The sequence below is a fragment of the Ralstonia sp. AU12-08 genome, from assembly GCF_000442475.1.
GTDB lineage: Bacteria > Pseudomonadota > Gammaproteobacteria > Burkholderiales > Burkholderiaceae > Ralstonia > Ralstonia insidiosa.
Genome location: NZ_ASZV01000005.1, coordinates 169,789 through 277,555, shown reverse-complemented (window position 1 = coordinate 277,555; position 107,767 = coordinate 169,789). Strand labels below are relative to the sequence as shown.

The following is a 107,767-nucleotide window of genomic DNA, read 5'->3' as shown; positions in this document are numbered from 1 at the left end:
TGTCGAGGCGTTTTTCTTTGGTGGTTCGGCGTCTACGTCGACTCAGTGCCCCGAATCTCGCTCACCGCCTCGGCCTCGACTTCCGGATTGGGTTCACCATCCCTGGTGGCAATCAACCCCTTCGGCGTCAGTGCAATGAGGGGCAGGATCAGCGCATACACCACAGTTGTGGCAATCACGCAGTACATGAATCCGTACGTTGGACTGCTGCTGTAGATGCGTGAGCCAAGCAAATCACCTGCACGTGCAGAGAGTGCGAGCACACCATCCACCAGCATCATCAGCGTGCCTTGCAGTCCTGGCGGACAGGACCGCATGGCGAGATCAAAGTACGCTGCCGTGGCGACACCGCCCATCAGACCGATCGGTGCCGCCAGCATCAATGCGAGATCGGCCGAGTGAATGAAGGCCAGCGGAACCATCTGCGGCACGGCGATGATCGTTCCCCACCACAGCAGCTTGTTCAGCGCCACACGCTTGCACAGCACGCCATACAGCAAGAAGGTCGGGATGAACGCAGCGGCGAAGATGCCGTTGTAGTACGAGTACACGGAATCCGATGCATGCAGCGCGTTGGTCAGATAGAACTGCAGCGGTGTGGCCGCGCCCGGTGCGAAATTCCACAGGAAGCAGATCAGCACCGCTGGATAGACAGCCCGATGCCTCACCAGCCGCCTGACGTTCCCAACGAAATCCGCCGCCTTGGCCTGCGGCCTTGCATAGGTGTGGCCGAAAACGGAAGCGGGCTTCCATCGCCCCAGCATGGCCACCACCAACATGAGCGCCGCCGCCAGGAAGAAGGCCTGCTTCGGCGCAAGATGATCGGAGATGTACCCGGAGGCGAACGCGCTCGCAACAACCGGTAGCGTGCCAACGCAATTCAACAGCACGCTCAGGCGCCCAGACATGCGTTGCTCCTGGCCCACCAGCGCGATCAACCCTTGGTAGGCCGCCGCGACAAACCGGGATGACAACATCGCCAGCAACATCCCGACAAGCAGTGCCGGGTAGGAGAGACCCGACAACGCCATCCCGACGAGTGCCAGCGCGGTGACTGGCGCGAACATCAGGAAGAAACCGCGATCCCGCAATCCCAGCGGGTTCCATTGGTCGCGCACAAGACCGAACGCGAACGCCAGGTACACCGGGATGCCCGTCACCAGCCGGAACATCGAGATCTGCGTCGCCGTGGCATGCAACTGGTTCTTGAGCAGATACGACGTCTGGATGTCCACCAGATAGCCGGCCGGTGAAGCCAGCGCGATGAACAGCGTCAGGCAGCCGAAGTACAGCAGCGTCTGGTCACCGCCCTTGGCACTTTGGCGACCCCACCCCGTGGGCAAGCGCGCAAGTCGTAGAGCGTGCCGGCAATGGGCGACCGCTTTTAACAGGCCAGATGATTTCGTTGCCACGGCACGCACCCTGTGGGTGACGACTTGATAGCAGCATGCGCCGTGCAAGCGCCGAGGGTCAACGCCACTCGTTCGAAGAGACGAGGCCACCCGACCGGGAATCGGCCATAAGAGGTCAACAACCGCATGCTACGATCACCTTACCCCTGGCAGCCGCCCCCTTCCGCCATGACGACCATCTACGCGACCCTCGGCGTGCAGCCGGACGCGACCCTGGACGAAATCAAGCGCGCCTATCGCCGTGCCACGATGAAGTGGCACCCCGATCGCAACCCTGGCCGCGAGGCCGAGGCCTATACAGCATTCCAGGAAATCCGCGAGGCCTACGCCATCCTCTCCGATGCCGAGCAGCGCCGGGTCTACGACGAAGTCTTCGCGCAAGAGATGCAGCGCTGGCAGGCCGAACGCGAGGCGCAGGAAGCCGAGGAGCGCGCCGCGCAACGCGAGCGTGAACGCATTGCGCAGGAGCACTACGAAAAGATGGTCGCCATTGCGATGCGCTTTGCTGACGATGGTCACAACCGGGACGTGCTCTTCGGTGTGCTGCTCGGCCGGGACTGCGAGGCAGAACTGGCGGCGCGCATTGCGGATAGCGTGTGGGCGATGCAGGAAGCGCGGCGGGCGAGTGTGGCTGCGGCTGCGGCGCCGGACAGCGAGGCAGCCCCGACGCCTGACGAAGCACTGGGGTCAAAGGCTGATGCGCCGACGACGCACTCGCGGCACCCTAGCACTTTTGAATCGTTCTGGCAGGGGTTGTTTGGCTTGCGCCCGTAGGTGCCGATTGGCCTGCCCGCTAACTGCGGAGGATTGGACGCAAGGCCGTCTCGCCCCGCAAGCAAGATCACCAAGGCCGTGCTGATTGTGCCCGGCAACGCAGTCGTCATGGGCCAAACGTTTGCCGATTGCCATATGTCGAGGTGCCCGGTTCATTGCGGCGCTGGGCCACATGGGTAACAAACGCCCGCGCCTGGCGACCATTAAAGGATTCATATGGGCTGCCGATGAACAGATTGCCTCTGTTGCGGTTAATCAGCTTATTCGTCGTCATGCCCAACTATCCGCATTCTGGCTGTCGCATGGGCTTCCCGATCTGCCCGGCGTGGCGGGCGCTGCTGGCGCACGCCATCATCTGCAGGTAATCCATGCTCGGCAATATCGAGCACCCCAATCGACGGGCCGCCGCGAGAAGTCTCCCCTGCCTCGCGAGCCCAACCGGCGCATACCAAACCCGAAAGCGAGCGTGATGTGCGACAAAGTCACTTTGCCCGGCTGCTATCCGGTCTGATCGGTTTGCTGGTTCTGTGCGGTTGCCACCAGCAAGATGCCCCCATTACCAGTTCGCCCCCGCCGCACCGAACCAGCATTACGGCATTGATCTGGGCACCGGACTGGCCCGAGCAGATGCTTCAGATTGCTGCCGAGTTCAGCAAGCTCAATCCCGATGTGCAGGTGGACGTTCAGTTCATGATCGGCAATTCGGTCGAAGAGAACATCAAACCCCGCATCGCTGCCGGCACGCTGCCCGATCTGTTGAGCGTCAATCCCAATGCCTATTCGGCCGAACTGGCCGATCAGCGTGTCCTTGCCGATGTCAGCCAGACATCGGCCTGGGCGAACATGCTCGCCCCGCTCAAGCGGGACTGGACCAGCCGCGACGGCAAAGGGTTCGGCATCTCGGGCGGTGTCGCAACGACGATGATCTACTACAACCGCGAGATGTTCGAAAAAGCGGGTGTCGACAAGCTGCCAACGAATTTCGACGAGTTCCTGCGCGTGTGCGCGCAGCTCAAACGCGCAGGATTCACGCCCATGATGTTGAATGGCGCATTCCCGAACATGCTCGGAAACGGACCGTTTGCCTCGGGCTTCGCCAACAACGTGGTCGCGCACGAGCCGAACTGGAAAAGCAAGATGGCCGAGGGCACGCTGGATCTCGGCACCCCCGAGGTCGCCGATATCTTCGCCAGGATGGCGCTGTTGCCGGAACGCGGCTACGTGCAGGCGTCGTTCATGGCAACCGGCTACGACGACGGCATGCGTCTTTTCAAGGAAGGCAAGGTGGCGATGGCTTTCCAGGGCAGTTGGGCGGCGGGCCTGCTGCTGCATGGCAATCGCTTTGCGGTCGGCGTGTTCATCCCGCCATGGAACAAGCGCGGCGAACAGGTGGTGCCCGTGCTCGGCAGCGAGACAGGCTTTGCCGTATGCGAGACGCCCAACAAGGCGGCTGCAATGCGCTTTCTGGAATTCATCGCCGGCAAAGGCTTCCCGATTCTGCAGAGAAAGCGCCACAACATCTCTCCATTCCAGCAAGACGCGGAAACGACCGTCAGTGACCCGGAAATCGTCGACTATACGAACACCGTCAGCCGCTATCTGGTCACTGCCAGCCCGTACTATTCGACGCTGCCGTCAAACACACTCGAGTCACTGCACGGGTTGATGCAGGACGTGTTGCTCAAGAAGATGTCGCCCAGGCAAGCGGCGAAGCGCCTCGACGAATCGGTCAAGAATGAAGCGAAGATGCACTACAAATGAACTCGATCCCACGGTTGCTGCAGCGCGCTTTCGACTACCTCTCACAGGACCTGCTTCGCCGCGTTGAGATTCGCCACCGGTTGGTTGCCGCGTTCATCCTGCTGTCTCTGCTGCCGATCTTCATTTCGGCCAGCATTTCGTACGTGAACTCGATCGCGGCGATCAAGGAGAACGCGGAGATATTCTCGAAGGAGGTGGTCAAGCAAGTCTCGAGAAACATCGAGTTGCGCATGCGGCAGATCGAGACAGAAAGCAACTTGCTGGTGCTCTCCAATCGGGTTCAAGGCGCGCTTGCCAGGGCTGCGAGCGGCCACGGCAAGGAACAAAGCGAAGCACGCCAGGACATGGCGCGGCTGCTCCTTGAGCATTACGGATCGGTGGATTTCATCAACCAGAAGTATCTGCTCGACAAGAACAACCGGATTCTGGACACACAGGCAGCCACGCAATTGACCCAGGGTGTGACACGCCTCGTCTCGCGCGCTCAGGACGCGCATGGGCACACGTACTGGGGCAGCTACGACAACGGTGTCGGACAGCAAAACCTCGGGGTGGTGCGCGCCATCATCGACAAGAACAGCAACCAGCAGCTCGGCAATCTGGTGCTGATCGTCCGCCCGGCATACTTCTCGACCATCTTCAACGACGTCGCCACAGGCAGCGGTACGCAAATCTACATTCTCGATGCGAGTAACGAGGTCATCATCCGGCCTGCCGACGCATCGAATGACACCGGCGCCCTACCCGAACCCGGCTTGCTCGAAAACATCGCGCGCAACGCGACATCGGGCGAGGCGCAAAGCTTCGTTGCGGTCGAGGGAAAGCGCGGAGGACGTTATTTGGCTGCGTACGCCAAAATCCCCGGCACGACCTGGTTCGTGGTGAGCACCATTGCCGAGAAAAAACTGACGGCCGAGGCACAAGCGGTGCGAAACCAGATCGCGCTGGTTGGCATCTCGGGGGTTCTGCTGTCGATCTTCCTTGCTTACTTCATCTCGCACAGCATTTCTGCACCGCTCAGGGAGCTGGTGCGCAAGGTGCACGATACCGGCGACGATGCCGGCGCCGAGGTAGACGAAGAAAAGCACGTGGAAACCGGGGCCCGCGCCAAGGACGAACTGAGCAGGCTCGCGCAGCGCTTCGAGAGAATGCGCGAAGCGATCAAGCAGAAGATCCAGAAGATCAACGAGATCAATGCCTCGCTCGAGCAAACCGTTGTCGAACGCACGGCAGAGCTCGTCACGCGGGAGCGGGAGTCGCGCACGCTGATCGAGAACTCGCCCGATACCATTGCCCGCTATGACCGCGAGTCGCGCCGCATTTACGCCAATCCTGCGTTCTGTGCCGCGGCGGGCTGCAGCCTCACAGAAGCGCTTTGCAAGCGGCCCTCGGAACTCCCCGGCGGCGACAACGCGCGCGTCTACGAAAAAATCATCAGCGATGTCATTGCAAGCGGAACCAGCGCGCAATTCGAACTGAGATGGGCCGGCAAGGATGGGCGCGAACAATGCTCGCACGTCCGCCTCACGCCCGAGACCGACCACACCGGCCATGTGCATTCCGTGTTGGCGATCGGTCGTGATCTCTCCGACCGGATGGCGTTTGAGGCAACCATCTGGAAACAGGCCAACTTCGATGCACTGACGGGCCTGCCGAATCGCCAGATGTTCCATGAGCGCCTTGCTCAGGAAGCCAGTCAGCCAGGCCGCTTCGGGCGGCGCATGGCGTTGATGCTGATCGATCTCGACCGCTTCAAGGAGGTCAACGACTCGCTCGGCCACGACCGGGGAGATACGTTGCTGATCGAGGCCGGCAAGCGCATCGGTTCGTGCGTGCGCCAATCGGATACGGTCGCACGTCTAGGCGGCGATGAGTTCACCGTCATCCTGCCCAATCTGGACGACACGGAGAGCGTTGAACGGATCGCCAGGACCATCATCGGCAAGTTGGCCGAGCCATTCACGCTGGGCACGGAAGAAGCCTTCATTTCTGCCAGCGTTGGCGTGACGTTTTACCCCGACGACGCCCACGATCTTGATGTGCTGTTCAAGAACGCCGATCAAGCCATGTATGCGGCCAAGAACGCCGGGCGCAATCGCTTCAGTTACTTCAAGCCCGATATGCAGGTGGAGGCCGAAAGGCGCCTGCGGCTTACCAGCGATTTGCGCGCCGCGCTGCCCAGTGACCAGTTTCAGGTCTACTACCAGCCCATCGTCGACCTCGCCACCGGCGAGGTTTGCAAAGCCGAGGCGCTGATCCGCTGGCTGCACCCAGAGCGCGGCACGATCAGCCCCCATGATTTCATTTCCGTGGCGGAAGACACGAGCCTCATCGTTCCCATCGGCGATTGGGTGTTCAAGCAGGCGGTGCAACAGGCGCGGCAATGGCGCGATCAATTCCATCCGTCGTTCCAGATCAGCGTCAACATGTCTCCGGTCCAGATGCGCCAGGATGCCCAACTGTGCGCGCGATGGTCTGACTTCCTCGCACGCGAAGGCTTGCCGGTACAGAGCGTGATGGTGGAAATCACGGAAGGGCTGCTATTGCAGGCCGAATCGCGGACGGACGAGGCGCTGCGGACCTTGCGCAGCGCGGGCATCGGGATCTCGATCGACGACTTCGGGACCGGTTACTCGTCGCTCGCTTATCTCAAGCGCTTCGACATCGACTACCTGAAGATCGATCGTTCATTCGTCCACAACCTGAGCTTTGACGAAGACAACCAGGCGCTGTGCGAGGCCATGGTCGTCCTCGCGCATAAACTGGGGCTCAAAGTCATTGCTGAGGGTGTGGAGACCGCCGAGCAACGGGATTTTCTCAAGGCAGTCGATTGCGATTTTGCGCAGGGCTTTTTTTATTCGACGCCGGTTCTGCCGCATGAATTCGAACGACGGGTATGGCCCATGAGCGAACAACGCGCCGCTGATGCTCCAGCATGAAGGCGCATGAATGACCAAGACGCCCTGACCCGCTCAGGGCGTTTTCATTTGCGGTTGTGCCTATTGGCGTTCAACTGCAGCCAGCGCATCCCATGTGTCTGGGTTCAACTGGCACCCTTCCAGCGCAAGCAGCACATACGCGCCAATAGCATCGAGAAACCCCGCGCGATATTCCAATGGGCGAGCGCCCAGCACATAGTCCAGCGTTTCACGCAACAACGCCGGCTGGAACTTGCGATGCCGATGCAACGAGCGCTGCGTGATCCGCAGAAACCGTTGCGCGCGCAGCGCGCCGGATTGGTACAGCGTGGGGACTGATGGGGGCGGAGAAGGGAACGACGCGGGGCGAAGCCCGCTTTGAGGAACGGCCATGACGTCTCCTGACGACACATCGATCATGGACACGCCGCCCTCGTCGCTAAACGAGGGTGGCGGGCCTGCGGCGAGGTTAGCGACTGGTGTCAGGACCCAGTAGACCTTGCGGTCTCACTCACCCGGCCCGCCATTGAAAACGGACGAGAGTGTACACAATGAACGGAAGTTCACTGTCCCGACTAGGTCGCTAAACCCAGGCCTTCGTTAGTGCAAAGGCAGGTGGATTCTATTGGGCGTCTTGGGGCGTGAACATCGCCGGATTCTTAAAGTGCGATGCGCGTACTGCAGGCTCTATGTATGCCTTGTTGCGAATGCCTTGATGTAATCGTCGACGGTGGCAAGGGAAGCGATATCGATCTTCACACCACGCTGCGTTGCGTGTCTGGCTGCCAGATCGCCGAGAGCATCCAGTTCTTCGCTCGTAATGAACCAGACGCCGATATCGGTCCCGAATCGATCGCTTGGCCGCAGTTTGTCTGCGGGCACTTGCAACGTGCCGGCGATCTCATTCCAGAGCGTGCAGACCTCCGCTTCTTCAAGATCGTTTGTGGCGTAGAACTGCCTATAGATCTGGACATCGCTGAGCGGTTCGCGATCGGCAAGGGCAGCAAGACTCCCATTGCGACGACTCCGATTGAGCAATGCCAACGCTCCACTGAGTGCAATTGCGAGTGCCGCTAGGGGAAGAAAATTCATGGCGTAGCGACAATGCACGAAGTCATGAGGGCAACCCCGCACGCCCGAGCCAGTAGTTGGCCAGCGCCTGCTGAATTGAGGGCGTATCGAAGCCGTCCGGCCCCTCAGCTTCGAGCTTGAACTTCAGGTACTCAACAATTGCACCTGCTTGCGCTTTCGAGAATACGGAATGCCGATAGACAGCACCATCCCAAGCTGTCCGATCCCCGTACCTACGAGGATTGATCTTTTCCGCTGCACCCTGATCCGCAAGGCCGTGGACCAAGTGGAACACAACATCGTTGTAGTGAATCTCCCCTCTGATGTCGTACAGCATGAAAGCCTGTAGGTAGTACCTGAAAGCCTCGTCAGAAAGAAAGGACAAGACTGCGTCCTGATCCATTTTGAATACGTGCAGGTCTCTCCAATTTTTTACCCCACGAAATATTGCTTCGATATCAGCGGGCTCGGAACCTTCATGACTGCGGACCAGCGCCCAGTCCGGAGGCACCTCGACGTCAGAGAATGCGTTGAGGATTGCGTCTTCTAGTTTAGGTTCTTCCATGTTTCTGCGCCTACGGTGATAGGCAGCGGCTCCGAAACCTAACCCCACAGGCCACTCAGGGCAGCGTCCGCGCCATGCCAGTCCGACGATGTCGGATCAGTTGCTTCCTTGACCCACTCAAGGAACGCGATGATGGCCTCCACTTGGACAGGCGAGAAGCTGTTTCTGAACATCCGCCACTCGTCGCGAGGTTCACGCTTCGGGTTGTTAGGCAGCAGTGCGGACAGCGCTAACTGATCCACTCGCTCCACAGCCGACAGAACACAAGTGAGGATCGAAGGTACGTAGTACTTGAAAAACTGTGTGCTCGTCCCACCGCGAATGAATGCCGGGTTGACCATATGCGTCCAGTCTTCAAGCGTCACTTCCGGCCAAGCCTTTCCGAGAATTCGTTGTAGATCCTCTTCCACCTCCCAATCCACGACCCCATCTTCACGTCGATGCTCAGTCGGCACAGGATTGGATGGAAATGCAAGACGTAGCTGTTTCTCGATTTGAACCGCACGACCGGCAAAAATCTTGGAGTCCATTGTTGAATCAACTCCCTACTGTTTCTTGAGTGGCGTCTGTCCGTCGTCAGACCACAGATAGTCCTTGAACACCTCATGGTAAGTAGGAATCAAGAGCAGGAGCCGTTCGCCGACAAACTTAGCGGCATCGTCGAACGACATCGCAGATAGTGTTTCCATCCGCAACTGCACCGACGGCCACTCCAAGCGCTCCGGGTGCCAAAACTCTAGGCACTTGGTCTCTTCGTTGAAGACGATCTTCCACGTATTGGCAAGTACGTTCATAGCCTACTCACTATCCGATCACCTCTTCCAGCACAACTTCTGACGACTCGCCGCGCAGCATGGATTTCATGTCCTCGACGAATTGAGTCATAGCCGCGTAGGTTGTCGAAATGTCCACGCCGGCATGATATTGAAACCTTCCAGCGATATTGATGTAAGGGACCGCTACTCGAATTGAAGCCACCAAATGCCCCTTTTTATCCAGAGGCCATACCGAGAAGTGAAGATGCTCTTCCTTCAAGCCGGCCTTAGGATTACTGAGATCTATAGTTCCCCACTCAATTTTTGGCGGTTTCTCTGAAAGTATTGGATACACAGAGAAGGCATCCAGCATCAGAGATATATTATCCGCATCAAAGTAAAAGATTCCTCTCCCAGAGAAATATTTTGCATGGAAGCTCACAATAAGCGCGCTGTCACCTTCACCATCATCATGAAAAACAAAAGCAATATGATTTTTCATATGCCTCCAGGAAGCAACAAAACACAGCTCCGCCTTCGTTACAAACCAGAGTCAGGCGACATCAAGTCGCCACCAAAATAGCTGTCAAATATAGCCCCCTTCAAGAGAAAATTTACCATCCAGGAATACTCTCCATTCCTCTTCGGGACGATACCGTCCACCAGAGCTGCAATTCTCTTTCTGTCCAGAGGCGACACATCACTCACCCCATCTGTCACTACAGAAAGAAGAACAAATTGGAAGTCATCCTGTATTTCATAGGAGATGACCTCTTTTTTGAATGGTGAGTTCTCTGTTATTTTTCCGATGCAAATCTCTGCAATTTCATCGTCTATCAATTTATTACTCTCCATGAATTTCACCTAGCTGGTCTCTGTGGATTTAGCGTGGCAATCTGCCTCAACACTTCTGGTGGCACTTGACATCCCAAAACCTTCGCCTCCATTACTTTTCTCGCAAGGCCAGTTTTCAACCCCGTAATTTGGTCATCGTGCCCAAGCCAGGTCCCCTTTCCTGCAATCGCGCCGCCTGGATTTACGGAGTAGGCATTCTCGTAGAGATTCCATTTGTCAGCCAGTTGTTGCCTAACCTTTGTTTCAAGCTTCCCCGCAATGTCTCTGATTTGTCGCTGAATCTCTTCACATGGATCACCTGTCTTACAAGCATCTACATTCCTAGCTACAGCAGAGTTAGCAGTCCTCCTCGCGCTACTGGCGCTAGGATCAATCTCATCCTCCGGGTAAGGTGACGATTTGATTGGTTTTTGCCCCATGGGTATCGGGAGCGGTGGTCGATAACTCGTCATCCCGCCAACCACAACTTGCGCATGGGCTGAAGCCACAATGCCGCTGAGCCATTGCTTGAGCCCTTCGACGGCCCGATTCCAAGAATGCACCACCATATCCCGCAGAGCTTGAAAAGGCGTGGTCTGCGGTATTGCTCGCTCGCTCTGCGCGACACCGAATGGGCTAACCGCGCTACTTTGTGCATCCCTGGCAGGCAGAGTGATGTTGTCTAGAACCTCAATCAATCGGTGCGCAGCATCGTAGACGTATCGCGTCACGAAATTCTGTGGGCCAAGCACGGCAGTGGGCTGTCCGAAGACGTCATATTCATACTGAATGTGTTGGTCATCGAACTCATAATCAGTCAGCCAGCCACGTGCGTTGTACCGAAACTTGAGGCGGACTCCGTGAACGTCCATGGCCTCAAGTACGCGGCCTGCCGCGTCATATTGGACAACACGCCCGGCCTTCCCTTCCGGATTGGTCAGTGATTGCAGGTCGCCTTGCGCGTTATAGACAAATGTCCACGTACCAGTGATCTCATTGTCGGTGCGCTCGGTTGTTGTCAAGACGTGGCCACTACCGTCGTAGGTCCAGTCAGTGCGTTGTATGGGGCCAGACGCCGCAGCAGCAAACCCCTGACTACCGTTCACATCGCTAGTCGGCGTCACAGTATGCGAAAGCAGATTCCCATTCGCATCGTATGAGAACGCTTCAATCTGATTCGGCGCAGCAACACGCGTGACCAACCATTGCTGCGGGTCCCATTCCGTTGTGGTGGTCTTCGCATCCGCCGTCCCGGCCCCGACTAGGCGTTGAGTCTCGCGGCCGAGGGCATCGTAGACATACGTCGTCGTGGAGCCGTCGTAGCCCGTCTTGCTTGTCGGGTTGTTGTTGGCGTCGTAGCTGGTGCTTTGCGCTGTGTTGCCACAAGTCGGACAAGGCACCGACACTCCCGTAGGCAACAACACACCGTTCTGCTTGAGGAAGGTGTACGTGCTGGTCGTGCCTGACGGCTGGGTGACGATCGTCTGGCCATTGGCTTGGTATTGGAACTGATAGCGATTCGAAATCGGCGTCAGTTCGCTGCTGATGGCACGCCCTTCGTCGTCATAGGCGTAAGTGGTGTAACGAACTCCGGCCTCGTCAATCACCCCGGTCAACGCCGTTGGGAAGCGCGTGTTTTCGTAGACGTACTGACGAGTCTTGTTGTCAGGCCAAGTCACGGTCGTCAACGATCCGTTCGCGTCGTACGCATATTGGGTGACGGCGCCGTCGGGTGCCGTCACGCTTGCAACGCGACCTTTGGCGTCGTATGCGAACGTCAACTTGCGACCGCTAGGGGCCGTGACAGACACAAGGTGCTTTTCGGCGTCATAAGCCAATTGCGTGGTACGGCCGTTGCGCTCGCGTACAGATTGCAGGCGTCCATCCGCGTCGTATGTTTCCACGGTTCCGTTTTGGGCCACGGTGTAGAGCCACGTCGTTGTGGTGCCATTGGCATCCGCCACTGACTGCAGCGAATCCCTTGTACTTGGGGTCGTCCAAGTCGCACCGTTCTTCTGGAAATAGACGATTGCCCCGTCGTCGCGCCAAGCCGAAACCTGAGGCGTCGGAAACCGGGCGATATTGGTGTCCAGCGTGCGCTGCCAATTGAAAAGCCACTTCCCTGTGCCGGCATTTGTTCCAAACGTCACGAATGAGCGATAGGCCCGAGCCAAAGGAAGCTCTGCGCTGCCGCTGTCATTTTCAACAAGAATCTTTGTGCCCGTACCGGGAATAACCGGATACGCAACGGTGCAAGCGTGCACGGGTGGGCGAGGTGTGCATGTGTAACCCGACGGAATTGAGCCGTCGGGGCAGGCTGCCTGTGTATATACGTACCAATAGCCGGTCATCGTGCGTGGAGATGACCATTCATAGCCCCTCTTCAGCACAAGACCTAATTCACACGTGTTGAAGTAGCCAACCGCAACCTTGCTACTGATGACGTCATAGTCACCCCACCCATTCGTCCAAGTCTTTGGCGAATGGGCCGGTACACATATGCCCTCCAGTGTCTGGGACAGGTACTCATCTGCCCCGACAAGCATTGTGATGCGCTCATCCCCTCTTGCAGCGAGCGACACAGCACCGATCACAGCGGCCATCGTCAGTTGAAATGCACGCCTGATCCAGCGCAATGAACGCGACTCGCCCCTCTGATTTGTTGTCATCCCGACCCCTTCCTACTTTGCATTGGAGGGCCGACTCTATGTCACGCTTCTCAACAGTTGCCTTCGAAAAACTGGAATCTGATCTAAACGAGGTCGAATACGAGCGCACTATCGAACCCTACTCGATGGCTTGTCCGCGTCAACACAGCAACGGCGGCCAATTGCTGTACGTTGAGAAGGCACAAGTGATGTCTTGCGGTTTGCTTAAAGCACGAGGCGCGCGTGTCGAACGTCGCACCATCGCGACACCGCTGGGCCGGGGGCGACCAATTTTCTTGCGATGAGATCGATAGTTCTTCACGCGCCACAACAGCATCGACGCGTTCGACTTTCTGTGCGATCTGTTTTGCGGCACGAGGCATGAATCGACGGATGATGCTTTACCCCTACCCAGCGTTGACAACACCAACCCAATCCCCCAAGCTTGCTGCATGCCTCACCACACCACCCGCCTCGCGTCGATTATTCGCACCATTCCAAGAATGGTGGGTTAGCGCGCGTCAGCCGGTAGCAAACGAACCCGCCCCCGAGGCGGGTTTTTTGTGCCCGCCTCCTGAACCCTCGCCTCTCAGGAGCTTGTCATGACGCTGCAATCGCAAACACCCGCCGCCGCATCCACCCAGGTCACGCTGCATCTGGTGTGCGGCAAGATCGGCGCCGGAAAATCAACGTTGACGCAACGGCTGGCCAGCGCGCCGGCAACCGTGCTACTGAGTGAAGACACCTGGCTCGCACATCTGTACCCGGGCGAGATCACAAGCGTGGCCGACTACGCCCGCAGCGCACGCCGCTTGCGTGGCGCATTGACTGAGCACCTTTGCGCACTGCTTGGCGCGGGGCTCTCTGTTGTGCTGGATTTCCCTGCCAATACACTGACTAGCCGCGCGTGGATGCGCGAAGTCTTCGAGCGCGCCGGTGTCGCGCACCAACTGCATTACCTGGACGTGTCCGATGCGGTCTGCAAGCAGCGCCTGCACGATCGCAATGCCGCAGGTGCCCACCCGTTCGCGCCGACCGATGTGGAGTTCGAAGAGATCACGCGCTACTTCGTTGCGCCCACAGCGGAAGAAGGCTTCCACGTGGTGCGGCACACGTGATCATCGTTATCGCGTGCCCAACAACCGACACTCCGCCGACAACGCCAACAAGTTCGGATCCCGCTCCCGATTCCGCTGCATCACCAGCACGATGTGTTGACTGATCGCATACCGCGCCGCCAGCGGAATCAGTTGCACCTTGGGGCTGAAATCCGCCACGCGGCGCGGCAGCAGCGCATAGCCGATGCCGCCGCTCACCAGGTTCATGAGCGAGAAGATGTCGCCCACGCGCAGCGCAATCTGCGGTGCAAAACCGGCCTTGTCGAAGGCGGCCATGAAGTCGTGGTACGTGGCGAAATCGTCGCCGAGTGCGACGAACTTCTCGCTGCGTACCGCCTGCAGATCGATCTCTGCCGATGACGCGTACGGCGAGCCGAGCGGCGCGGCAAAAAGAATCTCGTCATCGAACATCGGCACCGTCAGCAGATCGGGGTTGCGCAGCGGCTCGCCCAGCGCGATGACGATGGCGTCGAGCTGGCCGTCTTCCAGCTTGGCCAGCAGGCTGCGGTTCGAGCCCAGCGTGAGTTCGATGTCAAGCGCCGAGCGGCGTGTCTTCAGGCCGGCAAAGATGCGCGGCAACGTGCCCACTGTCATCGAATACAGGCCGCCAATCTTCAGCGTCGTCGACGAGAACCCCGCCGCCTCGCGTGTGCGGCGCACCCCCGCTTCGCACTCGGCCAGGATGCGCTCCACATGCTCGGCAAACACGTAGGCGGTGGACAGCGGAATCAGCTTGCGCCCGTCGCGCTTGAACAGCGGGCAACGCAATCCCTCTTCCAAGGAGTGCAGCGCGCGGTGCACGCTCACCGTGCTCTGGCCGAGCGCCTCTGACACGCGCGCCATGTTGCCCAGCGTCATGAAGGACTGGAACACCTCCAGCTTCTTCAATGTGATGTCTTCATCAATTGCCATGATCCTGTCTCCGCCGGGCGTGGGCTTGCTGCGCCGCACTTTGCCGTGATTTGCCCATTGTTTCATTAACTTCAGGTTAATGAAACCGCGCCTAGGTTGATTGAAGTGTGCCTTTTTCCGGCATACGGTACAGGTCACCAAAATCAATCAAGGCTGGAGACGCCACCCATGCAACCGATGTCATCCCAATCGGCCAACGGAGCCCATGCGGCCATCCCGCCCCAGTGGCGCAAGCGGCGCGACGAGAAGGAACGCCGCCTGGCTGCGACCCGCCGCATCGCCAACGGCAAGGTCATCCCCACCGGCGATATCGTCGCTGCGCTCGAAGCGCTGCTCGCCCCCGGTGACCGCGTCGTGCTGGAGGGCAATAACCAGAAGCAGGCGGACTTCCTGTCGCGCTCGCTGGCCAAGGTGAACCCCGAGCGCCTGCACGATCTGCACATGATCATGCCGAGCGTGAGCCGTGCAGAACACCTGGATATTTTCGAAGCCGGCATCGCCCACAAGCTCGACTTCTCGTTTGCGGGGCCGCAGAGCCTGCGCATCAGCCAACTGCTTGCTGACGGCCTGCTGGAAGTCGGCGCCATCCACACCTATATCGAGCTGTATGCGCGGCTGGTGGTGGACCTGATCCCCAACGTGTCGCTAGTGGCCGGCTTCAAGGCCGACCGCCAGGGCAACATCTACACCGGCCCCAGCACCGAAGACACCCCCGCACTGGTCGAGCCCGCCGCGTTCTCGGATGGCATCGTCATCGTGCAAGTCAACGAGATCGTCGATGACCCGGCGGATTTGCCGCGCGTCGACATTCCCGGCTCGTGGGTCGACTTCATCGTGCAGGCCGACAAGCCGTTCTACATCGAACCGCTGTTCACGCGCGACCCGCGCCTCATCAAGCCCGTGCACGTGCTGATGGCGATGATGGCCATTCGCGGCATCTACCAGCGGCACAACGTGCAGTCGCTCAACCACGGCATCGGCTTCAACACAGCCGCCATTGAGCTGATCCTGCCAACGTACGGTGAACGCCTGGGCCTCAAGGGCAAGATCTGCCGCAACTGGACGCTCAACCCGCACCCGACGCTGATCCCCGCCATCGAATCGGGCTGGGTGGAAAGCGTGCATTGCTTCGGTACGGAACTCGGCATGGAACGCTACGTGGCCGCGCGTCCCGACGTGTTCTTCACCGGCCGTGATGGCTCGCTGCGCTCGAATCGCATGCTGTGCCAACTGGCCGGGCAATACGCGGTGGACCTCTTCATCGGCGCAACGCTGCAGGTGGACGGCGATGGCCATTCGTCCACCGTCACGCGCGGCCGCTTGGCCGGCTTTGGCGGCGCGCCGAACATGGGCCACGACCCGCGCGGCCGCCGTCATGCCACGCCCGCGTGGCTCGACATGACCGAGCCCGTGACGATGCTGGAGCGCGGCAAGAAGCTCGTCGTGCAGATGGTCGAAACCTTCCAGGAAGGCGGCAAGCCGACCTTTGTCGACACGTTGGATGCGGTGTCGGTCGCCAAGCAAAGCGGCATGCCGCTCGCGCCGATCATGATCTACGGCGACGACGTCACCCACCTCCTGACCGAAGACGGCATCGCGTACCTCTACAAGGCACGTTCGCTGGAAGAGCGCCGCGCGATGATCGCGGCGGTGGCGGGTGTCACGTCCATTGGCCTGCGGCACGATCCGTCCAAGACCGAGCAGATGCGCCGCGACGGCCTGATCGCGTTGCCCGAAGACCTCGACGTGCGCCGCAGCGATGCCAGCCGCGAATTGCTCGCTGCCAAGAGCATCGCCGACCTCGTTGAGTGGTCCGGCGGTCTGTACGACCCGCCTGCACGCTTCCGGAGCTGGTAATGGAGAAGACCCTGAACCGGCCCCTGCCGGCCAGCCCGAAAGCGCGTGCGAAGCGATTGGCCGCGCTGGTGGAATCCGCGCTCATCGACGAGGTGACGCTCTCCCCCAAACCCGGTCTCGTGGATGTGCGTGGCAATGGCGCGCATCACGATCTCGACTGGACGCTGATGGTGCATTCGGCCCAAACCCTGCGCCCTGCGTTTGAAGCCATGGCGTTGGCTGGCGCGCAAATTGACTCGCCGCTGGCGCTGCGCGAGCGCATCGGCCGCCTGGGCCGCGAAGGCGAAACGGCCATGCTCGATGCCACCGGTGGCATCAACACGCACCGTGGCGCCATCTGGGCGCTCGGTCTGTTGGTAACAGCCTCCGCGCAAGCGCCGCATGCGTTGAATGCAACCGCAGTTGCGAATCGCGCGGCACGCCTCGCCAACATCCCCGATCGCTTTGCGCCCGTCTCGACCGGCCACAAGGGCGAGCGTGCTTGCAACGACTACGGCGTCGGTGGCGCCAAGGGACAGGCCTGCGCCGGCTTCCCCCATGTGATCAAGATTGCGCTGCCCGCGTTGCATCGGGCTCGCGCAGCGGGCATCCGCGAAGACCATGCACGCGTCGACGCATTGCTCGCCGTCATGGTCACGCTGGACGACACCTGCGTGCTCGCACGCGGTGGCGCTGACGCATTGCGTGTCGTGCAAACCGGAGCGGCAACGGTACGCGCCGAAGGCGGCCTCGCAACCCCGCAAGGCCGGCGCGCCTTCCGCCTGCTCGAACAAGACATGCTGGCACTGCACGTGTCACCTGGTGGCGCAGCCGACCTGCTGGCCGCCACCCTGTTCCTCGACCGTCTGCCCGCCAGCGCGCACGCAGTGTCCGATCTCGAATCCGCTCATCAGGAAACCGAACATGGAGCATCTTGATTTCCAATTCACCGGCGGCGCACCCGCTGCCCGGCGCGCGTATGCCGGCGTGGTCGGCTCGGGCGACCTGGAGGTGCTGTTGACCCCCGGCAACGCTGGCCAGATCGACGTGGCCATCACCACCTCCGTCAACGGCATGAGCTCGACCTGGCAAGCCCAACTTGCGCGCGTGTTCGGCTCGCATCCATGGCCTGCTGCCAAGATCACCATCAACGACTTCGGCGCGACACCGGCCGTGGTGCGGTTGCGGCTCGAGCAGGCGCTCGAAGCGCTTGCTCAAGCGTAAGGAGAGGACATGTCACGCAACCCGATTGAACGCGACAGCTTTATCGAACGCGATGCGCGCCGACGCGCCATCGCCCTGCTCGATCCCGGCACCTTCCGCGAGTTGCTCGACCCGTTCGAGCAATTGACATCTCCGTGGCTGCCGCGCCAGGGCATCGTCACGCAGGCCGATGATGGCGTGGTGGTGGCGCGCGGAACGCTGGGCGGCCAACCCGCCGTGGTGCTCGCCATTGAAGGCGCCTTCCAGGGCGGCAGCATGGGCGAGGTGTCCGGCGCCAAGATTGCCGGCGCACTGGAGTTGGCAGCGGAAGACAACCGCAACGGCATCCCGACCCGCGCTGTCATCGTCTTCGAGACGGGCGGCGTGCGACTGCAAGAAGCCAACCTTGGCCTCGCGGCCATCGCTGAAATCCATGCAGGCATCCGCGCGCTGCGTGAGTACGGCCCGGTGATCGGCATCACCGCAGGTGTCGTCGGCTGCTTTGGCGGCATGAGCATCGCAGCGGGCCTGTGCAGCTACCTGCTGATGACGCGCGAAGCACGCCTGGGCCTCAACGGTCCGCAGGTGATCGAACAGGAAGCCGGCATTGAGGAATACGACTCGCGCGACCGGCCCTTCATCTGGAGCCTGACCGGGGGCGAACAGCGCGCCGCCACGGGCTTGGCCGATGTGTGTATCGAAGACGATTCCGTCGCCATCCGAGCTCAAGTCATCGAATGGCTGCGTGCCGGCGCACCCAAGCACCAGCGCAGCGAACAGATTGACCTGCACCTCGACCGCCTCGCCGCCGTCGACACCACGCGCCAAGTCACCGCCGAAGATGTGCGCACGCTCTACGGAACGCACGCAGCAAAGGATCCAGCATGAGCCAGACCCCACTTTCCACGCGCGGCACCACCTGGATGCGCGCGCTCGCCAGCGGCACGCCCGTCGCCGGTTACGGCAGCACCCTGCAAGTCGTCGATGGCACCCTCGCCGACCAACCCGCGCGCTACATCGCCGTCGTGCCCGATGCAGAAAACCGCTTCCCCCGCGCACGCAATGGTGAAGTCGGCCTCATGGAAGGCTGGCAACTCGCCCGCGCCGTACGTGATGTCATGGCCGAAGACGCCGGACAAGAGAAGAAACGCGCCATCGTTGCGGTCATTGATGTCGCCAGCCAAGCCTATGGGCGCCGAGAGGAAGCCTACGGCATCCACCTCGCACTGGCCGCCGCCGCTGATGCCTACGCCGCCGCACGACTCGCCGGTCACCCGGTGATCGGCCTGATCGTCGGGCGTGCCATGTCTGGCGCACTGCTAGCACACGGCTATCAGGCCAACCGCCTGCTCGCCCTCGACGATGCCGAGGTGATGGTGCACGCGATGGGTAAAGCTGCTGCTGCACGCGTGACGCTGCGCTCCGTGGCCGACCTAGAACGCCTCGCGCAGGAAATTCCGCCCATGGCCTACGACATCGCCAGCTTCGCGTCGCTCGGGTTGCTGTGGAAATTGCTGAAGGTCAAATCGGCCAACGCGCCCGATGCAGGCGACGTCGACACGGTGCAAACCGCACTCGCCGCAGCGTTAGCCGACATTGCCGCAGACCCATCGCGCGGTCTGGAGAGCCGACTCGGCGCGCCGCTGCGCCAAGCCTCATCACAAGTGCGCGAACGCCTGCGCGCGCAATGGAACGCGCAAGCGGAGAACACATAGCCCAACGAGAAATGACCTGGGCGCCAACGCAAGCGCCCAGACGGTGTGGCCGTACCCTGCCCTAGATGGCGCCTTGAATTTCTGTAAGCGGGCGGAAAAAAGATGGGGAACTGTTTGAGCGAAGCGAGTTTTCCCCATCTCCGCCCGGTTACAGAAATTCAAGGAGGAGGTCGCCATCTCGGGCGCGCCTTTCTTTGCTTACTTTCTTTGGCAAGACAAAGAAAGTAAGTCAGCCCCGGCAGGGGATGAAACAAAGGATGCACCACCAGCAAAAAGAAAACAGTTTCTAACCCTCGATCACCACAACACCCATAACAGGCGATAAATCGCCGTTCCTTCAGGAGACAAAGACGTGATCATCTACGGTACGACCCTGCTGGCGCTATGTCATCTCGCCGGCCTCTTCCTGGGCGACTTGCTCGGCCAGGCCATCGGCGTGAAAGCCAATGTAGGCGGCGTGGGCATCGCCATGCTGCTGCTGATCTTCGCGCGCCTCTACTTGCATAAGCGTGGCCTCATGCCGGCCGCAACAGAGGCAGGCGTCTCGTTCTGGGGCGCGATGTACATCCCCGTGGTGGTGGCAATGGCCGCCACGCAAAACGTGGTGACGGCACTGCGCGGCGGCCCCGTCGCACTGCTCGGCGCGATCGGCGCGGTGGTGGTGTGCGGTGTGTGCATCGCACTCATCAACCGCACAGGCAAGGCAGAAGACCGGCAACCGCTGCCACCGCTGTCTGAATCCGAACAAGTCCGCGCCTAAGGAGCCCCACCATGCTGTCAATGCTAGAGAAAGTTCTGCAGCACAACGGGCTGGTCGCCGCCTTTGCGCTGGTCGGCATCGTCATGGGCCTGTCGATGTGGTTGTCGAAAAAGCTGACGTTTGGGCGTGTGCACGGCTCCGCCATCGCCATCATGATCGGGCTGGTGCTGGCCTACTGGGGTGGCGTGCAGACGGGCGGCGAGCGAGGTCTGGCTGACCTGAAGCTGTTCGGCGGCATCGGCCTGATGGGCGGTGCCATGCTGCGCGATTTCGCCATCGTCGCTACGGCCTTTGAGGTGCAGGTAACCGAAGCACGCAAGGCCGGCCTGATCGGCGCCGTCTCGCTGCTGCTGGGGACGGTGCTGCCATTCATCGTCGGGGCGTGCGTTGCCTACGCCTTTGGCTATACCGACGCGGTGAGCGTCACCACCATCGGCGCGGGTGCCGTCACGTACATTGTCGGGCCGGTAACGGGCGCGGCGCTGGGTGCCAGCTCCGATGTGATGGCGTTGTCGATTGCCACGGGCCTCGTCAAGGCGATCCTGGTGATGGTCGGCACGCCATTCGCGGCCAAGGCATTGGGCCTGAACAACCCGCGTGCGGCCATGGTGTTCGGCGGGTTGGCGGGTACGGTCAGCGGCGTGTCGGCTGGGCTGGCTGCTACCGACCGGCGCCTGGTGCCCTACGGCTCGCTGGTGGCGACGTTCCATACGGGCATCGGTTGCTTGCTCGGGCCATCGGTCCTGTTCCTCGCCACGAAGGCGCTGATCGCATGACGCAAACGCCACAGCAGGCATACGGCGCGCACGACCTGCTGTGGGTATCCACGATGCCCACAACAGCAGACGGCGCACCCTTGCCGGACTGGGCCATCGCGGCATGTCGGCAAGGTGCGCCCGTCGTCGTGCGTCGTGCGCCGCGCGGCGCGGATGGGTCGATCCCGGTAGGGCTGCGCGGCAGCGTACGAAGCGAGCGCTGCGCAGGCACCATCGCGGCCAGTGCCATCGCGCGTGTGGTCACGCCGGAAACGCTGGCGACCACCGCCCCAGCGATCGCACACGACGCTCCGTTTGCAGCACTGCGCACCTTGCGCGCGTTGGCCCCCCCACTCGATGCCCTCGGCTGGGCATGGGGGCCGACCGGCGGTGCGGGCTTTGCGCTCGCCACCGGTTTGCCGGTTTTGCACGCGGACAGCGATCTCGACCTCGTCGTGCGCATGCCGACTGCACCGTCGGCCACGCAGCGTGACCACCTCGTGCATCTGCTGGACGACACCGAATGCCGCGTTGACCTGCAGATCGACACCGGCCACGGCGGCTTCGCCTTCCGCGACTGGCTGGCCTCGCCACACAAGACGTTGCTCAAGACCGACAACGGCCCACGCCTCGTCGCAGACCCATGGGACGATGGCGCATGAGCATCCTCTTCATGTTCCCCGGCCAGGGCAGCCAGCGCGTGGGCATGCTGCACACGCTGCCCGCAGATCGGGCTGTCGCGCAAGCCCTGGCCGAAGCGGGTGACGTGCTGGGCGTCGATCCGCTCACGCTCGATACCGCAGAGGCATTGCGGTCGACCGTGGCGGTTCAACTCTGTCTACTGATCGCCAGTGTCGCTGTAGCGCGCACGCTTGTTCGGCAGGATGCGGCGCCGGATATGGTGGCTGGCCTGTCGATCGGTGCGTGGCCTGCAGCCGTCGTGGCAGGGGTACTAGATTTCAGTGATGCACTGCGCCTCGTCCGCCTGCGTGGGCAGCTCATGGAAGACGCCTATCCGAGTGGCTACGGCATGGCCGTCACCGCCGGCCTGACCGAACCGGAGGTCGCCGCCATCGTCGCGCAGGTCAACTCGGCGGCAACGCCCGCTTATGTTGCCAACCTGAACGCGGAACGGCAGATTGTGGTGGCGGGCAGCGATGCTGCACTCGCGCAGGTCATCGCGCTCGCGCAAGCGGCAGGCGCATCAACGGCAACGCGGTTGTGCATGGCAGTGCCGTCGCACTGTCCGTTGCTTGATGTGCAGGCCGCCAAACTGGCTACAGCCACCATAAAGGTCGCCGCCCACGCACCGCACATCACCTATGTGAGCAGCAGCCGTGCACGCGCGCTCTTCCGCGCGCCCCTCATCGTTGAAGACCTTGCGTGGAACATGGCACGGCCCGTGCTCTGGCACGACACGCTGCGGCATGCGCTTGAACGCGGTGCGCGCATGGCGGTGGAGGTGCCAGGCGGCGGCACGCTCGCGCGTCTGGCACTAGGTGTGTTTGCGGATGATGCGGTGTTGGATGCGGGCGGTGGGCTGGATGCGATACGGGTGCGGATACAGCGCCAGCGGCGGTTGGACGGCCGATAGCGCACAAAGAAAAACGCGGCACTCGGCCCCGTTTCGTCTTGCGCATCGTCTTAAACGATTTCCCGCGTCTCCAGGAACTGGATATCCGGAAACCGCTCCTGCGTCAGCCGCAGGTTCACGTTGCTCGGCGCCAGGTAGACGTAGTCACCGGCACCATCCAGCGCCACGTTGTGGCCGGCCTTGTCGATCAGCTTGTCGATGTCTTCCGGCTTGCCCTTGAGCCAGCGGGCAGTCGCGCATTCGTGCGGCTCGAAAATGGCATCGACGCCGTATTCGTGCTCCAGGCGGTGCGCCACCACGTCAAACTGCAGGATACCGACGGCACCCAGCACGAGATCGTTCGACGCAATCGGACGGAACATCTGCGTAGCGCCTTCTTCGGCCAATTGCTGCAACCCCTTCTGCAGTTGCTTGAGCCGCAGCGGGTTGTTCAGACGCGCGCGGCGGAAGAATTCCGGCGCAAACGACGGGATGCCCGTGAACTTCAGCGTCTCGCCTTCGGTAAACGCATCACCCAGTCGGATCGTGCCGTGGTTGGGCACACCGATGATGTCGCCGGCAAACGCCTCTTCGGTGGTGTTGCGATCCTGCGCCATAAAGGTGATGGCGTTGTTGATGGACACCGTCTTGCCGGTCGACACCTGCAGCAGCTTCATGCCGCGCTCGAAGCGGCCCGAGCACACGCGCACGAAGGCGATGCGGTCGCGGTGCTTCGGGTCCATGTTGGCCTGGATCTTGAAGACGAAGCCGGTGAACTTCTCTTCCAGCGGCTTGACTTCGCGCGTCTCGGTGGGGCGCGCCAGCGGCTCCGGCGACTGGCCCACCAGCGCGTCGAGCAGCGACTGCACACCAAAGTTGTTCACCGCCGAGCCGAAGTACACCGGGCACTGCTTGCCGGCCAGGAACGCCTCTTTGTCGAACGTGTGCGACGCACCGCGCACCAGTTCGATGTCGATGCGCAACTCTTCGGCCTGCGAACCGAGCACGCGGTCCAGCTCGGGATTATCGAGACCCTGGATCAGGCCGGCGGTTGCACCCTTCTCGCTGTCGGCGTTCGGGTCGAACAGCTGCACCGTGTCGTTCACGAGGTGATACACACCCTTGAACGACTTGCCCATGCCGATCGGCCACGTCATCGGCGCGCACTGGATCTGCAGCACGCTTTCGATTTCGTCGAGCAGTTCGATGGGCGCGCGGCCTTCGCGGTCGAGCTTGTTGATGAACGTGAGGATAGGCGTGCTGCGCAGGCGGCAGACGTTGAGCAGCTTGATGGTCTGCGCTTCCACACCGTTGACGGAGTCGATCACCATCACGGCGGAGTCGACGGCCGTAAGCGTGCGGTACGTGTCTTCCGAGAAGTCTTCGTGGCCCGGGGTGTCGAGCAGGTTGACGATGTAGTCGCCGCCCTCGTTCTGATACGGAAACTGCATCACCGAGGACGTCACCGAGATGCCGCGCTGCTTTTCCATCTCCATCCAGTCGGAGGTGGCATGGCGATTGGCCTTGCGCGCGCGCACGGCGCCGGCCATCTGGATAGCGCCGCCAAACCAGAGCAGCTTTTCGGTCAGCGTGGTTTTACCCGCATCCGGGTGGGCAATGATGGCGAACGTCCGGCGGCGCCGGATCTCCTGCTGCAGCGTACTCACGGGCAAAAACCGAAAGGGAGGGGTGAAAAATGCGGATGAATGCGCACGTGGCGTGTGCGCTGGCCGGCGGGGGTCATCCTGACGGCCGATGAACTGCCCGATCGGGGTTGTCGGGGTTGCCAACCCAGGGGGCAGCCGAGATTGTACGCGATCGGCGACCTTGCTTAGGATCAACTGACCCGGCGCCCAAGCAAGGGAAACTCCGTAGGAACCGTCCGCCGGATGGCGGAGACCAATAGGGTGTCGGAATGCTCCGACAACCCTTTCGGAGACGGTGTTATCGAAGTTGTCATGAAGCTCCCGTATTGTGGAGTCCGCCGCGAAACCCACACGGTGTGGTGCTTTGCGACATTGAAAGCAAGCAAGAAGTTAAGAAGTAAGGAGTCCAATCGTGCGTAGTCGAACCCCTGTTGATCCCGCAGTGCAGCGCATTCTCGAGACCACCCGTAAGGCATGGCAACTCGACGCGGAAAGCCTGCGTGCGGCGCGTCAGCAGCGTGCCGCCAATCGCCGCAAGCGGATCAAGGCGTTGCCGCAGGACAGCCTGCGGGCACTCGCAGCACTCGCTCTGCAAGCGGAAATCTTGGTCGTGCGCAAGACCGTGGTGACGGTCGGCTAGTCGCGTCGTTTTTTTTCACCTGTATCCAGGGCCACAGTCGTGGCCCTTTTGTTTTGGGGCGCGGCGTATCGGGGCATGGCGGTTGCTGGGCTATGTTTGCCATCGCACAGCAGGAGCCCGTCATGACAGAGCGGAACCCCAGACCGCCGTCCGACGGCGCCACCGCCATGCCCTTGCACCCGCAGATTGATCACACCGCGCAGCGCGTGAACACACCACGACCGAGGCCATTGACCGGCTGGCAGGCGAGGGCTCCCGCGCGCTCACGCAATTTGACCGGCGTACCGAACAATTGAAGACGCTGTGCGCGAATGTGTCGGAGTAGGCCAGCCGTTCCATGCGTCAGCATCCGGCGCTGGCGATCTGCTTGGCCGGTGTGACAGAGGTGCTGCTGGAGCCGTCGCGCGGGACTAGCGTCCGCTGTCGCGCGTGCCGTTGGCGGAACCCGCCGCCAGCGTTGGGTTGAGCAGCGCGGCTTGCGTGGTAGCGCCGGTCGCTCCCGTTACCCCCATCGCCTCTTCCTTGCGGCTGCCGAACAGCAACGCGTACTGGCGCGTGACCAGCGCGCCGAAAAAGAAAATCTGCGCGGAATAGTAGATCCACAACATCAGCGCCACCACGGACCCGGCTGCGCCATAGGAAGACGCCACCGCACTGCTGCCGAGATACAACCCGATGAAGCGCTTGCCGAGCGAGAACAACAGCGCCGTCACCACCGCGCCCAGGGCCACGTCACGCCAGGCCACGCGCGTCTCGGGCAGCATCTTGAAAATGGTGCCGAACAACAGCGACACCACCGCAAACGCAAAGGCGGAAGACATGACCTCTGCCACCGGTGCGAAGAAGCCCGCACCCGCCCAGATCTCGCCCCAGAAGCGCTGAACCACCGCCAATGCCGCATTGACGATGAGCGAGACCAGCAGCAGAAAGGCCAGCACCAGTATCAGGCTGAACGACAGCAGCCGCGCGCGCAGCAACCCCCATAGCCCCGCCTGCTGGCGCGGCGGCACTTCCCACAGTTCATCGAGGCTGCTCTTGAGTTCGGAGAAGGCGCTGGTGGCGCCAATCACCAGCAGCACAACGGCCATCACAGCGGCAAACAGGCCGTGGCCGGAGCGCTTGGTGGCGGCCAGCACCGTCTCCACCGCCGCAGCGCCTTGGTCGCCCACGAGGCCTCTGATTTGCCCGAAGATCTCGCCGCGCGCAGCCTGTTCACCAAAGAACAGCCCGGCAATCGAGATCACCAGCACCAGCACCGGCGCCATCGAGAACAGCGTGTAGAACGACAGCGCCGCACCCTTGCTGGCCGCGCGGTGCACAGACCACTGCCGTGCCGCCCCGATCAGCACCTGGGCGGAACGCTTGAGCACATCGCGGTCGATGAAAAAGGCAGCCAGGCGCATGAATGGTCCTTGAGGAGAGGGGCGCGGGCAAGCCCGCGCCGCCTTCGAGCGTAGTCAGCCCGCAGCATACGCGCAAGCAGGGGCAGGGGCTCAGTCGTCGTCGCTGCCCAGCAGCCGGCTGATGAGAAAGCCTGCGCCAAAGGCCAGCGCGATGGTCGCCAGCGGATGCGTGCGCATGCAGTCCGCCGCATCGTTGGCAAAGCGCTGCCGTGATGCGCGCCACTGCGCGCGCCGGGCGGCGACCTCATCGAGTGCATCGGCGGCCGCGCCGGCAGTGCGGTCGATGGCCTCCGCGGTCGTCGCCTTGACGCGCTCGGCCGCCTGCGCCACATCTTCGCGGATCAGGTTGCCGTTGCCATCGGATTTGGGAAACGGGTTGGTCTGGGACGGTTCCATGGGTCTGCGCTCCTGAGAGGTGGCATTGCGTGTCGATAGGCACGCGCACGAGGTTGGCTGCGCCCTTATCGGCGCCCGGCCACCAGGCCCCAAAGCAGACTCACCACAAACAGCACCACGAAGATCATGAACAGAATCTTGGCAATGCCGGCGGCGCTGGCGGCAATGCCGCCAAACCCGAGCACGGCCGCGATCAGCGCGATGATGAAAAAGATGACGGCCAGGCACAGCACTGTCACTGCGGCAGCATGGCAACCTCCTGTGGGGTATGGATACCCACCGTCAGCAAGCTGCGTACCGCGCCCGAAACATCACCGATGTGCGCGGCCTACGCCTCGGTGGCGTGCGGTCGGCCCGACCCTGAATGGGTGCCGTCGTCACCGTCTTCGCTGTTGCTGTTGCCGTATTCCTCCAGGCGGTTGTAGAGCGTCTTCAGGCTGATGCCGAGCAGCTCGGCCGCACGCTTCTTCACGCCGCCGCATTGCTCCAGCGTAGCCAGGATGATCTTCTTGTCGGCACTGGCCAGTGACGTGCCCACCGGAATCGTCAGCGTAGAGCTGGACGTGGTTTGCGTGCTCGACACCTGCAGCGGCACGTTGGCTATGTCGATGCCCGCGTCGTCCGACAGGATGAACGCGCGCTGCACATAGTTGCGCAGCTCGCGCACGTTGCCGGGCCAGTTGTAGGCACGCAGCGTGTCCATGGCCGATGGTACGGACGGCAGGAATGCCTTCTTGGTGTTGTTCTGCGCGTTGAGCTGGTCCAGGAAATGCTGCGCCAGCAGGTCGACGTCCTTGCCGCGCTCGCGCAGCGGCGGCAGTTGCAGCGGGAACACGTTCAGGCGGTGGTACAGATCAGCACGCAGCTTGCCGTCGGCCACGGCTTCTTCCGGGTCGCGGTTGGTGGCGGCAATCACGCGCACGTCGGAGTCGATCTCGCGGTTGGTGCCCACGCGCATGAACACGCCGGTTTCCAGCACGCGTAGCAGTTTCACCTGCAGCTCGATCGGCATTTCGGTAATTTCATCAAGGAACAGCGTGCCGCCGTTGGCGCGCTCGAAGTAGCCCTTGTGCTGGCGGTCGGCGCCGGTAAAGCTGCCGCGCTCGTGGCCGAACATTTCCGACTCGATCAGGTTGGGCGAAATGGCGCCGCAGTTGACCGGCAGGAAGGGCTGCTTGCGACGCAGGCTCAAGTCGTGGATGGTCTGTGCGGCCAGCTCCTTACCGGTGCCGGATTCGCCGATGAGCAGCACGGTCGCCTCGGTGGGCGCCACGCGGCTGACTTGGTCGTACAGCGTCTGCATGGCCGGCGAGTTGCCGAGCATCTGGCCGAACAGGCCGAGCCGGCGCAGCTCGCCGCGCAGATTGCCGATCTCGGCCTTTAGATCACCCGGGCGCGGGATGCGCGCAAGCACGGATTTCAAGCGCTGGAAATTGACCGGCTTCACGAGGTAGTCGGCCGCGCCCATGCGCAGCGCCTCGACAGCAGTCTCCACACTGGCATGGCCGGTCATGACGATGATCTCGGTACCGGAGTGCGGCGCGATGTCTTCCATCAAGTCCATGCCGTTGCCGTCGGGCAGCAGCAGGTCGATCAGGATGGCGTCGGGGCTGTGACGCGTCATCTGAATACGCGCATCGCGCAGCGAGCCGGCTTGCGCAGTGGTGAACCCTTCCGCACTCACCAGCTCACCCAGGGCGGCGCGAGCGTTGGCATCGTCTTCGACAATCAGAATATGTGGCATCTCGATTCGATTGGGTGGCCAGCGGTTCGATTGGACCGTCGGCGGTCAATGCGCGGGGCAACTGCGGGCCTTCCATGCGCGGGCAAGCGGCAGGTGCAAAAAGTATTCCATCGCCGACACGCTTGGCGAGGGGCGCAGCGATTGCGCAGCCAAGTCCTGGTTGCCAGTGCGCAAACCGGTAACTTTTACACGCTCGCGTGCAAGAAAAGACGCGGCGGCATCACGCCGAGTGGTCAGCCCGACCAGGCAGGCGCGATCCCAGCATAGATGAGAAGGTCACGGCTTCGCCACCCATCGGCCCGAATGGACAACCGATGGACACGATAGGCCGCCTAAAAAGCAGAAGCGGGCGTAAAACCTGCGCCCCGCCAGCGTCTCGGGCCCGTTTCTTGTCAGCGTTTGGCCGACAGGATGGCCGAAACGTCAGCGCATGCCTGACATACAACGCGCTAAAGCGGCCCCGATAATGGCTCAACTTTCCACACAATGTGACGGGATGACGACGCGCCAAGCCATCGAGAGCCAGCATCGCTGAACAGGCGGCTCCGTGCCGGAACGTCCCCGTCGTGACCGACCACGAGGGAGCCATGTCCTTGAGCGAAGCCAACGCCTTCGATCGTGCAGTCACTGCCGGGCGCCTACGCTGCCCCCCGGGCCTGACCGACATTGCCGAAATTGACGATGCCGATCACGTGCCGGCTGAAACCGGCACCCCGACCATCGCGGAACCCGATTTCGGCCACCTCTACGGCCGCTCGCCGGTGATGCGCGCGCTGTACAGCCAGATCGGCAAGGTGTCGAACACGCTGGCCACCGTGCTCATCATGGGCGAGTCGGGCACCGGCAAAGAGCTGATTGCGAACACCGTGCATGACATGAGTGCACGTGCCGACCAAGCCTTCATTGCCGTCAACTGCGGCGCCATTTCGCCCAACCTGATCGAGTCCGAGTTGTTCGGCCACGAGAAGGGCAGCTTTACCGGCGCGGCGCAGCGCCATATCGGCTACTTCGAGCACGCCAGCGGCGGCACCATCTTCCTGGACGAGATCACCGAGATGCCGGTGGAGATGCAGGTCAAGCTGCTGCGCGTGCTGGAGACCGGCGTCTTCATGCGCGTGGGCGGCACCGAGCCGATCCAGACGCGCGCGCGCATCATTGCGGCCACCAACCGCAACTTGATGGAAGCCGTGGCCGACGGCGCCTTTCGTGAAGACCTGATGTACCGCCTGGCCGTGGTGCCACTGCACGTGCCGCCGCTGCGCGAGCGCGACGACGACATCGAAGAGCTGGCCCTGCATTTCCTGGCGCAGTTCAATGCTGCGCATCAGACCGACAAGGTGTTCTCGCGCGCGGCACTGGGCGCGTTGCGCAACCATGCATGGCCGGGCAACGTGCGCGAGCTGCGCAATGCGGTGCACCGCGGCTACATCCTCGGCGAGAAGACCATCGAACTGACCGCCCCGCTGGCATCGCCGCGCGGCCCTGCACAGCCCAGCGTCAAGGAAGGTGTGCTGAGCCTGTCGGTGGGCGTGACGCTGGCCGATGCGCAACGCACGCTGATCCTGGCCACGCTGGAGCACTTTCATGGTGACAAGCGCCAGGCGGCCAAGACGCTGGGCGTGAGCCTGAAGACGCTCTACAACCGGCTCGACCTCTACCAGACCACGGCCACCGCCGGCATGGCGGCCTGATCCGGCGCTTCCTCGACGTCGCAAACCGTACACCGTACGCATCCGCGCTGAACGCATCAGCGCGGATGCGTGCGCGTGCGCTCGCCCGGGTGCTCATGCGGCGCACGGCGTGGCACGGGTTCCGCTGTTTTCTGCGCTGCGGATCCCGTTCGGTCCGCCTGCGGTAGCGTCAAAGATTGGACTCGCATGGCGGGTCTCCTCATGTGTGGTTCGTTGGACGGATCGGCTACTGGCTTTGCTTGGCCGCGCCCGACGTATCACCCGCACTGGCGCTGCCCGATCCGCCTGACTTACTCGAAGACTTCGCGTGGTGCGACTTCTTCTGCCTGGCCTTTGGCTTGGCGCCTTCGGCATTGCCGTCAGCAGGCATGGCATCCGTGGCCGCCTTGGGCGCATTGGTGGGCGCATCTGCCTGAGCGGGGTTGGTCTGGGCCTGGGCTGTTGTCATCCCGAGGGCCAGGATGGTGCCCGCGAGGGCGGCAGTCAGCGTGCGTGATTGCATCGGTTTCTCCTTACGTGTGACGGTGGTGGAACGCGAAGGCGGCGTGCAGCCGGTTTCCCCGGTCACCGCAGCAACGCATGTACCTGCCGTGCCACCCATTGCCATTGCGCGATGCGGCCTGCGTGCACGCACAACACTGTCATGCGCCGGCAACACTGCGCATATAAAAACGACATGACCATGTAGAAACGGCGTGCCTGCCGCCTGCAAAGCCTTGTCGCAACTGCGTTTTCTGACATGGCACACGCTTTGCATCGATGGAGAGTCATGTCGGTCGCAAGACCGGCGCCCACTCACCCGAAGGAGGCAAGGCGAATGATCAAGGCCGCTCTCGAAATGCGTGCGAAGCAGCATCTCGCGCTGACGCCGCGACTGCAGCAGTCCGTGAAGCTGTTGCAGTTGTCCGCCAACGAATTTGCGCAGGAAATGCAAGAAGCGCTCGCCAGCAACCCGTTCCTGGAAGAGGTCGAACACGAGGCGGGCGCGCAGGCCCAGGCCGGTGGCATTGCTCGCACGGTTGAAGTGCCGGCATCCATCGAGTCGGACGGTGCGATCGCTGACACCTCGCACGCCGATGCAATGCCGCTGGAGACCACCACCAGCGCCATCGAAACCGATCCAGCCATCGCCGCATCGGAAGAATTTCCTGCAGACTTCAGCACCTATTACAGCCACAACGGCAGCCACCATGGCGATGGTGAAGACAGCGACATCGGCGAATGGGTGCACGCCACGCCGAGCCTGCGCGAACACCTGCACGAAGAGTTGCTGAGCTACCGCCTGTCGGACCGCGACCGTGTACTGGCGCAGACCGTGGTTGAAGCGCTGGACGACGATGGCTACCTGCGCCAGTTGCTCTCTGAGTTGATCCCACTGGCACCCGTGGAGCCCGTGCCCACCGAGAAGGAAATGCAGATCGCGCTGGCGCTGGTGCAGAGCCTGGACCCGCCGGGCGTGGCGGCGCGCGATCTGTCCGAATGCCTGCGCTTGCAGATCGAGGCGCGCCCGGCAGATACCGATGCCGAAGAACGCATTCAGGAGATCGCACAAGACATCGTGCACAGCCATCTTCCGCGCCTGGCCAAGCGCGAGTTCGCGCAGATGCGCCGCGCACTCAGCTGCACCGAGGAGGAACTGCGCGACGCCTGTGCACTGATCCGCGCGCTGGACCCGCGCCCGGGGCAGCGCTTCTCTCAGACGCATGCGGGCTACATCGTGCCGGATGTGTTTGTCACCAAGATCAAGGGCAAATGGGTGGCTGTCACCAATCCGGCGGTGGCGCCGTGCGCGCGCATCAACAAGGTCTATGCCGAACTCTTTGCGCAGACGCGCGGCCACAGTCGCACGCCGCTGGCGCACCAGTTGCAGGAAGCACGCTGGCTGATCCGCAACGCGCAGCAGCGCTTTGCCACCATTCAGCGCGTGGCCGAGGCCATCGTCGCGCACCAGAAGCACTTTCTGGAATACGGCGAGGTGGCGATGAAACCGCTGGTACTGCGCGATGTGGCCGAAGAGCTTGGCCTGCATGAGTCGACCATCTCGCGCGCCACCGGCAACAAGTACATGGCCACGCCGCGCGGCATCTTCGAGTTCAAGCATTTCTTCTCACGCCAGCTCGCCACCGACACAGGCGGTGCATGTTCAGCGGCAGCGGTGCGGGCGCTGCTCAAGGAAATGATCGAAGCCGAAGATGCCGATGCGCCGCTCTCCGATGTGTCGCTCGCCAAGATGCTGGCCGAGCAAGGTGTGATCGTTGCGCGCCGCACGGTGTCGAAGTATCGCGGGCTGATGCGCATTGCACCGGCCGAGTTGCGCCGCCAGGCCTGACCACGCACCCCACCAACAGGACGCCCGTGCGCAAGCAGCCAAACCATCACGCTCACCACGACCACGCGGACGACGCGGTAACCTCGTCGTCGCACCTGGTCGATGTGACGATGTTCTGGGCGGCGGAATGCGACGGCGTCAAAAACAACCTGCGCGCCCATCGCACGCGATAGCCCCAAAACAGACGAGCCCATCCACCATGTCGCGCTATCTGGTCATTGCCATGCACGATGTCACGCCAGCTACCTGGCCGGCGTGCATGGCCTTGCTTTCTGCGTTGGATGAAGTCTGCCCAGTGCCGAAATCGCTACTGGTGATTCCCAACTACCATCAGGCACCCACCGCACGCAACAGCGAGCGTTTCTGCCGCCTGATGACCGAGCGCCTGGCCCTTGGCGATGAACTCGTCCTGCACGGCTACGCACACCTGGACGACCAGCCCCCCGGCGGATTCGTAGACCAGTTGATTCGCACCCGCTATACGGCGGGTGAAGGTGAGTTTTCGGCGATTCCGCTGGCAACTGCGCGTGCACGCATGCAAGCCGGTGCCGCCTGGTTTGCTGCCAACGGCTGGCCGCTGCATGGCTTTGTCGCGCCGGCATGGCTGATGAATGCAGCCACGTGGCAAGCACTTGATGCGCTACCGCTGCGCTATACGACGACACTGCAGCGCTTCTACTTGTTGCACCCGACGCGCGCGCTGAAAGCGCCCTGCCTGACCTACAGCGTGCAGACCAACGCGCGTCGGCTGGTGTCGCGCTACTACCTGCGTTGGCTGACGCGGCAGCATGCCAACACGCCGCTGCTGCGCCTGGGCCTGCATCCGGCGGATGCCGCCTACCCGGACGTCATCCGCCATTGGCAAGACCTGCTGGCCACTTGCCTGGAAACACGCACACCGGTCACCAAGAACGGCTTTGCGCAGGTATTTGCGCAGGCGTTGATGGGCGGACCAGAAACCGGCGTCGCCGGTCGCCCGCTGACGTCGTATTAGAACAACCAAGCCGCCCGGGGCTTACAGCCGCGCCAGCACGCGCAACGTGCGCACCAGATCGTGCGGCGATACCGGCTTGACCAGGTGCTCGTGAAAGCCGCTCGCCAGCGCGCGCACGCGGTCATCCGGCTGCGCAAAAGCCGTCAAGGCGATGGCCTCGATCGGTGCTGCGCCGGCGGGCAAGCGCTGGCGCTCCCACCAACGGACCTTCTGCAGGATCACGTAGCCGTCTTCATCGGGCAGCGCGATGTCGCACACCATCACCTGCGGGCGCGCCGATGGCCCCCACGCCTCAAGCTGCAGGATGGCTTCCTGGCCGGAGCCGACGCTGCCTACATCCGCTCCAACCTGCGTCAGCAACGTTGCCAGCGCATCGCGTGCGTCCTGTTGGTCATCAATGAGCAACACACGCAAACCGGCCAGTGAGGGCAGCGGCCCGTCGCGCACCGGGTCTTCAGCCAGCGGCGCGGTCAACTCGGCGCCGGCATGCAGCGGCAGGTAGACGGTGAAGGTCGCACCGCGGTGCTCGCCGTCACTGTGCGCATGCAGGCGGCCACCATGCAGCTCAGTCAACCGCTTGACCAGCGCAAGCCCGAGGCCCAGTCCGCCGGCACGCCGCGTGTGCGAGTCATCCGCCTGGCGAAACGGGTCGAACAGGTACGGCACGAACGCCGGCGCAATGCCCCGGCCGTTGTCGCGCACCACGATGCGGGCCACCTCGCCCACCAGCTGGGTCGACAACCAAACGTCGCCACCTTCCGGTGTGAACTTGATGGCGTTGGTCAGCAGGTTCCAGACGATCTGCTGGATGCGGTCGGCATCGCCGTCGATCTCGTGCGCCTCCAGCGCGGAGGAGGTGTGTAAGGTGATATGGCGATCGGCGGCCAATGCGCGCACGCTGTTGAGCGCGCTCTCCAGCGCGGTACGCAGCGTAAAGGGCTCACGCGTCAGGCGCAGCTTGCCGCTCATCACCCGCGTGGCATCGAGCAGATCTTCAATCAACCGTACTTGTTGCTCCACACCGGCCTTGATGCCAGCCAGCGCGCGCTGCATCAACGGCGCCCCCTCGGCAATCTGGTTCTCAAGCACGTAGGCCCAGTTCTGAATGCCATTGAGCGGCGAGCGCAACTCGTGCGACACCACCGCCAGAAATTGATCGCGCGCCAGCGCGGCAGCTTCAGCCTGCGCACGGGCGGCCTGCTCGCGCAGCAGCAGCGCGTTGCGCTCACGCTCGGCCTCGGTGCGTTCGGTCACGTCGTAGATGATCAGCAGCGCTGCCTCCGTGTCGCCAAAACGATCCGCTTCAGGGATCACACGGGCGTTGTAGTGCGTGATGCGCGTGCGCTCCGCATTGGCTTCCAGATGCAGCGTCAAGGTCTGCTCGGTGCCCGTCTCGAATGCCTGGCGTGTTGCCTCATCCAGCGGCCCCGCCACACTGGCCGGCAACGGTGACGCGGTCAACGTCTGGCCGGTCATGTCCGCCGGTGTCACGCCAAAGGCTTCGGTCACGGCGCGGTTCACATAAACGCAGCGCAGCTCGCGATCAAGCCGCGCGATCACGTCCGGCGAATTCTCGACCAGCGTGACGAACTCTCGCTCATGGCGAAAGCGCTCACGCTCGACCTCCTTGCGCTCGGTAATGTCCTCCACCACGCAAACAAGCGCATGCACACTGCCGTCTAGGCCGCGCTGCGGCGTGTAAGCGGCATGCACGAAGCGGCGACCGATATCGCGCGGGTACTCCAGCTCCATCTCGAAATCGACACGGCGGCCGGCAAAGCCCTCAGCCAGCTGGGCCAGCACGCGCGTGTAGGCCGCGTCCCCCATCAGTTCACGCAGATGGCGCCCCAGCACGTCGTCCACCCGCAACCCGAAGCGTTGCGCATACGCGTGGTTGGCAAAGCGCACGCAGTGCCCGATGTCGATCTGCGCCAGCGGAAGCGGCACGCTCTCGGTCAGCCATTGCAACTGGAATGTGGACTCGGCGAGCGCAGCCAGCGCCTGTTGATGCTGCGTCACGTCTTCGAGCAGGCCCACAGCGTGGGACGGTACGCCTTGGGTGGGCGGCATCAGGTCGCCACGCTCACGCACACGGCGCTCAAGTTGATCCGCACCGATCCAGCGATACTCAAGCGCGAAACCCTGCCCATGTGCCAAGCCCATCCAGGCAGTGCGCAGCGCAGCGTGATCATCCGGATGGACGTACACCAGCCAGTGCTCGCGGGCACCGCACAGGGTGTCGGGCTGCACACCCCAACTCTGGGCGGTGGCACTCACGTGCAGTCGTGTTCCCCTCAGTGGATCGTCAACCCAGAACACGTCGAGATGCCGGCTACCACCGGGCACGGGTGCAGCGGGCTGCGTGCCGTGCAGTGTTGCCGACAGGTTGACTGCGGATTCGCTCATCCCCACCCCCTTGGGCAGCCGGACGTGTGCCGGCACGTGAACATCCTTCCCCTGGGCAGCAGGTTTCGTTCCCGAGCCAGCACGAGCGAGGCGTGCCCGTTGTTGGCGAGTACCCGCGCATGCGAATGCGCTTACTTTGACGGCAGTTCGGAGGCCGTCTGCGAAGCGCCGTTGGCCTGTGCCACCAGCACCCGAATGGCGTTCGGCGTGACCGCCCCCACACCGCCGGCAGGCAGTGTGGTGATCAGCCAGTCTGCGTTGTTGGCCAGGCTGAATGGTTGCGAAGCGAAGATGACGTTCTTCGTGCCCGCCGTCGTCACGCTCACCTGGTACGTACCGCCATCCAGATAGATCGAGTCCTGCGTGCTGACCGGCGATGCGGCCCCATATGCCGCACCGCCCATGGTTGGTGAAAGGGCGGTGATATCAGCATTTGGCGCGGTCACGTACACGTCAACGTTGTTCGCGTTGTACGACGCGTTGAAGGTACGCACGCGCGCCTTGTTCGAGAGAATCGACTTGTTGTATGGGTCATCGATGATCGACAGGCTGGTGGCGGTGCCAGTGGCCGCGACGATTGCCAGTGCGGTATAGCGATGTCCGTTGGCCGGGGAGAAACTCGCTGTAGCGAGCGGCGCCGAGGTACCGGCGCTCGCCACGGTCGCAACGGTCGATACCGAATCGATCCCGAAGTAGCTGCTGACGCTCTTGAAGCCAATGTTGGCAATCTTGACGGTGCCGTTCACGCCAAAGTCGACGTTCTGGATGAACGGGTTGGCATGCACCGTGCGGTACTGCGGCGCGCTGGTGCCGATGATCTGGCCGATATCCTCATCGCCACCACCGCACGCCGTCAGCACGCCCAATGAGCCCAATGCGAGCACGGCGGCAATCTTCCTGATCTGATTCTTCATGGTCTTCAACCTCGGAGGAGAATGGTTCTGAGCGGGTGATCACCTTGCCGCGCACCCGCGTGTGTCGTTGTCCAATGCGACGCTTCCATACCGAGCACGGCGCGTGCCCGCGGCGGTTGAATCCGCCCTCCAATGACACGCTTGCCGCTGTGTCCCTACGCGCCTCGCTATACTTGCGCGGTCCACTCCACCCTCGTGCACGACGCGTTCCAGCATGTCCGAATCGCGCCCGGCAGACGCCGCGCCTCCTCCCGAGAAAGCCGCCTCCCAGGCGGATCTGCAAGCATTCGCGCAAGATCGCGAACGTGTGCAGGCGTGGCTCGACGCACGGGCAACGGGTGCGCGCGCGGTGGGGGCGTCAACGCTGTCGCAGTACCGTGTGGAAGCGGAGCGCGTGTGCTGGTATGCGCGCACGTTCGGCAAGCCAATCGCCCGTTGGCTGCGCGACGACGCCGTCGCCTATCTGCGCTTTTTGCAAGAACCACCTGCCTGGGCGATCAGTGCGCGTGGTATCGAACGTGACGACGCCAACTGGACACCGCTGCGTGGCGCGCTCTCAGTGCGCTCCACACGCCAGAGCAGCGTGATCGCAGCCAACCTGTGCGGCTGGCTGCAACGCACCGGCTATCTGCGCACGAACCCGTTTCTCGACGACGACGCGATCGTCATCACCGTGCCGGAACCGAGCACCACTTCCGCCGCACCATCGGTACCGGAGGCGGCCACCGAAACCGAAGCCTCGCTGAGCGCCTCCGACATGACACTGCTGGTGGATGCGGTGCGCGCACGCGTGGCGTTGGGCCGTGAAGCCCGCCTGCGCCAGGCACGCGATCGCTTCCTCGCCGAGTTGCTTGCACATGCGGGGCTGCGCGTGTCGGAACTCGTGAGCGCACGGATGGGCGATATCGCGCTGCATGCCGTACCCACGGCGCAAGCGCCATCCGATGACGCGCTGCCAGCATCCGTCTGGTTGCTGGCGGTCGGCAGCGGGCGTACACAGCGGTGGCTACCGTGCGATGCATTGATGGTCACGCTGCGCGAGTACCGCACCGCGTTCGGTCTATCGCCGCTGCCGTTGCCCGACGAAGCCACGCCGCTGCTGCTGTCGACCCGCAAACGCTCACCGCGCCGCGCCGACGGCAGCATCATCGATTCCCCCGCGCTGCGCCGCGATTTTGGTGAGCGCAAGGGCATTGCCTCACGCTCACAACTGCTGCAGATCGTGAAAGGCATGCTGGTCGAAGCTGCGGACTACGCACGCGCCCTCGGCCAGACCGAAGCCGCGACGCGTCTGGCGAATGCCTCGCTGCGCGGTGTTCGCGGCGCGCACCTACGCGAGCGGCTTGCCGCTGGTGAGGCCGTAGCCGACGTGGCCCATGCACTTGGCCTAGCGGCGTTGCCGACTGCCGCTGCACGAGCACGTGAAGCCGATCTGACCACCAGCATCGCCAAAGCGGCACGCAAACTGGCCACACCGTCGGCCTGACATTCCTCCACATATCACGCAGAAACGGGTACGAATTGCGTGCGTTTGGCGTGTCTGATCAGATCGTTGAGACCGATTGTCGGCGCGATTTTCGCAACAGTTGTCGCTCACATCGTCCGCAGAATTGGGTACGCTCTGCTGCGTCATCGCCAACATCATTACGCAGAAACGGGTACGCCAGCGCTCAAAGTTGCACGCAGAAACGGGTACGCTTTTGGCTCACGGGCATAAAAAACGCGGACCCGAAGGTCCGCGTTGTCTGATTACCGGTCGCCAGCACAGCGTGCTCAGTGCCCGCCCGAGAGGTAGAAGAAACGGAACAGGAACACCGCCGAGATGATCCACACGATGATCGGCACTTCGCGCATGCGGCCCGTGAACAACTTCAGGCCCGAGTACGTGATAAAGCCGAACGCGACGCCGTTGGCGATCGAGTAGGTGAACGGCATCATCAGTGCGGTCAGCACGGCCGGCACCGCCTCGGTCGTGTCTTCCCAGTTCAGGTCGACCAGCTCGCGCAACATCAGGCACGACACGTACAGCAACGCGGGCGCCGTCGCATAGGCAGGCACCACACCGGCCAGCGGCGAGAAGAACAGGCACAGCAGGAACAGCACGGCCACCGTCAGCGCGGTCAGTCCCGTGCGGCCACCGGCCTGCACACCCGAGGCGCTTTCGATATACGCGGTGGTGGACGACGTGCCCAAGAGCGAGCCGGCCATGATGGCCGTGCTATCCGCGAGCAGCGCCTTGTTCAGGCGGTCCATCTTGCCCTGCTTGAGCAAGCCTGCGCGGTTGGCCACCCCCATCAGCGTGCCCGTGGCATCAAACAGCTCCACCAGGAAGAACACCAGCACCACATTCAGGATGCCCACCGACAGCGCGCCCATGATGTCGAGCTGCAGCAGCGTGGGCGCCAGCGACGGCGGCATCGACACCACGCCATGGAACGTGTTGCCGGCAAAGAAGAAGCTCGCCACCGTCACGGCCAGGATGCCGATCAGGATGGCGCCTTTCACGCGCAGGTGGTCCAGCGTCACGATCACGAAGAAGCCGATCACCGCCAGGATGACCGAAGGCTGATGCACATCGCCCAGCGTCACCAGCGTCGCCGGATTGCCGACGATCAGCCCCGCGCCGCGCAGCGACACGATGCCCAGGAACAGCCCGATGCCCGCCGTGATCGCCACCCGGATCGAATGCGGAATCCCGTTGACGATCATCTCGCGGATGCGGAACACGCTCACCAACAGGAACAGGCAGCCCGAGATGAACACCGCGCCCAGCGCCGCCTGCCACGTAAAGCCCATGCCCTTGACCACGGCGTAGGCAAAGTAGGCGTTCAGGCCCATGCCCGGCGCCATGGCGATCGGGTAGTTGGCGTACATCCCCATGATCATCGTGCCGATCGCCGCCGCGATACAGGTGGCAACGAATACGGCATCGTGCGGCATGCCCGCATCGGCCAGGATGTTTGGGTTGACGAAGATGATGTACGCCATCGTGAGGAACGTCGTCAGCCCGGCAAGCACTTCCGTGCGGACGTCGGTCTGGTGTTCCTCGAGCTTGAAAGTGCGCGCGAGCCAATTCATGCAGGTTGTCTCCTCTTGTTGTGAAGGGTCATCGCTGGCCAGCCCAAGGAAGAGCAGGGGCCCCCGATAAGAGCAGGGGCCCCCGATGCACGCCCACCATGGGGCGAGGCCACTCTGAACAAGATTCCGGCACACCAAAGCGTGCCGGTCAGAATGCGGTGCATTCGGATGGAATGATGGAAAACGCGCCAGAGCAGTACTTACCGCCTGGCGCGCGGGGTGCGCATCATGCCCGAAACGTGGACGGTCTGCACGCGCCTGTCCATCAACCCGAATGCGGTTCGCCGCGCCGCACAAACCGTACCCATTTCTGCGAGACCGCGATGCCCTGCGATCCGGCTGGCAATTGGCGTACCCGTTTCTGCGCACACCTTCGCAGAAACGGGTACGTGCCACACAATTCAGGGCACCTTATCTCCTCAAAACCCAGGCAATGACTCGGCGTACCTGTTTCTGCGGGGATCCGCAAAGTAAGCCGTACCCGTTTCTGCGGCGCAACGCGAGCTCTCGTGCGAACGAAGCGAACTCATTTCTGCGAGAACGTGTCGGGCAGGGCGTACCAATTTCTGCGGGGAAAGGTGACCTTCCACCCAGGGAAGCGCGAACCTGTTTCTGCGTCTCCTCCCGCAGAAACAGGTTCGCTCGTCGTGCAGACACGCGAGGCAAGCCATTGGCTAATAAGGCTTTTTACCCGCAGAAACAGGTACGGCCGCGCGAAGTGGTGCTCACCCGACGGGCCCACCTCCAAGCGGTGTACCCCAAGTTTCAGCGATGAAAGTTGTGCCTCCCGATACCGACGACCGCTTCCGAGGCCTCGGCATGCCTACCACCGCTGATCCGCACTTCGCAGAAACAGGTACGCACAAGTTGGAGGGGGGGCGCCCCGAAGCGGGCACTCGCTTCTTCATAGGCCTAAGTAGAACAGGGCTGCCTGCAAGCGTATAGCTTGGCATTACGCAGAATTGGGTACGCCCCAATGCGAATGACACACCGATCGGGTCGCAGAAACAGGTACGCTTTGGGCCAACGCAAGCCGTTCTGGCCGCAAGCACGGTCTTTTCACCCGCAGAAACGGGTACGCTTCGCCCAAAACGCGCAGGAGTTCTGCCATTCACCGGCGTTTTCTGTGGATAACACTGTGGACAACTTCATGTTGTCCCCGCAGAAATGGGAACGGGCTTTGCGCAGAAGCGGGTACGGTTTCGCGCAGAAGCGGGTACGCAACCACGCAGAATCAGGTTCGCACCTTCGCAGAATCGGGTACAAAACACCCCCCTCAACCCAATGCTGACAAGGCTTTGGGGGGCGCGTATACGGTTTACCTGTAGTAAACGTAGAAGGTATAGATAACTTGTAGTGAGGAAAGGTCTTCCGTGGACAACCCTTCAGGTTGCCCACCGATGCCCTTCCCGCGACAACGAGTGAAAGTCAGAGAACGTACCCAATTCTGCGTGACAAGCCGAAGGCGTTTTAGTACAAAGGCTCTGAACAAATCCTGCTCACCATGGTCACCAAACGCCTTACACCCAACGGGAAGTCGGACGACAATTCGCCCGGCCGCATCATCGTCCCCTCGGGAGGGCAAGTCATTGCCGCACCGGAGAAATTTCAGCGCCTGTTCGATGAGGCACAGGCAATGGAACGTGAAGACGCGTGGCAGAGCGGCGAAGTCGGCTTCCTCAGCCGTGCCAGCGTGCAAGTCACCCTCCCCTACCGGGCGCCCAAGGGCTCGCCGCCCGTCTGGACGCGCTCGAGCGGCAATATCTCGCTGATGATTCAGCCTGGGTACTTCACCCAGCAGCGCTCTGAAAGGGCCACCAACGGGCGGCAGCGCATCGTCTCGGAGACGGTCTCCTTTGGCTATCCCTACGGCTCGTATCCACGGCTGATGCTCGCCTGGATCGGCAAAGAGATCATGGCCAAGAAAAAGCGGGGGGAATTCCAGGGAACGGTGGAAGACCGGCGCATCTCGCTTGGTAACTCGCTGTCGGAGTTCATGTACAACCTGGGCATTCCGATGGCCACAGGTGGCAAGCGGGGCACCATGACCTTGGTGCGCCAGCAAATGATCCGCCTGTTCTCGGCGACGATTGCGATCGTGCAGAACAAGTCGGCGCCGAGCCAAAACCAGAACCAGAATCAGGAACCACTATCGATCGACCGTATCGGCTACCTGCTGGCAGATCAACTGTCGACCTGGTGGGACCCAATGCAGCCGGGCCAGGGCTCGATGTTCGAGAGCTTCGTGGTGTTGTCCGAACCGTTCTTCAACGAGCTCGTGAATCGCCCAGTGCCGGTAGACATGCGCGCGTTGAAAGCGCTCAAACAATCGCCGTTTGCGCTCGATGTGTATTCGTGGCTCACCTACCGCTTTTTCACGATCCAGAAGCGTACAGAGATCCCGTGGGAAGCGCTGCAGATGCAGTTTGGTACTGAGACCGAGAGCGAGCGGAAATTCCGTGCACTGTTCCGCAAGGCCTTGAAGGATGTGCTGGTGGTGTACCCGGATGCCAAGGTGGATGCGGATTCTTCGAAGGCGCTGATCCTGCAACCATCGCGCACCAGTGTGCGAAAGCTAGCCTGAAGCAGGACGAACTGTTTGCTGCGAGCAAAAAGAAAGGGGAGCCGAGGCTCCCCTTTTTCATTTCAGGCCGTCAGCCTGAAATGCTTATTCCGGCTTGATCGCCGAGGCTTGCAGACCCTTCGGGCCTTGCTTCACCTCAAACGAGACCTTCTGGCCGTCCTTCAAGGTCTTGAAGCCCGAACCTTGAATTTCGGAGAAGTGCGCGAACAGATCTGCGCCGCCGCCGTCCGGAGTGATGAAGCCGAAGCCTTTGGTTTCGTTAAACCATTTGACAGTACCCGAGGCCATGCAAAAATTCCTTTAAAAAAACAAAAAATACAAGTCATCCAGCCGATCCGGACATCGCACGAAGAGTCCGGCTGATTCCGAATCCTGCGTAGACAAAGTCTTCAGACGACTGTCTAAGCATCATAACCAGTTTGGGGCACAGTGTCGATGGCCGGCATTTCTGCGCAATGTCGCTTTTCCGCACGCACTGGTAAACACCTAGAAAGTGCGCAAGTACCGGGGCAAACGCAGAACGTTATGCGCTGAAGACGGCATTTACATCTCAATTTAAGTGGATTGAACTCCGCTTGCGTCTAGCGGCGCGCGTTTCTCTATTTATATAAATTAAATTTTATTGATCTTGTGTTTTCGCAATCTCTTCCCTAAGATGGGCGCTACTGACTTTCAGCGCTGAAAGTGGAGGACCAGTGAGCGCCAAGATCGTAACGGTATTTAATCAGAAGGGCGGGTGCGGCAAGACGACGGTCAGCATGCACATCGCTGGAACCCTTGGCCTGCGCGGCAGTAAGACGCTGCTGGTCGACATGGATGAACAGGGTACGGCTACCCGGTGGGCTGCACAGGCGTCAGATGAAAAGCCGTTCCCCGCTTCGGTGATCGGCCTTGCCCCGTCGGGCGGTGCGATGCATCGGGAAGTTCGCAAGTTTGTCGGTGACTACGACTACATCGTGGTCGATTGTCCGCCAGCAGTCCATTCTCCTTCCTCGTCTAGTGCGTTGTTGATTTCCGACATCGCCTTGATTCCAGTCGTACCCTCACCGCCAGATCTCTGGGCTGCAGTTGCTGCCAAGGCGCTCGCGCAGCAGGCGCAGGTGACTAACGAAACACTGCGGATTCGCGTGTTGGCCAACATGGTTCAGCGACGGGTATCGCTCGCCAAGCAAGCAATTGAAATTCTTGGTGATGATGGCGATATCCCATTAATGAATTCCATGATTGGCTCTCGCTCGGCATTCCGGGAGTGCCAGGCAATCGGTGCGACGGTGCACGGCGTGCAAGGTGCGAGAGACGCAGTCAATGAGATCGACATCTTGGTCGACGAGGTGTTGCAGTTGTTGCAGGAGGAACGCGTATGAGCGCGAAGTTGAAATCGCTCAAAGATGGGATGCTGGCAGGTATCGCGGCAGAGAAAACCAAAGCGACTCCGGTTGATCGGTTTGCGTTGGCTGAGCAGGCCATCACCTCGCATCCGCGCGGCCTGCTTGGACAGCCTGCGGCCCCCGCTTTCAGCGCTGAAAGTCCGACGCCCGCGAATACTTCTGAGCGCCGCGTCATCAAGGTCCCGCTGGAGCGTCTGCAGGAGAACCCGCTCAACGCCCGGCGTATCTACGATCCGCAGATCGTGCAGGAACGGGCGGCTTCGATTGCCACGCACGGCCAACAGACGCCTGGCTTGGCGGCTCCCGATCCTGCTAGGCCTGGCTGGTATGTCCTGATCGATGGCCACTATCGCAAGCGGGCACTGGCCGCCGCGGGCAAGGCCGAGATGGACTGCTTCATTGAGGACGGCCTGTCGGATATCGACTTTTACCGATTGTCGTTTGTGCTGAACGAGCAGCGTTCAGGGCAGTCGGTCCTCGACAATGCCATCGCCTGGCGGCAGTTGCTGGATGAAGGAAAAGTTAAAAAAGAAGAAGATATTTGTGAGATTACTGGTGTGTCAGCCGGTACGGTCAACAAGACCCTGGCTCTGCTGAAGCTGCCGGAAACCGTGCTCGACGTCATGAAAGAGCGCCCTGCGGGGATCGGGATTGCGACCGGCTACGAGTTGACGTTGTACTTCAAGAGCGCTGGAGAGGAGCGCACGCGCGAGCTGGTGCATCGGGTACTGGAAGAAGGTCTGTCCAGCCGCGATGTTGAACAGATCCGAAAAGTGGCCCAGGAAGGGCGTACCCGGAAGGTCAAGGAAGTCAGCCGCCAGTACAAGATTCGCAGCAGCGAAGGTGATCTTCTCGGCACAATCAAGGAATGGGATTCCGGCCGCGTCATGTTGGATGTGAAGCTGGAAGATCGGGCTTCTCGCGAGTCCCTGGTGGAAGCGCTGAAAAGTCGCTTCGGCTTGGATATCGCACTGCTGTAACCACCCGCCGCAGATCATCAGAAGCGCCCTTTGGGGCGCTTTTTTTTTGCCCATTCGCCGGCACGCCGATCCCCAAGAGGGGAGGGCGTACCCATTTCTGCGCACCCGAAGCCCGCATGCGCAATGGTTCAGCAAGGCGCACTGCACCGCTGAAAGCGCTTCCGCAAACGCATTCCGGAGGCTCTTTCGACTGTTCTTGGCATGATAACGCCGCTACAACTATAAAAATTAGTTATATAAATAATGACTTGTTAAGTGCCGATATTGATGTTTTTAACACTTGATGTACACTGTATGAACATCAGAACCATCAATTATGGCCAGACCCGGTCTCCATTTCTCGCCCGAACAGCAATCGCGGATCGTTGATGCGATCCAGCGTCTGGATGTCGCCTTCCCGCACGACAACGCGGTATTCCTCGATGAGGTGATTGATGCGATCCACGTTGTGACACGCCGCGTATATGGCGCACGCCGATATGCTCAGTGGTTAGCTGAAGCTGGCATACAACGCCGGCCAAGCAATACAACGCTGCAGAAGGCGGTGGATCGTGCGCGAGGCCGCGGTGACACGTCTGCAGGCCCTGCTGCTGACGCCGTATCGCCGTGGCCGATCCCGTGGACGCACGCAGAAACGGGTACGCCCCAGGCGCTAACCGGCCACTCCGCCCGCGAAGAGCGTGATCGGGTGGCATCACGTGCAATCGGTGCACCGGGCGCCGGTGCCGAGTGGATGGAGGCGCGCATCCGCGCCGAAGTGGCCGAACGTGCGCTGGAGCACGAAGCCGCGCGCAACCGACAGCTGCAGGCGGCAATGGCGGATCTGGAGCGGCGCCTTGGCGAGGCGCTGGCGACGGCGCCGGCCACCCCGCCCAAGCTGACGGATGAAACGCTTGAGCGCCTGGAACAGACTTTTGAGACCGTCACGCGTCTGGAAGGCGCAGCCAGCGCGCTGGCCGGCACCGAGCGCTTCCTGCGCCTGCAGAACGACGCGGTGCGCCAACAGACGCAAAACGAAGCTGACCAGCTGCGCCAGCGCATCCGCACGCTGGAAGCAGAGGTGACGCAACTGCGCACCCAGATCGACGCCTATCGCCGCGCGCCCGAACGCGCCGCGCCGGTCTCGCGCGGCTGGGTCAAGCCATCTTCCTGATGCGCTGTTGGCGTGTACTTACTGGCCTGCTGCGCCGCAAACGGGTGTCAGCGGTCTCGCAGAATTGGGTACGCTTTTCAACTTTCGGCGCTGAAAGTTGGCTCGGCCGACTTGCAATCGGTTGTAGGAAAGGCACGCCGGACAGCGTTCGAATGCGCTCGTGAACTGACCATCCCGCTCCGCTAAAGGGCCGAGCCGTAGGCATATGACTTGCTCATGACGCTACGTCTCACCGATGGAGTTGTCATGAACGAGAAGATCACCAAGGCCGTGTTTCCCGTGGCGGGGCTCGGTACGCGCTTTCTGCCCGCCACCAAGGCCAGCCCGAAAGAGATGTTGCCGATTGTCGATAAACCGCTGATTCAATATGCGGTGGAAGAGGCGGCAGCTGCGGGTATTACGGAGATGATCTTCATCACCGGCCGCGCCAAACGAGCGATTGAAGACCACTTTGACAAGGCGTACGAGCTGGAATCAGAGTTGGCGGTCAAGAACAAGCACGCGCTGCTGGAGATGGTGCAGTCGATCAAGCCGCCCGGCGTCGAGTGCTTCTATGTGCGCCAGCCTGAAACGCTGGGGCTGGGCCACGCGGTACTGTGTGCGCAGAAACTGGTACGCGACGAACCCTTTGCCGTGATCCTGGCGGACGATCTGCTGGACCACCAGCCGCCCGTCATGCAGCAGATGACTGAGCTGTACGACCACTATCGCTGCTCGATCGTTGGCGTGGAGACGATTGCGCCGCAGGCGACACGTTCGTACGGTGTGGTGGCGGGCCGTGAATGGGATGACCGCCTGGTCAGGCTCGACGGTATTGTCGAGAAGCCCGCGCCGGAGAAGGCGCCGTCCAACCTGGGTGTCGTTGGGCGCTACATCCTCACGCCGCGCATCTTCGATCATCTGCGTAGCCTGAAGCCCGGGGCAGGCGGTGAACTGCAGTTGACCGATGCCATCCAGAGCTTGCTCGCTGAAGAGCAGGTCCTGGCGTATCGCTATCGCGGCCAGCGCTTCGACTGCGGCAGCAAGCTCGGCTACCTACAGGCCACGGTAGAGTTTGCGCTGCGCCATCCGGAAGTGCGTGCTGACTTTGCGGCCTATCTGGCCGCGCGCATGGATCTGCAACCTGCGCAGGAAACGGTGGATGAAGTAGACCCGCTGGTGCGCGACACCATCCCGTTGGGCGTGGCCGCCTGACGTTCCGTAACGATTGCCCTTGGTCGACCGTGCGGGTTTTCGCACAGCCTGCGTGGCCGATTCTGGAAAACCGCACACTTTCCTTGTCCTCGTTGATCCGGCGATCTCCCGCAAAGCCTTGCCCCAAAGGCGTTTGCGGCGGATCGCTGTGCCTGCCTTCCGCATGGAATGCTTCTTGAGTAAGAGCGACCACCTATTAACCGGCGGGCTTCGACAGCACCGCCGCAACGCTCCAAGGAGACACCATGACGCAGCCTCAGGCTGGCGCGGTCACGGGCGCGCATGTGCCCACGCACACGCCCACCCAAGCCCCCACTAAAGACACCCCCGCAGATGTGCGTCGCCGTCTGCGTTCGATTTTCTCCGGCTCGGTCGGCAATCTGGTCGAGTGGTACGACTGGTATGTGTACTCGGCGTTTGCGCTGTACTTTGCCAAGTCGTTCTTCCCCAAGGGTGACCAGACCGCGCAGTTGCTGAATACCGCTGCGGTGTTTGCCGTCGGCTTTCTGGCTCGTCCGGTAGGCGGCTGGCTGATGGGTATCTATGCCGACCGCTATGGCCGCAAGCGCGCGCTGTTCTTCTCGGTGGTGCTGATGTGCATGGGTTCGCTCATCATCGCGCTCACGCCGAGCTACGCGACCATCGGCGTTGCCGCACCGGTGCTGCTGGTGCTGGCGCGCCTGCTGCAGGGCCTGTCGGTGGGCGGGGAGTACGGTACGTCCGCCACCTACCTGAGCGAAGTCGCCAACAAGGAAAACCGCGGCTTCTTCTCCAGCTTCCAGTACGTCACGCTCATCGCCGGACAACTGGTGGCGCTGGCATTGCTGATCGTGCTGCAGCAGTTCGTGCTGACGCATGAGCAACTGGAGGCATGGGGCTGGCGCATTCCGTTCTTCATCGGTGCGCTGTGTGCGCTGATTGCGATGCGCATGCGTTCGCACATGGAAGAGACGCAGTCGTTCACCGCTGCGAAGGACAACAAGAAGCGCGGCACGCTGGCCGAGCTCGCCAAGCATCCGCGTGCGGTGGCTACCGTCGTGGGCCTGACGCTGGGCGGTACGGTCGCGTTCTACACGTACTCGATCTACATGCAGAAGTTCCTGGCCAACACCGTCGGCCTGTCGAAGGACCAGGCCACGCTGGTGTCCGGCGCCACGCTGCTGCTGTTTGCGATTCTGCAGCCGATCGTGGGCGGATTGTCCGACCGCATTGGCCGTCGTCCGATCCTCATCTCGTTCGGCGCGCTGGGTACGCTGTTCACGGTGCCCATCATGACCGGCATCAGCCAGACCACCAACGTGTGGACGGCCTTCTTCCTGATCATGGCCGCGCTGGTGATCGTCTCGGGCTACACGTCGATCAACGCGGTGGTGAAGGCCGAGCTGTTCCCGGCGGAAGTGCGTGCGCTGGGCGTGGGGCTGCCGTATGCGCTCACGGTGTCGATCTTTGGCGGCACGGCCGAGTACATCGCGCTGTGGCTCAAGCAGGCCGGCCACGAGTCGCTGTTCTACTGGTATGTGACGGGCACGATCTTCATTTCGCTGATGGTGTACGTGTTCATGCGCGATACTCGCAAGTACTCGCGAATCGAACATTGATGCATTCATGACCCAACCTGACGGCCACGCCGATCTTGCCCACCCCGCACGCGGGCGCGGCTGGCGGCTGGCCGTTGCGCTGGCCATGGCCGCGTGCTGCGCGGCGGCAGGGTGGGGCGCCTACGCCATCGCCCTGCAACGCTACGTTGCCACGCGCGCTGAAGAAGCCGGCCAGCGCACCACCTTCTACGCGCAGAACCTGCGCAGCACGCTGGCGCGCTATGAATCGTTGCCGCGGCTGGCGGCGCTGGAGCACGTGCTGCACGTTGCGCTGCTGCAAGGCGCGCAGGTGGGGGACGCCACCATGCGTCGTGCCGCCAATGCCTATCTGAAAGAAGTCCAGGCGGCCACCGATCTGGCTGCCGCTCACCTGATCAATACCACTGGCCTCACGATCGCGGCCAGCAACTGGGATCTGCCGACCTCCTTCGTTGGCCAGAACTACGCGTTTCGCCCGTACTTTGCCGAGGCCATGCGTGAGGGCCTGGGCCGCTTCTACGGTGTAGGCAACACCACCGGCGAGACCGGCTATTTTGTGGCTGCCCCCGTACGCGAAGACGCCAAGCCGATCGGCGTGGTGGTCGTGAAGGTCAACCTGGATGCCTTCGAGGCATCGCTTTCGCGCAGCGGCGACACGGTGCTGCTGGTGGATCGCCACGGCGTCATCTTTCTGTCGTCTGTGCCTGAATGGAAGTACCGCACACTCGGCACGCTGAGCCCCGAACAGCAAACTGCCCTCGACGCGACGCGCCAATATGCGCCGCATTCCCTCACGTCACTCGACACCCAAGCCGGGGGCGTACCCTTTTCTGCGGACCAACCGCCCCAGACCGTACGCGTTGCGCTGCCCGGAAAATCGGCGTCGACACTGCGCGTGCAGTACCGGCCCGTGGGCCTGCTTGGCTGGCAGGTCGCCGTGCTGATTGACCCGCGCGATGAGCAGCGTACCGCCCTGGTGGCCGGTGCCAGCGCTGCGTTTGCGATGGCATTGGTCTTTTCCGTGTTCGTCGCGCTGCGCCTGCGTACCCGCCGCCGCGAAGAGCAACGCCGCGCACGCGCTGCCCTGCGCGAAGTCCAACGCGACCTGGAAGCGCGCATTGTCCAGCGCACGGCTGAGCTGACCTCCGCCAACACCGCACTCGCCAGCAAGGTCGAGGCACTCGACGCCGCGCAACGCATCCTGCGCGAGACGCGTGATGCTGCCGTGCAGGCGGGCAAGCTCGCGGTGCTGGGCCAGATGGCTGCCGGCATCACGCACGAACTCAATCAACCGCTCACCGCGCTGACCACGCTGTCCGATAACGCCAATCAACTGGCCGAGCGTGGCCGTATCGACGAGGTGCGCGGCAACCTCACGCACATCAGCCAGCTTGCCGAGCGCATGGGCCGCATCGTCTCGCACATCAAGGCGTTCTCGCGCAAGGGCGCGCGTGGGGATGAGGCGCGCGCGGCAGTGTCGGTGGACGAGACCATCCGCCAGGCGCTGATGCTGGTGGAAACGCGCCGCCGCCAGGTGGGTGTGACGGTGACGGCCCCGCCGGTGCCGCCCGACCTGGCTGTCTGGGCTAACGCCGTGCGGCTGGAGCAGGTGCTCGTCAACCTCATCCGCAACGCCATTGATGCGATGGCCGAGACCTCGCAACCCGAATCCGCCGCCGTGCATGTGCGCGTTGAACCCATCGAGAATTGGGTACGCATCACCGTGCGCGACTTTGGCCCGGGCATTCCCCCCGACGTACTGCCGCGCCTGTTCGAGCCCTTTTTCACCACCAAGGACGACGGCCTGGGCCTTGGGCTCGGGTTGGCAATCTCACTGGCCATCATCGAAGATTTCGGCGGGCGGCTCGTGGGCCAGAATGCCGACGACGGCGCTGGCGGCGCAGAATTCGTCATCGAGCTGGAACGTGTCGTAAAACCGCATGCCTGAAAACGTCTCTCCTGATCTGTCTTCCCCCATCGATCACGCACCTGTCTTCCTGATCGAAGACGACGACGTGGTGCGCCTGGGCTGCGAGCAAGCGCTCACGCTGGCGGACGTGCCGGTGCAGTCTTTTGCCGATGCGGAAAGCGCGCTGGCTGCGCTCGCCACGCAAACGCCTGCCGTGGTCGTGACCGACGTGCGCCTGCCCGGCCGCGACGGCCTGGCCGTACTGCGCGAGATGCTGCAGCACGACCGCCAGTTGCCCGTCATCCTCATCACCGGTCATGGCGATGTGACGATGGCTGTGGCCGCCATGCGTGCTGGTGCGTACGACTTCATGGAGAAGCCGTTTCACTCCGAGCGCCTGGTCGACGTGGTACGGCGCGCGCTGGAAAAGCGCAGGCTCACTTCCGAAAACCTCCGACTGCGTGAGGCGTTACAGGGCCGGCAGGCGTACCCACTGATCGGCCAGAGCGCGGCCATGCAGAACGTGCGCCGGCTCGTCACCGCGCTGGCACCGACCGACGCCGACATCCTCGTCACCGGTGAGACCGGCTCGGGTAAGGAAGTGCTCGCTCGCGCCATTCACGAGGGCAGCCGGCGGCGCGGTCCGTTCGTCGCGCTCAATTGCGCGGCACTGCCCGAATCCGTGTTCGAGAGCGAGATGTTCGGCCACGAGTCGGGCGCCTTCACCGGTGCCAACCGTCGCCGCATCGGCAAGATGGAATACGCCAACGGCGGCACGCTGTTTCTGGATGAGATCGAATCGATGCCGCTGGCATTGCAGGCGAAGCTGCTGCGTGCCCTGCAGGAGCGCAGCATCGAGCGGCTGGGCAGCAACGCGAGCGTGCCGGTCGATTGCCGCGTGGTGGCCGCGGCCAAGGTGGATCTGAAGGAGGCGTCGGATCGCGGTGCGTTCCGCGCGGACTTGTACTACCGCCTGAACGTTGTGTCGATTGCGCTGCCGCCGCTGCGTCAGCGCGCCGAGGACATCCCGCTGCTGATGGCCCACTTTCTGCAGCAGGCCGGCGTGCGCTACGACCGGGCTGCGCCGGATTGGTCCGCGCAGGACATGATGCGCTGGCAACACCACGACTGGCCCGGCAACGTGCGCGAACTCAAGAACGTGGCCGAGCGCTTCTGTCTGGGTCTGGACGATGGTCTGGTCGCAACGGAGGCGAGCCAGCACTCACTGGCCGGCCGCATGATGGCGGTGGAGCGCACCACCATTGAAGATGCGCTGCGTGCCACCGAAGGCAACGTCGCCCGCGCGGCCGATCTGCTGGCTGTGCCGCGCAAGACGCTGTACGACAAGCTCAATCGGCACGGCATCGAGCCGGATCGCTTCCGATCCAACTAGCGCAGTGACCTAACGCAGCGACCTAACGCAGCGACGATTCGCCTACCTTCCTGCCGCCCTGCGGCGGCCAGCATGTGGCTGCCAGCAGTACGACCACGACGGCATACACGGCTTCCGTTACCGCCAGCGGCAGCACGTGCACCTGGTAGAGCGCGGCGGGCAGGTCGGCCAGCGCGTGCAGCAGGATCGCCAGCACCACAATCGCAAAACGCCGCTGCCGCACCGCGTACCAGACCACCAGCGTCAAGGTGAACTGGATCAGCATCGCCGCGATGCGTTCCACCGCAGCACCCGCTGCCAGCCACGGTGAGAGCTGCATCAGCATGGCGTGGATCGTGCCGATCATGGATTCAGCGCCACTGGCCGCCAGGCGCGTATCCAGATCCCCCCGGTTGGCGGCGATGCCGAACATGACCATCTGCGCTTGGGATGCTGTGCCGACCAGCCACGCTTCGATGCCAGCGTGTCCGAGCGCGTAGGCGACGGGAGTGGCCGCATCACCGGGCTTGCGCGTGAGAAAGCGCAGACCCAGCCAGCGGCCAACCTCTTCGAACAGCCCCGCCATCAGCGCGCCGTAAATGACGAACAGTGCGGGTGTGCGCAGCCAATGCGCCGTCACGGGATTGAGCTGCAGCAGATAGACATGCAGCAGGCGCTCCAGCACCAGCGCAAATACGGCAAACACCGCCGCACCCACGAAGATGTCGCGCCACGCTAGGTCAAAGCGCCGGCGCAGCCAGAGCCACGCGCCAATCGGCACGCAGGCGATCAGCAGGGCAGCAAAGGCGTGGGCGGCAAGGGTGGCAAGTGGAACGGTTGGCATGGCGGATGACGCAGATCAGGTTGCCCGCATGCTACCTGAGGGCCGTGGCCACGCCCTCGTGCGCCGTCATCTGCCCCAGATGGCGCGATTGTTACAATGTCTGCGGGCGGCAGCAGGTGCCGCGCTTCCTGGCAGGGCAGACGGTCGTGAAACGCATGATGTGGCGGTGGATCTGGGTGTGTGGCGTGGGCATCGGTGTCATCGGCATGGCGGCGCCCGCTCGGGCGGCGCGCTGGCACGAGTACCTGACGACGACGTCGGTGGCGGCCTCGATCGACCGCACTTCGCTGCGCTCGAACCACATCGGCCACAAGACCTTTTTGGCCCGCACCGTGCTCAAGCGGGGGGAGCGCCGTGCCTATGGTACGCGCTATCGGCCGGGTACGGTGATCCTCTCGCGCCAGGAGATCGACTGCCGTCGCCAGCGCATCCGTCTGGTCGACTACGTGGTACGCGACCCTGGCGGCGCCACGCTCGACACCGGCAACGCTACCGGCGCGCACTGGATGCGCATCCGGCCGGGTACGCTGGCGGCGCGCTCAGCCGCCTACGTCTGCGCGCGTCGCTAGACCGTTGCGTGCGTGCGCCGCCGGCACGCTGGCAACTCGACAGCAGCCTGCGGGCATAGCACTATGGTGAGTGCTCCCTATCACTGTTGGCTGGCTACTGTTCCTGTCCGATGAAACTCACCTTGAAGTCGCAGGCGGCCATCATGGCGACCGTCATCAGCGTGACGGTGGTGAGCCTGTTCGGCTGGTCGCAGCGCGAGCCAATCCGCCGCGAGTTGATGGCGCAGATCAAGGCGCAGCAGACCGCGCTGGTGCGGGAATCCGCCGAAGACCTCAAGCAACGGCTCGACACCTACCTGGGCGTGCTGGAGCGCACCGCACAGCAGATGCACACGGTGCGGTTCGATACGCCGGAACAGCGTACCCATTTCTTCGAGTCCATTCTGCCCACCAGCGGCCTGTTCGACGGCGTGTTCCTGGCGTCTGCTGATGGCAAGGTCACCGCAACTTCGCCATACCGCGAAGGCGTGATCGGCATCGACATCTCTGATCGGGATTACTTCAAGCAGGTCATGGTGGTCGACCAGTCGACCATTTCCGCACCGCTGCGCAACCGCGTGGGCGGTGAGCCCATCGTCATCCTGGCCGTACCTGTGCACGATCAGGACGGCCGCCTCGTCGGGCTGATCGGCGCGGCGCTATACCTGCTCAAGCCAAACTTCCTGGGCGACTTGCGCGATATGCGCGTCGGCCAGACTGGCCACGTCTACCTGATCGCGCGCGGGGAGCACCCCGTCTACATCGTGCACCCCGATGCCGACAAGATGCTCGCACCGCTTGATGCCGATCCGGCCATTGCGGCGGCGTTCCGCAGTGATCCGGCTGCGCTGCCCGAGCCCGGCGGCGACATCGTCACCACGCAGGACATCATCGCCACCGGTTGGACGCTGGGCGCCGTATTGCCCGGCGCCGAGGCCAACCGTCAGCTCTTCATCATGCGCCAGCGTTTTCGCTGGTCACTCGTGTTGCTGGCAGCGCTGATTGGCGTGTCGGTGTGGGCGGCGATGCTATGGTTGCTGCGCCCGCTGGGTCGCCTGCATGCCGCCATGACGCAGCTCTCGCACACCGACTTGCGTGATGCACAGCCGCTGGAGTTGCCCGGTGCCTCGGTGGAAATCGAAGCGGTTTCCAACGCGTTCCACAAGCTGATGAGCGAGGTGACCCGCCAGCGTGCCGAGCTCGAAGCCGTGAACGACGCCTCGCCGATGGGCCTGTTCCGTACCGATGCCGCTGGCCGCACGGTCTACGCCAACGAGGCGTATCGCCAGCTGCTCGGCGCCACACATGAAGAGGCGTTGGCCGATGTGTGGCTGGCCCGTCTGCACCCGAACGACCGGGACGCCAGGGAGGCGGGCTGGCGCGATGCCGTCACGCACGGTAGAGGCTACAGCGCCGAGCAGCGCGTGATCGTGCCCGGCGCGGGCGAGCGCCTGCTGGTGGTCAACACCGCGCCGGTGCGTGTGGATGGCGAAGTGGTTGGTCATGTCGGCGCGATGGAAGACATCACCGAGCGCGCCCGCGCCGAGCAGGCCTCGCGCGTGCTGACCAAGATTCTCGATTCCACCACCGACTTCGTCGCGCAGACTGACCTGCTGGGCAACGTTACCTACATCAACCCGGCTGGTCGGCGTTTTGCGGGTATTCCTTTGGATGCTGACGTACGCGCGCTCACCGTGGGAGATTTCTATCCGCCCGAGACGATGGACTGGCTGCGTGAAGTGGCCGTACCCGCCGCAGCGCGCGACGGCGTGTGGATTGGCGAGACCACCGTGCGCCGCGTCACCGGCGAGGTCGTACCGATCAACCACATGATCATCGCGCACCGCAACCCGGGCGGCAGGATGGAACACTTCTCGTCCATCATGCGCGACATCACGCGGGACAAGGCCGCCAAGGAAGAACTGCAGCGCAGCCGCGAAACACTCCAGACGGTGACGGATGCGCTGCCCGCGCTGGTGTCCTTTGTCGACACGGATGAGCGTTTCCGCTTCCTGAATGCCGCTTTCGAGAAGGCCTACGGACGGCCTGCCGCGACCATGCTGGGGCAGACCGTGCGCGAGGTGGTGGGCGAGGATGGTTACCGCATCCTGCGTGATGCCCTGCGGCGCGCGCTGGCCGGCGAGACCATCGTCTTCGAACGCGAGTACCGCGGCCGCGACCTATACCGCTGTGAAGAGATCAGCTACCTGCCGCAGTTCGATGCGCAGGGGCACGTGGCTGGCGTGCATGCTGTCACGCTCGACATCACCGAGCGCAAAAAGCAGGAGCTGCGCTTGCGCGCGCTCACGACCACCGACCACCTGACCGGCCTGCTCAACCGCGCCGGCTTTGACGAGCGCCTGCTCGCCGCGCTGGACCAGGCACGCGTGACCGATACCGTGGGCGCGTTGCTGCTGCTCGATCTGGACGGCTTCAAGGCTGTCAATGACACGCATGGTCACTCCGTGGGCGATGCGCTGCTGCGTGCCTTCGCGCAGCGCCTGGCCCGCGCCGTGCGGCCCTACGATGGTGTGGCCCGCTTTGGCGGCGATGAGTTTGCTGTCGTGCTGGAGCAGCTCTCGCAGCCAGAAGACGCCAAGACCGTCGCACGCACTGTCCTTGCTGCGTGCAACAAGCCGTTTCGCCTGGGCGAGATCACCGTGCAGATCGGCACCAGTATCGGCCTGGCCGGCTTCGACAGCCGGACGCTTGCCCAGAGCGCGGTCTTCGAAGCCGCCGATGAGGCGCTGTACGAAGCCAAGTCGCGTGGCAAGGGCCTGTTCGTGAGTGCCGACGAGCTTTCTGCCGGCTGATTTTGCGGCGCCGCACGGCAGTGTGCACGCTACGCAGAAATGGGTACGCTCGATGGCGATCTGGTGCTGTGCGCAGGCAATATTGCACCGCAACATCCGCCCCCCAGGCCGGGCGGCGGACAATCCCCTATCGCACGGTCGTACGCTTTCCGGTAAAGTCCCGCGACTGACTGCGCGCGCCGGCCACCCCGGCGCGTTGCACAAGAGCGCTGTACCCATGGCGCCTTCGCTTCACACTCCGACGCACTTCGATGCGCGCGTGCCTGATCCGGCATCGCTCGCACGGCAGGTCTTCCGCTGTTTCGCCAACGTTGCTTTTGTTTTCGTGGCGCGAACTTTGCCAATGAGCCGGACAGACACGCGACCGGACGCGATGCAGGGCGCATGCGGGGAGCGACGGTGTTGGGCCAGCGCACTCTTAAAGACCGAAAATTGCCATCGGCAATCGCGACGGACAAAAAGGAGCAGGTTCGCATGCAAAAAATGATCAAACGGCTGCTGTTGACGGCAGTGGCTGCGGGGGCGGCAATCGCAACGGGCGCGGCATCGGCAGCCCAGGACATCAAGATCGGCGTGGCTGAAGCGTTGTCGGGCGGTGCAGCCCAGTACGGCGTGGCCATCCGCAACGGCTTCCAGCTGGCGGCTGACGAGATCAACGCCGCCGGTGGCATCAACGGCAGCAAGATCGCACTGGTGATCGAAGACGAGCAGGGCAAGAAGGAAGAGGCCATCAACGTCTTCAAGAAGCTGATCTTCCAGGACAAGGTGGCGATGGTGTTTGGCCCCACGCTGTCCAACTCGGCCCAGGCGGCTGACCCGATTGCACAGGCTGCCAAGACGGTGGCGTTTGGCACCTCCAACACGGCAGACGGCATCACCAGCATTGGTGACTACGTCTTCCGCAACTCCGTGACCGAAGCCGACGTGCTGCCGGCCACGATCCAGACCGTGGTGAAGAAGGCCGGCGTGAAGAAGGTGGCCGTGCTGTACGGCAACGACGATGTCTTCACCAAGAGCGGCTACGACAACTTCAAGAAGGCGCTCGAAGACCTGAAGATTCCGGTGACGACCACCGAGACCTTTGCCAAGGGCGACGTGGACTTCAAGGCCCAGCTCACCAAGATCAAGGCGACGAACCCGGATGCGATCGTGCTGTCGGCACTGATTGCCGAAGGTGGTCCGATCATGGTGCAGGCGCGCCAGCTCGGTCTGAACGTGCCCTTCATCGGCGGCAACGGCATGAACTCGGTCAAGGTGTTCGACCTGGCCAAGGACAAGTCCGACAACCTGTGGGTGGGCAGCCCGTGGTCGATCGAGAACCACACGGCCGAGAACAGCAAGTTCATCACCGCCTACACGTCCAAGTACAAGGCTGCGCCGGACCAGTTTGCAGCGCAGGCGTATGACGCCCTGTACATCGCATCCAAGGCACTGAAGGCGGTCAAGTTCAGCGGCAACCTGGAAGCCGATCGCAAGGCCATCCGCGATGCACTGCCGGCAGTCAAGCACACCGGTGCAACCGGCGCGTTTGCGTTCCGCCAGGTCACGGCACGCGGCAAGCCGGCCGGCTACGACGCTGTGCAGACGCCGATCGTGAGCGTGACCAAGAACGGCAAGTACACGATCGAGAAGTAATCTTCGGTTGGCTTTGAACCGAACCGCGGGGCGTAGCTAAACCTACGCCCCATCGCTTTTTTTGTGGCCGCTTTGGTGACATCGGCCACACTCTTATCCTGACTCATCATGCTGGAACAGCAACTCGTCAATGCGCTGTCGCTCGGCTGCGTGTATGCGTTGTTTGCCCTGGGATTCACGCTGGTTTTCGGCATCCTGGGCGTGATCAACCTGTCGCACGGCGCGGTCTTCATGCTCGGTGCCTATGCGGCGCTGCAGGTCGTGAACCATTTTGAACTGCCGCTCTGGGCGGCCCTGGCCGTCGGCTTTGTCGTGAGCGGCGTGGCCGGGCTCATCATCGATGTGCTACTGCTGCGCCCGCTGCGCCGCCGCAACGCGCCTCACCTGATCCCGATGATCGCGACCATCGGCGCGGGCATCGCCATCAACAACGCCATGCAGGGTGTGTTCGGCGCGGAGAACATGCGCTTTCCGTCCGGGCTCGTGTCGGATGCCTCGCTGGAGCTGGGCGGCATCCACCTGACCCCGCTGGAGCTGAGCATCATCGTGCTGTCGTTCGTGCTGATGGCGGCGCTCATGTTGTTGCTCAAGCGTACGCAACTGGGCCGCGCGCTGCGCGCGATCGCGGAATCGCCGAAAGCCGCTGCGCTGCTCGGCATCAACGTGGAAGGGCTCTTCTTGCTGACCTCGTTTGCCGCAGCTGCGCTGGGCGGGCTGTCGGGCGTGCTGATCGGCTTGTACTCCAACGCCGTGTTCCCGCTGATGGGCCAGCCGATGCTGCACAAGGGCATCGCGGTCATCATCCTGGGTGGCCTGGGCGATATTCGCGGCGCGATGCTGGGTGGGCTGTTCCTGGGGTTTGCCGAGGTGCTGTCGGTGGCCTACATCGGCTCGACCATGCGCGATGCGGTGGCGTTCGGTCTGCTGTTCCTGATCCTGCTGGTGCGGCCGCAAGGGCTGTTCGGCAAGGTGCTGGAACGCAAGGCATAAGGAGACCGACATGGAATGGTTCGACAACTTCTGGTCGGTCTACAGCAACCTGGTGCTGACGCTTGGCATCAATGCGCTGCTGGCGCTGTCCATCTATCTCACGCTGTCGTGTGGCTTGCTTGCCATGGCGAATGCCGCGTTCATGGGCATCGGCGCGTACACCGCGTCGTTGCTGACGATGAATGCCGAGATGCCGTTTTCAGTGGCGCTGGCTGGCGGCATGGCGGCACCGGCTGTGGTGGCGCTCGTCATCGGTGTGCCGGTGCTGCGGCTGTCGGGCGTGTACCTCGCCATGGCCACACTAGGCTTTGGTGAAGTGGTGCGCGTGCTGATCCTGAACACCGAGGACTGGACTGGTGGCGCGCTGGGCCTGAACGGCATTCCGCAGCTCACGCAGTGGTGGCACGTGGCGCTGGCCGTGTTGCTGACACTGTTCGTGCTGGCGCGCATGCGTCGCTCGAAAGTGGGCCGCGCATTCGAGGCCATCAAGGAAGACGAAACCGCTGCCGGCCTGATGGGCATCAACGTGGCGGGTACCAAGCTGCTGGCATTTGTGCTGGGTGCGGCCATCGCCGGTCTGGCGGGTGCATTGAACGCGCACCTGACGTTCTTCATTGGCCCGAACGAATTCGGCTTCGACCGCGGTGTGGAAATCCTCACGATGACGATCCTGGGCGGCACCAATGGCCTGACCGGCCCGGTGCTGGGCTCTTTGATCCTCTCGCTGCTGCCGGAACTGCTGCGCGCGTTCAAGGATTTCCGCCTGGTTGTGAACGGCGTGATTCTGATGGTGATCGTGCTGTTCCTGCCCAAGGGCATCTGGGACCCGGCGCGTTTTGCGCGCTGGTTTGGCATCAAGCGCGGCGGCATCATGCCTAGCGCTGCGGCTTCCAACGAATCGCACTGAGGAGGCCACCATGCTGAAACTCGCATCCATTTCCAAGCGCTTCGGCGGCCTGTCGGTGCTGCAGGACGTCAACATCGAGGTGCCCCAAGGCAGCATCTTCGGTTTGATCGGCCCGAACGGCGCCGGCAAGACGACGGTGTTTAACCTGATCACCGGGCTGCTGGCGCCCACGGGCGGTTCGCTCACGTTCAACGGCGACAACCTCGTCGGCAAGAAGCCGCACCAGATCACGCAGATGGGCATCGCGCGCACGTTCCAGAACATCCGCATCTTCAAGGAGATGACGCTGCTGGAGAACGTGGTGGTGGGCATGCACCGGCATCTGGATTACGGCGCACCGGGGCTGCTGCTGTCGCTACCGAAGTACCGCGCTGCCGAGCGCCGCGCGCGCGACCGCGCGCTGGAGTTGCTCTCGTGGGTCAAGCTCGACCACAAGGCACACGACATTGCCGACAACCTCTCGTACGGCGATCAGCGCAAGCTCGAACTCGCACGCGCACTGGCCACCGAACCCAAGCTGCTGCTGCTCGACGAGCCCGTCGCCGGCATGAACACGGGCGAGAAGGTCGACCTGATGGCCGAGATCGAGAACATCAAGGCGCGCGGCTACACGATCTTCATGATCGAGCACGACATGCGCTTCGTGATGGGCCTGTGTGAGCGCATTGCCGTGCTGAACTTCGGCCGCATCATCGCCGAAGGGCCACCGGACGCGATCCGCAACAACCCGCAAGTCATCGAGGCGTATCTTGGTCGCGATGATGACGAAGCTGAAGAGGCAACGGCATGACGACGCTGCTGGAAGTCAAAGGGCTGGACGTGTCGTATGGGCACATCGCAGCCGTCAAGGGCATCGACTTTGCGCTCAAGGCCGGCGAGATCACCTCGCTGGTGGGCGCCAACGGCGCGGGCAAGTCGACCACGCTGCTGGCGCTGTCGGGGCTGATCCCGAAGTCGCAGGGCGAGGTGCGTGGCCAGATCCTGTTCGAGGGGGAAGACGTCTCGCAGTGGTCGCCTCACAAGCGCGTGCAGCGCGGCCTCGTGCAGGTGGCCGAGGGTCGCGCCACGCTGACCACGATGACGGTGCGCGAGAACCTGGAGCTGGGCGCGTACACCCGCAAGGACCGCAGCCAGATCGCCTCCGACCTGGAGCGTGTGTTTCACCTGTTCCCGCGTTTGAAGGAGCGCATCGACGGCCTGGCCGGCAACCTGTCGGGCGGCGAGCAGCAGATGCTCGCCATCGGTCGTGCGTTGATGGCCCGCCCGCGTGTGCTGCTGCTGGACGAACCGTCGATGGGCCTGGCGCCGATCATCGTGCAGGAGATCTTCCGCATCCTGCGCACCATCAACGCCGAAGGGCTGACGATCTTCCTGGTGGAGCAGAACGTGCGGCAGGCGCTGAAGATTGCGCAGCATGGCTATGTGCTGGAGACCGGCCAGATCGTGCTGGCCGACAGCGGTAAAAACCTGCTGGGCAATCCGCGCGTGCTCGAAGCCTATCTGGGCGGTTGAGTGCGTAAATGACAACCGGCGCCACCTCCTGGCGCCGGTTTTTTATCTCAAAGCGTACCCATTTCTGCGTGCGCTTCCCCAAAAGCGTACCCATTTCTGCGTACGCTCAATTTCCTGCCAAAACGTATCGCTGCGCGTCGAATAGCGCGATCAGTGCATCGGCCACAGCTCGTACGCGCGGTGATCGACGCACGTCCGGGTGGATCGCCAACCAGATTTCCCGGTGTAGTGCGGGGTCGTCGATCGGCAATCGGCGCAAAAGCGTACCCGTTTCTGCGGGCGCGCCCAGGAAGTGCGGAAGCGCTGCCACACCCAATCCCGCCAGCGCTGCCTGGTGGATTGCCGCCAGATCGCTGCAGCGCAGGATTACGCGGCGCTCGCCCGCGTACGCGTCCAGCCAGCGTTGCTGCGGCACGTGGCGCAGGCGCTCGTCGTAGCCGATGAACTCCCACTCCGCTTCAGGTTGCGCGAGGACTTCCGGCGTTGCGTACAGGCCGTAGCCGAGATCGCCCAGCGGCCGCGTGGCCAGCGTGGATGCGGTGGGGCGCGACAGCCGGATGGCGAGATCGGCCTCGTGCGCCATCAGGTTGGCGTTGCGCGTCTCGCCCAGCAGCACCAGGCTGATACCGGGCCACTGGCGGTGCAGCGCGGCCAAGTGCGGTGCGATGAAGTGGCTCGCAATGGTGGGCGGCGCCGAGATGCGTACCGTCCCGCGCAGGCTACCTGCACCCGCCGCTGCGCGGGCGAAGCCGGCGGCCTCCTGCTCCATCCGTTCTGCGCGCTCGGCCAGTACGGTGCCTTCGGTGGTCAGGCGCCAGCCGCGCGGCAGGCGGTCGAACAACCGCACGCCCAGCGATTGCTCCAGTGCATCGGCACGCCGCGCCACCGTGGTGTGCTCCACCGCCAACCGACGTGCCGCGGCCGACAGGCTGCCCTCGCGCGCCAACACAAGGAAGTAGCGCACGTCATCCCACTGCAAGGAAGAAGAAGGTTCGGCCGCCGCGGCGCTCGTCAGCGTTCGCTTAGGTCGATCTGAGCTTTTTTGCACAGAAGATGGTCAGTTTTTACAAATTCCCGGGTGATTCTGAACGGAATACGCTTGTTTCACAACGTGATGGTGACGGTACACACCATCAAAAAACTGAAAAGCGTACCCATTTCTGCGAGGACATTTGCCATGCATGCCAAGGTCATTCAACTCCGTGAACCCGCATCAACATTGGGTTTGCAGCCCGCCAGCCTGATGCTGCCGCCGCCCGCACCCAACGCGTTGACGGTGCGCCACACCGCCATTGGCGTGAACTTTGTGGATGTGTATCACCGCGCCGGGCTGTACCCGGTGCCGGCGTTTCCGGCCGTGCTGGGGGTGGAGGGCGTTGGGGTGGTGGAAGCACTGGGATCGGACGTGCGCGGCTTTGTGGTGGGCCAGCGTGTGGCCTGGGCTGGACTGATGGACGGCGCGCCCGGCGGTTATGCAAGCCATCGCAACATTCCTGCGGAGCGCGCGATCGCGCTGCCGGATGCGCTGGACGACGAGACTGTCGCAGCCACGCTGTTGCGCGGCATCACCGCACACATGCTGCTGTCCCGGGTACGCCGGGTACAGGCTGGCGACACGGTACTCGTGCATGCGGCAGCCGGTGGCCTGGGCCTGCTGCTGGTGCAGTGGGCCAAGCGCGTGGGTGCACGCGTGATTGGTACGGTCAGCAGCGAAGCCAAGGCGGCCACCGTGCTTGGCCATGGCGCAGACCACGTGGTGCTGTACCGCCAACAGGATGTGCGCGAAGCCGTGCTGCGACTAACTGATGGTGAAGGCGTCGACTACGTCATTGACGGTGTGGGCGGCGCGATGCTGCAAACGTCCTTGGCGGTGACGCGGCCATTCGGCATGGTGGCGAGCATCGGCCAGGCGAGCGACGTCGGCAATACGCAAACGAACAATGTCGACCTCTCTGAGCTAGGGCCATCGCGTTCGATCGCGCTGGCACGGCCGGGTGTGTTCCGCTACATGGCGGATCTCTCGCGCTACCGCGCCGGTGCACAGGCTGCGTTGCAACGCATGCTCGAAGGGGCGCGTGTGCCGGTGGGTGGTACCTATGCGTTGGAAGAGGCGGCCACCGCGCACGCGGCGCTGGAGGCCGGCCAAACTACGGGCGCATTGCTGCTGCGGCCCTGAGCGTACCCATTTCTGCGGCGCACACCGTACCCGTTTCTGCGAGGCACTCGGCACGGTGGTGGTGTCTCGCGTCGCGTCTTTTCATCCCACTTCACGCATCACGCATCACGCACAAGGAGTCTCCCCATGCTGTACCTGATTCTTTTCACCTACCGCGCACCGTTGTCCGAGATGGACCGCGTGCTGCCTGCCCACCGCCAGCACCTGGACGCGCACTACGCGAGCGGGCACTTCCTGATGTCCGGACCGTTCTTCCCTCGCGAAGGCGGCGGCATCCTGGCGCGCGCTGCGTCGCGCGAGGAGATCGATGCCATCGTGGCGCGCGATCCATTTGTGCTGGAAAACCTGGTCGAGGCGCGCGTTATTGCATGGAGCCCGAACCGGCGCGTGGCGGGCTTGCCGGAAGCGTGGTTTGTTGATGGGGCCGTGAGCACGCCGACGTAATCCCAGCGCAGTGCGCCCGCTATCATGATGGCCTGCCGTTCACGGGGCCGTCATGACCCACATTCCGGATACACCGACACCATCGCCCACCCCATCAACGCGCCCTGCGTGGTGGCAGCGCGTGGTCGCGCGGTTGCCGTTCGGCAGCGAGCATCTGGTGTTCGTCTATGCCGCTGTGATCGGCTGTGCGGGCGCCTTGTCGACGATCCTGTTTCGCGAGTGTTTGCGCCAGTTGCAGTGGTGGCTCTCCGGCACGGACCAGGGGCTGGTGGCCACGGCCCGCGCGCTGCCGTGGTGGGCGCGCCTGCTGGTGCCGGCCATTGGCGGCGTGCTGGCTGGGCTCACGCTGCAGATCGGGCTGAAATGGATTCCGCGCAAGGGCTCGGAAGACTATATGGAAGCCATCGCCGTGGGCGACGGTGTGTTGAGCGCGCGGCAGAGCTTGGTACGCAGTGCGTCGTCGCTGTGCTCGGTGGCCAGCGGCGCGTCCATCGGGCGCGAAGGGCCGATGGTGCAACTGGCGGCGATGTGTGGCTCGCTGCTGGGGCGCGCGCTGCGGCGCGGGTTTGGGCACATCAGACCGGTCTCGGTCGAGCAACTGCGTCTGCTGGTTGCGTGCGGGGCGGCAGCAGGCATTACCTCCGCCTACAACGCGCCCATCTCGGGCGCTGTGTTTGTGAGCGAGATCGTCTTCGGCGTCATCACCACGGCCACGCTCGGGCCGCTGCTGGTGTCGGCCGTGACTGCGGACATCGTGTTGCGCCAGTTCTTCGGGTACGGCGCGGTCTACGAGATGCCGCATTTCGATTTCGTGTCCGGTTGGGAAGTGCTGACCTATCTGGGGCTCGGCCTGGCTGCGGGCATGGCGGGGCCGCTGCTGCTGGGGCTGATTGACCGCGCACGTGATGCCTTTGCCCGTACCCAGTTGCCGTTGACGTTGCGGTTGGCGCTGGGCGGGTTGATCGTGGGTGCACTGTCGACCAAGTTGCCTGAGGTCTGGGGCAATGGCTACAGCGTGGTCAACAGCTTCCTGCACCAGCCGTGGCTGTGGCAGACCGTGGCGCTGGTGCTGATCTGCAAGGTGGTGGCGACGGCGGCCAGCGCTGGGTCAGGCGCGGTGGGCGGGGTGTTCACGCCCACGCTGTTTTGCGGCGCGGCGCTGGGGTTGTTGTATGGCACCGGCATGCACGCGTTGCTGCCGGGCGCAGCGCCGGTTCCGATCAGCTATGCGGTGGTTGGAATGGGCGCGCTGCTGGCCGCCACGACGCACGCGCCGCTCATGTCGATCCTGATGATTTTCGAGATGACACTGTCGTATCAGGTGGTGCTGCCACTCATGCTGGCGTGCATCACCGGCTATGTGACTGCGCATGCGGCGGGCGCGCCGTCTGTCTATGCGCGGGCGCTGGCGCAAAACAAAAAAGAGGCGCGCGAAGATGCGGATAACGCACAAAGCCCGTCGTCACCCGCGTCTTCCGTGCCTCCAGAAGCTACGCAGAAATAGGTACGCTCAGCCGGTTACACCCGGCGCTGGCGAGTCCGCACCCTCCTTGTTGGATGCCGTGCCGCGCTTGTGGCCATGCGCCCGCATCATCAGGAAGCTGAGCGGAAAGCCGATCCCCGCAAAGACGCGCGCATTCCTGGCGCAGCTGGACGCACATCTGCAGTCCCTGCCCGGCTTTGCCTAGCGCCCCGGGCTGCGGATCTCGCGTGGCGACAAGCTGTGCTTTGTCAGCCGATGCCAAGGAAAAGAGAATCCAAGATCGCTTTTTGGTGTGCGTTTTTAACGACTTTCCAAGCGATCTATGATAAGTGATTGCTGTTGCGAATCATTATCATTTATATTTGCGTCCGAATTTCGTAGTGCGCTCTTGTGCACGGCGGCACGGGCGCAGGAGGGCGTTCCGCAGCGGCCGGCATCCAGAAGGAAGGGCGCCGCCCGGAGAAACCACCCAGATGAATCGCCCGAATCGCCCCAGCCCACTCGCCAGCGCGCTGTTGGCGCTGTTTGCCACGCCCACCGTCGCACTCGCTCAGCAAGCTGCATCCACCCCTGTTGTTGCCACCAGCGCTGCGACTGCCACCGCCACGCTGCCTGAAGCCGTGGTCAAGGCCACTGCCGCGCGTGACGACTACAACGCTGCCAAAAGCTCGATCTCCAAGCTGCCCGAGAACCTGCGGGATATTCCGCAATCGGTGACGGTGGTGCCCAAGGCGCTGACCGATGCACAGGGCGCCAGCTCGCTGGCCGATGCGCTGCGCAACGTGCCGGGCATCACCATCGGCGCGGCCGAGGGTGGGCAGATCGGCAACAACATCAACCTGAACGGCTTTTCGGCGCGTACCGACATCTACCTGGATGGCTTCCGCGATCGCGGCCAGTACTACCGAGACTTGTTCGCGCTCGATTCAGTGGAAGTGCTGATGGGCCCGTCGTCGATGCTGTTCGGGCGCGGTTCGACCGGCGGCGTCATCAACCAGGTGACGAAGAAGCCGTCGCTGAAGGCCGCCACGGAAATCACCGGTTCGGTCACCACCAATGGCCTGGTGCGCACCACGGTGGACGTCAACACGCCGACGTCCGATACGTCGGCCTTCCGCGTGGCCGCCATGGCGCAGAACGGCAAGACCAGCACCCGCGACGAGATGACCGCGCAGGACTTCGGCATTGCGCCGTCGTGGCGCTTCGGCATCGGCACGCCCACCGAAGTGACCATCTCCGCGCTGCTGCAGCACAACCGCGACATGCCCGACTACGGCGTGCCGAACCTCAATGGCCACCCGGTCAACGTGGATCCGAAGACGTACTACGGCTTTACGGACGACCGCACCACGCAGGACGTGGCCGCGTTCTCGGCCAACATCGACCACAAGTTCTCGCCCAACCTGCGGCTGCGCAACCAGACGCAGTTCAACTACGTGCAGACCGATGCGCGCGAGACGGCGCCCAACGCAGTGGGTACGGTCAACTCGTCGGGTGTGTTTACGGCGCTGACCAACAGCAACCTGCCGCTGTCTGCGCTGTCGGTGCGCCTGCAAAGCCACGACCGCCGCATCCGTGACTACGCGCTGTTCAATCAGACCGAGCTGACGGCCAAGTTCGATACGGGTTCAATCAAGCACACGCTGCTGGTGGGCACGGAGTTCGGCCACGACGGTTACGACAACCAGAACTATTACCGCAACGGTTCATGCAACGGCACGCCGCTGGCGCAGTCGAGCATGACGAGCGGGTTTGTGTCGTGCGAGCCGCTGGTCAGCCCGAGCTATACGAACTCGCCGTCGAATGCGCCGTCCGTGCTGGGCAATGTGCAGGGCGGCTCGGCCAACACGGTGGCCGCGTACTTCAACGATTCGATCGAGTTCACCAAGCAGTGGAAAGCGGTGGCGGGCCTGCGCTATGACCGCTACATCGCCAGCATTTCGAACTCGCTGAATGCGGCCAACACGCCGGCGTCGGCCAAGATCACCGCGCTGCCGTATGCGCAGCAGACGGTGAACTTTGTCAGCACGCGCCTGGGCGGCATCTGGCAGCCGACGGATTGGCAGTCGTACTACGTGTCGTACGGCACGTCGTTCAACCCGTCCTTGGAGCAGCTGGTGGGCACCACGGGCCAACAGGGTCTAGACCCGGAGAAGAACAAGTCGTACGAAGCCGGCGGCAAGTGGGATCTGCTCAATGGTGACTTGTCGGTGTCGTCGGCGGTGTTCCAGATCACCAAGGACAACGCGCGCACGCAAATCGACAGCACGACGTACACCTCGGCCGGCAAGATCCGAGTGCGCGGCGCGCGCCTGGGTGCCACGGGCCACGTGACCGACAAGCTGCAGATCTTCGCGGGCTATACGTACCTGGATGCGGAGATCGTCAACGGTATCGCCGCGGGCACGCAGGGCATGGCGCCAGCCAACACGCCCAAGCATGCCGCCACGGTGTGGACGAGCTACACCTTCATGCCGAACTGGGAGGTGGGTGCGGGCGCGTTCTACATGTCGCAGCGCTACGCCAACAACACCGACACCGTGCAGGTAGGCGGCTTCGTGCGCTGGGATGCGATGCTGGCCTACCACCAGCCCAAGTACGACGTGCGCCTGAACGTGTTCAATCTGTTCAACAAGACGTATTACGATGCGCTGATTCCGTCCGATGGCGGTCGCGCCGTGCCGGGTACCGGCCGCGCGGCGATGCTGTCGGTCGTGTATCGCATGTAATGGCTTGGGGGATGGGCCCTCGGGCACGTCCCCCTTTTGTTTTGCACGTTCCACACCATGCTTGTCTGTATTCCCAACGTCTTCAACGCCGCGCAGGTGGCTGCGCTGCGCGAGCTGCTCGACAACGCGGGCGATGCCTGGGTGGATGGCCGCGTGTCGGCCGGCTATTCGGGGGCGCCGGTCAAGCTCAACCAGCAGATTGATGAGCGCGCCGAAGTGGCGCTGCAGTGCCAGCAGCTCATCCTGAGCGTGCTGGAGCGGCACCCGCGCTTCATCAGCGCGGCGTTGCCGAACGTGGTGTACCCGCCGATGTTCAACCGCTACGGCGAGGGCATGACCTTCGGCGCGCATGTCGATGGCAGCGTACGCATCCACCCACACAACGGCGCCAAGCTGCGTACCGACATCTCGGCCACGCTGTTTCTGTCAGACCCGGCCAGCTACGACGGCGGCGAGCTGCAGATCGAAGACACCTACGGCATGCACAGCATCAAGCTCAATGCTGGGGACCTGGTGATCTATCCGGCAACGAGCCTGCACCAAGTCACGCCCATCACACGCGGCGTGCGCGTGGCGAGCTTCTTCTGGATCCAAAGCCTGATTCGCGATGACACCCAGCGCGCCATGCTGTTCGACCTGGACAACGCGATCCAGACCCTCAACCAGACTGATGCGGATGCCACCGCGCGCCGCACGCTGATTGGCGTGTATCACAACCTGATGCGGCAGTGGAGCGAGACCTGAGCTGAGATGCCTGTGTCACACCCGGAGGATGGTGCGACGCAAAAGCGCAAACGGGCTTAGCGGCCCGAGCGGCGATACAACTCGGCCATCATGCCGCAGCTTTCCACGTGCAGCGCGATGGCGCGCTTGGCTTCACGGCGCAGGACTTGCCAGAAACGGGCGAAGCGGGAGGTTGGGGCGGCGTTGAGAGCGGCGGCTTCCATGATGATTCCTTCTGAGCGATAACCTAGGGATTACCCTAATTTTAGTCGGAATATTGCGCCGCAGCAATTCTTGCCTGTTCGTGTCGCCTCATCGCCACATTGATGTGATCACACCGACACTCTGCTGATCGTGCCGGTGTTGCCGTCCACGCGGATCGTCTCGCCATCTTTCAACCGTGCGCGGATGCCCGGCACGTTCACCACCGCCGGGATACCGAATTCGCGCGCCACGATGGCACCGTGTGACAGGTAACCGCCGGTTTCCATTACGAGCGCGCTGGCCTTCAGGAACAGGGGCGTCCAGGCCGGGTCGGTGCTCGGGGCGACCAGCACGTCGCCGGTTTGCAGCGCAGTGCCGGCGGCGGCGTTGTCCACCAGCCGGGCTTGGCCCTGTGCCGTGCCCGCGCCGACGGCGGTGCCAGTCCAGTGATCATCGGTGGATGCGCTCGGTGCGATGGCTGTGGCAGGGGCTTCACCTTGTTCGGTGATGACGTCTGGCTCCTGCTCGGCGGCCCAATGCGCCAACTGCTGCCGGCGCTCGCGCGCACGCTGTGCAGCAAAGCGCAGCGGCAGCGTGCCGTTGCCCGCACGCACGCATTCATCCAGCGTCAGGTTGAAGATGTCTTCCGGCGTATCGAGCCCCTCTTCGCCTCCCTGGCCGCCCAGCTTGCCCGCCAGTTTCAGCAGGCCAGCACGTAGCACCTCTACGTAGGCCACCAGCGCACTACGTGCGGCTTCACGCTGGTTGCTGTCGCGCACGGCGCTCTTGAGCATCGCCCGCACGACTGGCCGTAGCCAGAATGGCAGGCGTTGCCAAGCTTGCGCAGACGCCGCCTGCTGCCGTTGCCGCACCGCCTGCGCATCACTGCCGATCAGGCCAACAACGAGGTCGAGCAGATAGTCCGGCTGCTCGCGCCAGCGTGGGTTGCGGAAGTAGCTCTCTTCGATTGCGCGGTGGCCGTTGCGCTCTAGAAATGCCTTGAACTGCTGGCGGAACGGACTGTGTGCGGGCAGTTGCTGCGCCCATTGCGTGCCGATGCGTGTGGTGCTCCGTAGCCAGGTCAACGCCTCTGCATCGGTTGCGGCCGTCTGCGCCAGCGCCATCAGGTCATAGCTTTGCTGCGCGGTCACGCTGGGTTCGGCGCCGGCCATGAGCGCTGCGGCGAGTGCATGGCCCTCTGCGGGGCGCTGTTTCTCGATGATGTCGACCAGCCCCGAGACCGAGCCGCCTGCTGAGCCTTGCAGGAAGAACAGGCTATCAGCGCGGCGCGCGGTGGCGAAGCGTTCGCGCAGGCACACGGCCAGTTCTGCCGCATCTTCAGGCCACGCGCCTTCGCGCCATTGCGCGGCCTCCTTGCGCGCACGGTTGAGGTCGCTTTGCGCATGGCGGCGCGTGGCACCGGCACTCAGTAGATAGCGCACCAGGCGTCCACCCCGTGCCAGGCGCTGTGACCATGTGACCGGCGGCACCACAATCTCCGGCTGCGTGCCGCCCAGCATGCGGTTGATGGCATCCGGTGCGATGCCGAACGCATCGAACGCTTCCCACTGCATCAGCGAGACATCGAGGTACACCCGGCCGTGGAACAGCGCGGCACGGTCCAGCCCCGGCACCAGCGGATAGTCGACCAGCGCGTAGGTGAGCGTCAGCATGCGGTTGGCCGCGTGGCGGTAGAGCGCCCAGTCGATGGGCGACAGCGGCCCGGGAAACATCTCGCGCGTGTTGCCGCGCGTCCAGAAGCGCGGTTGCGTTTGGAGTGCAGCGTAGGTGTGGCGGCCACGCGTGGTGATGGGGCGCGCCTGTACGATCCAGAAGCGCTGGCCGTCCCAGACCCATTCGATGTCATAGCGCGGCTGCGCAAAATCGAGCGCGCATGCGGTGTCGCGCGCCAGTGCTGCCAGCGCGATGAGCTGCGCATCGTTCAGTACGGCGCGGCGAGCATCTTCTGCGGTGGTGTCGACGAGTGCTGTGCCGCCTTCGGCCAGCGCTTGCGTCATGCGGGCCTTCTTGCCGATTTGGCGTTCGAGCACGCGCAGTGTGTCGTCTTGCGGAGACGACTCCAGCTTGAACGTGTCGCCATCGGCCTGTCCGCCCACCAGCGCTTCGCCCAGGCCCCAATGCGCGTTGATGACGATCTGGTCATCTCGCCCGCCCAGTGGGTCGCACGTAAAGGCGATGCCCGCAGCCACCGCCGGCAGCATGGGCATGATGACCACGGCCATCGCCAGATCTGCGGTGTCGATGTTGAAGCGCTCGCGGTACGCCACCGCCTGTGGCGCGTATGCGGAATCCCATACGGCCTGCACCGCTTCCGCCAGCGCCTGCGGGCCGATCACGTTCAGGCGCGTCTCGTGGATGCCCGCGAACGAGCGTTGCGCAGAATCCTCCTGTGGCGCTGAGGAACGCACGGCCAACGGGGCATTCAGCCAGCCGCGCGCAGTCAGCGCCTGCGTGATCGCGGCCAGCACGGGGTCCGGCACCGCATCGCCCTGCGCACGCCCACTGCTGGCTTCGGCGCTCAGCACAAAGCCCTCGGGCACGGGCACGCCCAGTATCGCCAGCCGACCGAGTTGCCAGCCCTTGCCACCCGCTACCGCTGCACCCGCCGCCGCTGCGGCCGACCAATCCAGCACAGAGGTGTCCATCACGCCTCCTTGTTGCCGATGCCGTGCAAAAACAGGTCGATGGCGGCTGAGAAGCCTTCTTGCAGATCCATCTCCGGGTGGGCCAGCCAGCGCATCAACGTGCCCAGGTAGAGGTATTCGAACAGCCCGGCCAGGTGCTCTGCGTCGAGTCGCGTGTCGAGTTCGCCCGAGCGTTGGCCTGCATCGATGAGTGCCGCGAAGATGGCTTCGAACCCGCTGCGCTTGTCGGCATCGCGGCCGCGTGCGGCCAGGTCTGCGCTGGCGAAGCGGTAGCGGAAGTAGGGCGCGAGGTACGGGCGACGCGCGTTGCACCAGTCGGCCGAGGCGGAAAGCAGCACCGACAGGCGCCCGGTAAAACCCGTTTGCGCCTCGATCAGCGGCCGCAGTTGCGCGCCACCTGCCGCCAGCTCGGCGTGAAACTGGTGCGCCAGCAGCGCCTCTTTGACCGGAAAGTGGTTGTACAGCGTGCCCTTGGACACATCGGCCTGCTCGGCAATCTGCTCCATCGTCACCGCCTCGTAGCCGTGCTGTTCAAACAGGGCGAAGGCGGTGGCGGCCAGGTGATCGAGCGTCTGGGTGCGCTTGCGTTCGCGGCGGCCGGCTTCGATGGGGATCGGGGTGGTCGACATGGGGGTCCCCTAATTTTTAACGATGAACAATTTTATACGTCGTTCAAAAATATGTGCAAGCAAGATCCCCTCTGTAGAATCGGCCTATTCATCGGCAACCCAAGCGCCAACCTTTCGACAGGACCGACCATGTCTGCACTGCGCACGCTGTATCCGCCCATCGAACCGTATGAAACCGGCATGCTCGATGTGGGCGACGGCCACACCATCTACTACGAGCGTGTCGGTACGCCCGGTGCCAAGCCGGCGGTGTTCCTGCACGGCGGCCCGGGTGGCGGCATCTCGGCCGACCACCGCCGCCTGTTTGACCCGGCACGCTATGACGTGATGCTGTTCGACCAGCGCGGCTGCGGGCGCTCCACGCCCCATGCGGGGCTGGAGGCCAACACCACCTGGCACCTCGTGGATGACATCGAGCGCCTGCGAGCCATTGCCGGCGCCGAGCGCTGGCTTGTGTTCGGCGGCTCCTGGGGTTCGACGCTGGCACTGGCCTATGCGCAGAAGCATCCCGAGCGCGTGAGCGAACTGGTGCTGCGCGGCGTGTACACCGTCTCGCAGGCCGAGCTGCGCTGGTACTACCAATTTGGCGTGTCGGAGATGTTCCCCGAGAAATGGGCACGCTTTCAGGCGCCCATCCCCGAAGCGGAGCGCGGCAACATGATCGCCGCCTACCGCAAGGTGCTCACCGGCGACGACGTCGCCAAGCAGATCGAAGCCGCCCGCGCCTGGAGCGTCTGGGAAGGCGAGACAATCACCCTGCTGCCCGACCCGAGCAACAGCGCCAAGCACGCCGATGACCATTTCGCCCTGGCCTTCGCGCGGCTGGAGAACCACTACTTCACGCACCAGTGCTGGCTGGAAGAAGGGCAGTTGCTGCGTGAGGCGCACAAGCTGGCCGGCATTCCTGGCGTGATCGTGCACGGCCGCTACGACATGCCGTGCCCGGTGCGCTACGCCTATGCGCTGCACCAGGCGTGGCCCGACGCGGATTTCCACCTGATCGAAGGGGCGGGTCATGCATGGAGCGAACCCGGCATCCTCGACCAGCTCGTCGCCGCCACCGATCGCTTTGCCGGCAAGTAAAGCGCACCCATGACCGACTCCGCCGATCTGCGCTTCCTGCTGGCCATCCAGGAAAACGGCAGCCTGGTTGCCACGGCGCGGGCGTTGGGCCTGACGCCCTCGGCGGTGTCGCAGCGTCTGCAGCAGTTGGAAAAGAAGCTGGGCGCGCGGCTTGTTGACCGCACCGCGCGCAGCCTGCGTTTTACGCAAGAGGGCGCACTGCTGTGCGAGCGCGGCGCGGAGTTGATCCGGCAGCTCGATGCATTGTCGGAAGATCTGCAAACGCGCCAGGGTGGCCTGGTGGGTACGCTCAAGGTCAACGCGCCGCTGGGTTTCGGCCGGCGCTACATCGCGCCCGTCATCAGTGACTTCCAGCAGGAGCATCCAGACGTCGACATCGAGCTGATGCTCTCCGATGCCCCGTTGACCGAAGCGGCTGAGCGCTTTGATGTGGTGGTTCATATCGGTGCGCTGCAGGTGTCCAACCGCGTGGGCTACGCGATTGCGCCGAATGCGCGGTTGCTTTGTGCGTCGCCTGCGTTCATCAAGCGCCACGGCATGCCTGAGACGCCAGACGATCTCGCCGCGCTGCCCTGCATCGTGCTGCGCGAGAACAAGGAGGACGTGTCGCTCTGGCATTTCAGCAAGGGTCGCACGAGCCGCAGTGTGCGCGTGCAAGCCAAGCTGATCTGCAATGACGGCGATGTGATCCGCCGCTGGGCTTGCGAGGGGCGCGGCGCGATCCTGCGTTCCGAATGGGATGTGGCGGATGACCTGCGCGCTGGGCGGCTGGTGCGTCTGCTGCCGGGCTGGAAGGCGCCGGATGCTAACGTGATCGCGCTCACGCACAACCGCGCGGGGCTGCCGCAGCGCACGCGCCACTTCATGCAGTTCCTGCAGGGCCGCTTCAAACCGCAGCCGCCATGGCGGGCATGATGTAGCTGTCCTGAATCTTTGAATCAAACTGGCTTCACCTCAAGCCGGCTGACGCTGCCTACAATCCGTTGCATCAATCAACGCCGATTTGCAGGTGACAAGCGTGACTTCCTCTACGTCTTCCCCGGGCTATCCCAAGGCCATCCTGTTTGACCTGCTGACCGCGCTGCTGGATTCGTGGGCATTGTGGGATCGCGCAGCCGGCTCACAGCATGCGGGCCGCACGTGGCGCGCGGAGTATCTGCGGCTCACGTACGGCTGCGGCGTGTACGTCCCCTATGAGGCGATGGTGCGGGAGGCGGCACAGAACGTCGGTTTGCCGCCCTCGGCACCTGATGCGTTGGAAGCCGGCTGGTTGCAGCTTGAACCCTGGAGCGTTGCTGCCCAAGCGCTGAAGCAACTGCAACCGCACTGCAAGCTGGCCGTCGTGACCAACTGCTCGGAACGGCTGGGCCGGCAGGCGGCAGCGCGGTTGCCCGTTGACTGGGATGTCGTCATCACCGCCGAACAAGCGGGTGTCTACAAGCCCGACCCCAAACCATATCGCATGGCGCTGGAGCAGCTTGGCGTGGGGGCTGCTGATGCCGCATTCGTTGCCGGGTCCAGCTACGACATGTTTGGCACGGCAGTGGTGGGTTTGCGCACTTACTGGCACAACTGCATCGGCCTCTCGCTGGTAGACGGTGCGCAGCCGCCGGAAATTGAATCGCCAACACTGGATGGGCTCGTGCCCTGGGCCAGCCGCTTTGCCGCATCAGGAGCGCAACCATGACCTCCAGCACCAGCAGCCTAGATGCACTCGACACGCCCGCTGCGTTGATCGACCTGCCGCGGATGCAGCACAACATCGCGCGCATGCAGCAGCGCATGAACGCGATGGGCGTGACATTCCGCCCGCATGTGAAGACCACCAAATGCCTCGACGTGGTGCGCGCGCAGGTGGCGGCCGGCGCGCAGGGCATCACCGTATCCACGTTGAAAGAGGCGGAGGCGTTCTTTGCTGCCGGCATCACCGACATCCTGTATGCCGTGGGCATCGTTGCCGCCAAGTTGCCGCGCGCGATGGCGCTGCGCCGCCAGGGCTGCGACCTGAAGCTCGTGGTGGACAACGTAGAAGCCGCCCACGCCGTGGTTGACCACTACCGCACGCACGACGAACGCTGCGAGGTGTGGATCGAAGTCGATACCGACGGCCACCGCTCCGGCATCACGCCCGAGCAGGATGCGCTGCTGGAAGTCGGCCGCATCCTGCAGGCGGGCGGCATTGAGGTGGGTGGTGTGATGACGCACGCTGGGTCCAGCTATGACCTGAACGACCAAGCCGCCCTTGCCGCATTGGCCGAGCAGGAGCGCGCCGGCTGTGCGCGCGCGGCGCAGCGTTTGCGCGAGGCGGGCGTGCCGTGTGCGGCAGTCAGCGTTGGTTCCACACCGACGGCGCTGGCGACGGCGCATCTGGAAGGCGTGACCGAAGTGCGCGCGGGTGTCTACGTGTTCTTCGATCTGGTCATGCACAACGTGGGCGTGTGCAAGATCGACGAGATTGCCCTGAGTGTGCTGACCACCGTGATCGGTCATCAGGCGGACAAGGGCTGGGTGATTGTCGATGCGGGCTGGATGGCGATGAGTCGTGACCGTGGTACGGCCAAGCAGTCGCATGACTTCGGCTACGGGCAGCCTTGCGCGCTCGATGGCACGCCGTTCGACGGGCTCACGTTGATTGGCGCGAACCAGGAGCACGGCATCCTGGCTGCGAGCGATGGCTCGGTTCGCGACGACCTTGCAGCGCGTTTCCCGGTCGGGACGAAGCTGCGCATCCTGCCGAACCATGCGTGCGCAACGGGCGCACAGTTTCCCGAGTATCACGCAGTGTCGTCGCGTGGCGGGGTGGAGGTGTGGGGGCGGTTCCACGGCTGGTGAGGCGTGTCACGCATCCAGGCCCGCCAAAAGCAAAAGGCCCGCATTGCTGTGGGCCTCTGCCTGATTCATTGGTGCCATTCCGGCGCGCACGCGTATCGGAATGTGCTCCTTGCGTGGTTGGGGACGCAGAAGCCCAAGCCATCCACGACGATTCCGATATTCATCGAGCGACCGGTCTCCCAGAAGCCAAGCATCTGCTCTGACTGCCATTCCCATCGAAACGATTACCCTTCAGGCGCTCATTGCCACCGCTATCCGCCCGTCACTTGCGTTGTTGCCCCTTCTGCCGTCGCGCTGCGCAGAAGCTCCAGTTGTCGGCCCGCAATATCGAGCCGGTAGTGCCGCGAGCAAGGATTCATGAACCCATGATGCGTGTTTTCAATGACAGAACACGCTACGCCGGGGCGGGCAATCGAGGCGGCAACAGACGCAGGGGAAAACGACGGCTCATGCTCCGCAAAGACGACCGTCGCCGGGCATCGAGGAGCCAACCCGACGGCGTCGCGGATGCGGGAACCGTAGTACAGAAATGCTCGACTTTGCACGTGGCATCGCTGGCTCGCGATGTAATGCCATAGGCTTGTCGCCCCCACGCTGAATCCGATCAGAAAGGCGGGTTGGTCTTCAACGACATCGGCAATCTTTTGCGCATACGAGCGCAGGCCGTTCTTCGCGTGGAATGCATGAACAGCGTCTTCTTCGCTCGCAAATGGGCAACCGTCTTCGGGCCACGGCGATAGGATGACGGGATCACCAAGCACTGCGAGCAACGACCGCAACGACGCGTTGATGCCATGAATGTCTGAGGCGACGACGATTTTCATACGGAGGGTGATGTTTGCGAGGCGCTGGCTGGGCGCCAGAAACGCAAAAACCCGCGAGGCTTATCGCCACGCGGGTTTTTGGTCGTCCTCGAACAGCTGAGGACTGTGTTTGGTGCCCAGGAGAGGACTCGAACCTCCACGGAGTTACCCGCTAGTACCTGAAACTAGTGCGTCTACCAATTCCGCCACCTGGGCTAGGTGAGCGCCGCATTTTACAGACCCCCGCGAAATTTGCAAGCCTTTCTTGAGAAGAGGGGGATTCCGCCCCGCCAGGCGCGCGAGCGTTACAGCCGTTACGCGTGTGGCGGCCCATGAAACGGTGGCCCCGCTGTTACGCTGCCGCGCTTTTCCGCAGTCCATTCTTTCCCCTTCTCGAGGTTGATCGATGATGAAACTCCGCCACGCCGCGACCGGCGCCCTGCTGGCCGCGCTTGCCACCTTTGCCCATGCCGAGCGCACGATCTGCACGATCGTTGCCGATGCCGCCACCGGCAAGGTTGTTCTGCACGAAGGCCAGTGCGCCGAACGCGTCACGCCCGCGTCCACCTTCAAGCTGGCGCTGGCCGTGATGGGCTACGACCACGGTTTCCTGAGGGACGAGCACGCCCCCGTCGAGCACATGAAGGCTGGCGACCCCGATTGGGGTGGCGAGGCCTGGCACCAGCCCATCGACCCCACGCTGTGGCTCAAGTACTCCGTGGTCTGGTATTCGCAGCGCATCACGCATGCGATGGGTGCGCAGACGCTGCATGCGTATCTGCGCAAATTCGACTACGGCAACATGGACGCGAGCGGCGACCCGGGGAAGAACAACGGCCTGGACCGCTCGTGGATCACCTCGTCGCTGAAGATTTCGCCGGAGGAGCAGGTGGGCTTCATGCGCAAGATTGTCAACCGCCAGTTGCCGGTGTCTGCGCATACGTATGAGATGGTCGAGCGCGCGGTGCAGACCTGGCCGGTGCCGGGTGGCTGGACTGTGCAGGGCAAAACGGGCACTGCTGGGCCGGGCCCCGGCAATACGTCGCCTGATGGCACGTGGGATCAGGCGCACGCTTATGGTTGGTTTGTCGGCTGGGCGAAGAAGGGCACGGGTGACGACAGTCGGACCTACGTGTTTGCAAACCTGATCCAGGACAACAAGGTTGAGCCGACATCGGGAGGCTTGCGCTCGCGTGATGCGCTGCTGGCGCGCCTGCCGGAACTGCTGGCCTTCGCGAGCCACTGAACCTCGGGGTCATGGATGACGGTGCTCGGCCTCGCTACGCACCGTCGCTTCATCCACGCCCAGGCGCTGGTGCAGCTCCTGCCAGCCCTTGGGCGTGACCAGCACCGCGCGTGAGTTGCGCGAACGCAGCATCCAGCCTGCGTCACACAGTCGATGCAGGAACTGCACACCCAGCGGCCCGGCCAGGTGATGCGTGCGTTCGGTCCAATCCAGGCATTGCCGCGCCAGCCCGCGCCGGGTTGGGCGGATGCCGCGCACGTCGAGCCCCATGTTGCCAAACCAGATCACGCCCGCTGTGCTGATCTCGTATTGCTTGTCGGGCATCGGGAGCAGATAGCCGTGTGACCGCAGCGCTTGCGTGACGGCCACGCCAACCTGACCGGCAAGATGGTCGTAGCAACACCGGCAAAAACCCAGTTCGCGCGCCTTGGGGCTGGGTGCCGTACGCCGCACGGCTGCTGCTGGTGTGATGGCGGCAAGGTGCTCCAGCGCTTGCGCCACGTGCCCACCGGCCAGCCGGAAATACCGGTGCCGCCCTTCCGTTTCCACCGCCAGCAGGCCGCCGTCGAGCAGTTTGGCCAGGTGCGTGCTGGCCGTCTGCGCAGTAATGCCTGCTGCATGCGCCAGTTCGCCCGCTGGTAGCGCGCGCCCGTCGAGCAGCGCGGTGAGCATGGCAGCCCGTGCCGGGTCGGCAATCAGGAAGGCCGTGCCGGAAAAGCTGTTCAGATGCGACATGTCGGACTCCTCGTCATGTGCCCATTCTAGGGACGCCCGTGCCGCGATGCTTCGACACGCATCGAAACGTCGTGTGGGGTGCCGGCACTACGCTGGGGCCATCGTTTCGATATCCCTTGGAGCCCGAAGATGGATGGCATGACGCTGCAGCACGTGCACCCGAACGCCGTGCAGCGCAAACGGCTGGTGCTGTGCGTGTTGTCGATGGCCGTGCTGGTTGCGCAGATCGACACCGCGGTGGTCAACCTGGCCGTACGCCCGATTGGCCAGTTCTTTCATGCAGGGGTTGGCCCGCTGCAGTGGGTGATCGACGCTTATAACCTCGCCTACGCCACGCTGCTGCTCACCGGTGGCCTGCTCGCCGATCTGTACGGACGGCGGCGCGCGTTCGTGTCGGGAGCGGTGGTGTTTTCGGTGGCTTCCGTGCTGTGTGCGCTGGCGCCCTCGATCAACTGGTTGATTGGCGCGCGGGCGCTGGCTGGGTTGGGGGCATCGCTGATGCTGCCGGCGTCATTGGCGATCCTGCGAGTGGTGTGGCGTGACCCGGTCGAGCGCGGGCACGCACTGGGTGTCTGGGCCGCGTGCAATGGCCTGGCCATGACGATCGGCCCGACGGTGGGCGGATTGCTCGTCACGCACTTCGGCTGGAGTTCGGTGTTCTGGGTCGTGGTGCCGGTGAGCGTGGCTGCCATGGTGCTGGCCCTGCGCGTAGTGCCGGAATCGTCGGATGCCACGCGCCGCCGCTTCGATGCATTGGCGCAAGTGCTGGGCGCCATCGTGCTGGGCGGCTTGGCGTTGGCCGCCATTGAAGCGCATCAGGACTGGCGCTTGGCTGTCTGCGTGCTGGCGGTGGCCCTCGGTGCGCTTGTGTGGTTCATCCATGTTGAAGCGCGTCATGGCAGTGCCGCGCTGGTGCCGCTGGATCTCTTCCGCATCCGGCACTTCCGGGGCGCCGTGGTCGCGACGGCAGGCATGACCTTCGGCATGTACGGCGCGCTCTTCCTGCTGCCGTTGATGTGGCAAAGCACCGGGTGCTTCAGTGTGACCGGCGCGGGCATTGCGTTGATGCCGATGGCCGTGGTGTTCATGGTGGTGTCGCCCACCTCGGGCGTGGTGGTACGTCGCTTTGGCGCGCGGTTGGCGATGGCCGGTGGCGTGGGCATCATCGCGCTGGGTTTGCTCACGCTGGGCGCGTTTGCTGGTGACGCGTCCATCGTGCCGACAGCGATCGGGCTGGCGCTGACCGGGCTCGGCATGGGCTTTGCCACCGGGCCGTTGATGAATACCGCGGTGGGTGCGGTGGGGCCGGAGCGTTCGGGTACGGCGTCTGCGCTCGTCAACGTGGCGCGCATGAGTGGCGCGACGCTGGGTGTGGCGATTCTGGGTACGGTGTACGCCGTGTGCGGTGGCGGTACGCCGGGCTTGCGCATGGCGATGCTGAGCGGGGGCATGGTGCAGCTCGTGTGCGCCGCCGTGGCCTGGCTGCACGGTACCGCGCGCCGCTGAGCATTGCGCTGGCGCATGCACGCTTTGCAGCGTCGCGCATTCTCGCGGCGCGGGCGCGGCTCTACAGTCGACTGGACATCCACACTCTGGAGCCGCCCATGCCATTGCAACTCACCCTCATCAGCCATCCGCTGTGCCCATACGTGCAGCGCGCCGCCATCGTCCTGCACGAGAAAGGCGTGCCGTTCACGCGTCGCGACATCGACCTCGCAGACAAGCCCGACTGGTTTCTGCGTATCTCGCCGCTGGGCAAGACGCCCGTGCTATTGGCGGGTGACACGCCCATCTTCGAATCCGCCGTCATCTGCGAATACCTGGATGAAGCCCAGACACGGCCCGAAGCACCACGCCTGCACCCCGAGGCGCCGCTGGCCCGCGCGCAGCATCGCGCATGGATGGAGTTCGGTTCCGCCGTGCTGAACGGCATTGCTGCGTTCTATAACGCGCCGGATGATGCAGCGCTTGCTGCGCGTGCCCTAGACCTGCGTCGGCGCTTTACGCAACTGGAGGCCGAGTTGGGCGACGGCCCTTACTTTGATGGCGCACGCTTTTGCATGGTCGATGCCGTGTTCGGACCCGTGTTCCGCTACTTCGACGTGTTCGACACGATCGATACGTTTGGCGTGTTGGATGACCTGCCGAACGTCGGTGCATGGCGCCGCGCACTGGCGGCTCGACCCTCCGTGCGCGATGCCGTAAGTGCAGACTACGCCGCGCGTCTACGCACATTCCTACTGACACGAGGCTCCGCATTGTCGCGACGCACGGTCGCAGGTACGGTCAATTGAGGCCCACAAAAAAATACCCGGCGAGGGGAATGCCGGGCTAAGTGGGATGCGCAATCCAGTTGGTGAAACGACATTACAAGAGTTCATTTTTTGAGATTGAAAAGAATATTAAAAAACGGTGGTTTTTGGAGGGATCACTCTAAGTAAATTGGTGCTTAGTTATACGCAATTGGTTGCGCCTGGTCCTTTGCTGATAAGGGTTTGCGAGAGGTCGCAAACGATTTGTGGAAAATAATACGAATCCAATATCGCCTTCAAAATCATTAAAAATATCGGCGAAATATCAGTGAACTAAAAATAAAACAAACGTCTGAATCGGACCCAATAAAAACGCTCGGACAGAGCGAGTTGAACGTACAAGATGGCAACTCTGCGTATCTCCGCGATCACTTATCTGCCTGAGCAGTATTTTTACATTTGTTGAATTTCCGTGGGTCGGGGTCGCCCACAATGCACTCCATCGACGAATCAGTGTCGCCTGCACACCCACCGGGGCTGTGCAACTGAATCGTTTGCGGGCTGGAGCCGCCATCAGAGTGGCCCGCCCGCTTGCCCGGCACCGTGATCTGCGTGCCGGCTGCAAGGCGGCAACGAACGGGGAAGTTCGTTTCCATCCATCCACCCATTGTTTTCTCGGAGCGGTGTCTGCTCCGCTGACGAAGCTTGGTGTGTCGGGTCCGGCATGGGCGCGGTATGCGGGGATGTCGTCGGCGGCGCCGGCACGGGGAATCATTATGCCGACGACATCCTTACGCCGCCGCAAGCGGCAACGCATGCTTTCCATCGCGCTAGTGGCTTCGCCGCTGGCACTGTACGGGCTGGAGGCTCAGGCCGCCTGCACCACCACGGGCACCACCACCACGTGCGATGCCACCGCCCCCAACCCCTGGACGCAAACTGTCGGCACCGGCAACAAGGCCGTTGAAGACAACCGTACGGTGACGGTGCAGACCGGCAGCACGATCAGCGTGGGCAGCGCCAACGCCATCAGCCTGCGCGACAACGCCAACATCAACGTGCAGGGTGGTGCCACCGTCAGCAACAACGCGAGCAGCGGCCCGGGCCTGTTCAACACCGGCAACAACACGATCGAGTTCCGCAACAACGGCACCCTCACGGTGGCCGAGGGCGGCAGCGTGCTGTCCAACGGCCGTCAGAACAACGGTGAGGCCGTCAACGTCATGGGCTCGGGCAACACCGTCATCAACAACGGGACGATCCGCGCGAACAACGCTGCGGCCATCTGGTTCGACAACCTGAGCGGCAGCAACACCATCATCAACAACGAGACGGGCGTGATCCAGGCGCCCGGCAACGTGATCGGCAGCGCGGGCAACGCCAGCGTGGATTTCACCAACAAGGGCATCGTGCGCGGCAACCTCGTGTTTGCGGGTGGCGACGACACGCTGCGCCTGTACACGGGCTCGACCATCACCGGCAATTTCAACGGCGGCGGCGGCTCCAACACGATCTACCTGAGCGGCACGGGCGATAGCGCACTGCCCGGCAACATCAGCAACTTCCAGACCCTCATCAAGAACGACACCGGCACCTGGACGCTGACCGGCACCGTGAGCGGCGTGCAGAATGCCACCGTGCAACAGGGCACGCTCATCCTCACCGGCAACAACGCCGCCTACACCGGCAACATCACCGTGGATGCGGCAGGCACACTGCAAGGCCGCGCGCAGAGCCTGATGCCGACCATCGTCAACAACGGCCTCGTGCGCTTTGACCAGCCGGATGCCGGCACCTACGCGGGGCTGATCTCCGGTGCGGGCGCGGTCGAGAAGACGGGCGCCGGCACCCTCACGCTGGCGCCCACGGCTGCTGGTGGCAATACGTATGCTGGCGGCACCAGCATCAACGGCGGCACCGTGGCCATCAGCGCAGACAACGCGCTGGGTGCGGCCACTGGTGGGCTGTCGTTCAACGGCGGTGCGCTGCAACTGAACCAGAATCTCGATCTGGCCGGCACGCGTGCTGTCACGCTCAACGCGGGCGGCGGCACGATCGATACGCAAGGCTTCTCGTCGACGCTGTCGCAGGGCATTACGGGCAGCGGCGCGCTCACCAAGCTCGGCAGCGGTGTGCTGACCCTCAACGGCAACAACAGCGTTGGTGGCGGCACGACCGTTGCGGCCGGCACGCTGGTGGTGGGCGATGCCACGCACGGCAACGCATCGCTGGCGGGTTCGACGCTGGTCAACAGCGGCGCCACGCTGGGCGGCTATGGCAGCGTAAGTGGCAGCGTGCGTAACGACGGCACGCTGGCCGTGGCCGATGCCGTGCCGTCGCTGGCGGGTACCGGTGCAGGCACGGGCACCTTCACCATCAACGGTGCGCTGTTCAATACGGGCCTGATGCAAGTCGGCGGCGCAGGCGTGGGCAATCGTTTGGCAGTCAACGGCGGTTTCATGGGCGCGGGCGGCACGCTGGCGCTCAACACGCAACTGGGCGCCGACAACTCGCCGACCGACCAACTCGTTCTGTCGGGCGGCGGCGCTGCAGGCAACACGGCCGTGCGCATCACCAACGTGGGCGGCGCGGGTGCACAGACCACGGGCAACGGCATTCCGGTCGTGGTGGCCATCAATGGCGCGACCACGCAGGCGGGTGCGTTTGCACTGGGCGCACCGGTGGTTGCCGGGCCGTATGAGTACACGCTGCATCGCGGTGGCAATGGTGCGGCGGATAGCTGGTATCTGCGTTCGACACGTCCGGCTCCGAACCCGGACCCCACGCCGAACGTGACCCCGGACCCGGACCCGAACCCGCCCACACCAAACGTGACCCCGGACCCGAACGGCGGCGGCACTGGCACCACGCCAACGCCCGAGGTGCCGAACTACCGGCCCGAGGTGTCGCTGTACACCGCCGTGCCGTCGATGGCCCTCATGTACAGCCGCGCCATGCTCGACACGCTGCACGAGCGCGTGGGGGATGAAACCCTGCTGCGCACTGGTGTGCCAAGTGGGGGCAAAGATGGCGACAAGGCCTTCAACGGTGCCTGGGCACGCGTGATCGGCCAGAAGGGCAGCCGCATGTCGGACGGCGGCATCTACGGTGCCGACGGCCCCGCGTTCGACTACAAGCTGGCCGCCGTGCAGCTCGGTGGCGATGTCTACCGCGCGCAGAACGCCGACAACAGCCGCGACCACGCCGGCGTGATGTTCTCCACCGGCCGCATCACCGGCGACGTGACGCACGCTGACGGCACCGACGCTGGCAGCAACGCTATCAACGCCACCACGGTGGGTGTCTACTGGACGCACTTCAGCCCGAATGACTGGTACGTCGACGCGGTTGCGCAGGGCACGCGCTACGACGTGACTTCGTCGCCGACGCGCATGGCTGGGTTGACCTCGCATGGCCTGGGCTATGCGCTGTCGCTGGAAACGGGGTACCCGATTGCGTTGGAGAACCGCTGGCGCGTCGAGCCGCAAGCGCAGTTGATCTATCAGCGCATCGGCCTGGCAGATGGTGCCGACCCGGCTGCGCAGGTGCACTTTGGCAACGCGCAATCGTTGCTGGGCCGCGTGGGTGTGCGTGTGGCGAAGGACTGGGGCGACACGCCCGAGCGCCCGCGTTCCACGTGGTTCCGGGCGAGCGTGTGGCAGGAGTTCCGTGGCACGACCACGACGTCGTTCTCGTCGGCCAACGGCTGGGTGCCGTTCACCTCGAGCATGCCCGCCACCGTGGTCGACCTGCAGGCCGGCGTGACGGCGCAGTTCACGCGCACGGCATCGTTCTATGCCAGCGTGGGCTACCAGATCAGTACCGATGGCCGCCTACACGGCTACGACGGCAAGCTCGGTCTGCGCTGGAACTGGTAATGCGAGTGCACTGAAACCGGCTGTAATACGCGCAGCCTGAATACCCCCGGTCGCGCCGGGGGTTCTGCTGCAATGCCACAACCCAAAACGGGGAGCCCCGGCCTATGCCGGCGGCTCCCCGTTTTGCTTGGTGCCACGCGGTGCGATGGCTGGCTTGCGCGTTTTTCTCACGCGTCCGGTGCACAAGACATGACGCTGGAATTCGTGGAAACCCTAGGAAACCCGCGCCAACCTTAGCGATTGGTTATTTCTCGCGAAAAGCATACGCTTACTGCGTAGTACTACGTGTGGTGAGTGCGTACAGGTGCGGATGGTATTGCGGGGTTGGCGCGCTCACAGTGCGCCGGACAACAAGAATGGTGGAAAGCATTCCATCAGCAATCCGACGGGCCACGCATCGGGGCGTGGCACCTCACCGGTTCAAAACAACATCTGAACAACAACCGAAGTCCCTCGAGCATCAGGAGACAACCCATGAAGTTCTTGCTCGCATTGCCATTCATCGGCCTGCTGTGGGTGCCGTTCTACAACCAGGAAACGCCCGCGCTCTTCGGCTTTCCGTTCTTCTACTGGTACCAGTTCCTGTGGGTGCCGATCACCTCGTTGCTGATCTGGATCGTCTTCAAGAACGGCCAGAGCAAAGGAGAAGAATGATGGACGGACAGATCAACTGGACTGCGCTCTCGGTCTTCGTCTTCTTCTTTGCGCTGGTCACGGTGCTGGGCTTCATCGCCTCGCGCTGGCAGCGTGGGCAGTCTGACAAGGGCGCGCATATTGACGAATGGGGCCTGGGCGGCCGCAACTTCGGCACCTGGATCACGTGGTTCCTGGTGGGCGGCGATTTCTACACCGCCTACACCGTGATCGCCGTGCCGGCACTGGTGTATGCGGTGGGCGCGTATGGCTTCTTCGCGCTGCCGTACACGATCCTGGTGTATCCGATCGTGTTCCTGATCATGCCCAAGCTGTGGAAGGTGGCGGCTGCCAACGGCCACGTGACGGCGGCAGATGCCGTGTACGGCCGCTACGGCTCGCGCTCGCTGGAGTTTGCGGTGGCGCTGACGGGCGTGGTGGCGACCATGCCCTACATCGCACTGCAGCTTATCGGCATGGAGGTCGTGATCAAGGCGCTGGGTCTGACGGGCGAGCTGCCGCTGGCCGCTGCGTTCGTGATCCTGGCGCTGTACACGTACTCGGCCGGGCTGCGCGCTCCGGCGCTCATCGCCTTCGTCAAAGACATCATGATCTACATCGTGGTGCTGGTGGCGGTGGTGCTGGTGCCAGCCAAGCTGGGCGGCTACGGTGCGGTGTTTGCCTCGGCGCATGACGCGTTTGCCCTCAAGGGTGGGGCGACAGGTCTGACGCTCAAGTCTGCACAGTTCCTGCCGTTTGCCACGCTGGCCATTGGCTCGGCGCTGGCGGCGTTCATGTATCCGCACACGCTCACCGGCATCTTTGCGGCGCGCAGTGCAGACACCATCCGCAAGAACGCCGTATTCCTGCCGGCCTACACCGTGCTGCTGGGTTTGATTGCACTGCTGGGCTTCATGGCCTATGCGGCAGGCGTCAAGGTCACCAACAACAACGATGTGGTGCCCGCGCTGTTCAACGCGTTGTTCCCGAGCTGGTTCACGGGGTTTGCGTTCTCGGCCATCGCCATTGGCGCGCTGGTGCCGGCGGCAGTCATGTCGATTGGTGCGGCTAACCTGTTCACGCGCAACTTCTGGAAGCCCTACGTGGCGCCGGATCTGAACCCGGCTGGCGAAGAGAAGGTGGCCAAGGTGATCTCGCTGATCGTCAAGGCGGGCGCGCTGGTGTTCATCCTGTTCCTGCCCACCAAGTTTGCGCTGGACCTGCAACTGCTGGGCGGCGTGTGGATCGTGCAGACCTTCCCATCGGTGGTGTTTGGGCTGTTCAACATCTCCAACCGCTTCCGCGCACCGGCGCTGCTGGCGGGCTGGGCGGCAGGCATGATCAGCGGCAGCTGGCTGGCGTTTTCCGACGGCATCAAGCCGGTGCACACCTTCGTGATTGGCGGTGACAAGTACACCGTCTACACGGGCCTGGCGGCGCTGGTGTTCAACATTGTCGTGGCCGTGGTGGTGCAGGTGATTTTTGGCAAGCGTGGGGAAGCCACGCACGCTGTGCGTCAGCCGAGCTGATTGGTGCGCTAGCGCATCTGCAGTAACGAAGGGGCCGGTACCGAGGGGCGCCGGCCCTTGTTGTTTGGTGTGCGATTGCAGTCGGAATGGCAGCAATGGGCCCGGGGGCGCCGCGTCATTTAAAATCGCGGACTTTGCCCGGACTCCCCTCCCTGCCATGTGGTTCAAGAATCTCCAGCTTCATCGTCTTCCGGCACCTTGGGCCGTTACCCCTGATCAGCTTGAACAATGGTTGGCGCCCCATGCGTTCCAACCGGGCAACAGCGTCGAGAAGCAGAGCTTCGGATGGGCATCGCCCCGCGACGACGGCGCGCTCGTGTACTCGATCAACAGGCAGATGCTGCTGACGTTTCGCGCTGAAAAGAAGCTGCTTCCGGCATCGGTGGTCAATCAGGTGACCAAGGCCCGCGCGCTTGAAATGGAAGAGCAGCAGGGCTTCAAGCCCGGGCGCAAGCAACTGCGCGAACTCAAGGAGCAGGTGACCGACGAGTTGCTACCGCGTGCGTTCAGCATCCGCCGTGATACCCGTGTGTGGATCGACCCCGTCAACGGCTGGCTCGTCATCGATGCCGCTTCGCAGACGGTTGCCGACGAGGTTCGCGGCCTGCTCGTGAAATCGATCGACCAGTTGCCGCTCGCCAACGTGCATGTGGCGCACTCACCGGTCGCCGCGATGACGGAGTGGCTGCTGTCCGGCGAGGCCCCGGGCGGATTCACCGTAGACCAGGACGCTGAGCTGCGCTCCACCGGAGAAGGCGGCGCCACGGTGCGATACGTCGGCCACGCGCTGGAGGCCGACGACATGCGGCGGCACATCGAGGCCGGCAAACAATGCATGCGCCTTGCCATGACCTGGGATGACCGCGTCTCCTTCCTGCTGACGCCGTCGCTCACGATCAAGCGCGTCACGCCGCTTGACGTGATCAAGGAGGCGGCAGACCCCACCGCGCAAAACGACGACGAACGCTTCGACTCGGATGCTGCGCTGATGACGGGTGAGCTGGCGCGGATGTTGACCGATCTGGTCGATATCCTGGGTGGCGATCCGCAAGACGCGGCGCAACTGGCCGCAGCAGCCTGAAACACATCGGCTTTCGGTGTTTAGGCCGGCGCACTTGCGCATCTGCAACAAAGAAAAGGGCCGGTGCCAGGAGGTGCCGGCCCTTCTGTTTTGGGGGAATGCTACGGGTGGAGCTTTTCACCATTGTTCAGCATGGCAATGAACTGAGCGATTTTCTTTGCACGCGTTTCGGCCTTCTTCACGTTCTGGATTCTGAACAGAATGGCGTACCGGTTCTGGCTGTTCAGGGTGGCGAAGAAATGCTTTGCCTTGGGGTTGGCATCGAGCGCCTGCTGCAGGTCATCGGGCACGGTCGATGTACTCGCAGATGAATAGGCCGCCTCCCAACGCCCGTCGCGCTTGGCCTGATCGATTGCACGAAGCCCCGCGGGCTGCATCCTTCCGGCGGAGATCAATACCTCGGCTTTTGCCTTGTTGATCTTGGACCAGATGCTTTTGGCGGTTCGAGGCGTAAATCGCTGTAGCCAGTAGTGCTCGTTTTCCGCTTGCTTCTGCCCATCAATCCACCCGTAGCAAAGCGCGCTCTCAAGTGCCTGTGCATAAGACACAGTGGACTGTTCGGCAGATCGCTTGGCGATGCGAAGCCAGACGCCGGGCACAGCCTCTGCGTTGGCTTCGAGCCAGGCTTCCTGATTGCTGAACGTGAGTTTTGGGCTGTGCATCTCACTAGGCCAACGAGTTTGTTCAGCGGCTGCACCGAGAGTCCGCTGGAGTGGGTGTTAGGGCGAGATTCCTGGCAATGACCTTGGGCCTGATGCTTTACTCGTCTTTCCCGGACAGATCTTGTCCCACCACCATGCGGTGCCCGTCCGGCGTTGCCACAACAAACTCCCGCATGCCATGCGCTTTGTCGGCCGGGGCCTGAAGAATGATGGCGCCGTTGCTGACAAACTCGTTGTGAAGCGCATTCGCATCGTCCACTTCGAGATAGCCGAAATAGCTATGGTCGCCGGTTGCGGAAGGTGGAAGTGCGTCAGGGCAGTGCCCCATCATGATGCGTACACCATCTCGTGTCGCGAGTTGCCAATCTGAACCTTCAGGCCACGCAAGCTGAAACCCAAGAGCGTCACGAAAATAGTGGGCGCTCCGCTGAAGATCGGGTACTGCAAGCACAAAAGAGAACGTGCGCAGATCTGTTCCGGATGCAGGCATGTTGGCAACTCCAGAGTCGGGTTGTGTGATTTATTCAGGCATTCCAGGGCTTTCCGGCACCTTGGAAACGATGTTGTAGTGCTGGGCGATGTCTCATCTACGTAGATAGCGCTGGATGTTTCTTGGTGGCAGAAAGTCGCCGCTCGCGTACTGAGCAGTCAGCGATCATTTCCGCGCCAAGCATGACAATCACGTCTCTCCGCACCAGACGTTCGGACGCATCCGAGAAGTCCTCGACTATTTCCTACCGCACGCATCGATTGCGTCCAAGAGGCAACCATACCAATGTGAGCGAATGTTGTTTTCGTTGGCTACTGAGTCCCTTATTGCATTGAGGCGCTCCAACAGATGCGGACTTCCAATCGCTTCCGAAGCACTCAGTTCATACGCACGGCAGTTCGTGTCCAGCTGTTTCAGTAGAACCGGGATGACTCTTTCATCTTTGCGAATGGCCAAACCGACCAGTGCTTCACCTCTAACATCCTCGTCCGTGTCTTGGAGGTTGTCCCATAGCAGATCGCGGATCCTTTGACTATCCACCTCGTGCATGGAGCCAATTCCAAACGTGGCCCAGTCACGAACAGCATCTGAGTCGTCTTTGGCAAGGCGTAACAACGCATCAACTGCGTCAGGCTCGGGATAGCCGCCCAACGCAACTGCAACTTCAAAGCGAACTCTTTGGTTGGGGTGCGAAGCGAACTTGACGAGCTCTGGCAACGCAAGCGGGTGTGGCCGGTGACCAAGCCCAGAGATTGCTGCAAAAAGTGCGTCAAGACTGATGTCATGCAATCCCGCCAACAGCATTTCCTGTGTGTCTTCTACAGCGTACTTAGCAATTCCAAAAGGAACACCTTTTTGGCGTCGGTACAGCTGCGACGCCATATACAGGCCAAGCGCACGCTTTCGACAATTTCGACTGTTTGCCAACCTGCGGGCAAGGGCCAGTGCCTCCGGCGATCCGCGCATCTGGAGTTCCGAAATTGCTTGCCAGCTCTCGTCACTCCCCCAATCTTGAAGTGCCATACCGACGAGGCTTTTTAGGCTAAGTGTCATTTGGCTATCGATTTTCAATTTCGCGTGCTGTGGGCGATGTCTGTCATCAAGCAACCCGCTCAACTCCGCAACTCCGCCAAGATCTGCTCAGCAAGAAAATCGCAGGGCGGCCGTCCGGACCGAGCGCTGCGGGCGAGCACCACCTCCAGATCATCCAGGGGCGGCAGCCCCTCATTCTGCGATAGCTGAACAAGGTGCGCCGGCACACTGCATCTGGCAAGCGGCGCGATGGCGAGCCCAGCTTCAACCATGCTGATCAGGCCCAGCAGGCTGGGGCTTTCGTAAGACATCCGGTACTTGATGTTTTCCCGCTGCAGCGCACTGATGGCGTAGGCACGTGCCGTACTGCCCTGCGCAAACACGGCAATCGGAAGCGGGCGCTCCTGCCACACCTTTCTTGCGGGCGACCCGGCCCACACCATCGGCTCGTACCGGACGAATTCGCCCGCAATGCCTTTCGTTTTCGTCATGCAGGCCAGGTCCAGCGTGTTGTCCTTGAGCAGTGGAGCAAGCGCACTGCTGGGCAGGCCGATGACCCGGATTTCCACACGCGGATGCGCAACCGCAAACTTGCCCAAAACCTGCGGCAGCAACGATGAGGCGTAGTCATCCGGAACGCCGATCGTGACGCGGCCCTTGATCTCCGGGCGGACGACCGAGGCCCATGCCTCATCGCGCATCGCGAGCATGCGGCGGCCATAGTCCAGCAGTGTTTTGCCTTCTGCGGTAATCGCCACGCTGCGGGTGCTCCGCACGAAAAGCGGCTTGCCCAGCGCTTCTTCCAGCCCCTTGATCTGCATGCTCACCGCCGACGGTGACCGATGCACGGATTCCGCCCCACGCACAAACGATCCCGTCTCGGCAACGGCCACCAGCATCTCCAGTACATCCAGATCGAGCTTCTTCATTTTCGTCAGAAAACCTGAGGAATCGGTTCAGTTTAATTCGTTTTACTGGAGCAAACACGAATCCGATACTACGAACAACGAGTACTTGGAGGAGCCCACGAACATGCAGGGTGCGGGGTCAATTTACGGATTTCTGGCAGTCGGCGGCATGCTTGCCGTGACACCAGGCCCGAACATGGTCTACGTGATGTCGCGCTCGATCGCGCAAGGGCGCACGGCGGGATTGATCTCGCTGGCGGGCGTCATGCTCGGCTACCTCTTCTACATGTTTGGGGCGGCGTTCGGTATCACGGCGTTCTTTCTGAGCGTGCCGTATGCCGGCAGCGTTCTGGGTGCGGTGGGCGCGGCTTATCTGTTCTACCTGGCGTGGCAGGCAGTGCGGCCGGGTGGCCGGTCTCCTCTGGAGGTTCGCGATCTTCCACGTGAGCAGCCGCGCAGGTTGCTGATGATGGGCGCAACCACAAGCCTGTTGAACCCCAAGCTCGCGATGATATTTCTGTCGCTGCTGCCGCAGTTCATCGACTATCAGCACGGGAGCGTTCTCAAGCAATCGCTCGCGCTTGGCGGGTCATTGATCGTCGCATTCGCCACCGTCAATGGCCTGGTGGCAATCTGCTCCGGCAGCATGGCGACGCTGCTATCGCGTCGACCAGGGCTGCTGCTGGCACAACGCTGGGCGATGGGCACTGTGCTGGCTGTACTGGGCGCACATATGTGCGTCGATGCGTTGAAGCTGGCGGGCGTTTATTAAGCGGCGTGCAGCGGCGGTTGAAGCGTGGCTGGGGCCCAACGCGGCCTTTCATCAACCAGCCGATGGCTTGCCCGTGAACACCGCCAACTGCGCCGCAAAAGCCCGCTGGTAAGCAGGCCGCGCTTCACCACGAGCAACATAGGCCGCCAGCGTCGGAAACGCATCCAGCAGGCCCGATGACCGCAGCCTGAGCAGCACCGACACCATCAGCAGATCCCCCGCGCTGAACGCTCCATCGAGCCAATCCGCATTGCCCAGGCGCGCAGAAAGCTGGTCTAGCCGATGGCGGATGCGATCCATGATCAACGGCAGGCGCGCCTGGGTCCAGGGCTTGTCGCCCTCCTGAAACTTGGCGGTGGAGAGTTCGAGGATCGGCGGCTCCACGGTGTTGAGCGCCGCAAACATCCACGTGATTGCCCGCGCCCGCGCATTGCCATCGTCCGGCAATAGACCCGCATGGCGCTCGGCGATATGGAGAATGATCGCGCCCGTCTCGAACAAGACGAAATCGCCTTCCTCATAGGTGGGAATCTGGCCGAACGGCTGCAGGTGCAGATGCGCGGGCTCTTTCATCGCATGGAACGAGACAAGGCGAACCGCATAGGGTTGGCCCACTTCTTCCAGCGCCCAGCGAACGCGCGTGTCACGCGCCAGTCCCTTGCCGCCATCGGGCGACCGTTCAAAGGCGGTGATGATGGGGGGCATTGGCGTGCTCCTTGAACGAAGTAAAGGTTTTCCGCTATCGGGACAGTCGTTACTGGCTGAACGCCGTCATATACGGTCAATCCGCGCAGCGTACGACGGAAACTGCTTCTCCATATCGTGCAGGCAATCGGCCATTACTTTTGCCTCGCCCGGGAACTTGCGTTCGAACTCAGCCCAGTGTTTGAGCCGCAGAACGTGTGGCATGTCTACCAGCGCCGTAATCGCATCCCAGAATGCGTCCCAGTTCTTTCCGTACCAACCTGGAAACCGCAGCTTGTCCATCAGTCGCTCGTGGAGCTGCTCAATCGATTCGATGTCACCCAGTTCGATTTCTACAACGTCTAAGCGTGTCAACGCGTGTTCTCCGAGGGGAGGTTTCACCAAAAGCCGAGCCGTCTTGTCAGTGGATCACCAAGCGATAGCCACGGCTGCCGATCCTGCCGCCCAAGCAAGGCACCTTACTCTGAAAGAGGTAGGCGATACGGTTCATCCTGGCGCGCGCCCCGGTGCCCCGCATTATGCAAATTCCGTGATCTTCATCGCGGCACACATGACCCGCTCGGGCAGACGTTACGTAACACGAAACGTTTTAAGCGCTTTTCATAGCACTTTTTCATTGCAATCCTTACAGGTTTGGCGGCCCGCCGTGCCTTATATGACAACGTTTTCATCAGATCCGCAGAATGTTGCTATCGCCGTGGCACGCTCTTTGCAGATTCTCGCCTCATAAAAATTGGTCGCCAGCCGCCGCCGGAAATGCGTCTGGGCGAACCATCACAACAGGTTGGCGCTCGGGTAGCCGGTCTGGACCTATGAGGGGAGGGGACGATGTCACTGACTGGCAAGTCGGCGTTTGGCGACAACGTGTTCATCAAGCCGGCACCACGCTGGCCGGATTCGACCAGGCTGGCGGTTGAGCCTGCAACGATCAAGATTGCCGTGGTTGGCCTGGGTTATGTGGGCGCGCCGTTGGCGGTGGCATTTTCGCGGCACTTTGCCGTGACCGGGCTCGACATTGATGCCACACGTGTGGCGGATCTGAGTGAAGGACATGACCGGACCAATGAGCTCACCAGCAACGCGTTGCTTGAAGCTGCTGCGCGCTTCACAACCGATGCCACGGTGCTGGGGCAGGCCGACGTCATTGTCGTGACAGTGCCCACGCCGGTGGACCAGGCTCGCGTTCCCGACCTGAACCCGGTGATGCAGGCATCCATCTCGGTGGGCAAGCACATGCGGCGCGGGGCCATCGTCGTGTACGAAAGCACGGTCTACCCCGGCGTGACGGAAGAGATCTGCATTCCGCTGCTGGAGCGCCACAGCGGCCTGAAACACCTGAAGGACTTCCACGTCGGTTACTCACCCGAGCGCATCAACCCGGGCGACCGCGTGCACACGCTCACCACGATGACCAAGATCGTGGCTGGCGACACACCGGAGACGCTCGACGCGCTGGTACGTCTGTATGGCGCCGTTACGCAGGTGCATCCGGCCAAGAGCATCAAGGTGGCCGAGGCCGCCAAGGTGCTGGAGAACACGCAGCGCGACGTGAACATCGCGTTGATGAACGAGGTGTCTCAGTTGCTGGCGGCGCTGGGTGTGGACACGCACGACGTACTGGCCGCTGCGCGTAGCAAGTGGAACTTTTTGGACTTCCGGCCGGGGTTGGTGGGCGGGCACTGCATTTCGGTGGATCCGTATTACCTGACGCACAAGGCGGCCTCGTGCGGCTTCAATGCCAGCCTGATTCTGGCGGCGCGCGAGACTAACGACAGCATGTCGCAGTTTGTGGTGGACCAGCTCATGCGGCGCATGACGCAGTGCTACCTGCTGGGCCCGCATACCGTCGTGACCATCCTTGGCATGACGTTCAAGGAAGACGTGCCCGACATCCGCAACTCCAAGGTGGCCGACATCGTGAAGAAGCTCGGTGCGCTGGGCATCCGCACGCAGGTTGTCGACCCACTGGCCGACAGCGGCGAGGTGACGCACGAATACGGCTTCAGCCTGACACGCCTGGCCGATGCCAAACCGGCAGATGCCATCGTGCTGGCCGTGCCGCACACGGAATACCGCGAGGGTGGCTGGACGCTGGTGGAGTCGCTCGCCAAGCCCGGTGCGTCGTTCGTTGTGAGTGATCTCAAGGCCGTGCTGGACCGGGATACCTGCCCGGATCGCGCCGTGCTGTGGCGGCCGTGATCTGGTGAACGGATTTTCCCGGTGGCCCGTCTTCAGCTGACGCTCTTGCTGGGCTGGGATGGCTTACAAAAAATGGTGCTCCGTAGTGCGGGTTTCGTCGCTTAAAGCAGTAAAACGAAGCGAAGCCGATATCTCTTCTGGCGCAATGCATATTTTATTAAATTCAAAAAGTGAAATTCCACGTTCATTTTCGCCGTATTGCGTGCCTTACTCGTGCCAATTTTTTATTGGCAAGGGGTTTGATGCTCGGCCGCCTTTGCGTCATCGGACTGCTCGCTTTCTTGATGTTGCCGGCCTCCGCAAGAGAACTTGATTTTTCTGGTTACCGATGGCTCGTCCGCTCGTCAGACGGGCAACTAGCAGGCCCTGGCCCGAATGTGTTTTCAGGAACCGCTGATTTCGTCAGCGTGGACGTTGATGGAAAGCTCCATCTATCTATCAGAAAAGCGGCAATGGGCTGGGTTTGCTCGGAGATCGTGCTGACCCAGGCACTGGGATATGGCTCTTACGAGATAGAAGTAGAAACCAATCCGTTTGATATGGATCGACAGGCGGTCTTTGGTTTTTTTACCTACGGAAGTTCGGCCGAGAACAGCCACAGCGAATTGGACGTCGAACTATCTTATTGGGGCAAGCCGTCCGGCCAGAACGCGCAATTCGTCGTACAGCCTTCAAGCAATCCAGACAATATTAGCCGGTTCAACGTAAATCAATCAAACACCGTTTACGCGATTCACTGGACTAAAGGCATGGCGGAATTCACTGTGAGCGCTGTTAGCGGTCAGATACTTCACCGCTGGGTTCGAACGGAGAATGTCCCTGATCCGGGTGACGCCAAAATCGACATGAATTTGTGGTTGGTAAAAGGCGCTTCCCCACAAAATAACCGGCCCATCGATTTTGTAGTCAAACGATTTGCCTTCACGCCTGAGTCCGGATTGCGACGTCAGGAAGAATCCATGCGCTCCGCCAAATAAAACGGGTGGCGGTGAGCGTTATAGAAACATCCCGAAAACTGCGGATAACTCCTTATGTTCGATGCGCAATTTACTCTGTGGCATTCGTTGCCCATCATGCTCATCCTTTTTATGTTCGGTGGGGGGCTGTTGGTCCGCCTGACGACTGAGGCAGCCCGTCCGCCTCGTGACTACCGCTACCAGCCAAAGGTCAGTGTGCTACTTCCCGTCTACAACGAAGGGGCGCACGTCTTGGAGACGATTGACAGCATCATGGTTGCGGATTGGCCCAAGGACAAACTTGAAATCATTGCCATCGACGACCGCAGTACTGACAACTCGTACCAGTACTTGCAGCAGGCCCGGCAAGCGAATCCGGACCGACTGCGTATTAGCCAGAACCCCGTCAACTCGGGGAAGCACGTCACGCTCACTCGCGCGCTCGAGCAAGCTACCGGGGAGATCGTCATCTGCATCGATAGCGACTGCATCTTTGACAAGAACGTTATTCGCGAATTGGTGGCCTGCTTCTGCGACCCCAAGGTGGGTGCCGTCGGGGGCCATATCGGCATCGCCAACGTTAACGAGAACGTCTTTACGATGGTGCAGGCTCTTGTCTACTTCATGAGCTTTCAGGTGGGAAAAATGCTTCAGAACGTGCAAGGCAGCATGTTCTGCATCAGCGGGTGTCTGTTCGCAGTTCGCCGTGAAATCTTCGAGGAGGTCGAGGAAGAAGTCCGCACCCGCAACTGGTTCGGGGTGAAGGTTCGGGATGGCGAAGACCGCTACATGACGCACGCCATCCTCATGCGCGGTTGGAAGACCATCATTAATCCAGCGGCCGTATGCTGGACTGCTGCGCCCGCCCAGCTTTCGCAGCTGTTTTCGCAGCAACTGCGCTGGCGCCGCTCAGGTCTGCGTGACCTGTTCTGGACGCTAGCCCGTCTTCCGCAACACCTTCGCGTGATGGGTCCGCGCCCGCTCCTTACGGCGGTACTGCCCGAACTCTTCACGGTAATCTGGGCCATGTATCTGGTGACGGTGATCCCCGTCTTCGGCATTGGCAACGCCTTGGACACCGTGGCGAGCGCCTTCCTGATGTTCTGCTCTGTGTTTATGGTGGCCGCAGTCTCCTACAACCACTTCATCAAGCACATTGCGTATGGCTCGGACAAGATTAGGTATCCACTGCTGGCGGGTTTGGCGGGCGCTTGGTTCTTTATGGATTCGCTGCTGATTACCATTCTCGCGCTGTGCACTTTTGACGTAGGTGTCTGGGGAACGCGGGAGGTTAATACAGTTCAAAAAAATCAGTACAAGTGGCTGGGTTTCGTTACTGATTTTTATCTTGAAAAAGTACATAAAACCTCCACGGGGAAGTAGCAAATGACGCTGTTCCAAAAATTTTTTGTTAAGGGCTATCGTTGGTTGGCCGTCCTCATTTTGGCGTCGGTGCTGCTCGCTGCGGCTTGCTACTTCGGCATGGTGTTTATATACGGGGTCAACAAAAGCTGGGGGGCTCCAGTCATCATGTCCAAATCAAGCCCCCGCATCGTGTCGATGACTGCGGACGTGTTCCGGGCGCGGCAAGCACTTGATACGCTGAAGCTCAAGCTGAACAGCGCTGCAAAAGCCCGCACCGCCCTCATCAAGCAGAAGGAATGGCTCATTGATCTCGCTGCGCGCTATGAAGAGTCGCTGCAAGTACAAAAGCGGGTTGACCAAGCTTTGACTGGAAAGCTGGGCCGACTGGCTGGGGAGAAGCGCAGTGTGGATGCTAAATCGGCTGAGGTTGTGAAGGCCAATCGAGTGCTGGCCGAGTCCATCGACAAAAACCTGAACGCCGGCTTGATTACTGAGGAGGCCGCCGCTCGTGCTCGCTCCCAGATTGTGTCTGCTGAGATTTTGCTGAACACCGGCCTCATCGACACAGTCTCGCTGGAGTCTCGAATGAGTGAGCTCAACTACGGCATCCGGACCATCGACGGTGCTGCAACGTCCCCCAAGACCCTCGAAAGCTTGGCTCGTCTGAGTGTCCTCAAGCGTGAACTGACCGAAGCCGAGCTGAAACTGGCTGACCTCGACGCGGAAACCGCAGTCAATACAGCTGAGCGTAAGGAGCTGGAGACATTCCTGGAGAAGCTGACGAGCAGCCCCTATTACCTAGCTGCCTACGGTGCCCAGGCCGTGCACCAGTTCGCTTTCGTTCCCTACGAGAATGAAGAGTCGGTAGCGGTTGGCGCTCCAGTGTATTCGTGCTTCCTCGAAGTTTTGCTGTGCTCCAAGGTGGGTGTGGTCAGGGCGGTGACCCAGGATGAGGAGAAAGGCCGTCATCCGGTGTTTCAACGTGATATTCGCGGGTTCTTGGTCGACCTTGAGTTGACCGACGAAGCCGCCGCCAAAGAGCGAGTACTGTTCTTTGGTGGCCGTCCTCTGATCCTGTAATCGCGACCAACGAGAAGAACAAAATGAGCAAGGCGATTCAGGCGATTCAGGCGATCGTGGCAGCTGCAGCCACGCTGTTTGCCACCATGGCAGTTGCGGGTGAGAGTGACACATTCTGCGCATTGAACCAGGCGCAAGCAGAAGTGCAAAGCGAACTGCTGGGTTCCGCCGAGGCCTTCACGAACATTGGCGACCCAAATACAGGGATCCACACCATTGCCGTCGGCGTACGCAAATCGCTCTCCAAACACCGACAGGCGCGCGTAGTCCGGCAGTTGGCGCAGGCCCAATGCGATGCTTATCGCCTCGAGAACCGGTTGGCTGAACAAGCGGCGAATGTCGAGCTGCGCGCCGATCTCGTGGCACTCAATGCCATGGAGCCCTTGCTGAAGCAGGCGCTGGAGCAGGCCGAAAACAACGTCCAGAAGGAACAAGCCATGCTGGCCGCACGCTCGGCGCGTCTGACTGATGTGAAGGAAGCGTTTGACCAGGCGGACCGCCTGCGCGGCGAACTGGTCAGTCTCGCCAAGCGTCGGAGCCAGCTGCAAGGCCTGCTGCCCCCCATTGATGAGCCACTCAACGACTTGGTGATTGCCTCAGTGGCAGCCCGGAGCGAAATCGCCGCGCTCAGCAGCAAGATCATTGTTCAATCGGGATGGGATGTGTCGCTGGCTGCGGGTATGCGCAGTGACTTCCGGGCCAATGGCCAACGCGAAGGCTTTGTCGCTGTACAGGCCACGTTCAATTTGGGTAAGCCGGCTGCTGACCGGGCTGCCGGGAAGGTGGCGGCGCTCACCGAACAGTTGCTCAACGAGCAGCACGATGCCAGCGTACAGGGCCTACGTCGTGCAAAGAACACGGTCGCCGGTCTGGCAGCCGGCGAAGCCATGAATGTCTCCACCTTGGAGCAACGTACAGCGCTGGCCAATTCCACGCTGGAGCGCCTGCAAGGAATTGACACTGAAGAGGGCCTGCGCGTACAGCGCACGATGAAGGTGGAACGAATCTCAGCAGAGGCGCAACTCATTGGCTCGCAGGCCCGTTTGCAATACTTGAAGGGCTGGTTGGACCGCAATTCCTGAACGGTCTCGGGTTTCCTCGTGATGCTGTGATGGAGCGCAGCGTTGTCGCGCACGATGACGGTGGAACATCCGTCAACCTAACCTTGAGCAAAACGTTTCGCGATGCTTAGTGGGCGCGCTCCGACTCTGGTTTGTCGTGGATTCGTGCTTGACGACGCTTGTTGTGCTGCGCACATTCGACGTTGCTTAATGGGGCGCGCGTCGCCGGAGCGCAAGGCCCGCTCCCCGCTCTCGCGCCAGAACTATTTCAACGCGGCAGAGATGCCCGTCCAGAAGCTCGCGTCTTCGCTGCCCAGCACCCAGACTGACACGCCGGCCAAGCCGAGCGTGTTGGCCAGTTGCGCCTTGGCTTGAAGTCCTTGCGACGTTTCGTACCAGACTTCATGGGTGCTGCCGTCGCTCGCGACGTAGTTGAAGTGGGCGGACTGGTTGACGGTGTCCCACTGTGGCACAGCATTCGTTGAAGCAATGAGGGTCTGCATGTCCTTGAAAGCCACGGACACACCAGTGTTTGCGGTCCGGTTCCAGTCGTAGCCGTAGGCGGGCAGGCCGAGCAGCACCTTGCTTGCCGGTACCACACTCGTCGCGTACTGCAGCACGGTCTGCATCCAGTCGATGCCGGCAACCGGGCCCGGGGCGCTTCCGGTGAAATGCTGATCGTAGGTCATCACCTGGATGAAGTCGGCAGATTGGCCGATCGACGCAAAATCGTACGGCCATGTCCAGGTATTGCTGGCCGTATCGGCCTGCTTGGGTGGCACGCTGAGGATGAGCTTGGATGCGATCGCGTGGAGTTGCGCCGCCAAGTCCGCCACAAAGCTGCTGTAGGCGGCCCGGTCAGCCGGGTATAGACCTTCGAAGTCGAGGTTGATACCGGACAGACCTTGCGTGCGCGCCAGCGTCACAATGTTCTGCAGCGTGGCGGCGCGATTGGTCACCAGCGCGGCATGGCCGATATCGGGGTCGAATCCCGCCGCTCCGTGGTTGGTGATACACGCGTACGAACCCTTGCCCGCCGCGCGGTTGTTCACCAATAGGCCCGATGGCAGCGTTCCAGTGAGATCGCCGTTGGCGGACGCACGCAGGACGTCGATCGACACCGTATTCACGGGGGTGGTGGCACTCATGGCAGAGGTCAACGAGGCCGTGGTATTGAGCACGTACCCGAGTACGACCTTGCTCACCGTCGTAGCCGGCGTGGCCGCAGCGGGTACGGACTGTGTTGCCGTGGTTGTCGCCACCTCGCTACCGCCGCCACATCCGAAGAGAAACAGAACAGCACAGGCTGCACCGATCATAGATACCCGCTTCATGGGGGTCCCTTTGCGTTCTACTGATATGCAAGGGAATAACGGCGTGGCGAGGAGAAACCTTGATGCTCAGACGTCTCGTCCGTATCAACTAGTAGAGATGTGTGAAGTCATGCGTTCCAAACGCGTGTGCGAGAGCACGGTCGGTTGCGGGAAACGACCAGTAGTGAACCGCCACGCCCATCAAACGGCCCCCAGCTGTAATTGCCGGCAGCGTTGACGGCACGGACGTCGCCTAGGGGTAAGAGGGCCAACCCCGATTGAGGGCGTCGCCAGGCGCGGAATGTTGTCCCCGTTTAAGCCCTCAGTGATGTTGGGATTGGGGCGGGCGTCCTTTGGCATTACCGTGGACAACAAAAAACCCGCGAAGCTTGCACCACGCGGGCTTTTGCACTTTCTCGGATGCGCATCGGACACTTCTTGGTACGGCAGATGACCCAGTTGGCAGGTCACTGACACCGTGGGGAATCGAAGAAGGGCCTTTTGTTTGCCTAGATCAACGTCGAATCATCATCCGAATAGTCACTGCCACCCAGGTCGCTATCGTCGACCAGTCCGAGGCTGTCGTCACGCGACGCTGTGTTGCCATTGCTATTGCCGCTGTCACTGTCGTAGTAGTTGTTGATCACCGTTTCCGTGGTGCCGCCCATCAACGGCTGCTGACCAAAGAAGCCGCCACCGCCACTGTTGTGGTGGAACATGTTCTCAATGCCCTGGAACAGCAGCGCGCCGCCGGCCACGCCGGCTGCCGTGGTGGCCACGCTGCCCAGTGTGCTGCCCAGGCCGCCGCTGAAGAAGCCCGAGCGCACGGGTTGTGCCGGAGCCTGTTGTACTGGTTGGGCCTGCTGCGGCATCTGCATGGGGGCGGCCTGCTGCGGGACGTATGCAGGGTTGGGTGCGGCGCTGGTGGCGTGGCTGCCCCAGTTGTTGGCCGAATCCATGAACGAGGTGCTGCGGCCGGCCTGTGCGGCCTGCAACTGGTTCTGCAGCGCGGCGATCTGCGCCTGGGCTGATGCGAGCGCGTGGTCGAGCAGCATGGCGCGCTGCACGAGCAGGTAGGCGGCATCCGGCTGGCGGGCGACCGCTTCCAGAATGCGGGCTTCGGCCTGCGGGTCTTTTGCCCCGGCGCGGGCTTGCGTCAGTTGGGCCAGGAAGTTTTCCAGGGCTTGCTGTTCTTGCGGGGACATGGCGCTTGTTCCTATTTGGGTGGATGCGACGTGTTCAAGTTAGGGGCAAAGTCTTAAACGAAAATTAAAGTGCGGCGGGTTCTTGTGTAACGGCCTGTAACACTAGGATGCAGCCCGGTACTGGCTGGGGTTGGCACCCGACACCTTGCGCATCAGGCGCCGCAGCGCGGTGGCGTCTTCGTAACCCACGGCCTCGGCCACGCGGTCGATGGTCATGCGGCTGGATTCGATCAGCATGCGGGCGCGGTTCAGACGCACGCTCTGCACCAGCGCCAGGGTGCTTCTGCCCGTGGCTTCCTGCACGTGGCGCGACAGCGTGCGTTGCGACATGGCAAATTCATCGGCCAGCGCCTGCACGCTGGGCGGATTGGGCAGGGCGGCTTCAATGCGCGCCACCAGCCGGCCGACGAGTGCGTTGCCGTTGGCCAGCATGGCAGGCACCACAAACGGCGCCTGCGCGTGGCGGCCGTCGATCAGCAGCACACGCCCCACGGCATCGGCCAGCGCCACGCCAAAGCGTGTGCGCAGCAGGTGCAGCATCAGATCAGTCTGCGCGAAGGCGGCACCGGCGGTGCTGACGGGGCCATCGGCGCAGACCATGCGATCCGCATCGACCGTGCATGCGGGTTCCAACTGCTGCAACGTGGCGGCCAGCCACCAAGAGGTCGTCACACGGCGCTCTGGCAGCAGCCCGGCCGCCTGTAGCAGAAACACCGCAGAACACGATGCCGCCACGTGGCCGCCTGCTGCGGCATGGGCGGCCAAGTGGTGTGTTGCCCGCTGGGCATCGTCACGCGCCAGGCGTGCGGCCAGGGCACCGGCATCGTCAATGCCGAGCCCGGGCACGACCCACGTGCTGCTGTCGGGCCGGGGCCGTTTGGGCAAGGCCGCTGCGTCGATCTGCATGCCGCTGCTCAGTCGTACGCTGGGTGCGTCTGCCGACAGCACGCGCCACGTTGGGCGTGCCGCCTTCACGCGTGGTGCGAGCGTCGACGCCGCCTGCAGAACATCCAGCGTGGCCGCCACGCTGGTGGCATACGCGCCGGAGAGGACGAGGATGGTGAAATCCGCCATGACCAAAGTTGCCCGAAAGATGTCGAAATCGACACTGCCAGTCTAGCGGCTCCGGGCGTTCAATGGAGGCATGTCCACTGCACCCACGGTTCACATGCCCAACATCCTCGTCAAGATTCCCGCCGACACGTTTGATGGCGACGCACGCACCGCGCTCGCCCGCCGCATCACCCATGCCGCCGCGCAGGCCGAGCAGATTGCCGATGACCCGCGCAGCCGCGCGACCACCTGGGTGGTGATTGAAGAAGCGCCCGCGGGCGCATGGTGGTGCGGTGGTACCGATATGTCCGCGCACATCGTGCCGTGCCTGGCCATCGCCCATGTGCCGGCGGGTGTGCTGGATGCCGCCGCACGGGCCCTGTTCGTGCACCAGATGCACGAGGCGTTTGCACAGATGCTGCCCGCAGCCGATGGCCGGCGCGTGGTGACGTCTGTGATGTTGCGCGACGTAGCCGATGGCACGTGGGGCGTGAACGGCGCCTTGTGGGCGCTGCCTGATTTCGTCAGGGCCGCCGGTTATGCGCATCTTCAACACCTGGTTGCCCAACCCTGACCACACCAACGGAGCCCGCGCATGACACGCCACCACCCGCAAGAAGACGACCGCCTGGAAGACTTCACGCGCCGCCAGGTCACGCTGGATGGCACTACCAAAACCGTGTACGTGGGCGGCACCGGCCCAGGCGTGATCGTCATGGCCGAGATGCCCGGCATCAGCCCGCACGTGGCGCGGTTTGCGCGCTGGGTGTGCGATGCGGGGCTGACGGTCTACATGCCGTCGCTGTTCGGGCGCGATGGTGCGGTGCCCGAGGCGGACGCGGGTGCAGAGGTCTTCCGCCACGCGTGCGTGAGTGCGGAGTTCCGCGCGTTTGCGGCCAACCAGTCAAGCCCGGTCACGCAGTGGCTGCGCGCGCTGGCGCGGCTGGCCCACGCAGAGTGCGGCGGCCCCGGCGTGGGCGCCATCGGCATGTGCTTCACCGGCAATTTTGCGCTGACGATGATGCTCGAGCCCGCCATGCTGGCGCCGGTGCTGTGTCAGCCATCGTTGCCGTTGAACGAGCCGGGCGGGATCGAGATTGCCCCAGAGGAGGTGGCCGCCGTGCGCCAGCGGCTGGAGCGCGAAGACCTGACCGTGCTGGCCTACCGGTTTGAAGGCGACCGCTTCTGCCGTGCGCAGCGGTTTGCTGCGTATGCGCAGGCGCTGGGTGATCGTTTCGTGGCGCGTGTGCTGCCCGACAGCGCCGCGCACCCGAGCCCGCCACCGTTCTTTGCGCAGCATGTGCCGTGTCCGCACAGCGTGGTCACTGCCCACCTGATCGACGCCGCCGGAGAACCTACGGTAGCCGCCCGCGACGAGATTCTGGCGTTCTTCCGGCAGCGCCTTGCCTGAACTGCCCGCCATGCCCTGGAGTGCACCCAGCGCCGCCCCTTTGGTGTAAACCCCGGGGGCGCTGATTTGCCAAATTACTTTACAACTAAACTATTCATGACTAATGTAACACCGCATCGAACGCGGAGCCGTTGTCATGAAGATCGTCTGTATTGGTGGTGGGCCGGCTGGCCTGTACTTTGCCCTGCTGATGAAGTTGCAGGACCCGTCACACGACATCACCGTCGTGGAGCGCAACCGGCCGTATGACACCTTCGGCTGGGGCGTGGTCTTCTCGGACCAGACGCTGGGCAACCTGCAGCGCGCCGACGCGAAGAGCGCCGCGCAGATCCTCGACGCCTTCAACCACTGGGACGACATTGAAGTCCACATCCGTGGCCAGGTGGTGCGCTCGGGTGGGCACGGCTTCTGCGGCATCGGGCGCAAGCGCCTGCTGAACATCCTGCAGGCGCGCTGCGAAGAAGAGGGCGTCAAGCTCGTCTTTGAAACCGATGTGCAGGATGACACGGCCTATGCCGACGCCGACCTCATCATCGCCAGCGATGGCCTGAACAGCCGCATCCGCACCAAGTACGCCGCCACGTATCAACCCGATATCGACACGCGCCGCTGCCGCTTTGTCTGGCTGGGCACGCACAAGCTGTTCGAGGCCTTCACGTTTGCGTTTGAACAGACCGAGCACGGCTGGTTCCAGGCGCATGCGTACCGCTTTGACGACGAAACCTCCACCTTCATCGTCGAGGCGCCGGAAGAGGTGTGGCGCGCGGCCGGGCTGGAGACGATGGAGAAGGAAGACGCCATCGCCTACTGCGAGCGCCTGTTCGCCAAGTACCTGGATGGCAACAAGCTGATCTCCAACGCCACGCACCTGCGTGGCTCGGCGCAGTGGATTCGCTTTCCGCGCGTGGTATGCAGGCATTGGGTGCACACCAACGCGCACAACACGCCGGTGGTGCTGATGGGCGATGCCGCGCACACGGCGCACTTCTCGATCGGCTCGGGCACCAAGCTCGCGCTGGAAGATTCGATTGAGCTGGCGCGCAGCATCGGCCAATACCCCGGCGACCTGAAAGACGCGCTCGAACACTACGAAGCCGTGCGCAGCGTAGAGGTGCTGCGCATCCAGAACGCGGCGCGCAACTCGACCGAGTGGTTTGAAAACGTCGACCGCTACGCCAACCTGCCGACCGAGCAGTTTGCGTATTCGCTGCTCACGCGCAGCCAGCGTATCAGCCACGAAAACCTGCGCCAGCGCGACAAGCGGTATCTCGAACAGTTTGAAGACTGGATTGCCGAGCAGGCGGGCGCGCCGCGTGCGCCCGAGCATGGCCCCGTGCCGCCGATGTTCACGCCGTTCACGGTGCGCGGCGTCACGCTCAAGAACCGCGTTGTCGTATCACCGATGGCGCAGTACTCGTGCGAAGACGGCCAGCCCGCCGACTACCACCTCGTGCACCTGGGCGCGCGCGCCATGGGCGGCGCCGGGCTGGTGATGGCCGAGATGACCTGCGTGTCGCCCGACGCGCGCATCACGCCGGGCTGCCCGGGTTTGTGGAACACCGACCAGCGCGACGGCTGGGCGCGCATCGTCCAGTTCGTGCATGCCAACAGCGATGCGAAGCTCGGCATCCAGTTGGGCCACGCGGGCGCCAAGGGATCGACGCGCGTGGCGTGGGAGGGCATCGATCTGCCGCTGGACGAGGGGCAGAACTGGCCGCTCATCTCCGCATCGCCCCAGCAGTATCTGGATGGCGTGAGCCAGTGGTCGCACGCCATGACGCGCGACGACATGGACCGCGTGCGTGATGACTTCGTCCACTCGGCACGCCTAGCGGCGGAGGCCGGCTTCGATTGGCTGGAGCTGCACTGCGCGCACGGCTATCTGCTGTCGTCGTTCATCTCGCCGCTGACGAACCAGCGCAATGATGAGTACGGCGGCTCGCTGGAAAACCGCCTGCGTTTTCCGCTGGAAGTCTTCCATGCGGTGCGCGAGGTGTGGCCGAGCACCAAGCCGATGTCGGTGCGGATCTCTGCGCACGACTGGGTGGAAGGCGGCATCACGCCGGACGATGCGGTGGCCATTGCGCGCATCTTCAAGGCAGCGGGCGCGGACATGATCGATTGTTCGTCGGGCCAGGTCAGCAAGAAGGAGCAGCCGGTGTTCGGCCGCATGTTCCAGACGCCGTTTGCCGACCGCGTGCGCAACGAGGCGGGCATCGCCACGATTGCCGTGGGCGCGATTTCCGAGGCGGACCACGTCAACAGCATCATCGCCGCCGGCCGTGCGGACCTGTGTGCCGTAGCGCGCCCGCATCTGGCCAACCCGGCCTGGACGCTGAACGAAGCCGCACGCATCGGTTACCTCGATATGCCTTGGCCGAAGCAGTACCGCGCGGGCAAGCTGCAACTCGAGCGCAATCTCGAACGTGAACGCGCGATGGCGGCGCAGGCGGCGGGGTTGTCTCCGCTGGAGCAGGCCAACCGCATGCAGGGGGTTTGAGATGGCGATGCTTGAAGGGCGACACGCTGTCGTCACCGGAGCCGGCCGGGGGATTGGCGCGGCCATTGCTGCGCAACTCGCCGCGCAAGGCGCCACGCTCACGCTGATGGGTCGAAACGCTGCTGTGCTGGAGGCGACGGCCAAGACGCTGCCCGACAGCGCCCGCGCGCAGGTCGTCACGTGCGACGTGACGGATGCGGCGAGCGTGTCGGCGGCCTTCGAGTCGGCACGCGCTGGCCTTGGCGCCATCTCCATCCTCGTCAACAACGCGGGGCAGGCGGAGAGCGCATCGTTCGCCAAGACCACGCTCGACCAATGGCAGCGCATGCTGGCCGTCAACCTGACCGGCACGTTCCTCTGCACACAAGCGGCGTTGGCCGATGTGCAGGCCTCGGGCCGTGGCCGCATCGTCAACATCGCCAGCACGGCGGGGCAGCGCGGCTATGCGTATGTGTCGGCGTATGTGGCGGCCAAGCATGGGGTGATCGGCCTCACGCGCTCGTTGGCGCTGGAGCTGGCGGCGCGCGGCGTCACCGTCAATGCGGTCTGCCCTGGCTATACGGAAACCGACATCGTGCGCGAGAGCATCGATCGCATCGTCGCCCGCACCGGCCGTAGCGCAGAAGAGGCACGCGCCGAGCTGACCAAGGGCAACCCGCAAGGCCGGCTGAT

Annotated in this window: 97 protein-coding genes and 1 tRNA gene (1 of these 98 cut by a window edge); 60 read left to right on the top strand and 38 right to left on the bottom strand. The window is 62.8% G+C overall.

Going from position 1 to position 107,767, the window contains the following annotated elements:
• Positions 1–32: 32 nt before the first annotated feature.
• Positions 33–1,343 carry an MFS transporter gene (locus tag C404_RS34185; RefSeq protein ID WP_021193209.1) on the bottom strand — a complete coding sequence of 437 codons (1,311 nt, stop codon included), beginning with the start codon at positions 1,341–1,343 and terminating at the stop codon, positions 33–35.
• 237 nt (positions 1,344–1,580) lie between these two features.
• Here C404_RS34185 and C404_RS34180 point away from each other — a divergent pair, with 237 nt between their 5' ends.
• Positions 1,581–2,186: a J domain-containing protein gene (locus C404_RS34180; RefSeq protein ID WP_021193208.1), complete on the top strand. Its 606-nt coding sequence runs from the start codon at positions 1,581–1,583 to the stop codon at positions 2,184–2,186.
• Positions 2,187–2,292: 106 nt separating this feature from the next.
• On the opposite strand, the gene C404_RS60395 is transcribed toward C404_RS34180, so the two are convergent.
• Complete coding sequence (locus C404_RS60395; RefSeq protein WP_167351984.1) at positions 2,293–2,460, bottom strand: hypothetical protein; 168 nt, start codon at positions 2,458–2,460, stop codon at positions 2,293–2,295.
• Between the two features lie 197 nt (positions 2,461–2,657).
• Between C404_RS60395 and C404_RS34175 the strand changes: the two genes are divergently transcribed.
• Both C404_RS34175 and C404_RS34170 read left to right on the top strand, forming a co-directional pair.
• Positions 2,658–3,947: an ABC transporter substrate-binding protein gene (locus tag C404_RS34175; RefSeq protein ID WP_049285557.1), complete on the top strand. Its 1,290-nt coding sequence runs from the start codon at positions 2,658–2,660 to the stop codon at positions 3,945–3,947.
• Positions 3,944–6,886 carry a bifunctional diguanylate cyclase/phosphodiesterase gene (locus C404_RS34170; protein ID WP_021193206.1) on the top strand — a complete coding sequence of 981 codons (2,943 nt, stop codon included), beginning with the start codon at positions 3,944–3,946 and terminating at the stop codon, positions 6,884–6,886. The genes C404_RS34175 and C404_RS34170 overlap by 4 nt, the downstream gene beginning before the upstream one ends.
• Positions 6,887–6,946: 60 nt before the next feature.
• Here C404_RS34170 and C404_RS0129545 read toward each other — a convergent pair whose 3' ends face one another.
• The 8 genes from C404_RS0129545 to C404_RS0129540 all read right to left on the bottom strand — a co-directional run bounded on the left by C404_RS0129545 (position 6,947) and on the right by C404_RS0129540 (position 12,759).
• The gene (locus tag C404_RS0129545) at positions 6,947–7,258 is read right to left on the bottom strand and encodes a hypothetical protein (RefSeq protein ID WP_021193205.1); all 312 of its coding nucleotides are present in this window, start codon (positions 7,256–7,258) and stop codon (positions 6,947–6,949) included.
• A 294-nt stretch (positions 7,259–7,552) separates the two neighbouring features.
• The gene (locus tag C404_RS34165; RefSeq protein WP_064496319.1) at positions 7,553–7,957 is read right to left on the bottom strand and encodes a hypothetical protein; all 405 of its coding nucleotides are present in this window, start codon (positions 7,955–7,957) and stop codon (positions 7,553–7,555) included.
• A 22-nt stretch (positions 7,958–7,979) separates the two neighbouring features.
• Positions 7,980–8,501, bottom strand: a complete 522-nt coding sequence (locus tag C404_RS34160; RefSeq protein ID WP_021193203.1) for a DUF6714 family protein — start codon at positions 8,499–8,501, stop codon at positions 7,980–7,982.
• A gap of 38 nt (positions 8,502–8,539) precedes the next feature.
• The gene (locus C404_RS34155) at positions 8,540–9,031 is read right to left on the bottom strand and encodes a hypothetical protein (protein WP_021193202.1); all 492 of its coding nucleotides are present in this window, start codon (positions 9,029–9,031) and stop codon (positions 8,540–8,542) included.
• Positions 9,032–9,046: 15 nt separating this feature from the next.
• Positions 9,047–9,295 carry a hypothetical protein gene (locus C404_RS34150; RefSeq protein ID WP_021193201.1) on the bottom strand — a complete coding sequence of 83 codons (249 nt, stop codon included), beginning with the start codon at positions 9,293–9,295 and terminating at the stop codon, positions 9,047–9,049.
• Between the two features lie 10 nt (positions 9,296–9,305).
• Positions 9,306–9,758: a hypothetical protein gene (locus C404_RS34145; protein WP_021193200.1), complete on the bottom strand. Its 453-nt coding sequence runs from the start codon at positions 9,756–9,758 to the stop codon at positions 9,306–9,308.
• Between the two features lie 38 nt (positions 9,759–9,796).
• A complete protein-coding gene (locus C404_RS34140) occupies positions 9,797–10,111 on the bottom strand; it encodes a hypothetical protein (RefSeq protein ID WP_152524400.1) in 315 nt (104 codons plus the stop codon).
• Between the two features lie 5 nt (positions 10,112–10,116).
• A complete protein-coding gene (locus C404_RS0129540) occupies positions 10,117–12,759 on the bottom strand; it encodes an RHS repeat domain-containing protein (RefSeq protein ID WP_081659334.1) in 2,643 nt (880 codons plus the stop codon).
• 38 nt (positions 12,760–12,797) lie between these two features.
• Here C404_RS0129540 and C404_RS59855 point away from each other — a divergent pair, with 38 nt between their 5' ends.
• Together C404_RS59855 and C404_RS34135 are read left to right on the top strand one after the other, a co-directional pair.
• Positions 12,798–13,043 carry a hypothetical protein gene (locus tag C404_RS59855; RefSeq protein ID WP_152524399.1) on the top strand — a complete coding sequence of 82 codons (246 nt, stop codon included), beginning with the start codon at positions 12,798–12,800 and terminating at the stop codon, positions 13,041–13,043.
• Positions 13,044–13,340: 297 nt separating this feature from the next.
• Entirely contained in the window at positions 13,341–13,856 is a 516-nt protein-coding gene (locus C404_RS34135; protein WP_021193197.1) for an AAA family ATPase, read from the top strand.
• Between the two features lie 6 nt (positions 13,857–13,862).
• Here the strand turns inward: C404_RS34135 and C404_RS34130 are convergent, their stop codons facing one another.
• Complete coding sequence (locus C404_RS34130; protein ID WP_021193196.1) at positions 13,863–14,768, bottom strand: LysR substrate-binding domain-containing protein; 906 nt, start codon at positions 14,766–14,768, stop codon at positions 13,863–13,865.
• A gap of 168 nt (positions 14,769–14,936) precedes the next feature.
• On the opposite strand from C404_RS34130, the gene mdcA reads away from it, so the two are divergent.
• From mdcA to mdcH, 9 genes are all read left to right on the top strand, one after another.
• Positions 14,937–16,625 carry a malonate decarboxylase subunit alpha gene (mdcA, locus tag C404_RS34125; RefSeq protein WP_021193195.1) on the top strand — a complete coding sequence of 563 codons (1,689 nt, stop codon included), beginning with the start codon at positions 14,937–14,939 and terminating at the stop codon, positions 16,623–16,625.
• On the top strand, positions 16,625–17,542 hold the full coding sequence (locus C404_RS34120; RefSeq protein WP_021193194.1) for a triphosphoribosyl-dephospho-CoA synthase: 918 nt from the start codon (positions 16,625–16,627) through the stop codon (positions 17,540–17,542). Before mdcA ends, C404_RS34120 begins: the two co-directional genes overlap by 1 nt.
• Complete coding sequence (locus C404_RS34115) at positions 17,529–17,828, top strand: malonate decarboxylase subunit delta (RefSeq protein WP_021193193.1); 300 nt, start codon at positions 17,529–17,531, stop codon at positions 17,826–17,828. Before C404_RS34120 ends, C404_RS34115 begins: the two co-directional genes overlap by 14 nt.
• Before the next feature lie 9 nt (positions 17,829–17,837).
• Positions 17,838–18,695: a biotin-independent malonate decarboxylase subunit beta gene (locus C404_RS34110; protein WP_021193192.1), complete on the top strand. Its 858-nt coding sequence runs from the start codon at positions 17,838–17,840 to the stop codon at positions 18,693–18,695.
• The gene (gene mdcE / locus C404_RS34105; RefSeq protein ID WP_021193191.1) at positions 18,692–19,522 is read left to right on the top strand and encodes a biotin-independent malonate decarboxylase subunit gamma; all 831 of its coding nucleotides are present in this window, start codon (positions 18,692–18,694) and stop codon (positions 19,520–19,522) included. The genes C404_RS34110 and mdcE overlap by 4 nt, the downstream gene beginning before the upstream one ends.
• Positions 19,523–19,874: 352 nt before the next feature.
• Entirely contained in the window at positions 19,875–20,282 is a 408-nt protein-coding gene (gene madL / locus C404_RS34100) for a malonate transporter subunit MadL (protein ID WP_021193190.1), read from the top strand.
• 11 nt (positions 20,283–20,293) lie between these two features.
• Positions 20,294–21,058 carry a malonate transporter subunit MadM gene (gene madM / locus C404_RS34095; protein WP_021193189.1) on the top strand — a complete coding sequence of 255 codons (765 nt, stop codon included), beginning with the start codon at positions 20,294–20,296 and terminating at the stop codon, positions 21,056–21,058.
• A complete protein-coding gene (locus C404_RS34090; RefSeq protein WP_021193188.1) occupies positions 21,055–21,699 on the top strand; it encodes a malonate decarboxylase holo-ACP synthase in 645 nt (214 codons plus the stop codon). Before madM ends, C404_RS34090 begins: the two co-directional genes overlap by 4 nt.
• Entirely contained in the window at positions 21,696–22,631 is a 936-nt protein-coding gene (gene mdcH, locus C404_RS34085) for a malonate decarboxylase subunit epsilon (RefSeq protein WP_021193187.1), read from the top strand. Before C404_RS34090 ends, mdcH begins: the two co-directional genes overlap by 4 nt.
• Positions 22,632–22,681: 50 nt before the next feature.
• On the opposite strand, the gene C404_RS34080 is transcribed toward mdcH, so the two are convergent.
• Positions 22,682–24,277 (bottom strand): peptide chain release factor 3, encoded by a 1,596-nt coding sequence (locus C404_RS34080; RefSeq protein WP_021193186.1) that lies wholly within the window; start codon positions 24,275–24,277, stop codon positions 22,682–22,684.
• A gap of 391 nt (positions 24,278–24,668) precedes the next feature.
• Here C404_RS34080 and C404_RS34075 point away from each other — a divergent pair, with 391 nt between their 5' ends.
• Entirely contained in the window at positions 24,669–24,896 is a 228-nt protein-coding gene (locus C404_RS34075; protein WP_031328816.1) for a hypothetical protein, read from the top strand.
• A 410-nt stretch (positions 24,897–25,306) separates the two neighbouring features.
• Here C404_RS34075 and C404_RS34070 read toward each other — a convergent pair whose 3' ends face one another.
• From C404_RS34070 to C404_RS34055, 4 genes are all read right to left on the bottom strand, one after another.
• Positions 25,307–26,299: a YihY/virulence factor BrkB family protein gene (locus tag C404_RS34070; protein WP_021193184.1), complete on the bottom strand. Its 993-nt coding sequence runs from the start codon at positions 26,297–26,299 to the stop codon at positions 25,307–25,309.
• 90 nt (positions 26,300–26,389) lie between these two features.
• On the bottom strand, positions 26,390–26,695 hold the full coding sequence (locus tag C404_RS34065) for a membrane protein (RefSeq protein WP_021193183.1): 306 nt from the start codon (positions 26,693–26,695) through the stop codon (positions 26,390–26,392).
• Between the two features lie 65 nt (positions 26,696–26,760).
• Positions 26,761–26,928, bottom strand: coding sequence for a DUF1328 domain-containing protein (locus tag C404_RS59060; RefSeq protein WP_021193182.1), 168 nt, complete (start codon positions 26,926–26,928; stop codon positions 26,761–26,763).
• Between the two features lie 95 nt (positions 26,929–27,023).
• Positions 27,024–28,439, bottom strand: a complete 1,416-nt coding sequence (locus C404_RS34055; protein WP_021193181.1) for a sigma-54-dependent transcriptional regulator — start codon at positions 28,437–28,439, stop codon at positions 27,024–27,026.
• Positions 28,440–29,026: 587 nt separating this feature from the next.
• On the opposite strand from C404_RS34055, the gene C404_RS34050 reads away from it, so the two are divergent.
• On the top strand, positions 29,027–30,130 hold the full coding sequence (locus C404_RS34050; RefSeq protein ID WP_021193180.1) for a sigma-54 interaction domain-containing protein: 1,104 nt from the start codon (positions 29,027–29,029) through the stop codon (positions 30,128–30,130).
• Between the two features lie 226 nt (positions 30,131–30,356).
• Here C404_RS34050 and C404_RS34045 read toward each other — a convergent pair whose 3' ends face one another.
• Positions 30,357–30,632: a hypothetical protein gene (locus C404_RS34045; protein ID WP_021193179.1), complete on the bottom strand. Its 276-nt coding sequence runs from the start codon at positions 30,630–30,632 to the stop codon at positions 30,357–30,359.
• Positions 30,633–30,947: 315 nt separating this feature from the next.
• On the opposite strand from C404_RS34045, the gene C404_RS34040 reads away from it, so the two are divergent.
• Both C404_RS34040 and C404_RS34035 read left to right on the top strand, forming a co-directional pair.
• On the top strand, positions 30,948–32,459 hold the full coding sequence (locus tag C404_RS34040) for an RNA polymerase factor sigma-54 (RefSeq protein ID WP_021193178.1): 1,512 nt from the start codon (positions 30,948–30,950) through the stop codon (positions 32,457–32,459).
• A gap of 199 nt (positions 32,460–32,658) precedes the next feature.
• Complete coding sequence (locus C404_RS34035) at positions 32,659–33,453, top strand: DUF2334 domain-containing protein (protein WP_021193177.1); 795 nt, start codon at positions 32,659–32,661, stop codon at positions 33,451–33,453.
• A 21-nt stretch (positions 33,454–33,474) separates the two neighbouring features.
• Here C404_RS34035 and C404_RS34030 read toward each other — a convergent pair whose 3' ends face one another.
• Entirely contained in the window at positions 33,475–35,859 is a 2,385-nt protein-coding gene (locus tag C404_RS34030; RefSeq protein ID WP_021193176.1) for a hybrid sensor histidine kinase/response regulator, read from the bottom strand.
• Between the two features lie 131 nt (positions 35,860–35,990).
• Entirely contained in the window at positions 35,991–36,773 is a 783-nt protein-coding gene (locus C404_RS34025) for a DUF4397 domain-containing protein (RefSeq protein WP_021193175.1), read from the bottom strand.
• 214 nt (positions 36,774–36,987) lie between these two features.
• Here C404_RS34025 and C404_RS34020 point away from each other — a divergent pair, with 214 nt between their 5' ends.
• Positions 36,988–38,259, top strand: a complete 1,272-nt coding sequence (locus tag C404_RS34020) for a site-specific integrase (protein WP_021193174.1) — start codon at positions 36,988–36,990, stop codon at positions 38,257–38,259.
• 287 nt (positions 38,260–38,546) lie between these two features.
• On the opposite strand, the gene C404_RS34015 is transcribed toward C404_RS34020, so the two are convergent.
• Positions 38,547–39,851, bottom strand: coding sequence for an NCS2 family permease (locus C404_RS34015; protein WP_021193173.1), 1,305 nt, complete (start codon positions 39,849–39,851; stop codon positions 38,547–38,549).
• A 1,504-nt stretch (positions 39,852–41,355) separates the two neighbouring features.
• Here C404_RS34015 and C404_RS34010 point away from each other — a divergent pair.
• Positions 41,356–42,435 (top strand): replication protein RepA, encoded by a 1,080-nt coding sequence (locus tag C404_RS34010; protein ID WP_021193172.1) that lies wholly within the window; start codon positions 41,356–41,358, stop codon positions 42,433–42,435.
• 84 nt (positions 42,436–42,519) lie between these two features.
• Here the strand turns inward: C404_RS34010 and C404_RS34005 are convergent, their stop codons facing one another.
• Positions 42,520–42,723 (bottom strand): cold-shock protein, encoded by a 204-nt coding sequence (locus tag C404_RS34005; protein WP_021193171.1) that lies wholly within the window; start codon positions 42,721–42,723, stop codon positions 42,520–42,522.
• 407 nt (positions 42,724–43,130) lie between these two features.
• On the opposite strand from C404_RS34005, the gene C404_RS34000 reads away from it, so the two are divergent.
• The 7 genes from C404_RS34000 (at position 43,131) to C404_RS33970 (ending at position 52,029) form a co-directional block, all read left to right on the top strand.
• The gene (locus C404_RS34000) at positions 43,131–43,799 is read left to right on the top strand and encodes an AAA family ATPase (RefSeq protein ID WP_021193170.1); all 669 of its coding nucleotides are present in this window, start codon (positions 43,131–43,133) and stop codon (positions 43,797–43,799) included.
• Complete coding sequence (locus C404_RS33995) at positions 43,796–44,803, top strand: ParB/RepB/Spo0J family partition protein (protein WP_021193169.1); 1,008 nt, start codon at positions 43,796–43,798, stop codon at positions 44,801–44,803. The genes C404_RS34000 and C404_RS33995 overlap by 4 nt, the downstream gene beginning before the upstream one ends.
• A gap of 316 nt (positions 44,804–45,119) precedes the next feature.
• Positions 45,120–45,956 carry a DNA-binding protein gene (locus tag C404_RS33990; RefSeq protein WP_021193168.1) on the top strand — a complete coding sequence of 279 codons (837 nt, stop codon included), beginning with the start codon at positions 45,120–45,122 and terminating at the stop codon, positions 45,954–45,956.
• A gap of 246 nt (positions 45,957–46,202) precedes the next feature.
• Entirely contained in the window at positions 46,203–47,150 is a 948-nt protein-coding gene (galU, locus tag C404_RS33985; protein ID WP_021193167.1) for a UTP--glucose-1-phosphate uridylyltransferase GalU, read from the top strand.
• 245 nt (positions 47,151–47,395) lie between these two features.
• Positions 47,396–48,748 carry an MFS transporter gene (locus C404_RS33980; RefSeq protein ID WP_021193166.1) on the top strand — a complete coding sequence of 451 codons (1,353 nt, stop codon included), beginning with the start codon at positions 47,396–47,398 and terminating at the stop codon, positions 48,746–48,748.
• Between the two features lie 7 nt (positions 48,749–48,755).
• Entirely contained in the window at positions 48,756–50,675 is a 1,920-nt protein-coding gene (locus tag C404_RS33975; protein ID WP_021193165.1) for a sensor histidine kinase, read from the top strand.
• Positions 50,668–52,029: a sigma-54-dependent transcriptional regulator gene (locus tag C404_RS33970; protein WP_021193164.1), complete on the top strand. Its 1,362-nt coding sequence runs from the start codon at positions 50,668–50,670 to the stop codon at positions 52,027–52,029. The genes C404_RS33975 and C404_RS33970 overlap by 8 nt, the downstream gene beginning before the upstream one ends.
• 22 nt (positions 52,030–52,051) lie before the next feature.
• On the opposite strand, the gene C404_RS33965 is transcribed toward C404_RS33970, so the two are convergent.
• Entirely contained in the window at positions 52,052–52,852 is an 801-nt protein-coding gene (locus C404_RS33965) for a YhfC family intramembrane metalloprotease (RefSeq protein WP_021193163.1), read from the bottom strand.
• A gap of 128 nt (positions 52,853–52,980) precedes the next feature.
• Between C404_RS33965 and C404_RS0129530 the strand changes: the two genes are divergently transcribed.
• From C404_RS0129530 to C404_RS33935, 7 genes are all read left to right on the top strand, one after another.
• On the top strand, positions 52,981–53,421 hold the full coding sequence (locus tag C404_RS0129530) for a surface-adhesin E family protein (RefSeq protein ID WP_031328813.1): 441 nt from the start codon (positions 52,981–52,983) through the stop codon (positions 53,419–53,421).
• Positions 53,422–53,531: 110 nt separating this feature from the next.
• Positions 53,532–56,213, top strand: coding sequence for a sensor domain-containing diguanylate cyclase (locus C404_RS33960; protein ID WP_031328812.1), 2,682 nt, complete (start codon positions 53,532–53,534; stop codon positions 56,211–56,213).
• A 474-nt stretch (positions 56,214–56,687) separates the two neighbouring features.
• Positions 56,688–57,848: an ABC transporter substrate-binding protein gene (locus C404_RS33955; RefSeq protein ID WP_021193160.1), complete on the top strand. Its 1,161-nt coding sequence runs from the start codon at positions 56,688–56,690 to the stop codon at positions 57,846–57,848.
• Between the two features lie 108 nt (positions 57,849–57,956).
• Entirely contained in the window at positions 57,957–58,838 is an 882-nt protein-coding gene (locus tag C404_RS33950) for a branched-chain amino acid ABC transporter permease (protein ID WP_021193159.1), read from the top strand.
• A 10-nt stretch (positions 58,839–58,848) separates the two neighbouring features.
• On the top strand, positions 58,849–59,745 hold the full coding sequence (locus C404_RS33945; RefSeq protein WP_021193158.1) for a branched-chain amino acid ABC transporter permease: 897 nt from the start codon (positions 58,849–58,851) through the stop codon (positions 59,743–59,745).
• Between the two features lie 10 nt (positions 59,746–59,755).
• Complete coding sequence (locus C404_RS33940; RefSeq protein ID WP_021193157.1) at positions 59,756–60,535, top strand: ABC transporter ATP-binding protein; 780 nt, start codon at positions 59,756–59,758, stop codon at positions 60,533–60,535.
• The gene (locus tag C404_RS33935) at positions 60,532–61,257 is read left to right on the top strand and encodes an ABC transporter ATP-binding protein (RefSeq protein ID WP_021193156.1); all 726 of its coding nucleotides are present in this window, start codon (positions 60,532–60,534) and stop codon (positions 61,255–61,257) included. The genes C404_RS33940 and C404_RS33935 overlap by 4 nt, the downstream gene beginning before the upstream one ends.
• A gap of 106 nt (positions 61,258–61,363) precedes the next feature.
• Here the strand turns inward: C404_RS33935 and C404_RS33930 are convergent, their stop codons facing one another.
• Positions 61,364–62,236, bottom strand: a complete 873-nt coding sequence (locus C404_RS33930) for a LysR family transcriptional regulator (protein WP_021193155.1) — start codon at positions 62,234–62,236, stop codon at positions 61,364–61,366.
• A 198-nt stretch (positions 62,237–62,434) separates the two neighbouring features.
• Here C404_RS33930 and C404_RS33925 point away from each other — a divergent pair, with 198 nt between their 5' ends.
• The 5 genes from C404_RS33925 (at position 62,435) to C404_RS33905 (ending at position 68,833) form a co-directional block, all read left to right on the top strand.
• A complete protein-coding gene (locus tag C404_RS33925) occupies positions 62,435–63,433 on the top strand; it encodes a quinone oxidoreductase family protein (RefSeq protein WP_031328811.1) in 999 nt (332 codons plus the stop codon).
• 126 nt (positions 63,434–63,559) lie between these two features.
• Positions 63,560–63,877 (top strand): YciI family protein, encoded by a 318-nt coding sequence (locus C404_RS33920; protein ID WP_021193153.1) that lies wholly within the window; start codon positions 63,560–63,562, stop codon positions 63,875–63,877.
• A gap of 61 nt (positions 63,878–63,938) precedes the next feature.
• The gene (locus tag C404_RS33915; protein WP_049285451.1) at positions 63,939–65,381 is read left to right on the top strand and encodes a ClcB-like voltage-gated chloride channel protein; all 1,443 of its coding nucleotides are present in this window, start codon (positions 63,939–63,941) and stop codon (positions 65,379–65,381) included.
• Positions 65,382–65,833: 452 nt separating this feature from the next.
• On the top strand, positions 65,834–68,089 hold the full coding sequence (locus C404_RS33910; protein ID WP_021193150.1) for a TonB-dependent receptor: 2,256 nt from the start codon (positions 65,834–65,836) through the stop codon (positions 68,087–68,089).
• A gap of 57 nt (positions 68,090–68,146) precedes the next feature.
• Positions 68,147–68,833 carry a Fe2+-dependent dioxygenase gene (locus C404_RS33905; RefSeq protein WP_021193149.1) on the top strand — a complete coding sequence of 229 codons (687 nt, stop codon included), beginning with the start codon at positions 68,147–68,149 and terminating at the stop codon, positions 68,831–68,833.
• Between the two features lie 56 nt (positions 68,834–68,889).
• Here the strand turns inward: C404_RS33905 and C404_RS60390 are convergent, their stop codons facing one another.
• From C404_RS60390 to C404_RS33895, 3 genes are all read right to left on the bottom strand, one after another.
• On the bottom strand, positions 68,890–69,036 hold the full coding sequence (locus C404_RS60390) for a hypothetical protein (RefSeq protein WP_021193148.1): 147 nt from the start codon (positions 69,034–69,036) through the stop codon (positions 68,890–68,892).
• A gap of 108 nt (positions 69,037–69,144) precedes the next feature.
• Complete coding sequence (locus C404_RS33900; RefSeq protein ID WP_021193147.1) at positions 69,145–71,682, bottom strand: PEP/pyruvate-binding domain-containing protein; 2,538 nt, start codon at positions 71,680–71,682, stop codon at positions 69,145–69,147.
• Entirely contained in the window at positions 71,682–72,311 is a 630-nt protein-coding gene (locus C404_RS33895) for a TetR/AcrR family transcriptional regulator (protein ID WP_021193146.1), read from the bottom strand. Before C404_RS33895 ends, C404_RS33900 begins: the two co-directional genes overlap by 1 nt.
• Before the next feature lie 129 nt (positions 72,312–72,440).
• Here C404_RS33895 and pip point away from each other — a divergent pair, with 129 nt between their 5' ends.
• From pip to C404_RS33875, 4 genes are all read left to right on the top strand, one after another.
• The gene (gene pip, locus C404_RS33890; RefSeq protein ID WP_021193145.1) at positions 72,441–73,394 is read left to right on the top strand and encodes a prolyl aminopeptidase; all 954 of its coding nucleotides are present in this window, start codon (positions 72,441–72,443) and stop codon (positions 73,392–73,394) included.
• A 9-nt stretch (positions 73,395–73,403) separates the two neighbouring features.
• Positions 73,404–74,309, top strand: a complete 906-nt coding sequence (locus C404_RS33885; RefSeq protein WP_021193144.1) for a LysR family transcriptional regulator — start codon at positions 73,404–73,406, stop codon at positions 74,307–74,309.
• Between the two features lie 94 nt (positions 74,310–74,403).
• Positions 74,404–75,081 (top strand): HAD-IA family hydrolase, encoded by a 678-nt coding sequence (locus C404_RS33880; RefSeq protein ID WP_031328809.1) that lies wholly within the window; start codon positions 74,404–74,406, stop codon positions 75,079–75,081.
• Entirely contained in the window at positions 75,078–76,226 is a 1,149-nt protein-coding gene (locus C404_RS33875; protein ID WP_021193142.1) for a DSD1 family PLP-dependent enzyme, read from the top strand. Before C404_RS33880 ends, C404_RS33875 begins: the two co-directional genes overlap by 4 nt.
• Before the next feature lie 251 nt (positions 76,227–76,477).
• On the opposite strand, the gene C404_RS33870 is transcribed toward C404_RS33875, so the two are convergent.
• Together C404_RS33870 and C404_RS33865 are read right to left on the bottom strand one after the other, a co-directional pair.
• The gene (locus C404_RS33870; protein ID WP_021193141.1) at positions 76,478–77,050 is read right to left on the bottom strand and encodes a hypothetical protein; all 573 of its coding nucleotides are present in this window, start codon (positions 77,048–77,050) and stop codon (positions 76,478–76,480) included.
• A 110-nt stretch (positions 77,051–77,160) separates the two neighbouring features.
• Positions 77,161–77,245: transfer RNA gene (locus tag C404_RS33865), tRNA-Leu, on the bottom strand.
• A 190-nt stretch (positions 77,246–77,435) separates the two neighbouring features.
• On the opposite strand from C404_RS33865, the gene blaOXA reads away from it, so the two are divergent.
• Positions 77,436–78,275, top strand: coding sequence for an OXA-22 family class D beta-lactamase (gene blaOXA / locus C404_RS33860; protein WP_031328807.1), 840 nt, complete (start codon positions 77,436–77,438; stop codon positions 78,273–78,275).
• 9 nt (positions 78,276–78,284) lie between these two features.
• Here blaOXA and C404_RS33855 read toward each other — a convergent pair whose 3' ends face one another.
• Positions 78,285–79,010 (bottom strand): ArsR/SmtB family transcription factor, encoded by a 726-nt coding sequence (locus C404_RS33855; RefSeq protein ID WP_021193139.1) that lies wholly within the window; start codon positions 79,008–79,010, stop codon positions 78,285–78,287.
• 138 nt (positions 79,011–79,148) lie between these two features.
• Here C404_RS33855 and C404_RS33850 point away from each other — a divergent pair, with 138 nt between their 5' ends.
• The 6 genes from C404_RS33850 to C404_RS33825 all read left to right on the top strand — a co-directional run bounded on the left by C404_RS33850 (position 79,149) and on the right by C404_RS33825 (position 88,383).
• A complete protein-coding gene (locus C404_RS33850) occupies positions 79,149–80,516 on the top strand; it encodes an MFS transporter (RefSeq protein WP_049285943.1) in 1,368 nt (455 codons plus the stop codon).
• A gap of 98 nt (positions 80,517–80,614) precedes the next feature.
• Positions 80,615–81,304: a glutathione S-transferase family protein gene (locus C404_RS33845; protein ID WP_031328806.1), complete on the top strand. Its 690-nt coding sequence runs from the start codon at positions 80,615–80,617 to the stop codon at positions 81,302–81,304.
• Positions 81,305–82,077: 773 nt separating this feature from the next.
• Positions 82,078–85,140: an autotransporter outer membrane beta-barrel domain-containing protein gene (locus tag C404_RS33840; RefSeq protein ID WP_021193136.1), complete on the top strand. Its 3,063-nt coding sequence runs from the start codon at positions 82,078–82,080 to the stop codon at positions 85,138–85,140.
• Between the two features lie 474 nt (positions 85,141–85,614).
• Positions 85,615–85,794, top strand: a complete 180-nt coding sequence (locus C404_RS33835) for a DUF3311 domain-containing protein (RefSeq protein WP_004632354.1) — start codon at positions 85,615–85,617, stop codon at positions 85,792–85,794.
• Entirely contained in the window at positions 85,794–87,302 is a 1,509-nt protein-coding gene (gene mctP / locus C404_RS33830; RefSeq protein ID WP_021193135.1) for a monocarboxylate uptake permease MctP, read from the top strand. The genes C404_RS33835 and mctP overlap by 1 nt, the downstream gene beginning before the upstream one ends.
• A gap of 157 nt (positions 87,303–87,459) precedes the next feature.
• Positions 87,460–88,383 carry a recombination-associated protein RdgC gene (locus C404_RS33825; protein ID WP_031328804.1) on the top strand — a complete coding sequence of 308 codons (924 nt, stop codon included), beginning with the start codon at positions 87,460–87,462 and terminating at the stop codon, positions 88,381–88,383.
• A gap of 101 nt (positions 88,384–88,484) precedes the next feature.
• On the opposite strand, the gene C404_RS33820 is transcribed toward C404_RS33825, so the two are convergent.
• The 4 genes from C404_RS33820 to C404_RS33815 form a co-directional block, all read right to left on the bottom strand.
• Entirely contained in the window at positions 88,485–89,045 is a 561-nt protein-coding gene (locus tag C404_RS33820) for a YdeI/OmpD-associated family protein (RefSeq protein WP_021193133.1), read from the bottom strand.
• A 97-nt stretch (positions 89,046–89,142) separates the two neighbouring features.
• Complete coding sequence (locus C404_RS0129525; protein ID WP_031328803.1) at positions 89,143–89,535, bottom strand: VOC family protein; 393 nt, start codon at positions 89,533–89,535, stop codon at positions 89,143–89,145.
• Positions 89,536–89,772: 237 nt separating this feature from the next.
• Positions 89,773–90,588 (bottom strand): HEAT repeat domain-containing protein, encoded by an 816-nt coding sequence (locus C404_RS58730; protein ID WP_021193131.1) that lies wholly within the window; start codon positions 90,586–90,588, stop codon positions 89,773–89,775.
• Between the two features lie 59 nt (positions 90,589–90,647).
• Positions 90,648–91,496, bottom strand: coding sequence for a LysR substrate-binding domain-containing protein (locus C404_RS33815; protein ID WP_021193130.1), 849 nt, complete (start codon positions 91,494–91,496; stop codon positions 90,648–90,650).
• A gap of 103 nt (positions 91,497–91,599) precedes the next feature.
• Between C404_RS33815 and C404_RS33810 the strand changes: the two genes are divergently transcribed.
• Positions 91,600–92,247: a LysE family translocator gene (locus tag C404_RS33810; RefSeq protein ID WP_021193129.1), complete on the top strand. Its 648-nt coding sequence runs from the start codon at positions 91,600–91,602 to the stop codon at positions 92,245–92,247.
• Positions 92,248–92,298: 51 nt separating this feature from the next.
• On the opposite strand, the gene C404_RS33805 is transcribed toward C404_RS33810, so the two are convergent.
• Positions 92,299–92,952, bottom strand: coding sequence for a glutathione S-transferase family protein (locus C404_RS33805; RefSeq protein ID WP_021193128.1), 654 nt, complete (start codon positions 92,950–92,952; stop codon positions 92,299–92,301).
• Between the two features lie 66 nt (positions 92,953–93,018).
• The gene (locus C404_RS33800) at positions 93,019–93,306 is read right to left on the bottom strand and encodes a barstar family protein (RefSeq protein WP_021193127.1); all 288 of its coding nucleotides are present in this window, start codon (positions 93,304–93,306) and stop codon (positions 93,019–93,021) included.
• A 474-nt stretch (positions 93,307–93,780) separates the two neighbouring features.
• On the opposite strand from C404_RS33800, the gene C404_RS33795 reads away from it, so the two are divergent.
• The 5 genes from C404_RS33795 to C404_RS33780 all read left to right on the top strand — a co-directional run bounded on the left by C404_RS33795 (position 93,781) and on the right by C404_RS33780 (position 99,634).
• Positions 93,781–95,151 carry a nucleotide sugar dehydrogenase gene (locus tag C404_RS33795; protein ID WP_021193126.1) on the top strand — a complete coding sequence of 457 codons (1,371 nt, stop codon included), beginning with the start codon at positions 93,781–93,783 and terminating at the stop codon, positions 95,149–95,151.
• Between the two features lie 242 nt (positions 95,152–95,393).
• On the top strand, positions 95,394–96,128 hold the full coding sequence (locus C404_RS58725) for a glycoside hydrolase family 16 protein (RefSeq protein ID WP_064496322.1): 735 nt from the start codon (positions 95,394–95,396) through the stop codon (positions 96,126–96,128).
• Positions 96,129–96,182: 54 nt separating this feature from the next.
• Positions 96,183–97,490 carry a glycosyltransferase gene (locus C404_RS33790; protein WP_021193124.1) on the top strand — a complete coding sequence of 436 codons (1,308 nt, stop codon included), beginning with the start codon at positions 96,183–96,185 and terminating at the stop codon, positions 97,488–97,490.
• Positions 97,491–97,493: 3 nt separating this feature from the next.
• Entirely contained in the window at positions 97,494–98,552 is a 1,059-nt protein-coding gene (locus tag C404_RS33785; RefSeq protein ID WP_021193123.1) for a hypothetical protein, read from the top strand.
• 23 nt (positions 98,553–98,575) lie between these two features.
• Positions 98,576–99,634: a hypothetical protein gene (locus tag C404_RS33780; protein WP_021193122.1), complete on the top strand. Its 1,059-nt coding sequence runs from the start codon at positions 98,576–98,578 to the stop codon at positions 99,632–99,634.
• A 242-nt stretch (positions 99,635–99,876) separates the two neighbouring features.
• Here C404_RS33780 and C404_RS33775 read toward each other — a convergent pair whose 3' ends face one another.
• The 3 genes from C404_RS33775 to C404_RS33765 all read right to left on the bottom strand — a co-directional run bounded on the left by C404_RS33775 (position 99,877) and on the right by C404_RS33765 (position 103,205).
• Positions 99,877–100,947: a glycosyl hydrolase family 18 protein gene (locus tag C404_RS33775; RefSeq protein WP_080981216.1), complete on the bottom strand. Its 1,071-nt coding sequence runs from the start codon at positions 100,945–100,947 to the stop codon at positions 99,877–99,879.
• Positions 100,948–101,435: 488 nt separating this feature from the next.
• Positions 101,436–102,131: a DUF2076 domain-containing protein gene (locus C404_RS33770; RefSeq protein ID WP_021193120.1), complete on the bottom strand. Its 696-nt coding sequence runs from the start codon at positions 102,129–102,131 to the stop codon at positions 101,436–101,438.
• 102 nt (positions 102,132–102,233) lie between these two features.
• Positions 102,234–103,205 (bottom strand): GlxA family transcriptional regulator, encoded by a 972-nt coding sequence (locus tag C404_RS33765; RefSeq protein WP_021193119.1) that lies wholly within the window; start codon positions 103,203–103,205, stop codon positions 102,234–102,236.
• A 70-nt stretch (positions 103,206–103,275) separates the two neighbouring features.
• Between C404_RS33765 and C404_RS33760 the strand changes: the two genes are divergently transcribed.
• From C404_RS33760 to C404_RS33745, 4 genes are all read left to right on the top strand, one after another.
• The gene (locus C404_RS33760; RefSeq protein WP_232317434.1) at positions 103,276–103,758 is read left to right on the top strand and encodes a tautomerase family protein; all 483 of its coding nucleotides are present in this window, start codon (positions 103,276–103,278) and stop codon (positions 103,756–103,758) included.
• A gap of 21 nt (positions 103,759–103,779) precedes the next feature.
• On the top strand, positions 103,780–104,595 hold the full coding sequence (locus tag C404_RS33755; protein ID WP_021193117.1) for a dienelactone hydrolase family protein: 816 nt from the start codon (positions 103,780–103,782) through the stop codon (positions 104,593–104,595).
• Between the two features lie 136 nt (positions 104,596–104,731).
• Positions 104,732–107,095: a bifunctional salicylyl-CoA 5-hydroxylase/oxidoreductase gene (locus tag C404_RS33750; protein WP_021193116.1), complete on the top strand. Its 2,364-nt coding sequence runs from the start codon at positions 104,732–104,734 to the stop codon at positions 107,093–107,095.
• 1 nt (position 107,096) lies between these two features.
• Positions 107,097–107,767, top strand: the 5' portion of a protein-coding gene (locus C404_RS33745) for an SDR family NAD(P)-dependent oxidoreductase (protein ID WP_031328798.1). The gene runs 103 nt beyond the window's last position; only the first 671 of its 774 coding nucleotides appear in the window; the start codon lies at positions 107,097–107,099; its stop codon lies beyond the right edge, outside the window.

What these genes read in the sequence shown, in the direction of transcription:
- C404_RS33785 (WP_021193123.1), top strand. Translation starts at nt 97,494, where the DNA reads ATGACGCTGTTCCAAAAATTTTTTGTTAAGGGCTATCGTTGGTTGGCC.
- C404_RS33750 (WP_021193116.1), top strand. Translation starts at nt 104,732, where the DNA reads ATGAAGATCGTCTGTATTGGTGGTGGGCCGGCTGGCCTGTACTTTGCC.
- C404_RS34150 (WP_021193201.1), bottom strand. Translation starts at nt 9,295, where the DNA reads ATGAACGTACTTGCCAATACGTGGAAGATCGTCTTCAACGAAGAGACC.
- C404_RS34065 (WP_021193183.1), bottom strand. Translation starts at nt 26,695, where the DNA reads ATGGAACCGTCCCAGACCAACCCGTTTCCCAAATCCGATGGCAACGGC.
- C404_RS34055 (WP_021193181.1), bottom strand. Translation starts at nt 28,439, where the DNA reads ATGCCACATATTCTGATTGTCGAAGACGATGCCAACGCTCGCGCCGCC.
- C404_RS33990 (WP_021193168.1), top strand. Translation starts at nt 45,120, where the DNA reads ATGGCCAGACCCGGTCTCCATTTCTCGCCCGAACAGCAATCGCGGATC.
- C404_RS33805 (WP_021193128.1), bottom strand. Translation starts at nt 92,952, where the DNA reads ATGCCCCCCATCATCACCGCCTTTGAACGGTCGCCCGATGGCGGCAAG.
- C404_RS33780 (WP_021193122.1), top strand. Translation starts at nt 98,576, where the DNA reads ATGAGCAAGGCGATTCAGGCGATTCAGGCGATCGTGGCAGCTGCAGCC.
- C404_RS33815 (WP_021193130.1), bottom strand. Translation starts at nt 91,496, where the DNA reads ATGAAGAAGCTCGATCTGGATGTACTGGAGATGCTGGTGGCCGTTGCC.
- C404_RS33960 (WP_031328812.1), top strand. Translation starts at nt 53,532, where the DNA reads ATGAAACTCACCTTGAAGTCGCAGGCGGCCATCATGGCGACCGTCATC.
- C404_RS33940 (WP_021193157.1), top strand. Translation starts at nt 59,756, where the DNA reads ATGCTGAAACTCGCATCCATTTCCAAGCGCTTCGGCGGCCTGTCGGTG.
- C404_RS34045 (WP_021193179.1), bottom strand. Translation starts at nt 30,632, where the DNA reads ATGCAATCACGCACGCTGACTGCCGCCCTCGCGGGCACCATCCTGGCC.
- C404_RS0129525 (WP_031328803.1), bottom strand. Translation starts at nt 89,535, where the DNA reads ATGCCTGCATCCGGAACAGATCTGCGCACGTTCTCTTTTGTGCTTGCA.
- C404_RS60395 (WP_167351984.1), bottom strand. Translation starts at nt 2,460, where the DNA reads ATGACGACGAATAAGCTGATTAACCGCAACAGAGGCAATCTGTTCATC.
- C404_RS34170 (WP_021193206.1), top strand. Translation starts at nt 3,944, where the DNA reads ATGAACTCGATCCCACGGTTGCTGCAGCGCGCTTTCGACTACCTCTCA.
- C404_RS33875 (WP_021193142.1), top strand. Translation starts at nt 75,078, where the DNA reads ATGACCTCCAGCACCAGCAGCCTAGATGCACTCGACACGCCCGCTGCG.
- C404_RS34025 (WP_021193175.1), bottom strand. Translation starts at nt 36,773, where the DNA reads ATGAAGAATCAGATCAGGAAGATTGCCGCCGTGCTCGCATTGGGCTCA.
- C404_RS34115 (WP_021193193.1), top strand. Translation starts at nt 17,529, where the DNA reads ATGGAGCATCTTGATTTCCAATTCACCGGCGGCGCACCCGCTGCCCGG.
- C404_RS58725 (WP_064496322.1), top strand. Translation starts at nt 95,394, where the DNA reads ATGCTCGGCCGCCTTTGCGTCATCGGACTGCTCGCTTTCTTGATGTTG.
- C404_RS34180 (WP_021193208.1), top strand. Translation starts at nt 1,581, where the DNA reads ATGACGACCATCTACGCGACCCTCGGCGTGCAGCCGGACGCGACCCTG.
- mdcE (WP_021193191.1), top strand. Translation starts at nt 18,692, where the DNA reads ATGAGCCAGACCCCACTTTCCACGCGCGGCACCACCTGGATGCGCGCG.
- C404_RS33760 (WP_232317434.1), top strand. Translation starts at nt 103,276, where the DNA reads ATGTCCACTGCACCCACGGTTCACATGCCCAACATCCTCGTCAAGATT.
- C404_RS33795 (WP_021193126.1), top strand. Translation starts at nt 93,781, where the DNA reads ATGTCACTGACTGGCAAGTCGGCGTTTGGCGACAACGTGTTCATCAAG.
- C404_RS33770 (WP_021193120.1), bottom strand. Translation starts at nt 102,131, where the DNA reads ATGTCCCCGCAAGAACAGCAAGCCCTGGAAAACTTCCTGGCCCAACTG.
- C404_RS33955 (WP_021193160.1), top strand. Translation starts at nt 56,688, where the DNA reads ATGCAAAAAATGATCAAACGGCTGCTGTTGACGGCAGTGGCTGCGGGG.
- C404_RS33790 (WP_021193124.1), top strand. Translation starts at nt 96,183, where the DNA reads ATGTTCGATGCGCAATTTACTCTGTGGCATTCGTTGCCCATCATGCTC.
- C404_RS34050 (WP_021193180.1), top strand. Translation starts at nt 29,027, where the DNA reads ATGTCCTTGAGCGAAGCCAACGCCTTCGATCGTGCAGTCACTGCCGGG.
- mdcA (WP_021193195.1), top strand. Translation starts at nt 14,937, where the DNA reads ATGCAACCGATGTCATCCCAATCGGCCAACGGAGCCCATGCGGCCATC.
- C404_RS34010 (WP_021193172.1), top strand. Translation starts at nt 41,356, where the DNA reads ATGGTCACCAAACGCCTTACACCCAACGGGAAGTCGGACGACAATTCG.
- C404_RS34155 (WP_021193202.1), bottom strand. Translation starts at nt 9,031, where the DNA reads ATGGACTCCAAGATTTTTGCCGGTCGTGCGGTTCAAATCGAGAAACAG.
- C404_RS33920 (WP_021193153.1), top strand. Translation starts at nt 63,560, where the DNA reads ATGCTGTACCTGATTCTTTTCACCTACCGCGCACCGTTGTCCGAGATG.
- C404_RS33885 (WP_021193144.1), top strand. Translation starts at nt 73,404, where the DNA reads ATGACCGACTCCGCCGATCTGCGCTTCCTGCTGGCCATCCAGGAAAAC.
- mctP (WP_021193135.1), top strand. Translation starts at nt 85,794, where the DNA reads ATGGACGGACAGATCAACTGGACTGCGCTCTCGGTCTTCGTCTTCTTC.
- C404_RS34035 (WP_021193177.1), top strand. Translation starts at nt 32,659, where the DNA reads ATGTCGCGCTATCTGGTCATTGCCATGCACGATGTCACGCCAGCTACC.
- C404_RS34070 (WP_021193184.1), bottom strand. Translation starts at nt 26,299, where the DNA reads ATGCGCCTGGCTGCCTTTTTCATCGACCGCGATGTGCTCAAGCGTTCC.
- C404_RS33820 (WP_021193133.1), bottom strand. Translation starts at nt 89,045, where the DNA reads ATGCACAGCCCAAAACTCACGTTCAGCAATCAGGAAGCCTGGCTCGAA.
- C404_RS33775 (WP_080981216.1), bottom strand. Translation starts at nt 100,947, where the DNA reads ATGAAGCGGGTATCTATGATCGGTGCAGCCTGTGCTGTTCTGTTTCTC.
- C404_RS33995 (WP_021193169.1), top strand. Translation starts at nt 43,796, where the DNA reads ATGAGCGCGAAGTTGAAATCGCTCAAAGATGGGATGCTGGCAGGTATC.
- C404_RS34135 (WP_021193197.1), top strand. Translation starts at nt 13,341, where the DNA reads ATGACGCTGCAATCGCAAACACCCGCCGCCGCATCCACCCAGGTCACG.
- C404_RS58730 (WP_021193131.1), bottom strand. Translation starts at nt 90,588, where the DNA reads ATGACACTTAGCCTAAAAAGCCTCGTCGGTATGGCACTTCAAGATTGG.
- C404_RS33935 (WP_021193156.1), top strand. Translation starts at nt 60,532, where the DNA reads ATGACGACGCTGCTGGAAGTCAAAGGGCTGGACGTGTCGTATGGGCAC.
- C404_RS33900 (WP_021193147.1), bottom strand. Translation starts at nt 71,682, where the DNA reads ATGGACACCTCTGTGCTGGATTGGTCGGCCGCAGCGGCGGCGGGTGCA.
- C404_RS34140 (WP_152524400.1), bottom strand. Translation starts at nt 10,111, where the DNA reads ATGGAGAGTAATAAATTGATAGACGATGAAATTGCAGAGATTTGCATC.
- C404_RS33950 (WP_021193159.1), top strand. Translation starts at nt 57,957, where the DNA reads ATGCTGGAACAGCAACTCGTCAATGCGCTGTCGCTCGGCTGCGTGTAT.
- C404_RS33870 (WP_021193141.1), bottom strand. Translation starts at nt 77,050, where the DNA reads ATGAAAATCGTCGTCGCCTCAGACATTCATGGCATCAACGCGTCGTTG.
- C404_RS34015 (WP_021193173.1), bottom strand. Translation starts at nt 39,851, where the DNA reads ATGAATTGGCTCGCGCGCACTTTCAAGCTCGAGGAACACCAGACCGAC.
- C404_RS33975 (WP_021193165.1), top strand. Translation starts at nt 48,756, where the DNA reads ATGACCCAACCTGACGGCCACGCCGATCTTGCCCACCCCGCACGCGGG.
- C404_RS34145 (WP_021193200.1), bottom strand. Translation starts at nt 9,758, where the DNA reads ATGAAAAATCATATTGCTTTTGTTTTTCATGATGATGGTGAAGGTGAC.
- C404_RS33850 (WP_049285943.1), top strand. Translation starts at nt 79,149, where the DNA reads ATGACGCTGCAGCACGTGCACCCGAACGCCGTGCAGCGCAAACGGCTG.
- C404_RS33845 (WP_031328806.1), top strand. Translation starts at nt 80,615, where the DNA reads ATGCCATTGCAACTCACCCTCATCAGCCATCCGCTGTGCCCATACGTG.
- C404_RS34005 (WP_021193171.1), bottom strand. Translation starts at nt 42,723, where the DNA reads ATGGCCTCGGGTACTGTCAAATGGTTTAACGAAACCAAAGGCTTCGGC.
- C404_RS33825 (WP_031328804.1), top strand. Translation starts at nt 87,460, where the DNA reads ATGTGGTTCAAGAATCTCCAGCTTCATCGTCTTCCGGCACCTTGGGCC.
- C404_RS34160 (WP_021193203.1), bottom strand. Translation starts at nt 8,501, where the DNA reads ATGGAAGAACCTAAACTAGAAGACGCAATCCTCAACGCATTCTCTGAC.
- C404_RS33855 (WP_021193139.1), bottom strand. Translation starts at nt 79,010, where the DNA reads ATGTCGCATCTGAACAGCTTTTCCGGCACGGCCTTCCTGATTGCCGAC.
- C404_RS33980 (WP_021193166.1), top strand. Translation starts at nt 47,396, where the DNA reads ATGACGCAGCCTCAGGCTGGCGCGGTCACGGGCGCGCATGTGCCCACG.
- C404_RS33840 (WP_021193136.1), top strand. Translation starts at nt 82,078, where the DNA reads ATGCTTTCCATCGCGCTAGTGGCTTCGCCGCTGGCACTGTACGGGCTG.
- C404_RS33945 (WP_021193158.1), top strand. Translation starts at nt 58,849, where the DNA reads ATGGAATGGTTCGACAACTTCTGGTCGGTCTACAGCAACCTGGTGCTG.
- C404_RS33905 (WP_021193149.1), top strand. Translation starts at nt 68,147, where the DNA reads ATGCTTGTCTGTATTCCCAACGTCTTCAACGCCGCGCAGGTGGCTGCG.
- C404_RS34110 (WP_021193192.1), top strand. Translation starts at nt 17,838, where the DNA reads ATGTCACGCAACCCGATTGAACGCGACAGCTTTATCGAACGCGATGCG.
- C404_RS33755 (WP_021193117.1), top strand. Translation starts at nt 103,780, where the DNA reads ATGACACGCCACCACCCGCAAGAAGACGACCGCCTGGAAGACTTCACG.
- C404_RS0129545 (WP_021193205.1), bottom strand. Translation starts at nt 7,258, where the DNA reads ATGGCCGTTCCTCAAAGCGGGCTTCGCCCCGCGTCGTTCCCTTCTCCG.
- C404_RS60390 (WP_021193148.1), bottom strand. Translation starts at nt 69,036, where the DNA reads ATGGAAGCCGCCGCTCTCAACGCCGCCCCAACCTCCCGCTTCGCCCGT.
- C404_RS34090 (WP_021193188.1), top strand. Translation starts at nt 21,055, where the DNA reads ATGACGCAAACGCCACAGCAGGCATACGGCGCGCACGACCTGCTGTGG.
- C404_RS34040 (WP_021193178.1), top strand. Translation starts at nt 30,948, where the DNA reads ATGATCAAGGCCGCTCTCGAAATGCGTGCGAAGCAGCATCTCGCGCTG.
- C404_RS34130 (WP_021193196.1), bottom strand. Translation starts at nt 14,768, where the DNA reads ATGGCAATTGATGAAGACATCACATTGAAGAAGCTGGAGGTGTTCCAG.
- C404_RS33970 (WP_021193164.1), top strand. Translation starts at nt 50,668, where the DNA reads ATGCCTGAAAACGTCTCTCCTGATCTGTCTTCCCCCATCGATCACGCA.
- C404_RS34020 (WP_021193174.1), top strand. Translation starts at nt 36,988, where the DNA reads ATGTCCGAATCGCGCCCGGCAGACGCCGCGCCTCCTCCCGAGAAAGCC.
- galU (WP_021193167.1), top strand. Translation starts at nt 46,203, where the DNA reads ATGAACGAGAAGATCACCAAGGCCGTGTTTCCCGTGGCGGGGCTCGGT.
- C404_RS33810 (WP_021193129.1), top strand. Translation starts at nt 91,600, where the DNA reads ATGCAGGGTGCGGGGTCAATTTACGGATTTCTGGCAGTCGGCGGCATG.
- madM (WP_021193189.1), top strand. Translation starts at nt 20,294, where the DNA reads ATGCTGTCAATGCTAGAGAAAGTTCTGCAGCACAACGGGCTGGTCGCC.
- blaOXA (WP_031328807.1), top strand. Translation starts at nt 77,436, where the DNA reads ATGATGAAACTCCGCCACGCCGCGACCGGCGCCCTGCTGGCCGCGCTT.
- C404_RS34165 (WP_064496319.1), bottom strand. Translation starts at nt 7,957, where the DNA reads ATGAATTTTCTTCCCCTAGCGGCACTCGCAATTGCACTCAGTGGAGCG.
- C404_RS59855 (WP_152524399.1), top strand. Translation starts at nt 12,798, where the DNA reads ATGTCACGCTTCTCAACAGTTGCCTTCGAAAAACTGGAATCTGATCTA.
- C404_RS34120 (WP_021193194.1), top strand. Translation starts at nt 16,625, where the DNA reads ATGGAGAAGACCCTGAACCGGCCCCTGCCGGCCAGCCCGAAAGCGCGT.
- C404_RS0129540 (WP_081659334.1), bottom strand. Translation starts at nt 12,759, where the DNA reads ATGACAACAAATCAGAGGGGCGAGTCGCGTTCATTGCGCTGGATCAGG.
- C404_RS33925 (WP_031328811.1), top strand. Translation starts at nt 62,435, where the DNA reads ATGCATGCCAAGGTCATTCAACTCCGTGAACCCGCATCAACATTGGGT.
- C404_RS33965 (WP_021193163.1), bottom strand. Translation starts at nt 52,852, where the DNA reads ATGCCAACCGTTCCACTTGCCACCCTTGCCGCCCACGCCTTTGCTGCC.
- C404_RS33835 (WP_004632354.1), top strand. Translation starts at nt 85,615, where the DNA reads ATGAAGTTCTTGCTCGCATTGCCATTCATCGGCCTGCTGTGGGTGCCG.
- C404_RS33765 (WP_021193119.1), bottom strand. Translation starts at nt 103,205, where the DNA reads ATGGCGGATTTCACCATCCTCGTCCTCTCCGGCGCGTATGCCACCAGC.
- C404_RS33910 (WP_021193150.1), top strand. Translation starts at nt 65,834, where the DNA reads ATGAATCGCCCGAATCGCCCCAGCCCACTCGCCAGCGCGCTGTTGGCG.
- C404_RS33895 (WP_021193146.1), bottom strand. Translation starts at nt 72,311, where the DNA reads ATGTCGACCACCCCGATCCCCATCGAAGCCGGCCGCCGCGAACGCAAG.
- mdcH (WP_021193187.1), top strand. Translation starts at nt 21,696, where the DNA reads ATGAGCATCCTCTTCATGTTCCCCGGCCAGGGCAGCCAGCGCGTGGGC.
- pip (WP_021193145.1), top strand. Translation starts at nt 72,441, where the DNA reads ATGTCTGCACTGCGCACGCTGTATCCGCCCATCGAACCGTATGAAACC.
- C404_RS34030 (WP_021193176.1), bottom strand. Translation starts at nt 35,859, where the DNA reads ATGAGCGAATCCGCAGTCAACCTGTCGGCAACACTGCACGGCACGCAG.